Consider the following 115,343-nt stretch of genomic DNA (forward strand, 5'->3'; position numbering starts at 1 on the left):
TGCATTGGTCTGGTACCCTGCTGGCTCTGGCCGCCCTGCACCGGTCTGGTACCCTGCTGGCCCTGGCTGCCCTGCATTGGTCTGGTACCCTGCTGGCTCTGGCCGCCCTGCACCGGTCTGGTACCCTGCTGGCCCTGGCTGCCCTGCATCGGTCTGTTTCCCTGCTCTCCCTGGCCCTGCATCGGTCTCGTTCCCGGCTGGCCCTGACCCTGTACCGGTCTCGTTCCCGGTTGGCCCTGACCCTGTACCGGTCTCGTTCCCGGCTGGCCCTGACCCTGTACCGGTCTCGTTCCCGGCTGGCCCTGGCCCTGCATCGGTCTGGCACCCTGCTGGCCACCCACAGGCCGCTGGCCCTGTGGTCTCGCATTCTGACCAGGCCTGCCTGCCTGCGGACGGCTTCCCTGACGGTTCAATGATGCCTGCTGGCTGTTCTGCGGATTATATACCTGAATGATATTCGGTTTTTTCTTCGGCATCTCCTGCTGCGGCCGCGCCTCGGACGCATGGGCCGGTGCCGGCGCTTCCTGGGCAGGCGCTGCCGGACGTTTGCTTTGGCCCTGAGGCCGGGCCGGACTCTGCCCTTTAGCATTTCCTGACAAGCTTTTTCTCACCATATCCACCTGATCATCAGACAGACTGCTGGCATGTGACTTCACTTCTATATTTTTCGACGCAAGGACCGTTAACACGTCCTTGCTCTCTTTGCCTAATTCTTTTGCTAACTCATATACTCTCAATTTCGCCATACTTACTACCTCCAGTTTTTGCCGCGTTAGTATTAACAAGTTCCTTTTCCACTGCCTTCGCAAACCCTGCGTCCAGCAACGCTAACGAGGCCCTCATTTCTTTACCCATTGCATGACCCAGTTCCTCTTTACTACCAAAAAAGTATACCGGCACTTTATAGTAAGTACACATATTCCGAAACATCTTTTTGGTATTGTCGGATGCCTCGTCTGCTACGATTACCAGACTGGCCTTATTGGATTTTACCGCTTTCTCCGTGGAAAATTCTCCGCTGGCCGTCTTGCCTGCTTTGGTAGCCAGACCTATGAGGGACAGGACTTTATTCTGTTTCAAGAGCATCCAACTCCTCTCTTAATCGTTCGTATACTTCTTTCGGGATACTCATCTTCAGGGACCGTTCCAGACCGCGGCTTTTGACCGCTTTCTCAAAACATTCCCGGGAATAACACAGATAAGCCCCTCTGCCGTTTTTCTTTCCGGTGGCATCTATCACAATTTCATTCTCTGCGGTTTTTAAGACGCGGATCATTTCCTTTTTGCTCTTCATCTCACCACAGCCGGTGCATTTACGTAACGGGATCTTTTTATTCGTACTCAATCTACCACTTCCTTTGAAGATTTACTGCTGTTCGTAATCTTCTATATATTCCTCTGTCGCAAAGTCCTCATCCGTATACTCTTCATCTGCATAATCCACATCCGTGTACTGAAGATCTTCCGGATAGTCCTCATAGCCCAGATCTTCCATATAGAAGTCACCGGCCTCCCGTGCCTGGGTTTCACTCTTGATATCTATTTTAAAGCCGGTCAGTCTGGCGGCCAGTCTCGCATTCTGGCCTTCCTTACCTATGGCAAGTGATAACTGATAATCCGGAACCACGACCTTGGCCGTCTTTTCATCCGCATCCGCGATGACGGACACTACCTTGGCCGGGCTTAAGGCATTTTCAATCAGAAGCGCCGGATTCTCGTTCCAATTGATGATATCTATCTTTTCTCCCCGCAGTTCGGAGACGATGGCATTGACTCTGGCGCCGTTCATACCGACACAGGCTCCCACAGGATCCACGTTGGGATTATTAGACCACACGGCGATCTTGGTTCTGGAACCAGCCTCTCTGGCAATGCTCTTAATCTCGACCGTTCCGTCCCGGACCTCGGTTACTTCCTCTTCAAACAAACGTTTCACCAGTTCCGGGTGTGTCCTGGAAACGAGAATCTTCGGCCCCTTGGTCGTGTCCTTTACCTCCAGTACATACAGCTTGATCCGCTCGGTAGGACGGAACACCTCGCCTTTGACCTGCTCATTCTCGGTCAGCAGCGCGTCCGCCTTGCCCAGATTAATACTGACATTCTTCCCAACATAGCGCTGTACAATACCGGTAACCACATCCCTTTCCTTCTCATAGTACTGATTGTACAGGACTTTACGCTCTTCCTCACGGATCTTCTGCAGAATTACGTTTTTGGCGTTCTGGGTGGCGATCCGGCCGAATTCCTTGGATTTGATCTCCACATTGACGATATCGCCCAGATCATATTTGGAATCCATCAGCTTGGCGTCGGACAGGCTGATCTCCAGCACCGGGTCCTCCACCTTTTCCACAACGGTCTTCTCAGCAAATACGGCAAATTCCCCGGTCTCATGATTGATATTGACTTTCACATTATCCGCTTTTCCAAAATGGTTCTTACAGGCCGTCAGCAGCGAATTCTCTATGGCTTCCATCAGAGTTTCCTTGCTGATATCTTTCTCCTTTTCCAAAATGTTCAAAGCTTCCATTAATTCCGTATTCATTTTCTCACTTTCCTCCTAATATGATCAAAAATCAAAGGCCAGGCGGATCAATGCAATGTCCGCTCTCGCGATTATCATGGTCTGTTCATCATCAAACGCAAGGGTCACACTGTCTTTATCATATTCTTTTAAAATTCCGGTGAACTCTTTGGACCGGTTGATGGGCCGGTAGGTCCTCACTTCTACTTCTTCCCCAAGGCTTCTTTGGAAGTCTTTTTCTTTCTTCAGCGGACGCCCCAACCCGGGGGAACTGACCTCCAGGATGTACGCTTCGTCTATTATGTCTTTCTCATCCAGAAGATCACTTAACTGCCTGCTGACCAGCTCACAGTCATCAACGGTAATTCCGCCTTTTTTATCAATATAGGCCCGCAGGTACCAGTTACTGCCTTCTTTTACATACTCTACGTCCACCAGCTCGAACTGATGGGCTTCTATAATTGGTATCAGCAGCCTTTCCGTCTCTTGTTCGTATTGCTCTCTCTTTTTCATTCCTACACCTTCCTTCTACTTATACCAACAAATAAGAGTGGGCATTCACCCACTCTAGTCATTCTACCTTGTAATTATCTTATTCATTATAGCACCGGGATATACGAAATGCAAGTACTTATTTTCTGGTCTGCCGTGTAAAAACCCCCGGCATTCTCAGCCGGGGGTTGGTTATCCTGTTATTCTTATAACTGAGGTCCCGCAGAAACCAAAGCTTTTCCTGCTTCATTCCCCTCATATTTCGCAAAGTTCTTCACAAAACGCTGTGCCAGATCTTTGGCCTTAGCTTCCCATTCGGAAGCATCCGCGTATGTATCGCGGGGATCCAGAATCTTGGGATCTACGCCCGGAAGCTCAGTGGGAACTTCAAAATTGAAGTACGGCATCTGCTTGGTCGGCGCTTTTGCGATCGATCCATCGAGAATAGCATCGATGATACCACGCGTGTCACGGATAGAGATACGTTTACCTGTACCATTCCATCCTGTATTGACCAGATATGCCTTCGCACCGCTCACCTGCATTTTCTTAACAAGTTCCTCTGCATATTTGGTAGGATGCAGCTCCAGGAATGCCTGGCCGAAACAAGCGGAGAAGGTAGGTGTAGGCTCTGTGATTCCACGCTCTGTACCGGCAAGTTTTGCTGTAAATCCGGACAGGAAATAATACTGTGTCTGTTCCGGAGTCAGGATCGATACGGGAGGGAGTACCCCAAACGCATCTGCCGACAGGAAAATAACATCTTTTGCCGCAGGAGCGGAAGAAACCGGGCGGACGATTTTCTCAATATGATTCAGAGGATAAGATACACGGGTATTTTCCGTCACGCTCTTGTCGTCGAAATCGATCTTGCCGTCAGCATCCAGGGTAACATTCTCCAGAAGCGCATCGCGTTTGATCGCATTGTAGATATCCGGCTCGGATTCTTTATCCAGGTTGATTACTTTGGCATAACATCCGCCTTCGAAGTTGAATACGCCATTGTCATCCCAGCCATGCTCATCATCTCCGATCAGCAGACGCTTCGGATCGGTTGACAGCGTGGTCTTGCCTGTTCCCGAGAGTCCGAAGAAAATAGCAGTATTTTCACCGTTCATATCTGTGTTGGCAGAACAATGCATGGAAGCAATACCCTTCAGCGGCAGATAGTAGTTCATCATCGAGAACATACCTTTCTTCATCTCTCCGCCGTACCATGTATTGACAATAACCTGCTCGCGGCTGGTAATGTTGAACATAGCCGCTGTCTCGGAATTCAGGCCCAACTCTTTATAATTTTCCACTTTTGCTTTGGAAGCATTGTATACAACGAAGTCCGGCTCAAAGTTCTCAAGTTCAGAAGCAGTAGGCTGAATGAACATGTTCGTAACGAAATGAGCCTGCCATGCTACTTCAACGATGAAACGGATCGCCATACGGGTATCCTTATTGGCACCACAGAATGCGTCCACAACAAACAGTCTCTTGCCTGAAAGCTCTTCCAGAGCAATGCTCTTCACGGTATCCCATGCTTCCTGGCTGGCCGGATGATTATCGTTCTTATACTCATCAGAAGTCCACCATACCGTGTCTTTTGAATTGTCATCCATGACAATAAACTTATCTTTGGGAGAACGGCCTGTATAGATACCGGTCATAACATTCACCGCGCCGAGTTCACTTACCTGTCCCTTTTCATAGCCTTCCAGATCCGGTCTGGTCTCTTCCTCGAACAAAGTATCAAAAGAAGGATTGTACACAATTTCTTTGGTCCCTTTAATGCCATACTGGCTCAAATCGATGTTTGCCATAAACTTAACCTCTCTTTTCTATATTGTATTGTTTAATAGTAACCCTTTTAACACTTAACCCGCCGGCTGCAAGTCACAACTTATAACCAAACTCTATTATACAATATTGATCCAAAATGTCTATATAATTTTTTCAATTTTATCGCTATGAGCACTTGGCGGCTGTTTTTTAGCCGCTTACGTGCGATGCACGAAAAATAGGCAGCGAGGTGTTTTCGAGCGCTACTATTTTTTATCGCTGTGAGCACTCAGTACCGGTGCTTAGGGACGGCAAACATTTCGCTGTTATTCCCGCCATACCACATGAAATAGGCCTTTTTATCAAATCCTGCGTATAGTTTAAACCTCTAACACCTGATAACAGGAAACTAAGAAAACGGAAAGCTAATCTGTTAAGAACTGACATAAATAATCTAATAACTCCTCTTTATCTAGTGGCTCCACATGACTTAAAATGCAATAAATACAGTCCGTCTTTTTAATCATATCCTCAAAACAGGAATCCTCTTTTTTCAAACTACTTATATAAGATGGATCAAGAGCCTTTTCCTGTTGTTCTTTTAAAAGTAAATTCGTTCTTTCGTGGGCAATACTGGCTCCATGTATGTGGTGCATTCCAAATGTATGGTCGAATGCCAATGTGTGATTACGGTAAAATCAGGCTTTGCCAGCCCTGCCTCTTTTAAGCGGTCATAAAAGTCATCAACATGTCTGGATGAGCCCTCTGAACTTCTTTCCATCTTAATTGGAACGCATGGCAATGTCAAATCACTCATTACGTGTCATAATACACATTACTTTACGCCTCCTTTTGCTTGACATCTGTCATGCAATATGATACGGTACAAAAAAGAATGACTACTGTCATGCAACGGAGGGAACAAATGGCAAACGAAATCAATACACTTGGAAAAAGCGAATGGCACATTATGGAAAAGCTTTGGGTGAAAGCTCCCCGCACCTATGTACAGCTCTGCCATGAATTAAAAGAAAATCCCGGCTGGAGCCGCAGTACCGTCCAGACCATGCTGGAACGCATGACGGACAAAGGAATTCTGCGCTATGAAGTGGTCGGACGGGCAAAGCAATATTATCCCAACGTTGCGCGGGATGATGTGGCGATCGCGGAGACCCGCTCTTTGCTGGACCGTGCATTTGAAGGCTCCACCAGCCTGATGATGAGCACCCTGGTTCGTAAAAACCAGCTCACCAAAGAGGAAATCGATGAGCTGTATGCGATATTAGAGCAGGCGGAGGTGGAATCATGATGGAAACCATCATCACCTCATCCGTACTGATTCTGATTATCATCGCGCTTCGGTATCTGCTGCGGGGTCAGATATCCTCACAGCTGCAATATGCTCTGTGGATGCTGGTGGCCATCCGTCTGCTTCTGCCGTTTCCCTTGTTTGAAAATCCTGTCAGTGTGATGAATATCATACCGGATACGCAGACGTTCGTAACGGCAGCCGCACAGCCTGCTGCTGACCGGAGTATTTTTTGCAGTCACCAATACTCGTCTGGGCCGAAACCTGAAGCAGAACAGGCGCCAGATCCAAGTACCCGGATCTCCTCTGCCGGTTTATATGGCAGATCATCTGCCCTCCCCCTGCCTGTATGGAATCGCAAAGCCTGCCGTCTACCTGACACCGGATAGCCTGGCTGATGAAAGGCGCACCGCGTTTGTGCTGGCACATGAACTGACCCATTACCGGCACAGGGATTATCTGTGGGCCCTTATCCGCATTTTCTGTCTGTGCATCCACTGGTTCAATCCGCTGGTATGGCTTGCCGCCGTATTATCCCGCAGGGACAGCGAGCTAGCCTGCGACGAGGGGACTGTCCGGAAGCTGGGGAATGAAAACCGGGTGGAGTATGGCAGGATGATCATCGAAATGTCTACCGCCCCCACCAAACCCTCCCAGCTCTTCTGCTGCGCTACCACCATGACCGGCGGAAAGGAAGAAATGACCGAACGGATCAGGCGCATCGCCAGGCAGCCGAAAACTCTGCTGGCCACGCTGGCTGCCGTTGTGATCGTAACTGTGGCAGCCGTTGCCTTAACTTTCGGAAGCGCCGCAAACATAAGCGGATCCAAACCGGATGAGGTACAGGATCTGAATACGCAGGAACTGTGGAATGCGCGGACCTCCTATGTAGGCGATAATTCCGCAGTAGGCAGGCTGCTCGGCCTTCTCCCACTCCCGGAAGGTTTGCATCATGACCACTTTGAACTGCTCACCAGTGGAAATGAACGGGGCGTTACGTGGGTACTGAAAGAGGACGGGGACAGTCATACATCCGTAAGTCCCGGACAATTCCAAAAGAATGCGCTGCTGCTTTTTGCTCTGGTAGATAATTTGCAAGACTTTTATGCGGCGCTTGATTCTTCCCCTGACAGCGGTCCATTTTGCCATTATACCCGCCAGCAGGCTGAAGAACTTGTCGGCGGCGACCTGCGTGACTATGCCAAAAGCCCGGAGACGCTTCAGGAGCTTATCCGCTTTACCGCGGACCCCTGGCTGGAAAACAGCTATACCGAAGGTATTCCGCGGCCTGATTTTGACAACCTGCTATGGATGACACCAGCTGATGAGAAAGGTTACTGTGCCGTCTGCTATCAGGATGTCAGCCGGGAACAGATGGAAGCCTACCTCCAGACACTGGCGGCTGACGGCTGGCAGACAATCCGGGATTTTTATGAGGATACCACGGTCGGTGGTCTATATGAAAAAGGCAGCCACATGATCAGTATCCAGTTCGCCGGTCAGCAGGTGGTCTTATACTTCTCTTTAGCGGGAACTTAAACCCTAGTATTACCATATTCGTGCAACAAAAGAAAATACCCCGGAGTCAGGCGCCGGCGGCCAGGTATTCATTCCGCCAGCTTCAGACTTCGGGGGTATTTATTTACCGGTCCAGAACTACAGACGGTATCTTAAGCATCACCGCGATCTTCTCGAAGAGGGAAGCATTATGCCCCACGCTCATAGCGAAGTGATGGGTCGGCGCCTGCGCAAACCATTCGTCCATGTAGGCATCCGGATCCTTGTGGAATCTCACCGGAGTCTGTGTGTTTCCGATGGTCATAATGGTACCGTTGGTCGCTTCGGCTTCCGTGATGATAAATTTTAGTTTTCCGTCTATGTTCTGGGTGCAACCCAGATTGGTGATGTCTCCGGCTTTTACTTTCGCCTCTACGGAGACCCCGGTCCCCTGTTTTCCGTGATACAGCCCCATGCCGCGCAGAATGGGTTTGCCGTTTGCGATAGCCAGATGGAACGGACCGTCATGGCCCAGAAGGATCGTGCCGTCCTCATAGTCGGTGACGACGATCTCGCAGTAACTGCCGCCTCTGTTTACAATATCACAGATTTTCATGGCGAGGCAGGTCTTTAAGTCTCCTTCCCCGGCACAGGGGATCCCTTTTGCGGTGAGCAGGGAATGGCCTACGATAAAGCCGCCCTGTATTTTTTCATAGTATCCATCGGGCGCCCCGTGGTAGTAGTAGGTCAAAGCGTCCAGATCGTATTCTTTTACCAGCTTTTCCTGGGCCACTGCCACTTTCGCAGACCATTCCAGCTGTTCCGGGGTGGGTTTTTTAGCCAGCGGATCTGAGGGGGAGTCTTCGCTTATAATGAAAAATTCGGTGATTTCCTCCTTTTTTGCTTCCACTTCCTCCTCTGTTACGGTTTCCAGCATGCGGTTCAGATCACACATCTCCAACACTTCCAGATGGGCTCCCGTCTGTCCCTGGAACATCGTAAAGTCGCTGTACATATCCAGCATTCCATTGAAGGTGTTGCCAAGGAAGCCGAATCTGGCATTGGAGAGCCCGCTTTTCACGCTGGCTGCCAAAACCCACTCTTCTATCTGTTTCCAGGCCCGGATCGCTTCCGGCCGAGAGGCCGTGTCTTCATCCGTCATGGAGATCTCAGGCGTATAATTTAGACCTAACAGGCCATTGATGATGTGGCATTCTATGCCGGAGCGGTTGAATGCGTTGGTCATCTCAGGTACCGGACAGGCCCCGCAGTGAGCCAGCCACTCGCCGGTTGTCGTCCGGGCATAGTTGATTTTGGCTGTGGGCTGCAGATTCAGGATGACAACCGGGGCTTTGCAGACCTGATGAACCGGCAGAATCGAGGCGCTGTTTACATAGGTACCGGCATGAGCAAAGATCAGATCCACATTGTGGGCGTTAAAATATTCCCCCGCCTCCTCGCCCCGTTCGGAACAGTCCACCAATCCGTAAAAGAAGACCTGTGTGCCGCCTATTTTCCGGACTTTTCCGGCGATAAATTCTGCATACTCAATCACTCGTTCGCGTAATCCTGGGAACTGATCCCAGTAGGGCTTTAATCCCATTGTATAGATACCGATCCTTGCTGGTTTCGTTTGTTTTAATTTTTCCATATTTTCCTCCAGAAGCGCATTTACTGCGCATAAATTCAGGTATGGATGAACTTCTTCTTGTTCAGCCGTTCCTCCAGTAGCGCATTTACTGCGCATAAATTCAGTTACACTTTATTACTGCAAACATATAAATACCGTTACTTGTTCTATCACGGACAAATCACTTCCAGCTCAAGTCCCAGGACTACCGCCGTTTTCCGGATCATATCCACCCAGCTGCCCACAGCCATCGAACTGTGATGGGAGGGCCCTGCCATACACCATCTGTCCATAAACTCCCTCACAGGAATCGGGAAGCGCACCCGGGCATTCGTATCCCCCAGCATCAGGATATCTCCGGGAATACTCTCGCCCTCTGCCGCGATCAGACGGTATTTGCCTTCTCCATCCTCACTCAGAGCCAGCAGGGTCACCGGACCTTTTTTGACCAGGAACTGGGTAAGATAGCCTTTTCCAGATTTCCCGTGGAATACTTCGGACTCTTTTAACACCGGTTTTTCATCCGACAGTGCAAAATCGCTGGAACCACTGTGACCGATCAGACAGGTGTCGTTTTCAAGATCCATAGAATACAACTCGGCCGTGGCGCAGCACCCCGCCAGTACTTTGGTGATCAGCATGGCGATGGTGGTCTTAATATCTCCCTCCACACAGCACGGAATGCCAAGGGCAATGAGGGCTGAAAATACAATGTTCATCGGCCCGATGATATCCTTATATTCCCCCTGTGTCTCACCCGCATAGTGGAATGCCACCGCGTCCAGATCCTGTTCCCTGATCAGTGAAATCATGGCGGCGGTCACTTTGCAGAGTTCCTCGAATTCCCGGGCATTCTGAGACACCGTGAGCGCGAAATGGTCCTTGATAAATTGGCGGCACTCCTCCAATAGCTCGCCGGTGACCTCTCCCATGGCATTTTTGATCTGATGCAGCTCCAGGAATTCGGTGTAGATCCCGAACTGATTATATATTTTTGTCTCATCTACATACAGGTCCATCATCCCGTTAAACGGATGACCGATCATACCGATCCGGCCTCTTTTCAGTCTGGCCGCCACGGCCGCCGACCTGCACCATGCGTGAAGCTCACTTATCACATGGGGGTCACCCGCGATCGCGCCTGTGACTACCCCATAAGAAGCGTTTTTCTTTTTCAGCACCGCGGTAACTTCCGGGGCTCCCGCGCAGGAGAGGGTCCCAAGCCAGGTACCGATGGTGTTGGTCTGTGAACAGTCCACGGATCTTTCCGGCTGAAGATTTAAAACTATAACAGGGGCAGACAGTCCGTGAATGACTGGAAGCACATTCGATGAGGGGGAGTAGGTAGCACAATAACAGAAAATCAGATCCACCCCCGCCTCCACAAATGTGCGGTTGGCTTCGGCCGCCGCAGTATAGTTATCCACCAGGCCTGCGTCGGTTACATGTATGTCCTCCGGCAGCAACCCCTTTATTTTTCCATAGTGATCCATTACCGCTTCACGCAATCCCTGAAACTGTGACCAATAGGTATTCAGTCCTATACAAAAAATCCCGATTACCGCATATGGTTTCCTGATATATAATCCCATAGAAACATCTCCTTACCCCATCCAATTATTTTAATTTTTTCTTGATCAGGCTGTCTAAAAGTACGGCTCCCACCAGAATTACTCCTTTGAATACGGTCTGATAGAAAGTCCCCACCCCCAGCAGATTCAGCCCGTTGGACAGAAAGCCTACGATCAGGGCGCCGATAGCCATGCCGATCACTGAGCCGGAGCCGCCGGCTACGCTGGTACCTCCCAGTACGATAGCCACAATACAGTCAAATTCAAAACCGTTCCCCACATTCGGATCGCCAGCCCCAAGCCGGGAAGCCATGATCACACCGGAGAGTCCCGCCATGGTACCGACCAGGGTATAGATGGAGAGAACCAGCCGGTTGCTCTTTATTCCTGATAGCGTGGCGGCATTTTTATTTCCCCCGATCGCAAATGCGTATTTGCCGAATACCGTTTTGCTCTCCAGGAAGAAAAAGATCAGAAGTACCAGCACCGCGATAATGACCGCGATTGGAATGGTGCCGATCATTTTCCGGCCGATAGAGTCAAAGCCTCTGGGCAGGCCGGCATTGATGGACTTACCGTCGGTAACGATATAGCTGAGCCCTCTCGCCACATACATGCTTCCCAGGGTAGCGATTACATGGGTTACTTTCAGTTTAGTCACCAGTATTCCGTTTAGGACACCGAAGGCGAATCCCACTCCGATGCCCAGTATCCCGGACAGAAACAAAGGTATGTCATTCATGGCACACACTGCAAACACCACGCCTGAGAGCGCCAGCAGACTTCCGACGGAAAGGTCCATATGTCCCGTAATCATCAGCATCGTAGCCGCCGACCCTGTAATGATGACGAAGGTAACCTGCCGCAGCACATTCATCATATTATTATAGGTTAAAAACTCCGGCGCCAATATAGATAACACCACGACCAGTACGATCAGTATGGACAGGGTGATCAATTGGGTCAGCGTGGATTTACTTATATTTTTACTCATCATATTTATCAAGCCCTCCTGTAGAGATCTGCATTATTTTTTCGGAATCCGGCTGTTTGTTCACACTGTTTTGGACCACGGCGCGTATCTCTCCTTCATACAGAAGGATGATTTTATCGCAAAGAGCCAGTATCTCGGGCAGTTCCGAGGAAAATACAATGCACGCGCTCCCTTTTGCCGCCAGTTCCCGAATAATATGGAAAATCTCGTCCTTTGCTCCGACATCCACTCCCCGGGAGGGTTCATCTAACAGCAGGACCTTCGCATCCGCGTTCAGGCATTTGGCCAGCACCACCTTCTGCTGGTTTCCGCCGCTTAGCAAAGATACGCTTTTTTCTTCGCTGCTGGTAGCGATCCGCAGATCTTTTATGTATTGAATTGCCATTTCCCTTTGCTTCCTCTTATTGTAGACATTCCATCTGGATATCTTTTTGTAATTCATGACCGGGATATTATCTTTGATGGAAAGCTCCAGAAAGAGCCCCTGGGTCCTTCGCTCCTCAGGAACCATCGTGATTCCCTGGCGGATCGCCTCCCTGGGATCCCGGACATGTACTTCTCTTCCGCCGATCCTTACCGTACCCTGGGAGGGATCAGCTCCAAACAGCGCCCTGGCCACCTCCGTCTTACCGGCACCCACCAGGCCGTAGAATCCCACGATCTCTCCCTTTCGCGCTTCAAAGCTTATATCATGCAGCTTATCATTGGTCAGATGCTCTACCTCCAGCACTTTTTTGTCCGGGTCTATGACGCTTGGCACATAAGTCTGGATAACGATTTTGCCCAGCATGAGCTGGATCAGCTCTTCCTGCCCCTGAATTTTGGATGCCTGCTTGGTGGCTATTGTCCTTCCGTCCCGCAGCACTGTGACATAATCGCCGATTTCCATGATCTCATCCAGCCTGTGTGAGATATAGATTACGGTCACTTTCTGTTCTCTTAATTTATGTATAATGGTAAATAATTTCCGTACCTCTTCTTCTGACAATGCGGCCGTCGGCTCATCCATAATCAGAATGCTGGCATTGGCAGCCACTGCCTTGGCGATCTCCACAATCTGTTTCTTCGCCATACTGAGTTTTTCCACTTTTTCCTTCAACTCGATGCTGGGATCTATCTCATGCAGAACTTCATAGACCCGCTGCGACTTGCCAGAATGTCTGATCACACCGAAGCGGGTTTCTTCCGCTCCCAGCGTCAGATTTTCTTCTACTGTCAGTTCATCCACCACATTCAGTTCCTGATACAGAACACTGATTCCCGCACGCATGGCCTCTTTGATGCTCTTTGGGTGATACTCCTGACCATTCAGATGCATGGAGCCCCTGGTCTTCTCGATCGCTCCGGTCAGTATCTTGATGAGTGTCGATTTCCCGGCCCCATTTTCTCCTACAATGCAGTGTACCACATTGGCTGGAATATCAAAGCTGACATCATCCAGCGCTTTTACCCCCGGATATTCTTTCGAAATGTTCCGGATTGACAATATCGGCTGTTCCATTTCAAAGCTCCGCCTTTCTTCCGATATAGAAAGGCAGGGAATGCTGTATGTATGCCTGTATAGGCATTCCCTGCCTCATACTGTTATTTAAGTCCCAGTTCCTGTTTCAGATCCATCTCAGAGAAATATTCATCTACCAGGAATTTCTGGAATTCATCGATCGGAGTGCTCCAGTAATCCAGAACAACATCCGTCACTTCCACTTCATAATCCGATTTTGCATCGATCTCGCCGTTCATCAGCTGAATCGCCGTATCGATCTGGGTTTTCGCGTTATTCTTCGGGGACAGCGCCATAGTAAGTTTCAGTGAGGAATTCGGGTCATAGATTTTAATGGCTTCCTGCTCGCTTCCGTCTGTACCCACGAACAGCTCTGTCTTTGGAATACCATCCTCCGCCTGTCCTCTGCCCGCTGCCTCAAATGCAGCCAGAGCTCCAAGCACAGAATTCGCATTGATACCATAAACCATATTCACCTCGGGATGGGACTGTAGGATATCTTCCCCACAAGCCATCGACTTATCCCTTGATGACTCTCCGTCCAGCATAACAGCCACTTCCGCGTCCGCAGCCACACTCTGTACCCCCTCTACAAAGGCCAGCGCTCTCTCTTCATGCACCTGCTGGGAGGAAGGGATATCAATAATAGCCATCACGATTTTTTTGTCCGGATACCACTCCATCCACTTCTTCGCAGCGGCCGCTCCCAGCTCTTTGGTAGCCGGTGCCTCATACAGGCGTATATGGGGATTTGCCGTAGTCTCAGCCTTATTCACAAAGGTCGCCAGCGGCACATCAGCGTTCTGTGCTTCCTGGACCAGTGCCTCGGCGTTTGCCACATCAGCCGGCTGACAGATGATCGCCTTCGTGTTTTTTGAAATCAGATCCTGTACGGAGTTCAGCATAATCGATGAGTCCACTTTCCCGTCGATGATAATCGTTTCATAACCGGCTTCCTCGGCATATTTTTCAAACCATGCGCATTCGGCCTGATGATATGCCTCGTTCATATTGTAGGATACTTTTCCGATGATTGTCTTTCCGTCCTTACTGTCAGATGCCTCATCCGTCTTTGCAGCACCTGTATCAGCTGCGTCGGAAACCTGTGTGTTCTCAGACTGTGAAGCATTCGTATCACCGCTGGCCGGTGCCTCTTCTTTTCCCTGGCACCCGGCGGCCATCACCGTAATGGCAGCCGCTGCCAAACATACGGATATCCATCTTTTTAGATTTTTACTTTTCATTTTTCCCTCCAGTGGCGCTTTCCCGCGCCATTCATTCAGCTATGGCTGAACATCTTTTTGTTCAGCCTTCCCTCCTGATACCTTACCGTTTTTTCACACACCCAACGTTGTTTTGTGTGATTTAAATATATCATCTGATAATAGGCGCAACAATGCGGTAAAATTTAGAAAAAGTATGATATCTTAATTTCTGCTCCGCTTATTTATAAATTCAGGCAGAGTTTCTGTATACTTATCGGTTTTCTTTACACCGGGCCGGTCCCCATAGCCGAACCACCCGATCTCGACCGGTCTCTTTGGTTTTTTTGGAATTCTGCGATACCTATAAGATAAGATATCCGCAGTACATATTTCTTTAGATAAACTTCGAGAAACAGAGTTGAAAAAAGAGAGGTGATAAAAAATAATAGCGCTCGAAAATACCTCGCTACTATTTTTTCATGCAACGCACATAAGCGGCTAAAAACAGCCGACCCCTTCAAGGCACCTTTTACTCCAAATATAAATTCATATTTACCGTAGAAAAATCACCTCGTTCTACAATCCCATTGACAGTTCCCTTCCGCACAATAATAATCCGGTCGCAGATCGCGGACATCTCCTTAAAGTTGGCAGAAATCATTAAGATTCCAATTTCTTCCTCCGCCATCTTAACGATTTCGCCAATAATCTGTTCTTTCAACAGCACGTCCGAGTTTTCCGTGGGATTCATGAGCACCAGAAGCTCTGGATGGAAAAGCTTGATTTCCCCGATATACAGTTCAAACAGTTCCTTGTTCGTCAGCTGTTCTACTTGTTTTTTCAGAATGTCCGGTGAAAATCCCAGGTCTTCCTCCTTTTCATTTTCCAGATGCAGCTCAATCTTCCGGCTTAGTATCCCAAGCGGAGTTTTTGCCGCCTTTTGCTGCGCCAGGAACACATAATTCTGAGAAACCGACAGATTTTCAAACAACTCCTCTTTGATATTGGCTTTATTCATAAAGCAGGTCCTATTGTGCATGGTCCCACGGTCCTGGAGAAATTGCCTGTTCACGGCTTGACCATTGCGGTATATGGTGCCGCTTTCAATCTGGGCTTCTCCCATCAGGATATCGATAAATTCCTGATTCCAACGGCTGGACAGGGACAGGATTCCCACGATCTCTCCTTCCTTTACCTCCAGGGATATATTTTTCAGACGAACGCTCGTGACTTTAGCAAGACCCAGAATCTCTCCTGCATCAGGCAGCTTATTTCTGTCATAGAGACTGTTCTCCTTAATCTCATAACCGACCATCCACTTATAGATCAACTGCTTGTCAAACATATTCTTTGGAAACCGCCGCACCGAACGTCCGTCCTTGAGCACCAGTATCTCATCCGAGATCTGCATAACGTACTCCAGATTACTGTGAATAAAGACAAACGATACCCCCTTTTCATAGCTCATACGGATCAGCTCCTTTAACTCCCGGATATCCTGATCATTGTATGTATGCCCGGTACAGTCCAGAATCACCAGCCTGGCTCCTCCAGCCAGTACCTTTGCGATTTCCAGCCGCTGTTTTTCATTGTCTTCCAAAATACTGCAGGGACTGCCGGGGCGGGCATCCACATGCACCATCTTCAAGATCTTCTCGCTGTTTTCCTTTATTTTCTTCTTGCGGACGATAAAATCCCTCATATGATTTTTCTTTAAAACAAATAAGTTATCCGCAATGGACAACTCGTCTACCAGAGAATTTTCATTTCCAAGATAAGCCACCTTACCAGACAGTATATCACGTCTTGAGGAGGGGATCTTCGCTCCCTCAAAGTAAATATCCCCTCCATCGAAACCGAGCTGTCCCGCCAATATGCGCATGAATGTGGTCTTACCGGAATTATCAAGCCCCACAATCCCCACGGTCTGTCCTTCCAGCACATACAGCCATGCATCCAGCAGCACCTGGTTCCGGTCGAATATCTTTTGTATATGTTCTGCTCTTATTATTTCATGAACCATGATTTCTTTCCTGACTCCTGCTCTGGTGGATGACCTCATCCAGGGTGATCTCCTTCTGGCCTGCATCCACCACAGGCAGTGTGATCACCACGTCGGTACCGTTGTCCAGCATACTGTACACGTGAATTCCATATTCATCTCCGAAACACAGCTTAATCCTTTGATTTACATTATATAACGCAATCCCGCTGCCCCCATCCTCGGTCCTCTCGGAAAAGTCGACCCCTTTTTGCAGCCGCTCATTCATTTCCAGCAGTTTATCCTCGCGGATACCACTGCCGTCATCTGAGATCACCAGCACCAGACGCTGATCCGTGACCGCGATAGATATGGTGATCGTCCCTTTCCCGATCTTATTTTCCAGCCCATGAAAGATCGCATTTTCCACGATCGGCTGAATAATCAGTTTAGGCATCCGAAAACCAATGATCGCGTCCCGATCCTCCATATCCACCTTCAGATTGATCCTCTCCCCAAAGCGGAACTTTTGGATCAGATAATAGTTCTGTATATTATTAAGTTCATCCTCAAGAGTTACCAGGCTTCCTTTCCTGCTGATGCTATAACGGAAAAAATTACCCAGTGCCTCCGTCATATCTGCGATCTCATCCATCCCCTCGATCAGCGCCTCCCCCCGGATGGATTCCAGGGTATTATAGAGAAAATGAGGGTTGATCTGGCTTTGCAGCGCATTCAGTTCCGCCTGTTTTTTCAGCACCTTCGCCCTGTATTCCCGGTTCATGCTCTCCTGCAGATACTGGAATACGTATTCCATTTTATCATTGATCTCCATAGTCTGAGTATCGTGGCCGCCGGAATCCTCCAGACTCTTCTGATACAGTTTTTCTAATGACCTGTCTGCCTTACATACCGGAACATGCACCAGAACCATCTGCAGCAAAAAGAAAATCCCCAACGCGCCCAGCAGGCACCATCCAGCAAACCCTATATGCAATTGCCAGGACAGGATCCCAAAAGCCACTGCAAATAAAACCATCAGAGCATTGGACACGTATATCTTTCTTTTCACGTTTCTCATCTTTTCCTCCATGAGTGCGTATTTCAGCACATAAAGGTATGGGTGAACATCTTCTTGTTCACGCGTTCCTCCATGAGTGCGTTTTTCAGCGAAAGGGGACATGTCCATTTCAGTTTGGGACATGTCCATTTCGATGCCCATTTCGGGTTGTCACGATCTACAAGCCAGCCCTTACGAATGCAATTTACGGTATACGGTAGGATTGATGCCAACCACTTTGGAAAACAGCTGGCTGAAATATTTTGCGTTGGCATATCCCACCTCCTCCGCAATTACCGCTATGGATTCATTGGTATCTTTCAGCATTGTTTTTGCTTTTGTGATGCGTATGTTCGTCAGATAATCATTGAAATTCACCCCCGTACTGCGCTTAAACAATACACTGAGATAGACAGGGTTTAAATCCACAAGCTTCGCCATCTCCTCCAGGCTGATGTTCTCCTGATAGTGTTCCCTGATATAATCTTTTACGATCCGCACCGGCTTTTTCTCCTGATTCCGCTTGCTGGCCTCGTATTTTTTCAGAAATGCATTTAAATATTCAAGCACATAATTTCGGATAGATGATTTATCTGCATATTTTCGGATCTGGGAATACAGATCTTCTTTTTCTGTTTCCAGCTCCGTATCGCTGATTTCATCGAAATCCACAGCTTCAAAAACAACCCTTATCAGCTGCTCGACATTTTTATAGTACACTCTGTAACTCTCCGGCTTCTCATTGCCAATCATTCGAAAGCATTCCCGAAGCAAGTAATCAAATCTTTTAAGATCCTGGGCCTCCACAGCCGCCTTGATGGAATCTTCACATTTCATATTGACAATCAAGGCCGGATCTTCTTTTGACAGACCGGCTTCGGTGATCCGAATCACCTGGTTTGCTCCCAGAACCAGCCGGCTGCCCAAATGCTCAAAGGTATCGCGCAGCCTGTCCACGCATTCCGAGAAATCACAAAACGGTGCAGACACCGTCATCGTCACCGCGTATCCACTGAATGAACTGCTATACTTTTGAATTTCCTCAAATAGTTGGTTCCACACTTCCTGTTGTAACACTCCCTCTTTGGTCCCTCCGTCCCGGAACTCACAAATTCCTGCGATCACATTATGGATCAGACCGTTCACGTTCTGTCCTGTCGCTTCTGCTTCCTCCAAAAACTTTCTCATCTTCTTCAGTACAGTCCGGTAGAGGCCCTCGGCCGTCTCCTTCTCCACGTCCTCCACCCGCTCATAATCTATACTCAGCGCATAGCACTGATATACCGGGCCGGAGAATGAAAAATGATACTTTTCATTTGCCATAGCCAGATCAACCACGTCCCGATTCTCCTGCGTCAGTAACGTGGCAATGAATTTATTCTGTATAATTTCCTGGCTTAACTTGTGTTCCTTCTCCATCAGCTCGTAATCCGATACTTGTTTTTCTTTTTCCAGCCGGGCAGCACAGATCTTTGCAAGTATCTTATTCAGCTCTTCCTTATGTATCGGCTTTAGCAGATAATCCTCCACACCGTATTTTAAAGCATTATAGGCATACTCAAACTGTTTGTAACCGCTCACCACGATGAAGTTCACAGGGCGCTCCATCTGGACGACCCGCTCAATCACCTGTAACCCGTCCATTCCAGGCATCCGGATATCCGTGATCACAATATCAGGCTCATATTTTTGAATTAATTCCAGCTCCTCTATCCCATTGGCCGCTGTGGCCACCAAACTGATGTCCAGATGCTCCCAGTCGATCAGTTTTTCAATCAGTCTGCACACTCTGTCCTCATCATCTGCAATTAGTATCTTCAGCACCGTTCTCCATCCTTTCAACCGCTCCATGTCTCCTGACGTTACCGGCCGCACACATTCGATCCGGCCATGATCCGTCAGCCAGCATAGGTTCCTGGACCTGTCTCAAACAATATTAAAAATCAAACCCCAATATCATGTATGCCATTTATAACTCCCAAAAATACACACTCCGCGCCAAGGAAAGCGCTTCGGCGCAGATATAATGTCTGCCGACATTATATCACGATTGCACGCAATCATGATTCCTCCGTTGGATGCGCACTCCGCGCCAGGGAAAGCGCTCCGGCGCAGATATAATGTCTGCCGACATTATATCATACCACAGCAGACAGCTGCAACGGCCTAACAGGCAGGGTTTATCCCGAATTCCATATTTTTTGAATACAGATCCAACTGCCTATCCACTAAAGCGGCAGCAGCTCCCCTCCACAATTCAGGAATTTATGCAGGACCTTATCCAGACACCAGGGAAAATCAATTTTCTTCACAGATCCCGCTGCATAGATCGGGGTCACTTGATACAGTTCCCCTGCCACATAATACTGCACATTACCCACGATTGCCCCTTCTTCCACCGGTGCTTCCAGCACATCCGGGACCTCATACTCCACATTCACCTCTTCATCTGAACGCATCAGCAGATTCAGATCGTGTTTTTCCATCCGCAGGTCTACGGTCGGGATCTGTCCATCCTCCACACTTACAGGATCAAATGTTTTCCCATCCTCAGATATATGCCGGTACTCATAATTATCCAGTCCGTACTGCATTAACTTCTGGGTATCCGCCCATTTCCATGTCTTATGGGGCGGCCAGCCGCAGGCCAGCACCACCGATATAAAAGTCCTGTCATCCCTCTTCAAAGCCCCCACGAAACAATAACCCGCTTTTCCGGTAAATCCCGTCTTGATTCCGATGGCCCCGTCCATTTGAGTCAAAAACGCATCCTTATTATTCACTGTAAAACTTCTCGCCCCGTCGATATCGGAAAAAGAATAACTGGGGGTATTGGTAATCTCGATGAACTTCTCATTCTGAATCGCATATCGGGCAATCAATGCCAGATCCGATGCGGTCGTATAATGCTCATCCGAATCCAGGCCATTGGGAGTAACAAAATGTGTATTATAAGCGCCGATATCCCTCGCTTTCTGGTTCATCATATCCGCGAACCCTTCCACACTGCCTCCAATATGCTCCGCCACAGCCACAGCCACATCATTATGGGATTCCAGCATCAGGGAATACAGCAGATCCCTTAACAGATATTTTTCCCCGGTCCGTATATTCAACTGAACATCCGGCTGAGAAGCCGCCAGCTTAGACACCTCCACCACATCATCCAGATTCCCGGATTCCAGCGCCACAGTCAGCGTCATAATCTTAGTCGTGCTCGCCATCGGCAGCTTCGCACTCCCATCCTTTTCATATAAAATACGCCCCGAATCAGCATCCATCAGTACTGCCGACTGAGCGTACAAATCAATGTCCTCCGCCAGAACAAGCCCCCGCCCCTGAGCGACAACACTGCATACGATAAATAAAAAAGCCAGAATCTTTCTCCACATATCCGATTCCCATATCCGTCTTTTCTATAATCTATTATAAATCCCTAAAGTTTATACCTACTTCTGCCGCCCATTCTCTCCTACCTTCCTCCTCATACATTCCCCTCTCATTTTCTGCCTCATTCACACCCCCGCGTCCGCTCTCTCCGTACTTTTTCACTCATCTGCCGTTTCATAATACCGCCGAATCCCTCACATTCATAAGCTCCACCCAGATCACACTGATCTGCGCCACACCTTTCGTACACACCGCCATCTGATACTCCTGATCCAAGCGCTCCAGCCGAAACGCAAACTCCCCATCCACGGCCGCTTGTTCCACCCATATCTTCTCCCCTCTATGAATAGCGAACTCCTCGATCGGCAGATGGAACCCCATTCCAACTGCCTTCACAAAACTCTCCTTTAACACCCATTGTTCACAAAACGCACCCCCTCTGTCCTCCTGCGCCTTCTCCTCCACGAACTTCCACTCCTCATCCCGGAAAAATCTCCTGGCCACCCTACCATCGTACCCTTTTATTTTCTCAATATCCAGCCCAACCTCCACATCAGCCACCGCGCATCCTGCCACACTGCCCGAATGCGTCAGGCTGATACACATATTCCCGGCTTTTGAACCCACCCTTTCCTCCAAACCGTCCCCATTACATAATAATTCCCGATCCCTGACCACTTCCGGTTTACCAAATTCATTCTCCCGTGTCTGTACTTCCCCCACATATTCAGGGTCCCAAGCCCGTACTGCGTACTCCAGCAAAATCCCCGCCCCCAGCGACAGCCTCTGTCCATCCTGAGTCCGTATTCTCTGTGCCTTAGCCCTCCGCTCCTTCGAAACGCACTCCCAATACCTCTTATCGCTCAAATCCATTTGATCAACCCGCATCAGATATATTTTAACCTCATTCATATCCCGCTCTCCTTATCTTCCATCAACCACCAGGTTCCAGGCTCCGACACTTCCTATTCCACCCCGCAGATTCACCTATTACAAACCTATATCTAACTATAACCAAAAATCCCCGTTAACGCAAATCCTCAATACAATTACACTATCCCCCATCTGTCAGGACATGGCGCAACGCCCTCATCAACAAAGGAGGAGCGGGAGCCGGAGGGCGGATGTTTCCACGGGGCGGCACAAAAGAAGCGGGAACCAAATCGCTTGAGGCCAGGCCTTAGAATGGGTGGCCCTGCCAATAAGAGGTTCTCCAGCCTTCGGAGTTACCCGTTCTTAGGTCTGGCCGATGCGGTTTGGTTCCCGCTTCTTTTGTGCCGCCCCGTGGAAACATCCGCCCTCCGGCTCCCGTTCCTCCGTCCCTTTGGCACCTCTGCCCCTCTGCACGCCCTTGTTCTTTTTTCCATAATATGCTAATATGAAAACGGACGAAAGGTTGACCAAAATTCAGTCGGAGGCATACTACATGGGCAAGATCGAAGATAAGAAAAAGCAGAAAAAAGAAGCTCTGTTCCACACATCCTTTGATTTATTCACCACCAAAGGGTTCTCCAAGACATCCATCGCGGATATCGTAGAAAAAGCAGGTGTGGCCAAAGGTACTTTTTATCTGTATTTCAAAGACAAATATGACATCCGCAACCGGCTGATTACCAACAAAGCAGGTAAAGTATTTGAGAACGCCTATTACGCCCTGGAGCGGACCGAACTGACCGATTTTACGGAGCGTCTTCTCTTTATTATCGATGACATCATCGATCAGCTGACGAGGGACAGCAAACTGCTTAGTTTCATCGCCAAAAACCTGAGCTGGGGAGTTTTCAAATCTGCTCTGGTACAGCAGGAAGAGGAAACCAATCTGGATTTTTATGCCCTTTATCTGAAGATGATCGAGGACAGCGCACACAAATTCCGTAATCCTGAAGTTATGCTGTTCATGATCGTGGAACTGGTCAGCGGCAGTTGTTATAATGCAATCCTATTTAAGGAACCAATGGCAATTGATGAATATAAATCCTATTTATACGAGGCAATTCGCAGTATGATTCAAACACAAATGATAAAGTAAGCACCGAGGAGGAACGATTATGGAGCAAAAGAACATATTGGTTACATTTCCCGTCACGGACAAACAAAAACACAGTCTGGAAATGTACGCACCCGGTTCCCACTTCCTCTACCGTCAAAGAGAAGAAGTAACAAAAGAAGATGTTCACAACGCCAATATCATTATCGGCAATGTCACTCCCTCGCAGCTGGTTGGCGCCACCAAACTGGAATGGCTTCAGCTGGATTCCGCAGGCACGAACGGATATCTGGATCCCGGCGTTCTGCCGTCAGGGACCAGGCTCACAAACGCTACCGGTGCCTATGGACTGGCTGTCTCTGAGTATATGATCGGCGTGGTACTGGAACTTATGAAAAAGCTGCATTATTACCGGGACAACCAGAATCAGTGCCTCTGGAAGGACGAGGGGCAGGTTACCTCGATTCAGGATTCCCGTACACTGGTTGTGGGCCTGGGCGATATCGGAAATGAATTTGCCAGGAAAATGAACGCGCTGGGCAGCCAGGTCATCGCAGTCAAACGACGTCCTTCGGACAAACCGGAGTATATTGAGGAATTATATCTGTTAAAAGATCTGGATCAATTACTGCCGGAGGCGGATATTGTGGCACTGTGCCTTCCCGGTACGGAGCAGACCCGCCATTTATTCAATGCCAAACGAATCAGGCTGATGAAGGATTCCGCTATACTTCTCAATGTAGGACGTGGTACCGTGCTGGACACCGAAGCTCTCTGCGATGCGCTGGAAAAGGGACATCTGTATGGGGCTGCCCTGGATGTCACGGAGCCGGAACCTCTGCCGGCCGATCACCGTCTGTGGAAATTCCGGAATGTGGTGATTACCCCTCATACATCCGGCCAGTATCATCTGCCGGAAACCCTGAACAGGATCGTCCGGATCTCTGCGGAGAATCTAATGCGCTTTATGAATAATAAAGAGCTGAGAAATGAAGTTGATTTTACAAGCGGTTACAAAAGATAACCTATCCAAATAAGGGGCTTATGGACAGATACAAGTCAGGTATCTGTCCATAAGCCCCTTATTTAGATATTTATCCCGTCCTCAGGCTTTTGTACCCCGCTCTCCCAGCAGCAGTCCGGCCAGGGTGAGCGCCATCCCCGCTACGGTTATCCAGGTAATCGTTTCCTTCAGAACCAGAACAGAAGTACCCACTGTGATAACCGGAACCAGATAGATATAGATGCTGGTCTTAACCGCCCCCAGCTTCCGAACCGCGAAATTCCAGGTCACGAAACACAGGGCGGACGCTCCCAGTCCCAAAAACAGCATATTGAGAAGATTCACCGGATCATTGAACCTGCTAAAATCCGGATGGAAGTCGAATAGCAGGAGGGCCGGAAACATAAAAATAATTCCGTAGCCAAATACCCGCCTGGTAGTCTGAATCGTATGATACCCAAACCCTGCAATTTTTCTGGTAAGAACGGAATAGCATGCCCATAAGAACGCAGCCAGCAGCGCCAAAAAATCTCCCAATGGATTAAACTCCAACAGCGTTCCCTGAAAGCTGATCAGGCAGATTCCAATCATGGCCGCCACAAAACCCACGAAAAAACCCTTCTTCAGCTTGTCCTCCCCCTTCATAAATATATGGGAGAGAATCGCCGTAAAAAATGGGGCAGCCGAAATGATCACCCCCACATTGGACGCCAGCGTGTAGGTAAGCGCAATATTTTCCAACAGATAATACAGACAGACACCGCAAAGGCCTGCCAGCGCGAAGTATCCCTCCTGCCGTATTCCGGCACTTTTTAGCCTATGGGGATAGACGATCAGCAGGGCCAGGAAGCCCATCACAAATCGGATCAGAAGTATTTCAACCGGCAAAAAGCTATTAAGCAGCACTTTCGTAGAAATAAAGGTGGTTCCCCATATCAATATGGTCACCAGGGCGGCTGCATGCCCCGCTGCGCTCCTATTCTCCATTCCGGCTGTCTCCCCCATTCTGGCTGCTGCTCTCATTCAGGCTGCTGTTCTTCCCCATAAAGATTTCACGGTACGCTCCCGGAGTCAGCCCGATAAACATATTAAAAAAATTCGTAAAATGGCTCTGATCAGAAAATCCCGTCCGCATGGCAGATTCCAGCACAGATACGCCCTGTTCTAACAGTTTCTTAGCCTCGTTGATTCTGTATGCCTGCAAATACCGGTAAGGTGTCATTCCCCTGGATTTTGTGAACGCACGCAGCAGAGTGGATTTGCTAAGCCCAGTTGCCCTGCCGATCTGCTCCAGGCAGATATGTTCATGATAATGCTGCTCCATATAACGGCAGGCATCTTCGATCTCCTCCCGGTATTCCGGCAGCACGCTTTCAAAAGGCTGCCCGTAATGTCCGATCAAGTGGGAAACCAGTAATAACAGATTCTCCTCTTTCTCAAACTCTCCGGAACCTTCCATGATCTTCTGGTGCAGCGGACGCAGGTAATTGGCGGGCTCTTCCTCGCAGATTACATTCGCGCTAAAACCCGTCAGTTCTTTCTTCCCCGTCACCTCTTCTGCCAGTTCCAGCATAACGTCCTTTGTAATGTGTATCGCCCGGTAATCCAGCGTTCCTCCATCCCGCTGTACACACTCATGGGTGTCGCCGGGATGAAACAGGATGATATTGCCCGGACCAATGATATGATCTTTGTTCCTGCAGGTCAGAGAGCGCTCTCCTTCCTCGATAAAACCAATCACATAATAATCGTGAAAATGATTAGGAAAAGCTTGGGCAATACCCTGGAAACGGTATGCTTCAATTTTTAAATCCTCGTCATAACAGACGGTACGTATTTCTTTTTTCATTGTGGTATCCTCCTGCCAATGAACTGTATTTTACACTCTTTTTTACACTGTGGCTTGTAAAATATCGTCATTCTCTGCTCATGTGATAGGGATAGCCGTTGCGGGCTGGTGACGGTACGGGTGTTCGCTTTTTGTTCCCAATAAACAAAACCTGATTCTATCAAATCGTAAAATCAGGTTCTGTATCATTGAATATTAAATTGAATACAATCTATACGTTCCTCCGTGTCGGCTTAACGCTTCATCTGCTTTAATAATTCTTTCCTCTCAGCGCTGACCCTGTAAGATTCCCTGGCCTTTTGAAGAGCCTTATTATACGTCCAGTCATCCAGACGGCACCGCAGCAGATAGCCATGGGTCCGTTCCGGGTATTTCGCATAGGCTGTGGACACCAGCCAGGCCTGAGCCATACGCACATAATAATGCGGGCTTAACACCTGGTCACACCTTTCCAGCACCTGTTCCACATAGGAATCCAGAAGATAGTGATCCAGCATCAGAACTAACCCGACCCGAATCGTCCAGGGTTCCCCGCTGTTTATATAGGAGTCAATCTGCTGCCAGAACGGCTCCTGATACTGTTTCACCTGCTTTAATCCGCTGCAGAAGCAGTCGCAGACAGCCCAGTTATCCACATAGGGCAGAAACGCCCGGATCTGCCTGATCCACTCCTCATAATCCATCCTGCCCAGCCCCAGCACGATCCCGTGCAGCATAGATTCCTCGTAATAGTGATGGGTATTTTCCTCCAGATATTCTCTCCAGTTCCCTTTGGCGATCTCCCGGCCGATTTCCCGCAGCTTCGGCATCCGGATGCCCAGGATCAGTTCCTGCTCTTTTCCCGGAACCAGATTCGAATGGAACTCCCGGTATCCGCTGTCTGCCTGTCCCTGTATGTATTCCAGAAAGTACCGGTATGAATTTTCATCCCAGTGTTCCAGATCCCATTCTTTTATCTCTTTAAACATCGTTTACTCCGGTTTCCCTGATCAGTCCGGACCGATAGGCCCGCAGCAGTTTCTCCAGATCCTGAATGGAATCCTTCAGATTCCGGCCGATGTCCGTGTCCGCCACTTGCCTGCGCCGGTTCGCATATTCTACTACCACTGCCTCTGAAAATATATCGCTCTCATTGAGTACGGCGTCTTCCACCGATTTGAAAGGCTCATGAGACACCAGGCGCAGCCCGTAAGAATTGTAGATCAGCGTATAACCCGCGATCCCGGTTTGGCTCTGATAGGCTTTACAGAAGCCGCCGTCGATGATCAGCAGCTTGCCGCCGCATTTTACCGGGGACTCCCCTCTCTTGGAGCGGACCGGCACATGGCCGTTGATGATATGCGAGTCTTCCGTGGACAGACCAAACTCTGTCAGAATCCGATTTACCACTTCCTCCTGTTCGATCAGCATATAGTAATTATTTTTCTTTTCACTCCGCAGCTTTTCATCATCCAGAAAATACCGCTCGAAGGTTGCCATCTTTTCTTTTCCGAATACCGGGGAATTCTCATTTGTCCAGATAAACCAGAGGATGTCCTGGCCGTAGAACTTCTCCTCCATGGACTCGGGCTCCCACCGCAGATAGTACCCCTTCCTGGCGTACTGCTCCAGAATATCATAGAGGGCTTTCCCGCTGTACATCTTTCCGTGAATCTCCACCTGCCGGAAACTTCCGTCCTCATTGAGCGGAACGCAGCCATGGTACAGCAGGTTGGAGTTATATACCAGATAAAGGCTTCCGTTGTTCATCAGAAAGCGCACGTGCTTTTGCAGTTTGTCGCAGTTTAAAAATGCCGTCTGCAGCCGCTCCATCACCATCTTTTCCTCCAGGGTCAGCGCGTATGGATCCTCCTTACGTATGGTCGGGAAGGAATGGTCTTTAAGCTTACAGGTCTGTCCTTCGATAAAGACGCTCCCCTCCGCCTGATCGATCTTGTCCAGCAGCATGCGGCTCTCCATATGGAATTCCGGCCTTCTCTTGATCAACTGTCCCTCCAACTTCAGCTGGATGATCGTGATCGCTTTATGCATCTTGCGTTCCAGCTTCGCCGATTTTACACCGGTTAATCCCGGATTGTCCGTCACCTGGAAGCAGTCGCAGTTATCTTCCCCGTAGGTCTCCAGCGCAAAAGTGGCCAGAGGCAGCAAGTTGATTCCGTAATCTTCTTCCAGGGTGTCCAGATTGCCATACTTGGCGCATAGGCGCACCACGTTGGCGATACAGGCCAGATGGCCGGACGCCGCGCCCATCCAGACCGCGTCGTGATTCCCCCACTGCACATCCACGGAGTGATAATTCATCAGTGTATCCATCACCTGAACCGCTCCGGCTCCACGGTCGTAGATATCACCCACCACATGCAGATGATCCACCACCAGACGCTGGATCAGATTTGAAAGCGTCACGATGGTCTCTTTTGCCCGGCCGATCCGGATAATGGTCTGAATTATTTCATTATAATAAGCTTCCTTGTCCAGCACTTCTTCCTTCTCATGCAGCAATTCCTCGATGATATAGACGAAGTCCTTGGGAAGGGCTTTCCGTACCTTGGATCTGGTGTATTTGGAGGACACTCTCCTGGCGATCTGGATCAAACGGTGCATCGTAACCTTGTACCAGTCCTCCAGACTCTCCTCGTCCCCTTCCTGCTTCATCACCAGTTCCAGCTTCTGTTCCGGATAATAGATTAATGTCGCCAGGCTCTGCTTATCCCGTTTGCTTAAAGTCTTTCCGAATTCATCATCAATTTTCCGCTTCACGGCGCCGGAACCATTGCGCAGCACATGGCTGAACTGCTCATATGCCCCGTGGACATCCGAGACAAAATGTTCCGTGCCCTTGGGCAGGTTTAATATGGCCTGAAGGTTGACAATTTCGGTAGCTGCCGACGCGATGGTCGGATACTGCTTCGCTATACTTTTCAGATATTTCAGCTCTATCTTTTCCATGAAATTCCTCCCTTTTGAAGCTGCACGCATCCATGCATGACTCTGCACCTGAATGCGCTTTTGTCTTCTAATCCAGATGCTGTCCGGACTGGATCAGCTCCACCCTGGTAATGACATCATCTTTGATCTTGGCGATCCGAAGTGCATGTCCCTGGAAATAGACACAGGCTCCCGTGCCGATCTGATCCCCGTTCTCTTCCAGCATCCTGCGCACCAGATGTTCCAGCGTCTCATCTTTCTCACAGGGAATATGTATATGGTTCACCGCATTGACCACACGTACCTTCTGGTTTCCCCGATACACTGTCCTCTCGATTTCATCGAAACTGCTGAACAGAAACTTTCTGGTGGCAAATAACAGCGCGATGGCAATCGCTCCGGCCAGAATCTCCCACGCGTTCAGGTGTTCCACGATCATCTGCCGGGCCGTGGCAAATAACAGCACTTCGATGACAGTTCCGGGCGTATGCTTGCAGAGCATCTTTACAAACTCGACCCCTATCACCAGGTTCATCGTCCACGCCAGAAAATTGTTAAAGCTTCCATTATCCTCCAGAACATTGATGCTGGTTCCAATCTCCCCAACCAGCCGTACCGCCAGTACGGCCACCACCACCAGTATAAAAGCTCCGATCACCGTCTCGACCACCGTCGCCACTTCAAAAATACCCTTCTGTAAAAACTTTTTCACACAGGACCTCCTTCATTTTTGGTATCGTCTGACCTAATGCAATTATACCTACCAGTTCATCCATGTGCAAGCGTTTTTGCCCTTCCTGTGGCAACATGTCCTCCATTAACACGCTACTTCCATGGTCTTTCCGCTGACGGATGTCCACCACCGACACTGTGTCTTTAAGGAATTCCTATAAAGGGAGCAAAGGGAATGCTGCCGAATAATAAAACATACAGCAGCATTCCCAATATGCGGATTATTTAAGAGGTTGATTCTCATTGCCAGGTACAAAACCTGCCTTTACTGATTACTGTGCAAGTGCCGTTTCAATCTCATTCTTGGTATCTTTGATCCAATCATCGGCAGTACCCAGCCATTCAATTATTTCATCGTACTTTTCATCTGTAAGTTCATCTTCTCCTTCAAGAAGTTCTTTATATTGCCCAAGCAGAGACGACATCTCCTGAAATACACTAATCAATTCCTCATCGAGAACCTCTGCGTTTTCGTTAATTAGATCTGCAGTTTCGTCAAATGAAGTACTGGTCGTGTTGAATGCGTCTATCGCTTCCTGCTTTTTAACATTGTCTCCACACCCTACTATGCAGAACATAAGTGACAGAACCATTGTGATGGTCAAAATACATGTAATTGATTTTTTCATTTTAAGATTTCCTTTCATCTGCCGATGGATTTAATAAATTTTGTAGTTACTGTTTAATTACCCCAGACATTACCATTTTTATCTAAGAATTTACCTGTGCAGACCTTAACAATGTCTATGATCCAACCGATACCCAGACAGCCGCCTGTTAGCAGCCAGATAATTCCTGTGCCGATTTTTCCCGCCAGGAATCTATGTAATCCAATTCCTCCCAGTAAGATTGTGATGATGATTGCAGGTGTTTTTTCCATTTTAAATAACTCCTTTCATATTTTTATATATATTATTTCTTCTGCATTCCGCTGTACTCCTTAAATTCTAAGGAGTTGACGTTTTTTGGCAGTAAATTCTTCCTCTGTGATGACGCCGGAATCCAGCAACGCCTTGTATTTCTGGATCTCGCTGACGGTGTCACCCGCAGTCGGAGTCTGAGCCGCCATGGACCGAGGCTGGTCGATGAAAGCTCCTTTTACGGTATGGAGCTCCTGTGCGTCCGGATTAAGCAGAATCATCAGGCCACTGGAGAGTGCGTACAGCTCTTCGGTCATCTCTTGATATTCTTCTAAATAATCCCGGATACTGGGATAATGGGCGTGAAACGACGGTCCATCCCATGTCAACTGATAGTACGGCCAGTAGGGATGCTCCATAGTCAGCACCATATGAAACTGACCAACAGGACCGGGCACCTCGAACCTCGGCTCCGGGATATAGGGGCGTGGGGGCGGTGAACCGTCCCGATCCCCATCCCTCTGCTCCATCATGCGTTCTATGCGTTCCATCCGCTCAAATTCCTGCCGATCCCGTGTGAAACGGTCAATATCCGTCTGAATGGCGCCCACCCGGTCAGGGACATCGCTCTCGTAACAGCGCAAAGCGTCTTTGCCGCCTTCCAGCAGCGGACTTCTATCCTCCCAAATCTGAAAGCCCTTCAGGCAGGAAGCCTCAAAGACCAGGTGGTCACTCTTTCCCTTGAGGCGAAATAATCTATGCTCCGCGTCTATCACGAAATCGTCGTCTAAAAAACTGAAATCATACCGGGCTGTCTCCGTAAAGATATCCCGCAGGGACTGGTTTTCTTCATAGAATGTCATGTACTGCCGGAACTCCGCTAACGACATCTGTTCTGCCCTTCCATCCGGCAGATCGATTTTTCGGTCACACTCCTTGCAGATGGGCATATCCTCGATTATCGTGGGGAATAGTCGTGGCGTGGGACTACCGCAGATAGGGCATAGTTTTTTGTTATTACTAAAAAGGCCCATAAATCATTCCTCCATATCCGGCATGTCTGCCTTTTCCTTAACAGCCTCCAGATAATCCCGCTGGTGAAAGCCAAGCATCCCGGCGATCAGGCTGGTTGGGACCATCCGGATAGCTCTGTTGAGTTTCGTAACACTATCGTTGTAGATAAGGCCGCTGGTTTGCACCATCTTTTCATAACTGTCAATCGCGTTCATGAATCTAGCGTAGGTTTCGCTGGCTTTCAACTCAGGGTACCGCTCGGCTACCATGGAGATACGGCCCAGGTTCTCGCTTATGACCTCTTCCTGTTTCAATACATCGTCAGGCGCAGACTTTGCGGTGATAACGCTACGACGAGATTTGATGGTTTCAATCAGTGTCTGGTACTCGTGGACAGCATAGCTCTTGGTCAGATCCACCAGAGCCGTCAGCGCGTCAAAGCGGGAGGAGAGTTGTACGCCGATCTGGCTCATGGCGTTGTTGATGTTCTCGTCCATAACCGCCAGCTTCCGCCGGGTGGACATAACCCAGCTAACGAGCAGAACTAAGACCAGAACGATGATGATTAAAATTGCCACAGAGACCTCCTTTCAGTAAAAAAACATGATTCTGGGAGCGGAATTTTTTACTATGTATTTGCCGTATTACGCGAGGCCCCCTATCGGTCAGCTGAACCACAAATCATTCCTCAGAGCTCTGCGTAAAATAGATGGCGTTTAAGCCCGTGTTGTCTGGAAATAGCATCATCACCGGTGTGCCGCCAACATCCGTGAACAGGGCGGAATACACAAGCTCTGATTCGGAATTGGCAAACTCGATACTAAAAGTGCCCTCATCTACCTGTACGTAAGTGCCCTCCAAAGTGCCGCCGCCCTGTAGCATACTGACGTTTTTGTCGTCTTTGAATAGGATCTGCAGCGAACCGCCGTACTGCTCCAACGCGGAAACAGCATCTTCCTCGTTCATTTCCTGGCCGTTAAGATAGCCGCCGGAGAAGTCCCAGCTGCTGCCGGGAATATTTTCTGGAATCGAATAGAATTCCAGGGTATCCAGAAGACTGACGCCTGTGCCTGCAGCCCCGGTGCCGCCCTCCGCGGAAGCATCAGTGCCGCCTTCTGCGGCATCCTCCGTATCGCTCGCGGCAACATAAGGCTCGGAAACTATCGCGCTCATGTCACCTACCCAGGCATAGAGGTCGTCGCAGCTCTTTTTCAGCTCGTCGATCTGCTCCTGGGTCGCATCGGAGGGTTCTTCAATGATTGGCTTGATGGTGTTTATTTCATCCACGATTTCATTCAGGCCATCGGCAATCTCCGTATCCTGATTCCATCCGTTTTCGGTAGCTCTTGTGACCATGTTATTATAGGCGTCGGCCAGAGAGTTGTAGCTCTCGGTCAATGCCGCAACATCGGGGCCAGAGTCACCGCAGGCCGCCAGGGGCAGAACCATCACAACAGCAAGGATTGTTGCAAAAAACTTTTTCATCATACATTCTCCTTTTTGATTACTTTATGTACTTCACATCGGTATTCGAGTAAAGAATAAACCAATATTCCTCAAAAATGGGCGACTTAGCATGAAACGAACGAAAGCTGCATCGAATCGACAGTATGCTCAAAGAAACAATCGCAAGATAAACTGGCCATCCCGGGCAGAAAAGGAATACACTCCGCCATACCGCTCCACAATAGCACAGATGCTGTGCACGCCAATACCGTGGCCCGGCTGTGTGGCAATAGGCAGCCCATTTTCAAAGTTAACCGTCGCCCCGCAGGGATTTGTCACCTGCAGGAAGAGCCTTTGCTCCTTTTTATAAGCACGTACATCGATCAGGCGGTCTCCTCCAGTCAGTGTACTGCAGGCATTCAGCGCATTTTCCAGAGCATTGGACAGCAGCACACACAAGTCACTGTCCGATACTTCCAGAAACATCGGCAGCGCCGCCTGGACTTTTACGGTAATCCCCGCATTCGCGGCCCGGCCGGCAAAAGCGGAAAGGATAAGGTTTACTGTCTCATTCTCACAAAAAACCTGTATTTTTTGGGCCTCAATCCCCGCACAGATACCTTGGATATATTCCTGGGCCTGGGTAATCTGCCCGTTCTCCATGCAGGCTAAAAGGTATTGCAGATGGTGGCGCAGATCGTGGCGGTAAGAGCTGGCCTGTTTCTGGGATTCCCGCAAGGCGGAAATTTCCCTGATGGACTGAGCCACCTGGATGTGCAGGCTATTTTGTATCTGCTCCATTTGGAAGCGTTTTCGTTCCTCCGCCGAGCTATACAATAAAAACACCAAATAAGCCACGCAGCAGACAAAGGGCATAAACTCTAACACCGCCGGAACGCCCTGGGCAAGCAAGTTTGTGTACACCGTCGTCAGATAATCAAACCCATAGTAGATCGCTGGAATCAGGCCGAAGTGCCATTGGATCCGGAACGGCCGCTTTTCAATGGAACAGACGGCGGGGGCTATATAGTGAAGCAGGAGCAGCAGCAGCGGCAGTGTAATCATCAACTCCACTGCTGCCTGAGCCAACTCGTCCCTGTGAAACAGCACCACGGCAAATAGAGCCAGCCATCGGCGCAGCTGACAGCACAAATAGGCCGTCAGCACACAGAGGACCGGCCACAGCCGCTTGCGGGTTATCGCAGACAACAGCAGCGCCAACGGCAGATGGGTAACAAGGGGATAAATCTTTTTTATAAGTGCCGCGTCCCAAATGTTATAGATGCATCCCTGCAGGATCAGCAGCACAGCCAGCCCCACAGCGATGATACGCCGATTGCGCCGGCTGCAAAAAGCGCTGCAAAAAGCCGCGGACAGTACCCCTCCAAAAATTCCAACAGCAAGGCTGTTTGCAAGCACCACCCAATTATTCATAGCATTGATTCCTCACTTTGAAACGCGTACTCCAGAAAGGTCTGTTTAATCTCCGCGTATTTACCCCGCGGAATGGGAATCTGCGTCAGACAGTATAGCGTGATAGCACGGTAGGAGATGTTCTGTATGTAATCCATATTGACGAGATAAGAACGATGGGGACGAATAAAACCACCACGCTTGAAAATCTGTCTGCTCAGCTCTTCCATACTGCCACTGCTCTCCAGTACCTTCCCACTGCTCAGATGCAGCAGAAGAACCCGGCCGATCACCTCACAGTATTCCAGCTGAGTAAGATTGATCCGAGTGATCCCGTCTTTACATTTCAATATCAAACTGTCGCTCTGGGATTTGATGCATTCGGCTAGGACAGAATCCATCAGGCGGACGAAGCTCTCTTCCCAAATGGGCTTGAGCTGATAAAAGTATGCCCCCACTACATAAGACTGTACGGCAAACTCTTCCGAGGAGGTGAGAAAAATAATTTTCACAGACTTGTCCCAGGTGCGGATCTCCCTGGCCGTTTCGATACCGTTTTCCCCCGGCATTAGCACGTCCAGGAACAGGATATCGTAGCGTGTCCCCCTCTCAATCCCGGCCAGCAGTTCCAGGGGACTATTGTAAGTCGTATATGCAATTTCCCGGTTGTGCGACACACGATACCGGTCCACCAGCACACTCAATTCGTTCAGGACCAGCAAATCATCGTCGCAAAATGCGATTTTTATCATAAAATGTCTTCCCCCAACGCCTGAGGACAGGCGCACTATTTTTATCATATAGTAACAAACGCGGATGCATAAAAGGGATTTTTGAAGAAATCTTCAAAAATCCCTTTTATCTTGTAACCGGGTGTATAATACGATAAAATAAATCTAGATTTTTACACAGGGGAGGAGAGGTCATGTTTCGTATTTTGATGATTGACGATGAACCATGGCTGTTGATTGCACGCAAATCGTTTTTAGAGGGAAAAGGCTGCCGTGTGGAAACCGCCCAGACGTCTGGAGATGCCATCGCCCACCTGGTGCGGGATACCTACGATCTGATCTTGCTGGATGTGAAAATGCCTGACATCAGCGGCTTCGGCCTCTGTGGGGAGATCAAAAAGCTCTCCCAGGCCCCCATCGTGTTCCTCAGCAGCCTCACCGAGGAGGCAGACCAGCTCCAGGGCTTTGCCGTCGGTGGGACAGACTATATCCAAAAGGACTGCCCCCATGAATTGTTTTGGGCAAAACTGCAAGCCAGACTGGCCGCCAACCAGGGGGCGGAATCTATCCGCGTATTCCCGCCGCTTTCCTTGGATTTCCAGCGTCAACGTGCCACCATCCACGGAGCGGATCTTACCCTGACCCAGAGTGAATTCGCGCTGCTCACCCTTCTCTCATCCCGTCCAAGGGACATATGGACGGTAGAAGAGCTGTTCCGGGCCCTCTGGGGCTCGAATGGCGCGGTGGACGCCCAAATAGTGCAGGGGCACCTCTCACGGATGCGCCGGAAAATAGAAAGAGCTTTCCCTCGACACGAGTTTATTGAAACTGTGTGGGGAAAGGGCTATCGGTTTGTTCCTACGGAGATTGCAGATGGGCGATAAGCAGAGAAGGAGGGGGCTGATATGAAAACGGCAAAGTGGACGCATCTGCTATCAATCACGTGTTTGGCGGCGCTGCTATTATTCTTTGGTATGCTCTTCATTGCCGATAACAAATACCAGTCGCCCCCTCCCTATGGAAATCGGGGGATAATAGCGCTGACGGAAGCGGACATCACCCGCGACACGCCCCTATTTTTAATCGACGGCTGGCTGCTGACTGATGCACGGGTCACACAGCTCCCCACCTACATTGGACAGTTCGGCAGCCTGCAGCGGGGTAACCAAACGGTCTCTCCACACGGCGCGGCTATCTACGAGATAATCCTGCGCTACGACGGCGCACCTGTGGAAGCGGCACTAAGCTTCCCACAGCTCTTTTCCCGCCATAGCATCCGGCTGGATGGTATTGTACTGTCCGAGGGTATCGGAGGGGCAAGGATTTCCTTTTCCCTGACGCCCGGGAATCATCTGCTGACGGTGGAGACAGCCTCTACTCATGGCTATTACAGCGGTATGTACCACCCTCCCGCATTAGGTACACCAGAAACAGTCTCCCATATGATGCTGGTACAGTGCGTGGCGTATGCTCTGGCCTTTTTTGCCCCACTGACCCTAGCGTTGTTCACACTTACATTGTGGCGTTCGGCAAAGGACCGAGCCGCGTTTTGGTTTGGGCTGCTGTGCTGCTTCTTTTCCCTATACGTGTCTTACTACTTTGTACACCTATTCCGCCTGCCTGTGGAGGAATACTGGTATATAGCACAAAGCGCGGCTCTCTACGGCCTGTGCTTTTGCACCATACGGCTAACGGCCCTGTTTGGCGATGTAGCCGGGAAGCGTTTCGCTCTGTTTCTTCAATGGATCGGAGGGCTCTTCCCACTCGTCCTGCTGGCCCTGGCGCTGCTCATCCCCGCTCAGGCCTGGGCCGTCCGGCTTCACAGCGCAATGACCGATCTTTTCTATTTCTTTACCTTTTGCGCTGTGGTGGCACTGACGCTGAACAGCCGGGAAACTGAAAACTGGGAGCGGCGTTTTTCCAGGCTTGGCTGTTGCGTTTTTGGCGTGGGACTGCTCTGTAATCTGTTCACATCCGAGCTGTTCTCCGCCTTGTTTCTTGACCGTAACCTTTTTGAGCCCATCCGCTTTTTCTGGCAGTTTGAGTGGTGTGGTCTCTTGCTGGTAACTATCTTTGGCGCCATGATGGCAGCCCGCAACCGGCGCATCCTGGCGGAGAACGCGGCATTCCAAACACATTTGGAGGAACTGGTACAACAACGCACCGCGGAACTGACCAACCTGATGCAGGAGAGAAAAGCGTTTTTTGCCGACATGGCTCACGACCTGAAGGCCCCCATCTTTGCTACCGGCTCCTTCATTCAAGCCATCCGGGAGCATAATACTGGTGTAGACACCGAACTCTCAAGCTACATTGACCTGGTAGAACAAACTCAGCAGGAAATGGCCCGACGGGTATATGGGCTCACTGAATTCAACAAAATTGACGCTCTCTCAGATCCCTATGAGGCAGTGTCTGTCAAATATCTGCTGGAAGAAACATATGAGCTGCATCACATGGCAGCGGAGGTGCAGTCAGTCTATCTGATTATAGAACCGCCGGAAATTGACGGGCAGATTTACGCACAGCCCAGGAAGCTGGACATTTTATTGGAAAATCTGATTTTTAATGCGTTGAAGGCCACCCCGCCAGAGGGGCAAATCACTCTTTGCGCACAACTGGACGCAAGTTTCTGTCACCTTACGCTGACTGATACAGGCTGTGGTATCCCCTCAGAGGAGCTGCAGCAAATCTTCAATCGATTCTTTGTTGGCAAACAAAACGTCGGTACAGGCAGCGGATTGGGCCTCTTTATCGTTAAGTGTATCGTGGAAAGCCTGAAAGGTGAGATCCATGTTTCCTCCCAGCCGGGGCTCGGCACCGAGTTTAGTATCAACTTGCCCTTGTTGAAGCAGCTATAGATAATACAAAGAGGACGCTATTGCGTATTACAAAAGCGTCCTTTTTGTATTATTTCTTAAATTTAAATAACTTTAAAATAGTTTTTCCCAGCTTCGCAAGCAGCCCTGTCCCACCTCTTCTGGCAAAGGATATACTTGCCGCAGTAATAACGCAGCATCCGCAAAACACCGCCGTCACGGGCCCAATGATCGTAGGCGCTGCTAAACTGGCAGGATCCCCGCGCAGCAGGGTCTCCTCCGGCTGCGGGACGGGTTCCCCAGATGGTTCCGAATGGTCTTCCTTAGCAGACTCCAGCTGAAGCTCTGGCGGCTGCCCGGTCAGGGAAGCGGAATTGTTTGCTGACGTTGATTTCTGGAGAGGTTTCTGCAGCGCAGAGATGTCCGCCATCGCAAGGTCGTCTTGTACAGCGGATGGCCGCTCTGTAGGATTAGGCTGCGTCGGTTGTGGCGGCTGCGTCGGTTGTGGCGGTACCTCTTCGTTGTCTCCGGGCAAAATTATGATAGAAGATTCCATGTCAAGCGGTGCCTGCTCTTCCAACGGCCGCAGCCACTCCCTCTGGCCGCCGTTATTATCATCGCCGTCCTCAATCTCCTCATAACCCGTTCCGGAATTATTTTCTCCTCCCTCATTGTCCGAGGGATCCGGATATTCATATGGCAATGGATATTTCCCGGGCCAGGGCAGTTCCACCCGTTGACCGTCAAAGGTACCTCCCTCTATCTCCAGCCCAATCGAAAAGCTGTCAATCTGTCCTTTCAGATATGCGCTGTAAGGGTATTCGTCCGCCTGCAGCAGGTCAATATAGCCGTACAGCGCATGAGACTGATTGTGGTCGATGGCTCTGCGCTCCAACAGATCACCCAGCTCCATCCTTTTCTGCCCCACCCGGGCATAAGCTTTGATAGAAGTCGCACCGCTAGGCTTGTTCCAAAAGGCCAGGGACAAGGGGGCATCAAATTCAGGATTCATTATTTCATCTTCCCGCTCGCCTTCGCCATTCCAGTCTTCGTCCTCCAAATCCAGATGATAGGCGCGCAGAACGGCCTGGGGTGCGGCTTGCTCCGCTACTGGGTGGATCACCAGACGGATCTCGTCCGTGTCATATCGGTTCCGGAAGGTAAGATCTGCAGGAAGCGTATAGGTTCCAAGAGCTGTTTTCACCGCTGTGCCCGCTGGGATTTTCAGAGGCTCTGCCATATCCTCCCAAACCAGCATCTCGCCAGGCGTCAGGATAAAATCCGGAAATTCTTTCCATTTGACGGGGCAGCTCACATTGCCAAAGGCAAAGTTCTCTTTGGTATCCTCATCCCAAAGCACCACCCGAACCGGCACCGTATCCGGTAAAAGGGCCCTGATCTCTTCCGCCGTAGTGTTCTCGCGAACCGTCAGCCGATACTGTCCATGGGTAAAGACTTCCCATCTGTCATAATAGTCCTCGTCCTCCTCTGATCCGTCGGCGGGCGGCATTGAACTAAAATCGACCAAATCAAATGCAAGAGACGCACGGGGTGTCAGCTCCAACGGCATCTGAATCTTTGCGCGGGACAGTTCTACTGCCTGGGAATGATACATCTCACCGGCTTCGGTAGTTATTTCCATTCGTAGATAAAAAGAGTCTTTCTCACATGCTAAGAAACTTTTCAGTGGCTCCTCGTAGGATACTGCCACAGTTTGATTCTCTAAATTCTCCAGGGCGTCTTCCTCATCACTCCCCAGAAGCCCTAATCCCCATCTTATGGGATCGTCCCCGCCGATGTACTGATACGTTCCTTCTGCTCCGTCCCAGGAGTAGGTTGGGCGTACTTGCACCACATTAGGCGGAAAGTCGCTAAAATGTCCCTTGACTGAATAACCATACCAGCCCATCTGGAACTTGACAAAAAATGGCGGCGGGTTGTCTGGCAGCTCATAGATATTATCGTGGGAAATCCGTACCGGCTCCAAGTCCACGCTGTTCCATTCATCCCCGACGGTATAAGATACTTTAATATAGATACTGTTAATCATTTCGGCTATATATGAGGATACCGGCATCTCGTCCAGGTCATAACAGAACAAGGTGATTTCCCCGTTTTCGCCCACAGAGTTCTCAATCTCGTCTTCCGTCCAGTATATGCTGTTCCATTCATCGTATTCTATACCGCCGATAGAATTGCAGACAGAAATCAGGGACAAACCAGACGGCGCATTTTGTATGGTAACATAGAGCCCCGGATGGTCGCCTTCTGCCATAAGGTTTGCGGTCACAGTGGGCCTCTCAGGCGCATGGGTCTTAACTGAATCGTATGGCGTTGGAGATGGCGCCTCTGTCACATTCGCCTGCCCTGCCGGGCTCTTTTCTGATATTGCAAACACTGGGAATCCGTGAATCAAAATCAACAGTGTTGTAAGCAGAACTGCAACTATCTGTTTGCGTCTCATAAATACTCCTATCTGCATGGCTGTATATCGTCCTGTCAAAAGGACATTGACTTCTATGAATTCCTCTAGCGTTCTTCTCTGAAGTAATTCACACCGCAGTTCTCCGGCTGGGAGTTTTCTTTCTTCTCCCGGATGGAATTTACCACGAGAACTACCGCTGTCACCAGGAACGGCAGCATATCATAAAAGGCGTTGGGCACCGGGAAGCTTTTCGGGACATAGTACTTCAGAATACGGAATGCTCCGAATATAAAGGAACCGTATATGGCATATACAGGCTTCCAGTTGGCGAAGATAACCAAAGCCACCGCGATCCAGCCTAAGCCGCCCACGCAGTTGGTGATCCATACGCCTCCGTTGGTAATCATGATCGTATAGGCGCCGCCGATTCCGCAGATTCCGCCGCCAATGATCATATTGATATATTTCCATTTCGTGACCTTGATTCCGGCCGCATCCGCCGCCGCGGGATTTTCTCCGATGCTCCGGACATTGAGTCCCGTCTTGGTGCGGAACAGGTAGACACTCAAAATAACCGCGATGATAATCCCCAGATAGACAAAAGGGTTATAGGAAAAGAGCAGGTCTCCCAATACCGGAATGGAACTCAGACCGGGGATCTTTACTCCTCTCATTTGAGCGGTGATCTGTTCCGGCAGCTTTAAGGTCCCGGTCTCTGATTTTCCCAGCATGTAAAATCCGATAAAATTAGCCAGGCCGATACCGAAGATGGTGAGTGTGAGCCCGGTTACATTCTGATTCGCCATAAAAGTGACGGTCAAAACGGCGTAGATCAATGCGCCAAAAGCGCCGCCGGCAAATGCTGCCAGCATAGCGATCCAGAAATTATCCGTCATATAGCCGACCATGAATCCGGAACAGGCTCCGATGGACATCATTCCCTCTACGCCCAGGTTTAAATGACCCACCCGCTCGTGGAGAATCTCCCCGATCGTTCCGAACAGAAGCGGTGTCCCGGCCAGTACGGCCGCTACCAGAAAATTTATGATATTCATTTGTTCGCACCTCCTTTTTTCCGGGTAACAAATCGATAGCGGATAAAGAATTCACAGCCCAGCACAAAGAACAGGATGATTCCCTGCAGGACATCGGAACAGTCCGCGGAAAGCCCCATAGAAGATTCAACCACGCTGCTGCCTTTTTCCAATATGCTGAACAGTGCGGTGACTACCAGGATGGAGACCGGATTTAACTGTCCCAGCCACGCCACGATGATGGCGGTAAAGCCCACACCCCCGGCCACTCCGGTGGCCAGCGTGGTATCGGAACCGGCAGCCTGTACCATACCGGCGATACCGCAGATGGCGCCGCTTAAAAACATGGTCCTCAGCACGATTTTTTTCACGTTCATCCCGGCATAGCAGGCCGTTGGTTTACTGATCCCCACCACACCGATCTCGTATCCCTGCTTGGTATACCGCAGATAAATGTATACTACAACCACCAGCACCAGGCCGATGATCCAGCCTGCCTGTACACCGAACACTTTGTTCAGCTGTGCATTGACATCAAAGGTAGCGATCTTCGGAAAGCCCCCGGACTGAGGGTCTGCCCATGGACCGTCCCGGAAAAAGACAATCATATTTAACGCGATATAATTTAACATCAGGGTAAACAGCGTCTCATTGGTATTAAATTTCACCTTAAAAAACGCGGGAAGCAGTGCCCATAATCCGCCGCCCGCCATACCTGCCACAAGCATGGCGGCAAGCAGCAGCCAGTGCGGCCAGTCCGCATGAAACAGGGCGAAATAGGTGGCAAATATAGCCCCCATTATAATCTGCCCTTCCGCGCCGATGTTCCAGAACTGCATTTTAAATGCCAGCGCCACACCCAGAGAAGTGATCAGCAGCGGTATCATAATCTTCACCGTGGCCTGTATCGCCATTCCGCTCCGGAAGGCTCCGTAGATAATTGTTCCATACACCTGAAAAGGATTATATCCGATACACAGCAGGAACAGGCCCCCGGCCGCGATAGCCAGAAGCAGCGCCACGATCCGCAGCAGAAATGTCCTGTTTTTCGATAGCTCCGCCCGCTTCACCGTGCGGATCAGCGGTTCTTTCCTTACTCCGGTTTGACTACTCACCTACGGCCACCTCCTTTGCCATTCCTGTCATCATAAGCCCCACCTGTTCTTTGGTCGTATGCTCAGCCTCCACGATTCCGGTAACCTCCCCATGGCACAGTACCAGAATCCGGTCTGCCAGTTCTAACATCACATCCAGATCCTCTCCGATCAGCAGCACAGCTACCTGTTTCTTCTTCTGCTCGTTGAGCAGATCGTAGATCAGATAGGATGAATTGATATCCAGCCCCCGGACCGGATAGGCCGTGATCAGAACATTGGGCCCGGAACCAATCTCCCTGCCCAGCAGAACCTTCTGTACATTACCTCCAGAGAGCATCCGAACCGGTGTCTCCACATTCGGGGTCATGATCTCCAGATCCTGCACCAGCTGTTCCGCCAGCTCTTTTGCCGGTCTCCGGTCAACAAACAAGCCCTTTTTCTTCCGGTAAGTCTTCAGCAGCATATTATCCACCATACCCATGGCCGATACCAGACCCATTCCCAGCCGGTCCTCCGGTACGAAACTCATTCGGATTCCCATCTCCTGAATCTGCGCGGGAGTTTTTCCTATCATATTTTCCTGCTGGTAGCTGATCTCGCCGCTGACCGGACGGATCAGACCGGCCAGAGCCTCACACAGCTCCTTCTGCCCGCTGCCGGCGATTCCCACGACACCCAGGATCTCACCGGACTTCATATCAAAGCTTATATTTTTCAGAGCCTTCGTCTTATCCGCCCGGTCCACATTCAGGTTCCGGATCTTAAGCACGCAGCTTTTCTCCTCCACCTTCGGACGGCGGATCGATAACTCCACCGGACGGCCGACCATCAGCTCCGTCAGTTTCTTTTCATCGGTCTGTGAAGTCATGACCGTATCGATGCTTTTTCCCTTGCGCAGGATCGTCACCCGGTCGCTGATCGCAAGCACCTCGTTGAGTTTGTGGGTGATGATAATGATCGCCCGGCCCTGCGCCCTCATTTCCCGCAGGATGGCGAACAGCCTTTCCGTCTCCTGGGGAGTGAGCACGGCCGTGGGTTCGTCCAGTATCAGGATATCCGCTCCCCGATAGAGGACTTTCATGATTTCCACCGTCTGTTTTTCACTGACCGACATATTATATACTTTTTTCTCCGGGTCGATCTCCAGACCGAATTTCCGGCTGATTTCCTCAACCTTTTCCCGAAGGACTTTCGCCTTTAGCAATTTTTCCTGCGTTCCCAGCACGATATTATCCATCGCGCTGAATATATTCACCAGCTTGAAATGCTGATGGATCATTCCGATTCCAAGGGATGCGGCATCCGTGGGGGAATTGATCATGGCCTCTTCCCCTCCCACCCGGATCGTCCCCTCGTCCGGATGATAGATACCGGACAGCATGTTCATCAGCGTCGTCTTGCCGGAACCGTTTTCTCCCAGCAGAGCCAGTATCTCCCCGTATTTCAGATTCAGATTAATTCCGTCATTTGCCTTCACCGTGCCGAAGGATTTTGATATCCCCTGCAGCTCGATGGCGTATTTTTCTTCTGACTGAGCCATAGAATCACCTCTCCTTTGGTTGTTAAAAAACATTGCAAAACCCAAGACTCACGCTTGAAGCTTTGCAATATATTTTATAGCTATGAGCACTTAGCGTCCGTTTTTTGGGCGCTTACGTGCGATGCATGAAAAATAGTCAGCAAGTGCTTTTTCGAGCGCTACTATTTTTTATGTCCTGAATGCAAGTATGGGCGACCTAACGGTCGCCCGTACCCATATCTGATTCCATTACGTTTGCTTATTCTTCCACTACGTTCTTGAAGTACCAGTGGATATCACCGGTGATCGTCGCATCGTCCAGCGTTCCGCCCTCGGTTCCGACTGTGGAACCATCGTTAGTCTCGATCACTCCGTCAAATACATTGAAGGAACCGTCTAACATCTTAGCTTCCGCCTCTTCGATCTTCGCTTTCGCTTCCGGATCATTCAGGCCGGAAAGCTCGGAAAGTGTCACCAGTCCTTCCTTCATTCCGCCGTAGTAGTTTTCACCGGTCCAGGTTCCGTCGATGACAGACTGAACCGCCGTGGTATAATACTTACTCCAATCCCACATAACAGAGCACAGCACCGCATCGGGAGCATCTTTGCTCATATCGGAATTATACCCAACGCCCCACGCACCTGCTTCTTCCGCAGCCAGCTGAGGGTTTGGGGTGTCACAGTGCTGTCCGATCACATCGCATCCTTTGGCAATCAGCGCTTCCGCCGCCTGCTTCTCACCTTCGGGATCATACCAGCTGTTGGTCACCTTTACATAAACTTCCGCGTCCGGATTCACGGAATAGATACCCATGGCAAATGCATCCAGGCCGCCGGTAACCTCTGTGTTTTCTTTATCCATAGCTGCCACATAGCCGATCTTATTGGATTCGGTCTTTAAGCCGGCCGCGATACCGGATAAATATCTGGACTGGTAGATTCTTCCAAAATAGTTGTTGAAATTCGTTCCGTTGCTCTTATAGCCGGTACCGTGGGAGAAAATGATGTCCGGATATTCGGCTGCCAGTTTCTCACAGGTATCCATATAGTTAAAGCTGGTCGCAAAAATGACATTACATCCTTCTTCGATACACTCTCTGATCGCGTTTTCGGTCGCAGTCGGGTCGGTATCCGGGATCTTGTTTTTACGGATGATCTGGCTATCTTCCAGGCCGATCGCCTTCTGCATTCCCTGGATTCCCAGGTCATGGGTGTAAGTATATCCGGAACCTTCCGCCGGATCTGTGATATGTATAACGCCTACTTTGATCTCTTCCTTGGGGATCGCCTTGAAGATTCCTTCCCCTGCGGCAGCCTGCGCGGGAGCGGCTGATTCCTGCGCGGGAGCGGCTGTCTCATCCGCTGTTTGGGGAGCTTCGGATGCTGCCGGAGCTTCCTTTGCCGCGGGTTCTTCTTTGCTTTTGCAGCCTGTCATCATGGCCGCTGTCATCGCTACACACAACAGAACACCTAATACTTTCTTTTTCATAACGTTCCTCCTAATGTTGTTTTTATTATAAATGATGTCCCATAAGAGACTTCACCCATAATCTTTATATCCAACCTGACTTCGCCCTCATTTTACTACAAATAAAATTAAGCGTCTACAGGGTAGCCCCTGTAAACGCCCATTTTTTTTACAAATATTACCAATATTACTAATGTTTTATTAGTATAACTTATTAATAACTTGAGGCAATTATAACAATTGCTTATTGATAATGCAACTGGTATATAATGGGATTTCTATTGAACCTTTCGGCCGTTTAGGCCTTTTGAAGCGGTTAGTCTGAGCAGTTGATAGGACATGCAGTAATGGATATCCAGCAGCAGCTCTTTGCCGGGCTTAGGAAAATAGATCTTTACTTTGTTATTCTGTACCGCCCGTATCACTCCGTCCCCGTATTTTACATGGTTGACCGGCGCTCCTTCCACCAGTCCGGCCAGATCCAGATGGTACTCTCCGATGAAGCGGGACGGGGTCAGCTTCTTTCCATACTGTTCCTTCAAAGAATAGATATGAAGATAGGATTTGGCCCTGGTCATGGCGACATAGAACATGCGCCGTTCTTCCTCCAGATCCGCTTCCAGTACCGCCTTCCGGTAAGGGGTGATTCCCTCGTTGGCATCGATCAGGATCACCAGCTGATATTCCAGCCCCTTCGAGGCATGCATCGTGGATAGCGTGACCCCATCTGGTACATGGCTGCGTGCCAGTACCTGTTCTCTTAGTTCCCTGGTGTATGCTTCCATATGCCGGAACCATTCTTCATAGCTGTGGCAGGGACGCGCGCTTTCCTGAAGCTGGTTCAGGGTATCATAGAGATCTTCTGCCGACAGGCGGCGGAAGTCCGCGTACTCTTTTATGTACTCCTCGTAGCCGATGCCGTGCTGGATATAATTAACCGCGGAATAGGGCGGCATATTTTTAAGGAGCTTGAGATCATATTCTATCTTGTCGATGCGCTCCTGCATCCAGTTTTTCCCCTCATAGAAGCTTCTCAGGCAATTGAAGTCCACGACCGGCGTGTCAAAAGCCTCCCGGCTTAAGTAACGCTTGGGGCGATTCATGATCTGAAAAAAATCCTGGCGGGTCAGTTCTCTTGTCAAACGGATATAGGCTAAGATATCGCGGGTAATCCAGTGGTCGTACAGATTGGGGATCCGGTCCTTGGCCCGGAAGGGGATATTATATTCCAGCAGTCTTTCCATCAGGCGGCCCGGCTGGGTATTCGTGCGGAACAGGATGGCCATCTGATTCCAATCTATTCCCTGCTCATGATAGCGCTTTAATTGCTGGATGACTTTCAGATATTCTTCCTGGGGGCTTACAAATTCCGCGAACTCGATATCCTTCCCTTTTTCACGGACCGTATTGATCTCTTTTGGGAAACGGGCCTTATTATTCGCGATGATGCGCGAAGCCCCTTCCACGATGTTCGGCGTGGACCGGTAATTGGTGTCCAGCAGCACTCTTTGGGCCTTTGGATAATCCTTGCTGAAGTTCAGCATTATTTCCGGTTTTGCCCCCCGGAAACGGTATATGGACTGATCGTCATCTCCCACGATAAACAGATTATCCTCCGGTGCCGCCAGAAGCCTCACGATATCATACTGGATCTGATTGATGTCCTGGAACTCATCTATTAGAATGTACCGGTATTTGTCCTGCCAGGCTTTCAGGATATCCGGCCGGCTCTCAAACAGCTCCAGGCAGTACACCATCATATCGTCAAAATCCAACAGCCGGGCCTTTTGCAGTTTTTGCTGGTAGGAGTGATAGATCTTCCGGAATACCTGATCCGGACAGTTTTTGGCGTGATAGGTTTGCAGGGAAGTCCGCTCATTTTTTACGCTGCTGATCTCTGAGAGAATTCCGGTGAGGAAATCGGCTTCGTCATCGATCTCCAGCTCGATGTGATCCAAGATCTCCCTCAGATAGGTAAACTTCTGATCTTCCTTTAAAATATTTGCCGCAGTATATCCATAGGCATATTTCAGAATCGAGAAAAATATGGCGTGAAAGGTGCCGAAGGATACGCTGGCCGTGCCTTCCATCAGCTTTTGGAACCGTTCCTGCATTTCCCTGGCTGCAGCTCTTGTAAAGGTTATCACCAGGATGCCGGATGGGTCTGCCCCGTATTCATCGATCAGATACTTCGTTCTCTGCGTAATCACAAGGGTTTTCCCTGAGCCTGGTCCGGCCAGGACTAACATGGGGCCATCCTTATGACGGATCGCCTGAATCTGGGATTCATTAAAGCTCATTCTTACCTCCGTTGCCGCTTACGCGGCCCGCCGCAGGCGGAGAGTTTCGCAAGCGAAACTCTTTTTCATTTATAAAAGTTTATTTTGACTCGGATATGTGAATATAGTAAGATAGTATAAATGTTTATTTTCAATTTGTATAGATGCGTATTTTTTAATATATAAGGAAAAGGATTATCGTCCATGTCGAAATTCAAAACGACTTTTTACACGATAGAAACAGGAAAAATCCCGGATCTCAAACGGCCGTGGCGGCTGGCTCTGCTGGCTGATCTGCACAACAAAAGCTACGGACCGGATAACCGGCTTCTTCTGGAAGAAATCCGCAAAAACCGTCCGGATGGAATTCTCATTGCCGGTGATGTAATCATCTCGGACCGGAAAAAACAGGAAGTCCACAAGGATGCCGCTTATCAGCTGTTGATCACCCTGGCCGCAGAGTATCCGATATATCTGGGAAACGGGAATCATGAACACCGGATGCGGGAATTCCCCGATTCATTTGCCGGGGAATATGAATCGTATACCCGGCTGCTGCAAAGCTGCGGCATCCATACACTGGTCAACGGGCATTTTACATTGCAAATCGGCGGGGCGCCGGTCACCATCTATGGTTTTGAACTGGATTTCAGCTATTATAAGAAATTTACCCGCAAACCCTTTTATGACACGTATCTGACAGATGTACTGGGCACTCCTGATCCGGAACACTATAATATCCTCATCGCCCACAATCCGGTCTATTTTCCGCAGTATGCCAAATGGGGCGCGGATCTTACCGTCTCCGGCCATCTTCATGGCGGTATTATCTGTATACCGGGAATCGGCGGCCTGATCACTCCCCAGGCCAAGCTTTTTCCAAAATACGATGCCGGATATTTTGAAGAACAGGGCCGCTCCCTGATCGTCAGCCGAGGACTTGGTTCTCATACGGTCAGTTTCCGTATCTTCAATCCGGCAGAGCTGATCTTTATCGATATTACATCTAAAATGAGCTGTTAGGTTCCCTTATTATGAATAAACAGGCTGACCGGCATTGGATTCTATAAGGAACAGATTCAGATTGAAAAGACAAAAAATTAATAAAACATACGAACAGACAAGAGGATAACACAATGAAACTACAATATAAACATACGGTATATGCAAGCTACTTAGGATACATCACGCAGGCTATCGTCAACAACCTGCCGCCCCTGCTGTTTATCACCTTTCAGAAAACCATGGGCATCTCATTGAGTGAACTGGGATTTTTGGTATCCCTGAACTTTGGTGTACAGATGCTGGTGGATCTCATCTCCGCCAAGTTCGTCGACCGGATCGGGTACCGCATCTGTATCGTGGCCGCTCACATCTGCAGTACGGTCGGGCTGGTCGGGCTGGGCCTGTTTCCCATGTTACTGCCAAACCCGTACCTGGGCCTTATGATCGCCGTGGTCATCAACGCCATCGGCGGCGGGCTGATCGAGGTACTGGTAAGCCCCATCGTCCAGGCCCTGCCCGGAGATGAAAAAGCCAGTGCCATGAGCATGCTGCACTCCTTCTACTGCTGGGGGCATGTCACCGTGGTTCTGCTCTCCACACTGTATTTCGTCACCATCGGCCTTTCCCGCTGGTACTTTCTTCCGCTGATATGGGCTGTACTTCCGCTCTTTAACACTTTTTTCTACGCGAAGGTGCCGCTGCTTACGCTGACCGGGGAACACAGTGCCACACCCCTGCGGAAACTGTTTTCCATGAAGATCTTCTGGCTGTTCCTGATCCTGATGATCTGTTCCGCCGCATCCGAGCAGGCTATGGCGCAGTGGGCTTCCCTGTTCGCTGAATCCGGCCTGAATGTGTCCAAAACCATGGGTGACCTTCTCGGTCCCTGCGCCTTTGCCGTCTGCATGGGGCTGTCCAGAACCTACTACGGCAAAAATGGTTCCAGGATCGATCTGAAAAAATTCATCCTGGCCAGCAGTATCCTCTGCATGATCAGCTACCTGCTCGCCACCCTGTCTCCGGTTCCGCTTCTCTCTCTGGCCGGCTGCGCGCTGTGCGGCCTGTCCGTTGGAATCATGTGGCCCGGTTCTTTTTCCCTGGCTGCGGAATACTGTCCGGCAGGCGGAACGGGTATGTTCGCGCTGCTGGCTCTGGCCGGTGATATCGGCTGTTCTTTAGGTCCGGGTATGGTGGGTGTCGTCTCCAACTCTGTAGCAAGCCGCAGCGGTTCCCTGTCGAATCTTTTGTTCGGCAATTTGACTGGAACGGAAGCCGGATTGAAAACAGGTCTGCTGTGTGCGATCCTCTTCCCGGTGCTGATGTTCTTTGCCGTTTCTGTCCTCTCCCGCCTCAGAAGGCCCCAAGATCCGAAAAACCAGCCTCACCGGGGATAACTACTGTTTCCTTTTACTCTATCTGCGTAATTTTAAATTCCTGTTTGTATGTAACGACTGCAGTCAGGTCTGCATCTTCCGCGTACTGCGCAGAGGGCCAGTCCCCGATCTGCAGGGCCGGTGTGAACAGCATATGAATCGTTTCTCCCAGTTCAAAGTCTACAATGGTTCCCCAGTAGATGTCCATTACCGGTTCTTCTGCCCAGGAGGTGTCTATTTTTCTGAGAACATGTTCTTGGGTATACAGGGTTACACTCTGTTCATCTGGATCGTATTCATAGGATATATTCTGTTCCAGCTGGCTCATGTAATCGTCCGGCTGGAACATGGTTTCCCGAAGAGGGCCGTCCTGGGTTTGCTCAAATATGTACAGATTCCAGATCATCAGCCCGGTTCCGGAGGCACCCAGTATCTTCATCTGCAGCTGCCCTTTGCCGGAATCCCAATAGATCTCAGGTGGGAGAGCCATCGGCGAAGTCCCATATGTGATATCAAAACGGCTGATCTCTTCCCCTTTGCGAATGAGAATCCCCCGTTCAGAATAATCGGTGTCATTGTATCCATATATAATAATTTGCTCTTCTGGCAGCTCCGCCAGAATCATAATATCCTCTGTTTCTGATCCATCATATTGTTTTTGAATCTGATCCAGCTGCTGGGCTGTAACCGCATTCAGCCTGCTCATGACCTGCTCCTGGTTCTCCGTTTCCGTTCTTCCGGAACCGTTCTCCAGAGCCCATTCCTGGTTGGCAGTTTTTAACAGATGTGACTGGAGCTTATCGATCCGTTCCTTGAGACTGCCGCTTTTTCCAAATATTGACCCGAACCGCTGATCCATCCACTGGAACTCTTCCGTCTGCTCAATGGGCTGTTCCGCTGTACTGTATAACGCCATTCCATTCTCGGCCTTTAACAGGAGAATGCTGTGATCCAAATAGCCGTTCAGCTCTCGTAAGAACTGCTGAACTGCTTCTGAATCAAACAGATACCGGTCTTTCTCTGCCACATAGTTTATCTCGTTTTCCGCTCTGACCTGCTGCTGTCCGGTCTCTCCCAGGGAGAACAGCTGGTAGGACATCGTCCCTTCTTCCGGCTGAACCCGCGCTGTATAGCGCAACAGAAGATCTTCCTCCTCCGTCTGGTAAAGGTAATAGGACATACCGGTCTGTCCCGAAAGGGGTAACTGCGACTTCCAAAGTTCGTCTCCCTGCCGGTTTTTTACCACCAGCGCTGCCATACTGCTTTCCTGCGGGTTTTCCGGTATCTCTGCCAATATTGTCTCTTCACTGCCATCCTGTGTCAGATCGGCGGGTATCCCCCCGCGGCCTGCGGACAGCGGATCTGACAAAAAGAGAAACGCGGCGGCGGCGCCCAGAGCGATGGCTGCTGCTTTAACCCAGGTGCCTGGCCTTCTATAATTTAATATATTTTTCACCCGCTGCTTTGTATTGCTCTCTCCAAAGGCCAGCGGATGAGCCGTCTGGGGCTGTCCCCGAAGCGCCAGATTTAATAGGGAACGGCAATAGTCCCTTCTCTTATTCTCTCCCAGTTTTGACATTACCGCCTCATCGCAGGCCATCTCTATGTCTTTCGCCATCAGACGGTAAGCAAACCACACCAGTGGATTAAACCAATGAATCACCAAGGCCAGATAAAATACCGGTTTAAAAACCGTATCCCCTCTGCGGATGTGCATCCGTTCATGCAGCAGCACATGTTCCCTCTCCTCTGCTGACAGATTCACAGGCAGATAAATCTTCGCCCGAAACATTCCCAGGACGAAAGGTGTTCTGATTCGATCGCTGGTATAACAGCCTTCTCCATCCGGTATGGCTGTCCCCAGCCTCCTTCTCAAGCCGAAGTAACTACATAAGCTATATAGGAGCAGCAGTACGATACCGCTTCCCCATACTACACAGCCCGCGCCCGCGAAGGTCTTAGGAATATCCGCGGCAGCCGTCCCGTACACCCTGGGTTCACTCTCAGCCGGATTCTCAAGTGCATTAGCCCCTTTGCCTCCAAGACCTGTCTGCTGCCTCTCCATTGACAGTCCCGCTCCCTCGGCGTCCATATCCTGGGAAGTGCCTTCAAAACCAACACCCGCCCCGAATATTTCCTCCTGTGCTTCCTCTGTCTGTGCTGCTGTTCCCCCGCCGGGAATCAGGCTATATGAGCTTTCAAAAGACACCGGACAAACCATACGGATCAACACGATCACCCACAGCAGGCTGCTGAACATCTTCGGCAGCCTCTTCATCAGCCATCGGACAGCAAGCATACAGATAATCACGTAACCAGACACAAGGCTCATCCGAAGCACCGTCAGGAAAAGAATCTCAGGTTTCATCAGCTCGCCCCCCGTTCTTATCCCCGATCAGTTTCTGTATCTCCCGCACCTCCTCCGCAGACAAAGGCCTGTCCTTTAAAAAAGCTGCCAAAAACAAAGGCAGTGAACCCCCAAAAGTCCTTTTCACAAACGCCTCGCTCTCCTGCCGCTGTATCTCCTCTTTGGGGATCCTGGAAGTCACCACAGAATTTTCCACTCGAAAGACGCCTCTGTCACATAACCTTTTCAGCACCGTATAAGTCGTCGTGCGTTTCCATTCCAGCCTCTCCGCGCACAGTTTCACCAATTCCCTGGTCGTAACCGGCTCCCGCTCCCATACAATACATGCTAACCGATATTCACTATCAAAAATTTTCGGTATTTCCATATAACCCACTCCCCGCCAATTGTCTAATGTATTAGACAGTTTTAGTCTACTGCATTAGACATGATTTGTCAAGGACGTAAGTGATTCGAATCCCTTAGATTCCCTGATCCTCCTGGCCCAGGGTACGTATGAAATCGCTGGGAGGCAGTCCGGTGGCCCGTTTGAATTGTTTGCTGAAATAGCTGGCGCTCCCGTAGCCGTCTTTTCGGCCACGTATCTGACATTATCGATGCCGCCCTGGAACAGCTCTATCGCTTTTTCGATCCTGACCTTATTCATAAAATCGTTGATCGTTATCTGCTTATCCCTTTTGCAACAATTGGTCGGGACTTTACACTCAAACCCGCAGCAGCCGGGGAGAGTTGGAATACCAGATCACCCCTTTCTATGGAGATTCAGACGGAATCACCTTGAACGCCTGAGTACCTTATTCAAGTGCCCCCCTGCTCTTTTGCTCCCCGGGCAGTTCAGACGGCGTAACCATTCCGATGAGGGCGGACTATCCTGGGGGCGGCGGGATTGGTCCGTGCTCCCGGGCATTGGGCGGCCGTGCAGCTGCTTAATGTCAGGGTATCCGGAATTCTACCATGATCCTTCCGTTGCTGGTCTTCGCCTTCAGATGTTTCCTCTGGTCAGGATACTGGTAGTTTGGCAGATTATTCGATGAATTACTGGTCTTGCTCTCGATCCCGTAATCTCTCATATCTCCCAGTATGTTGCCGGTAATGGAGGAGTTGCAGGTGGTCAGCACAATGTTGTCCCCGATGATGTCCTGAAGAGAGATGGAACCGTTCTTTGTGGACAGCAGCAGCGTATCCGGGAAGCTGCAGTTCGCGGCATTTACCCTATCGTTGCAGGTGATCGCTTCCAGCCGTCTCCCGTTCAGATTTCTCAGAAGCAGTCCTCCATTGCTGGTCTGCAGCAACATGGTGTCTGCAGACATATTCTCTGCCGTAATTTTCGCGTTGCAGGTGATCAGCTGGACATCCGACATCTTAGGCAGCGACGTAGCGTTGATCTGACTGTTCGACGTCTTCACTCTCATGCTTCCGTGGAAGTTCTCAGGGATCTCTAGGATTACCCGCTGGGGAAAGCGGAACCAGTTTGCTATATTTAACGGAAACATCCGCATCCGGTGGCGGAAGATAAATTCTCCGTGATCTACTGTGTGAATGACCTCATCTACGCCTTCTCTGGGCTGAAATAGTACCCTGACGGTTCCTGAGGGAACCTGGCGGATCTCAATTCTTAAATTCTGCGCCTCTACAAAGATTTTTGTGATCGGTGTCTGGGTTGTGTAGTCCTGTCGGTTTTGCTCCGTTTTTGGAGGCGTGAGGATCTGTGTGTATTCTTTGTACTCGTTTTTTATTTGGCCCGCGATATCTTCCGGTCTGCCAAATCCCGCGATGATATTTTCCTCTGTTCTTCCCTGCTCCAATCCGTCACAGATCAGTTCCTGGTAATACTCGGTCAACTGGTCTATGTCACTTTGTTTCAACTGGGGAAGCTGTTCTGTTAGTCGGTTCAGAAATTCGTCCTTATTCATTGTTTACCCTCCTGGCTGTTTTTTTCTACAAAATTATAGATCTGTTTCATCTCTTCCCATTCGCCTAAAAAATCATTAATTTTTCCGATTCCTGTCTCTGTGATCTGATAGTATTTTCTGGTTCTGCCGTTGTGTTCCTGTTTATAGGTAGTCACAAAGCCGGCGCTCTCCAGTCGCTTCAGGATAGGATACAGGGTTGATTCCGATATCTCAATGCATTGGGATACTTCTCCTATAATCATATATCCATAGGAGGGCCCTCTCTCTAAAACGGACAGGACACATACATCCAATACTCCTTTTTTTCTCTGGGTATCCATTTTCCACCTCCTTTTATTGTAAAGCACACAAGTCCTATCTATTTATAACGTTTCACGCACAGAGCGAAGTGCAATGACCTAGGACGACAATCCTGTCTATTTGATATTTCCGCTGCAAATGCCCTATGATGCCATGCAAATCATCCAGCATCTAATCCACTGATACCGGCATACCGGCCTTCCTGTTACGGCGAAGTGTTTTGCCCGCACCGTGCTGATCCCAATGGACATGGGTAAACATATCTCCCCAGACCTTATCCAGCTCATACGCAAACAGCGATTCAAAGCTGCCTCCTCTGGGGGGACCTTATTTTTATGCGCCACCTTACATGCTGTATTATGCATACTATGCATTGTATACTATGCATTGCATACTATGTATAATATAGTATAAAATATAAATTGTCAACGGAAAAAATTATTTTCTTTTACAATATGCAACATTTCCTTTATAACGTGACACTAGTGTTATATATCCCAACAGGTTGCTGTAACAATAAATGGACGGCTTGAACTGTTCGGAGGTATACACGGATGGGTAGGGGTCTGAAATGGCTAAAACCCTAAGGTGCAAATCAAACATATAAGGAGTATTATATTATGAAGAAAAAGCATATCATTTTAATTCTGGCATCAGTTGTAATTCTCATCCTGATCGCCCTGGCTGTTATTTTTGCTGTTCGTAAGAACGCGGAGGACAAGACGGCTGTTCAGGCTATGTACATACCCTATGACGAGGGCTCCCACATCATGGTAAGTGATGAGAGCGGCGTCTTTACGGTCCATTTTCCGGAGGATATCTATGATATCAACGGAAAGAAAATCACGCAGGACCAACTGGAGAAGGGCAATCTCTTAAAAATCTACGGGAATGGGATCATGATGCAGTCCTATCCCGGCCAGTACCCCGGAGTCACCAAAATCAAAGTAGTGGAGCAGGGCTCTCCCTCCGACGCGGACCGCTATCAGGAGCTTATCGATACGCTCTATCAGGAGCCGGATCCGGCCGAACCGCCCAGCCTGGATATAAATTACCGGACGAATCTGGCTGTGGTCACAGCTATGACTACCCGTGGTGCGTTTCGCTGGGAATATAAGGATAAAGATGGCGCCATGCAGTCTGTAATAACGGATGCCCCCAGCATGCTGGCTTTCCCTGATCTGGCAGACATATCTCTTCCCGAACCGGCAGATCTTACCCTGCTTTTTACAAAAAAGCCGGATGAAGTCACGGTAATCCGACATGCCGCCGATCATTATCAGGATCAGGCGTACATCGAGACTGATCCTAAAGGAGAACAGGTGGAGGTCACCACCTCGGAAGACGGTCAAACTATTATTCCTCAGGCGGAAGCAGGTTATATCTATGTAGTCCGGGGCGTCTGGGGGACAAGTGATGTGGAATTCGGTTTTTTGACGAAATAAAGAGTTCTATTATGTATGGACAGGCTGAAATATAGCCTGTCTTTTTCATGGAATCCAGGTAATAAACAGGAATCCGGTTTGGTATATAACCGCTCTTTTGTCCGATCGATTGGTTATCAAATAAATTGCAATTTTTTTTACGTACCATGGATTGGGAATAATTACAAGTCCTGGAATGCCTGTAATACCAATGTTTCCTTACCCAATCCTATGGGAGGTATTCGGATATGTGTAAAATTATTTGTTCAAAACAGAGAAAAAAAGTTTGTACAAGACATTTATACCCACATCCGGTATAATAAAAGTACGCGATTGGGGATTACAGAAAGGAAAGGAGATGAGTAGAATAGCCGATAATGAAAAACTGGATTTGATTCTATCTACCATTACGGAACTGAAGACTGACGTTTCAGAGCTTAAGACTGATATTACAGAACTTAAATCTGACTTTACAGTACTTAAGGCTGACTTTACGGAACTGAAGACTGACGTTACAGTACTTAAGGCTGATGTTACAGAGCTTAAATCTGACGTTACAGAGCTTAAATCTGACGTTACAGAGCTTAAATCTGACGTTACAGAACTTAAGTCCAACGTTTCAGTCCTCAATGGTAAAGTCTATGACCTCGACCTTAGTCTCTGCAATCTGCAAACCGATGTAAAAACACTTTCCCGCGATGTCACTCTTTTAAAAATGACACTGGAAAATGAAACGAACCGGAATATTCAGATCGTGGCAGAAGGTCATTTGGATCTTTACCGAAAAATGGTTCAGGCCACCAGTACCGCCCAAAATGCGGAAAGCCTGATTGAGATGCACAGTATCCGTTTAAATCGTCATGATAACCAGATCGCTGCGCTGAAAATGGCATAACTGGTATCAAAGGGGCTGTTGTAGAATAGCTGAGTAATCAGCTATTCTATCTAGCCTTATTTTTCTGATTGAAAACAGAAAAGAGGGTATCGCAAAATTATCATTTTAGATGATTGAGCGGCCCCCTCTATATGGATCAAACACAAACTGCTATACCTTTATAGAAACAACATTTAAAATGTTAAACGATCTTCACTCACTGCAGCGCTCTCCTTCTTGATACTCTTATCCTTCTTGAGAAGGAACCAGGAAATACCGACAAATATAACGCCTACAACTGCCATTCCCACATAAACTCCGATGACATCCGGCAGGAATCCAAGTGCCTCTGCAAGATAGGTACCGCAGAAATTGAACAGCGCATGCAATAGAATCGCAGCATACAGGGAGTTGTAACGCTCGTTAACGAATCCTAAGAGCAAGCCCAGACAGAAGGCATATGTCCCCTGTATCCAGTTCATATGTATAATTCCAAACATCAGTGCCTGTAGGATATTGGCCAGCAGGAAATTCAGACCTGCCCGTCTGGCAAACTTATAGGTTAATCCCCGGAATATCACTTCCTCACAGATTGGGGCAAATACAATCGTGGAGATAGTTGAGAAAATGGTTCTGTCAGCGATACCGGTCTGTTCCATCAATAAATTATAATCTTCCATCAAATCCGGGAATGCGAAACCCGCCACAGACAGATAAAGAGTTATGATAAAATAAAAACCGATCGCCAGGCAGATCTCTGCCGAAAAAGATCTCACGCTGAAAACCTGCGTAAACTTCAACCGCTCTTTTTTCCGCACAAATCCAAAATAGTACCACAGTCCAAACCCGATCAGCCAGCTGATCTGTATAATAATCAAAAGCAGCATATAGTGATCCATTATCATCTGGGGCAGAGAATTCAAAACTTCTGTCATCGACATAGGCATTCCCTTCGCATTCGCGGACGTCAATTCCATCAACACAATACCCAGTATCACCACAACTTCTACCAAAAGTTCAAGCACTATCATGGACACGGCCGGTACCAGGGCCAAAAGAAAATTTCCAACTTTTTTGAACATCTTATGTGTCTCCTTTATTTTCTCAAGATATTGCCGGCTTTATTATATCATGATAGCAAGCAATCATGATACCCTCCGGGGGATGCGCACTCCGCGCCAGGGAACGTGCTCCGGCGCAGATATAATGTCTGTCAACATTATATCATACAGTACAGGCAAATGGGGATTTATTTCGAGAAAGACCGGATCACAATTTAATCCTAATGCAAAGAACATCTGGTCACATTTTTAGGCTCATTGCGCACAGGAACTCATACCCCATACAGCTCACTGGCAGAATGATATTTTCCAGTTGCTCCCGGCATCTTCAAGTTCCGCACAGCAATGACCTCGTCCATTTCCTTCACATACTTTGACGCGATGGTCTTCGCATTTCCCAAAAGCTGTTCTTCTATGATCTTGCCGGAGGATTTGCCCACGATGGTCTCGGTGCGTTCTCTGGATGAGAACAGGGTAAAGATCATCGCCTCGGCTCCTGCGGCACGGCAGGCGGCCTCCCCGATCGAAGCGGCCTGATGCTCGCTCATGCCGATGATATCTGCGTTCATCACCGCCTTTACCCCACCCTCTGCGATCCGGCCCGCTTCCCTTAAGCAGGCAGCCTCATGTTCACTTTTGTCAAGGCGAAGCTTAAACAGCATATCATTTATATTCACCAGGTCACATGGAAAAGCATCCCGGATTGTGCAGCCCAGATCATAGGACATGGCGTCAAAACCAGCGATTCCCATTTTCTGAATCGGATGTTTGGTATTCAGTTCTTCATATAACGCTTTCAGGCTCGTATACTGAACCATCGGATAATCGATCACATCCGGAACCGTAACACAGGCGAATTCCGGCAGCAGCCTGATATCGGGCTAGGCTGATACCTCTCGCGCCACTTTCACTCCCTTCGGCGCACACAGAACGACCGGATCACCCTCCATGCCGAACAACAGCGCCCCCCCGTTCGAAGATCGTCCACACATTACTGACATAGCGCAGATTCTCTTTGCGGTATTCATCACCATAGATTAAGACGGCGTCAATTCTCCGCCCGGCCATCATACCGCGGATATTTTGGATGCGCTGTTCAAACTCTGACTTCGGAATTTTTATTTTATTCATCGCACTTTCCTCTCTCTAGCAGACCGACGATCGCCTGGTCCACCGCCTCTTTTTGTTCTTCGGAAATCGGAAGGAACGGCTGCCGGCAGGTACCCAGATTCCTCCCACGCCTCGTGGCCGCATACTTGATGGCCTGCTTGGCGTTTCCGTAATCCTCCAGATGAGGGAGCCAAGGCAGCAGTTCCAGATAGACCTTCCAGGCTTCCTCATACTTTTTCTCAAACAACAGGTGGACCATGGCAGAGCAGGTCTGCGGAAACACATTGGCCGCCATGGAGACCCAGCTCACAGCACCGAAACCAATCGCTTCATAGCACTGATCATCCCAGCCGGAAAAGATCTTAATTCCATAATTGGAACCCAGCAGAATCTGGCGCTGCCTGCGGATATTTCCCGTACATTCCTTACAGTATTCGATATTCTTAAGCTCCAGCAGCCGCAGAATCGTATCGGATGAGATATCCACAACGGTGGACCAGAGGATTGTTGTACACCATAATCAGCATATCCACAGACTCCGATATCATTTTAAAATGATTATATACCTCATCCTGAGTCGGATTATTATAAGGCGGAGGAAGGAGCATAATTCCATCCGCGCCATAGCTCTTTGCAACGTTCGCCAGTTCAATCACACGGTTCGCGGTCTCCGCGGTGACCCCCGCAACCACGGGTACACGGCCTTTCGCAGCGTCCACCACGCACCGGATCTCTTCTTTTTGCTCATCCCAGGTCATAGCCGCGTATTCACCAGTAGAACCGTTGGGGATCAGCCCATGTACTCCCTCTTTGATCATCCAGTCCGCGTGTTCTGTCAACGCGTTAAAATCTATCTCTCCGTTTTCCTTGAATGGGGTTACAACCACCGGGTATACTCCTCTGAAATCACTCATTTTTATATCCATTCCTTTCGCGCTGCTCAAGGCACAAAACGTCATGAAAAACGTTGGCTTCTCGTAGCTTTCTTTTTTTAATAGTTTCCATAGGGATACTCAGTATACTACAAATCACAGGGAGGTGAGTGGGCTGTCCGAACTATCGGATGACCGTATTTTTATATGTGTAGAATGCTTTTTCAAGCAATACTTGTGGGTAAATCAGTAAAACGATGTATTAATTTATCATTCTGTCAAACCAATAGCATATAAAATGCAGATGCGGTATGAATTCTCTAATTTGTGCGGAGTACTATTCCTCCATCTGAATCCCTTCGGGCAATTGGATCTGTGACTTTACCTGTCCATTCATTCGTTTCAGTTCTACCCGTATCTCTCCCTTTGGGGTCGGGATGGCGCCCCTGGCATAGGAGAGCTCTTTCGGCAGACAGGGCCGAAACCGGATCTTACCGAATCCTGGTTCCGCCGGAACTACTCCCAGTATCCTGGTTGGCAGCTGATACGTAGGAGTACCTCCCCATGCATGAGAATAATCACAGTCGAATCCATACCATACTTCTTTTAAGGCATCCGGGTTCTCATCCAGCAGGCTTTCCCACCTTCGGATCTGCTTCAGGCCATATGTCTCAAACAGTCCGGTCTGATAAAGCGCCTCAAATACAAAATGCATGAAGTAGGGCTGCGCCTGGCTGAGCGTGGGATCTTCCATAACACGCACCATCAGTTCCCGTTCTTTCTCCTGCGGTACGATATGGTAAAGAACCGCAAGTGTATTCATGTGCTGACTATAAAATCTCTGATCCACATCTGCCGGCAGCCATCTGGTGGATTCCCGGGCCGCCGGATCATACAAGCCGTCCATATACAGCTGTTTCTCATCATCCCACAGTTCCCGGCGTATACTTTCAACTACCTGACGGCGCAATGCCTCATATCGGTTGATCTTCTGTTTCCTGCCGCCAAGCATACGAAGGATCACGGCCGTCCGCTCCAGAGCCCCGGCGAACATCGCGGTCAGATACCCCTGTCCCATACATTTCGGCGGGTGATGTCGGTTGAAACCGCCGTCCTCCACCCAGTCCATGAACATATAGTTGGGCGCCTTTTCCATCAGACCGTTTGCGCCCAGATAGGAGGTAAATAGACGGAGGATCCCATCTATGGTTTCTTCCGTGCGGGACATCAGATCTGTATCTCCTGTGTACATGGCATAGTCCAGGATCATTCCTATGTATAGCAGACAGTAACTGGGATGAAACATCCGGTAGTCCCGCTCTTTCAGATAGGCGGCTATCTTCAAGATATCAAATCTGGTAAGATAAGGGTCCCCGAAAGTGACATAATTCATCAGGCTCTCAATCATATAATCCCCCATACACCCCAGAGGCTCCTGGTGGATCGGGGAGTCCATATGGTAAGTCTGCCGGCAGATCTGATTGGTCCTGCATCCGGCCAGATAGATTTTCTCCAGCAGAGGATCACTGCACTGGAAGCTTCCCTTTAATTCGCACGGGTAGGCGCTTATATTGATTCCTGCGTTATGGATCACACAGTCCTGCCAGACATTGGTAAGCGTGATCTGTACGTACCGGATGCTCTGCAGCCTGAGGGTTTCCAGGCTGGCCTCCTCTTCCCCTAAGGTCAGCGTAAACGCCGTCCCTTCCCGCTCTATTTTCCCCGGGAACTCCTGCATGTACAGCACGGCTTTTATTCCTTTGGCCCCTCTAATTCTCAGGAAAAAATAGGCCGCATAGATCCTGCCGAAATCCAACCAGAACGTCACAGGCTCTCCCTTTGTTATCCGGATACTGTTTAAATCTTTTTCATATATAACCCGCTCCCCCTCCGGATCAAACGGGTTCCGCACTTTTTCCGGACGCCGTTCCAGATACACCAGGTCTGGTATCGGTGTGGCATATACAGGAGGGAATATCTCCTGGTTCTTCACCACCTCTGCCCAGGTCCAGGTCTCATCCCGGTATCCCTCAGCCTCCTCTTCCAGGATAAAAGCTCCGTCCCAGGAGGATCGTGCCGTGTATGCCCTGTCTCGGATACATTTCCATGAACCATCCGTGGCGGTCAGAGTTGTCTCCTGTGTGCCCACCGTAATTTCGGCCAGCAGGCCGCCATGTCCGCAGGAAATCTCCGACTGTACCACTGCTCCCAGGCATACGCGAACCGTAATCACATTTTCCCCAGCTCTTAGAAAATCCTGAACCGGATATTTCTCATAGAATTTATACGGTACGCTTTCGCAATTCGCGTAATCACCGCCCGGCTGTGCGCTTCCCCTTCCAACGGGCTGGCCGTTTAAATAAACTTTATAGGAGGAATCCGAAGTTATGTACAAATTTACCAGGTCTGGCTTTTCTTTGCACAGGATTTTTTTCTGGAATATAAAAACAGCAAAGGGGCCGTCCATTCTCTGAAACATAGTGTAGTCACAATTTTGATACTCCGGATATTCTTCCGCCGGCGCCCAGATCCACTTTGCCTCCCACTTTCTCTGCTCCTGCGGCAGTTGAAAATCTTGTGCCTCTTTGCTATATATCATTCCATCCTGAAACACCATCTTCCTTTTTCCATCGTACGGTATCTTTGTCTGTTCCATATCTATTCTCCTTTTTGAGTTCCTGATTCACCATTTTCCATAAGACCAGAGCTAAAATACTAATCCCTATCATAACACAAAACGCGGCCGTATAGGAACCTGTCCTCTCATATAACGCGCCGCTGCCCCAGGACCCCAGGACACTGGTAACCATACCGTTAGCATTGAGTATTCCCAGGTTGATGCTGCGGTAACGGGTTCCGTACTGCCTGGTACAAAAATAAGTGATCAGCACCGGAAGACTTCCGTATGCCAGCCCTATAAACAGATAGGCGCCGGTCAGGACCACGCTGTTCCCCAGCAGCTGCGCGGACAGCAGGCCAAGCGACGCGATTCCGGCACTGACGGCGGCAGTCCCCATTCCAAAGCTTCTACCCTTGCGGTCACACAACCGGCCGTACAGGAGTCTTCCGATAGCATTTCCCACACTCAGCACCCCAGCGATCCACGCGGCTTCTGCAGAGTTCACCCCCATATCCAGCGGAAGTACCGCTCCGCTCCCGATCACGCCAAGACCTATGGAGCCGATACAGATCAGCCATCCAAAAAACAGATAGAAAGACTGCCTGCGCAGCATTTGGCCAGGAGATATCTCTTTGCCTTCCCCTTCGCTGTCCTTAGCAATCCACTGGGCCGCCGGCGGCTTCCGGATTATTACGCAGGCGCCCAGGATCAGGCCGCAGAACATCCAGCCCATAATATCAAAAGTATCCCTCCAGCCAGCTCCTTCATAGAGCATCCAGTTAATCACCGGCCCCAGCAGAAAACTGCTGATCCCATAGCCTGCCAGCAGCAGTCCGGACACGGTGCCTGTGTCATCCGGAAACCAGGTGAGCACGGTGCTCACCACTGTGTTATAGGCAATGCCGATCCCAAGGCCGCAGATCACTCCGTAGAACACATATATTTCCATCAATGAGTCAAGCCGGGATGCTCCCAGAAAGCCCAACAGCAATAAAACCGCGGATATGGACAGCGTAATTCTGTGGGAATATCTGCAAATGATAACTCCGCTGATCATACTGCCCATGTTGTACCCCGCCATGGACAGTACAAAAACGACGGAAGTCTGAGAGCGGTCCCAACCAAATTCAAGCTCCAGCGGTGCGACAAATATCGACCAGGAGTATATCACGCCGGTGAACAGTAACAGCAGGCCTCCGTAGAACAGGCTTATGTATTTTTCCCCTCTGCCTGCATTGCTCTTCCCGCTGTAGCTCCTGTTATTGTGAATGCCGCTGTTTTTCATCTTGCTCATTATTTTGCCGTCCATCTTGTCCATTATCTCCTAATCGTCCTTTATATCCTGCTTATCCCCTGAATAAAAAGACAGAGATCCGGAGGTTATTCCTTTTTCCACAGATCTCTGCCCTTATCATGCCTTACCATGCCGTACACGTTCCTTCACGGCAGACAGACATTTTTCTTTTCATTCGAGTTTCTACCGTTTGCCGGAACTATTCTTCGCTGTACTCATCCAGCAGTGCCTGGCACGCTTCGTTTAATTCATCCAGCCCCTCCTGTACCGAAGGATATTTGCCCTGGATAATTCCGATCAGATACTCTGCCATGGTGGTCTGGATCTCGGTCACACCGCCGTAACTGGGTTTCGGTTTTACACCGTCCATCAGTGTGCCGGCCTCATACATTCTCACCAGGTCGGGCTGTACTTCGATAGTTTCCGCTTTCAGAGCTTCATCCTCATAGGAAGCGATATCAATCGGCGCTCTCGCTTTGACATCTGTTACCCATTTATGCCAGAAGTTGTTGTCAATCAGGTACTGTAAGAATACGCCGCACGCATCCGCTTTGTCCGTGATGGAGGAGATGCTGATCTCCATATTAGAGCTGACCATGCGGTAAAAAGCCTTGTCCTGATCAATCTTCATGCCGTCATCCGGTATCGGCATATCCGCCATAATGTAGTTGAAATCTTCCGGCACTTCCATGTCGGTTAAAATACCGTTAATATAGGTGTAACCGATGTTCGTTGCGATGGCACCGCCAAAAAACTGCTCATGTCTGTCCATATAAGTCTCGTTGGCCGCATTATCCGAGAAAGTTCCGGCGTCATACATGGACTTGAGGAATTCCACCGTCGTCACCGCGTGCTCGTCATTCATGGTCATTTCAGTGGCTTCGTCATTCATGGGAGCGCCGCCTAACTGCCAGTTCCAATAATTGAATTCATTGTTTACATCGGAATAATTCTCCATGCTTAAGGGAACGGAATATCCGGTATAACCCGCGTCCTTCATGGCGATAGCGGCCTCTTTGAACTCACTCCAGGTTTTCGGCACATTATTTTCATCACGGCCGATCGCTTTCAAAGCGTCGATGTTGTACATCATATAAGGGGAAAGGTCTACCCAGGCCGGTATGGTCCACAGCTTGCCGTCACGGGAAGCCACACCTTCCACAACTTCCGGCAGTATCCGCTCTTTTACCTGGCTGGCGATATCCGGCAGCACATCTTCCAGCGGAGAGATAATTCCTAACTTTTTGCCATAGTCATCGATACAGGGGCCAAACGCATACAGGTCGGGAGCGGTATCATTTCCACCCTGATAAGCTGTCACTATTTTTTCCTGACGGCTTCCCCACTCCTGGGCGGTAACGGTTACATGGACCTTATCCTGGGAGGCGTTAAACTGTTCCGCCATATCCTGGAACACCACTGGTTCTGCAGACAATCCTCCGAACACCCACATGTCAATCTCCACTGTCCCTTCCGCCGCTTTGTCCTCACCTGCGTCAGTGGAACTGCCGCCCTGATCCGCAGCTGACGGCTCTTTTGCTTCCGGGGAACCACCGCACCCGCCCAGCAAGGATACGGTCATGACACTGGCCAGTAACAATGAAATAAGTTTCCTTTTCATGAAATACTTCCTCCTTTAAATTAGAAATGTGTTATGAATCAATTCCGGATTTTCTTATACATTTATCCGGAAATAATCCCGTTAAATTTCCGAGCGTACTCAGCCCTTCACTGCTCCCGCCGTCAGGCCTGCGATCAGGTTCTTGCCCAGCAGGATAAAGATTAATAATGTGGGGATGGTTACGATAATCGATGCCGCCCCCATCTGGTTCCAGTAAGTCCCGAATTCCGTTATAAAACTGGATAGTCCCAGGGATATGGTATATTTACTTTCGGTTGTCAGCAGGATCAGGCTGTAAAGATATTCATTCCAGGAACACATGAAGGCGTATACCCCCACGGCCGCTATTCCCGGCTTGGATATGGGCAGGATCACATTGACAAAAGTTTTTAATGCACTGCAGCCATCGATGCGGGCCGCCTCTTCCAGTTCCGAAGGAACCGACCGGAAATACCCGTACATCATCCAGATCGAGAACGCCAGGCTTATAGTCGCGTACAGCAGCATCAGTCCGAAGTGGGAATCATACAGTCCGTATGATTTATAAGTAGAGAATAATGGTATAATCACCGAGGTTCCGGGGAACATCTGGGCCACCAGAACGAACATCAACAAACCCTTTTTGAACGGAAACCGGAACTTGGCAAACCCGTAGGCCGCCAGGCTTGACACGATCATCCCCAGTAATGTGGCCACGACCGATATCTTCAGGGAATTCCATATATAGCGGGGAAAGGGTTTCTGCACCCAGACCTCATAGTAGGAATCCAGTGTGAAATTCTCTGGTAAAATCGTTACCGGGATTTTCAAAAGCTCTGTCATACTCTTACAGGAAGTGATCGCCATCCAGGCCAGTGGGAATAATGCCACAAAAAGAACAACAAGGATGCCCAGAACTCTCAGCACGGATAATAATTTGCTTTTCATGGTTATACGCCCTCCTCGTCTGTTGCCTTCGTCAGTTTTAGATAGACAACGGCAAATATCATAATGATAAGAAATTGGATCACAGAATAGGATGAGGCCAAGCCAAACCGAAACTTCTGGAACGCGGTCTTATAGATGATCACCGGCAGGGTTGTGCTGGATACACCGGGGCCTCCCGCAGTCAGGATGTTCAGGATACCGAATCCATTCATCGTCCAGATCATAGCCATCAAAGAGCAGATGGAAAGGACATATTTCAAATTCGGCAGGGTAATGTACCAGAATTTTTTCCAGCCGTTGCAGCCGTCGATGGACGCCGCTTCATATTGTTCCTTGTCGATCCCCTGTAATCCGGCTGATAGCATGATGGTCACGTAAGGATAGGTCCTCCAGATGTACACCAGGGAAACCGAGACCATCGACAATGCCTCCGAAAAGAACTGTATATGTTCCGGCAGCAGGTGCAGGTAGTCCACCAGCACTCCGTTGATCAGGCCTTTCTCTCCATTCAGCAGCCAGCGCCAGATTGCGCCGACCACCACTTCCGGCAGCACCCACGGCATAAATACCAAAGCCCTTGTCAGGTTTTTGCAGTGTTTTACGCTGTTTAGCAGCAGCGCGATCAGCATGGAGATAACCACGGTGATCACTGTTACCGATATGGCAAACTGTGCCTCGTTTCCGAGAATTTCTCCGAAATTCGCACTGGAAAATACTTTCTTAAAATTGTCCAGCGCAATAAAATTTTTATCCCAGCTTTTCAGAATGTTAAAATCCGTAAAGCTGTACCAGAACCCATTTAACATAGGTATAAACAGCAGGCCGGCCAGCAGCGCGATGGCCGGCAGGATAAACAGGTATCCCCGTACAGCCTCGCTGAATGCCAGCTTTGATAACTTTTTCTTTTTGTTCATCCGATCTCCTCCCTACAGGCCAAACTTTACAAAATGATAATCGTCCGACCATACATTTCTATGATCCGCTTTAAAGGGACTCGGCTCCCCGGTAAAATCCGCCGGCCAGACGGCATAGAGCTCCCCGTCCACGTGATGGTGGGGCCCCAGCAGGTTCCGGTTAGAAGAATACAGTTCCCAGACGATTTCGTTTTTTCCATACTTCAGGTAGTCCGTAATATCACATTCGTATGGCTGCCACAGAAATTTTTTAACCGGCTTTCCATTGATGCTTAGCTTAGCAACCGCTGCGTTAGGTTTTGAAAAACGGTAGAGAATACGGCTGCCTCTCAGGCTTTGAATCTTAACCCCCAGCGAATCGTCATACTCATGGAGGATCAGATCCTGGCTGATCTCAAGCTTGCCGGAGAAAAAGCAGAAGCCCTGGGATGTGAAATCATCTCCATATACCGACACAGGCATTTTCACAATAGAGAATTCCGGATCACAGATCAGTTCCTTTCGCCATGAATAGGAAAAACCATTGCGGTTCATCACTCCAAAATCCCCCAGCAGATAGATACTTTCGATTTCCGTCTCTAAGGTAAGCTTGTTCTTCTCCGTCTCCAGTACATTTTCCCCAAACAGTACATCATACACCTTCTGCGGCTGCCTGAAGTCTATTTTCAGGATGATTTCATTATCTCCTTTGCGGATATAAGGGCGGATGTTATAGGTTCGAAACCCTTTATCCCTCCACCAGCCCTGTTCACACAGAACCACGTCCTCCCCATTGATACATGCGCACAGCCGGTCCGCGATCTCGGCAGCCAGATAGAATTCTTTCGTTTCCTCCGGTCCGATATCCATCCGGAAGGAGAATAAAAGCTCCGTCTGTACCGGCCGTTCCTCCCGCAGTAAAATGTCCATCAGCCGGATCGTATGGATTTCATCCTGCCACGCACCGCCATCGATCCGGTATCGGCAGCGATCCAGAGTCATGGCGTTCAGATCCGCATGCCGGATCTTCCAACTTCCGCCATTGTGTAGGATGATAGTCCGGGAAGAGTCTCTGTCTGCGGATTCCCAGCTATCAGCCGCCTGATTTTCAGTCATTTTCTCCGCCTGACCGGCTTCAGGCTTCTGAATAAAGAATACCTTACTCTCTCTCGCCGCCAGCCGCACACAGAAAGAAGTCTCATCTGACCGCTCCCTATCCGTATCCAACAGATATTTACCATCCTCCAGCGGTACATATTCCGTAATCTGCCAGTTACCGCTGAAGCGGAACCTTGCGTTACGCTCCATCAGCGTATCCAGATTCACCACATACAGAATCCGTCCGGTATCCGTTTTTCTCAGCTGATAGTGCAGGCTGGGGATTTCCTCCCCGTTCTCTGTTATAGAGATCGGGAAATCTGTCAACCTGTTCATGTCCTTTTTTAAATCACTGATCTCAACCGTCCGCGCATAGTCCCGCAGATACGAGAGTTGTTCCCGCACATTCGGACTCGTGTATTCCGGGAATTCTCCCATCTGGTAGATGCGGCCCTTGTTCCGCGAGAACTGCAGCAGCAGTTCTACGGTCCGCTGATCCATACAGCGCATATCCGGAATGACCACAGCCCGATAGCCGCACTGCCCTATATAAAACCGGTCCCCTTCTACTCTACCGTGCCGGGCGATCAGCGTCTCATCCCCGTAATGATGATCGATGTGAGAGTCGGCCAGCCGCTGTGAGAGATCCTCGAACTTCTGTCCAAAAGAGATGATCTCTCCCTCCTCCCGTCCGTCATACAGCAGCCAGCCGCTGTGCATAGGATGCAGCAGCAGCAGCTCCACTTCCACCCGGCCGCTTGTCAGCAGCAGGCCCAGCCTGGCAAAATATTCATTAAAGTCTGCGTACTCCTCCCACCAGGGCTGCTGGTAGAACTGGGAAGCAGGAAAATCCCTCTTTCTGATTCCCCGGATGCTGTAAGCCTCCAGATGCTGGCACATCCGGTTGACCCCGTTCACATACTGCCATTCGGCGATCCATTTTAACTCTTCAGGACTGCAGTCCCAGCCAACCATCGCGAACATCTCCGAAAGTACAAACTTCCTGCCCAGCTGGGCGGCAGCACTTCCTGCCTGTTTCGGCGTCAAAGGAGAAGATATCCTTCTTCGCAGCCAGTCAATCCCCGGAACATGCATATATTCGTAGGACGGCATAACACCGGCCGTAGCCTGCATCTGCATCAGCAGGGAATCCTCCCGCATCAGATGGCCGGTCAGCTGGCAATTGTTTTCCTGGCACCATTCATAGATTGTTTTACAGAAACCTTCCGTGAACATCCTGGATATGACCTTCCAGAAATCATAGCGGTACTGACCGCAGTCTGGCAGATCCAAGAATAAAGCCGGAAGGTGCTCCTTAAGCTCATATCCGTTCGCTTTCTTAAATTTTTCGGGAAGCAGGTAGGAATACGGGATTTTCAGTTTCGAGAACTGCGGCTCATCTGTGAAAAACCCGGGAATGATAGTACCCAGCTCCGAAGAGAACTCTTTTTTATACTTTTCGTGTGTAACCTCCAGAAACGTTCGGATAACATCCGGATTTAAAACATCTACATAATATGGATTTGATTTCTCACTGACCACATAGACGGTTTTCTGCGCGGCCCCCTGTATGGGATCAGTTTTTTCAGCCTTTACCGCTTCTTCCCGGGATCCGTACAGATAGCGTCCGTCAAGAGAGTATACCCCCAGGATGGAAAGATTCCGGTCAACGTCCGCAGGTGTGCATTGACACAGCTCCATCCATCTGGTGTGATAGCGGTCTCCCAGTTTCGTAACCTCTCCTCCGGCAAAACCGCTGGGCCAACCCTCCTCATCGTACAGCCACGGATCCATCCCAAGTTTCTTCGCCTCTTCCACGCAGGCACGCACGCAGGCCATCCACCTTTCGCCCATGTAAGGGGTTTTCAGACCGCCCCTGGCATGCATGAAGAATCCGCCGATCCCCTTTTCTTTCATCTGCCGTATCTGCCAGATCAGCTCTTCCGGCTCCAGCTCATCATTCCAGGACCAGAATGGAACACTTCGGTATTCCCCCGCCGGATTTTTCAATTGGGATTCCATCTCCATCATTTGTCGCAACCTCCACTGCAGACAGCTTCTACCGCCCTTTTCAGAAACCGGCGGTTTTCTACCGTATCTTCCACAAAATCCGTACTTGCCAGATACCGATATATTTTCTGCCTGTTTTCTTCTGTCACAGGGATTCCGAGATCCTCAAGGGAAACCGGCATATTCATACATTTCATAAATTTTTTGAACTTTGGAATCTGCTCTTCTGCCCGGTTATAACAAAGCTGCAGAATCAGGGATGTGCCAACGATCTCCCCGTGGAGATAAGCTTGCGCCTCATCAGTAAAAAACATTCGGGCGGCATAATACATCTCATGGGCCAGCGCTGTCTGTCCCAGTGCTTTGGAACTGCCGCTGATGAAACCGGTCAATACGAAATTAATATATAAAAAATCGTGGACTTCCTTTGTCAGCCGGTGATCCCGGATATCTCCGTATATCTTCAGACAGTCCCGTTCCAGGATACGGTAGATATAGGCCGCCAGTGTATAGGCGGTATCCATCTCCAAGCTGAACGTATTCTCATCTATCTTCGCATGGCCGTTCTGAATCTCGATAAACTTGGCCATACTGTCCAGCATTCCAGCCGCGGCATATCTGGGAGGCTGCTGGACCATAATCTCTTCATCCACCAGCACCGCGCTCACCTCATATTCATGGTAGAAATTCCCGCCGGCCGTGCCCAAAGCGGCCCCATCTTTCGTGTACATCACACTCATGGGCGTGTAGGCCGCGCAGGTCGCCGCAGATGTTGGAATCGTAACGACCGGGGTGCCGGCCAGATGTGCGACAGCCTTCACCAGATCCATGATCCGGCCTCCTCCGGCTCCCGCCACCACCTCAAATCCCTGCTCTCTCACATATTGTGCCAGTGCGGCAGCCGTCTCCCTGTCCGTGTAGCCATTGTAGGTCCTGAATTCATACTCCAGATGGCTCTCTTTAAGCTTCATCCGCAGCGTATCTTCCACGATTGATAAAGCAGTCGTCCCTCCGATGATAAACACCCTGGTTCCGAATCTGCCAATCTCCTTACCGGCTAATTTAAGTGCTCCCGGCATCTGGATATACCGTCCAGCCCCCAGTTTATATGCTGCATCCATTTTATATGTACCTCATGAACGACGTGTATCGACCTATCGTTTTGCTTAATTCTTCTCTTACCTGCCAAAGTTTTACTGAATCTTTCCAATCTCTTTTAATACATTCACGGTTACATCCATTTCTTCCTTCGTAGCGGGGGCCAGCGGGCTTCTGGCTGGCCCAAGGTGTATTCCGCTTACCATCTCGATCGCCGGACGCATAATAGAGTTCGGAAGGATTCTTCCATTCTGTCCGGTGGTCTTACAGAACCGGTAGATCGGTACGAACAGCTCTTTCGCCTTCTCGTTTTTCCCCTCGGCAAACGCCTGGAATATCCGGCGGATCTCATGTCCGAAAATGTGCGCACCGCCGCTGACCAGTCCCATGGCTCCCTGCACGATGGTGGGCAGCAGCATAATATCGTCACCGTTGTAGATGGCAAAATCCGGGTCCACCTTTTCAGTAGCCAGGAAAAAGTCTGTAACCTGCGTGGGATTGATGCCCGCCTCATCTTTGATACCGATAATGTTGGGGATCAAGGCCAGGCGCGCTACGGTCTCGGCTTCCATATTAACTCCGACAAATATCGGAATATTGTATAACATAATGTCACAGGTGGTGTTCTTCGCCACTTCTTCAAAATGGTTATAAATGCCGGCCTGAGTGGGTTTATTATAGAAGGGGCATACGATCAGGCAGGTCTTGATCCCCAGCCTTTCCGCCTCTTTGGTCAGGGCGATGGTCTCTTTCGTAGAAGCGCAGCCGGTTCCGGCGATGACAGGTTTTCTTCCGTCCGCCGCTTTTACTGCTGTCTCCATCAGTTTCACCCGCTCATCGAAGGTCAGAAGACTAGCCTCTCCGGTTGTACCGGTCACGATCAGGGAATCGCACAGATCGTTCTTTATCACATAGTCGATCAGTTCCTCATAACATGCATAGTTGACATTTTCTTCCCCGTCATAAGGGGTAATGAGCGGTAGTAAAATCTGTCCGTATTTTTCCACAAATTTGTTCATTTTCATGATCCTCCATTATTAAATTAGTCTTTTTATTTAGATAAATCCTTGTGGGATGGACTTATTTCAGTAAAGCTTCCCGAATTCTTGTTTTCTCATCATCGGGCAGATATGTAATCGGGCTTCTGCAGAATCCCGTTTCCCGGCCCATCAAATGCAGCGCATACTTCAGGCGGATCGGGAACTGGTTTCCTCCCATGCACTGCCAGGTGTGATACAGGGAGTTCTGAATAGCCAGACCTCTCTCATGCTCTTTCTTCTGTGCGCATTCCCACATCTGTTGGCACTTATTGGGGAACAATGAGAGGATCGCGCTGATCGCCCCTGCGGCCCCCAGTTCAAAACAGGAAAAAATCATATCGTCCGTGGCTGCATACACCCGGCCTTTTTGATCTGCTGACATGATATCCGCATACAGCGCCTGTATCCCGCCGACACTCTGTTTGATCCCCATCACATAATCCGTGGTGTCCAGCAAACGCTTGAATAACCCCGGTAAAATGGTATTCTGGGGAATCACATTATAAATTATAATGGGAAGCTTTATTTCCCGGGAAATGGTTCGATAAAACTCATACATTCCCTCTTCATTGGGTACCAATACATTATAGGCGGGCGGAGTAACCATGATTGCATCTGCCCCCGCTTCTTTCGCCGCCAGTCCAGCCTTTACGGCATCCCTGGTGCAGGTTCTCATAATTCCGCAGACGATAGGCTGCTCACCGGATACGTAATCTTTGGCAGCCCCTATTAACGTCCCGTACTCTTCATCCCGTATCGTCGGGCCCTCTCCGGTACTGCCTGCCACACTGAGTCCGTTTGCTCCCGCATCCATGCAGATTTTCATCTCGCTGCGGAGCTGTGTTTCATTAATGGTACCGTCCTCGTCAAACGGAGTTACAATCGGTGGGATGATTCCCTCAAATCTCTTTTCCATATGACTCTTTTTCTCCTTACCTTTTTTCCGCTAAAAGAATGTTTCCGTTTGAAACAGTAACTTTTTCGGGAATATGTGTTTGAAATCGCCACACGTAATATTGTATGATGTCATTTCATGTATCTAGCATATAACCCTCCTCACCTAGTTGTCAATATAATCTTTCATTTTTTTAATATATTGTGAAGTTTTCACAATTCAATCGTTCGAACATTGTAATTATCGCTGTATTTCAATATTTTTCATGCTTGTCACCGTCATTTTGCACACAATCGTCGTCATACAATCGTCAATCAATAAATTTAAAAGGCTTTCTTCTTATCTGCTTGACAAAAAAATATTCCTAGATTATTCTATAACCAACCACATAACATTGTATGATGTCGTAAATATTTCAGTTAAGAACAAGTTTTGCCCGCAAACCTTCGGACTGCGCGATCCCAAAGGATTAAGGAATTAGGATAAGATATCAAGCGAAAATCAGCAATATTCATTTAACACCAAAAGAGATAAAAGGAGAAATTATGAAAACAGAAATGTCACCACTAAAAGTCGGATGTGGAAAATTTTTTCATGGCAAAGGGGCCATTCAATATCTCCCCGGAGAAATCCGCAGATTGGGAGGAAAAGCGTTGATCATCGGTGGCAGGACATCCCTGGAACGCTTTTGGGATTGTGCCAGCCCTCTGTTTCAGACGGACGGCACCCCCTATGTCGCATTAACCCACACTGGTTCCTGTACCACAGACCGGGCTATGGAATTTGTTAAGACTGCAACAGATAAGGACTGCAGCGTACTGGTGGCCGTGGGCGGCGGTAGGTGCATCGATAATGTAAAATGTGCCTCCGTATTTTCCGGCCTCCCGGTCATCACCGTGCCTGCCTCCATCGCCACCTGCGCGGCCACCTCCATGGTAGCCATCATGTATAATGAAAAGGGACAGCGTTCCCCGGCCGTTAACCTGAAAAAAGAAGTCGATGTCTGTATAGCAGACCATGATTTGATCGCAACCGCACCCAGGCGCACGCTGGCGGCGGGTATTCTGGATTCCATGGCAAAATATCCGGAGTCCCTGCACAAAAAACAGGTTACCGGATACCAGAGCTGTGATCTGAAGGAATATATACAGATTATCAATGCAAAAGCGATCTATGAGTTTTTATCTGGTGAGTACGAAGATCTGTATACGAACAACGGATCGGCCAGACGCTTTGACGACGCAATCCTGACAAATCTGCTTCACACATCCATCGTCAGCGGATTCGCAAACGGTTCCGGACAGCTGGCTGTCGCTCATGCCACCTACGACTTTATCCGGAACTATCACACGTCTAAAGGCAGCGCTTTCCTTCATGGTGAGTTGGTAGCCATCGGCCTTCTCATACAGATGTCCTTCAATCAGTGCCGTTCCTCTGAAATCGAGCAGGTCCGCCAGATCATGCGCAGAATGGACATGCCGCTGACACTTGGGGATATCGGATATGATACTTCGGAGGAAAGCCTGGATTTCTTAATAAAGCACCTGGCTGAGGATTCTGATATTCGCACCGAGCCGGAAATGATCCGGCTGAAAAATGCTGTCCTGGAGGCACTTTGATAAATATGAAATACGTCAAGCAGATCCTTATTATCCTTGGAATCGCCCTTGCCGGAGAATTCCTGCGGGCGCTGATCCCGCTCCCCATACCTGGCAGCATCTATGGACTGATCATCCTGTTCTTTCTCCTATTTCGTAAAATACTGAAACCGGAGCAAATACAGGATGTCGGAAAGCTGCTGATCGATCTCATGCCACTGATGTTCATTCCTGCGGGTGCCGGCCTCATGGAAGACTGGCAGGCTTTTTATCCTCTCCTTTTCCCTGCCTCGTTTATTACGGTTGTCTCCACCCTGGCTGTGACAGCCGTCAGTGCGGCGACGACCCGGTTTTTTCGTCACAGAAGGGAGCGTCGAATCATATGAGCTTATTCCACAATTCCGTTTATTTCAGCCTGTTTCTAAGTATCGCCGCCTATGAGATAGGATGTATGATCAAAAAAAGATGCAGGATCGCTCTGTGTAATCCGCTGCTGATAGCCATTATCCTTGTGATTATCTGTCTGAAAGCGCTGGATATGGATTATGAGAATTATGAAGCGGGCAGCCGGTATCTGAGCTATCTGCTGACCCCGGCCACCATATGTCTGGCCATTCCGCTTTATGAAAAAATAATGCTGCTGAAAAACAATCTGAGGGCGATTATTGCCGGTGTCCTGAGCGGAGTAGTGACGAATATGCTGATCGTACTTCTGTGTTCCGCGCTTTTCAGGCTGAATCATCAGCAATACGTAACCCTGCTGCCGAAGTCCATAACTACCGCAATTGGAATCAGTGTATCACAGGAACTGGGCGGTTTCGTTACAATAACAGCGGTTGTCATTATCCTTACCGGTATACTGGGCAATATAACCTCGGAATGGGTCTGCAGGCTCTTCAGCATCGATGATCCCATCAGTCAGGGTGTAGGTATCGGAACTGCTTCCCATGTCATCGGTACGGCCAGGGCTATGGAAATGGGTGAAATCCAGGGCGCCGTCAGCAGCCTGTCCCTTGTCCTCACCGGTATCCTGTCCGTATTATTCGTCCTGATATTTTCAACTGTGTATTGACGACCAGCGAATTTCGCTTTCGGACATTTTTCACTATAAATCTTTGCCAAAATATGCTAGCATACAAGTATGGTTTCAGTTTTGATCAAATATGACATCAGACAGTTCCGCTAGTTTAAACAAAAATCGAGGGAGAGGAATTGCTTATGAAAGAAATAAGGAGGATATCGGTTACCGATACCGTCGTAGAAAGGATTCAGGAACTGATCGATTCCGGTGAATACGAGCCCGGTCAAAAGCTCCCGACAGAATCAAACCTTTGTGAAAATCTGAAAGTAAGCCGTACCAGTGTCCGGGAGGCCATGCGTATGCTGCAGGCTTTGGGATATGTAGATATATTGCCGGGAAAAGGCGCCTATGTGGCGGAATATCAGAAGATACCCAATCACTCCAACTGGTATGATATTGAAAATGCCCGCTTTAACGACTTCATGGAAGTCCGGATGGCTATCGAGACCCTGGCCGTTCGCTTATCCGTGGAACGGGCTACCACGAAGCAGGTGGGAGAACTGGAGAGCATCAACCAGTCATTTCTGGAAGCTGTAAAGAATCATGACGGACCGCAGATGATTATGCTGGATGAATTATATCACTCTAAAATCATCGAATTCACAGATAATAATTTATTAATCAATATCAACAAGCAGCTGCTGGCCAGCTTCCGCAAATACCGCGGTGATTCCTTTATGAACACCAGCGTGTATGCCAACGCGGTGGAGCCCCACACCAGAATCCTGCAGTGCTTCCAGATCTGCGCTCCTCTGCAGGCGGTGGAGGAGATGAAAAACCATCTGAATATCACTGCAAAAGATATGGAGATTATCCATACTAAATCGGATGAACAGGAAGGGCAGTAATATACAATAGGCAGGGTACCTGTATGTTATGTAACATACAGGTACCCTGCCTGATCTATGCGCCTCACACCTTTTCTATACCAGTGTGTTGACCACATTATACTTAGCTTAACAGTGCTGAATATTTTATCAGTCTGCAAGGCGAAGGAAGGAGGCGATGCGGTGCATCGTTGACTGACGACAACGCGGCAGATGGCAAAATAGGCAACACTGTTAAGCTAAGTATAATGTGGTCAGCACACTGGTCTCCAGTCTGAATTTTCTTCAAACTAGTCATACTTCTTACAAAATAACCAATATTATTACGCCAGTCCCGTTAAAAGCTCCACAGTCTCCGGATCATAATGAGAAAAGAACGCACTCTCCTGCTCATTTGAATCAAAAAAAGAGGATGCTCCCAACATGATATGATTCCCCTTAAGTAGACAAGGTAAATAACCAAAATCTACTTAAGGGGGATTTTTTATGTCCAAACGAAGAAAATATACAGCTGAAGAAGAAAAATGGTGTGCATAGAAAAACGACCACACAAATCTGTGTGATCGTTCTTCTGCACTTCATTTTAGATATTTTACCTGTCTACTTGACAAGGGGCATATCAACACTGGGTACATCCTCTTTTTTCTTATTTGTGTTTATTGTCAGCTGTCGCCAGCAGCCCTTTGCGGTTACAAAATTATCTGTTTCTTCCTGACAGCCATCTGTCACAGCATTCCGTGACATACGGCGTGAGACATTCCGCCCCGTCTTTTGTCACGATAAATCCTGCCTCTACCCGGTTCGACCCTCCGGGCAGTCCAAACAGGCTGATATCCGTATTGGCACACATTCCTGCCTCAAATAATGTCTCCGTATTAGAATCCGGATAGGGAGATTCTGCCTCAGCACATCCGATTCCGTGCAGCGGCGGATACACGTCGTATTCCGATAAGTTCTGCTCCGCAAAATAATCCCGTACTGCGCAGACCATGTTTTTCATCGGATTACCCGCTTTCAGCTGCCGGATTCCCCGGTCATAGGCATGGAACAATACGTCCAGAACCCTTTCCGTATCCGGGCTGGCTGTTCCCACGGCAAACGGGACCTGGCAGGTAGACACATAGCCCTCATACTGGACTGCAAACGCGCACTGTATCATATCTCCATCCTCTATCATCTTACCGGAGGATCTGCCCACAATGGTTTCCGTGCGTTCTCCGGACGAGAACAGGGTAAAGATCATTGCCTCGGCTCCCGCGGCACGGCATGCGGCCTCCCCGATCGAAGCGGCCTGATGCTCGCTCATCCCGATGATATCCGCGTTCATCACTGCCCGTACGCCGCACTCTGCGATCCGGCCCGCTTCCCTTAAGCAGGCAGCCTCATGTTCGCTTTTGGTAAGCCGCAGCTTAAACAGGATATCATTTATGTTTACCAGTTCACAGGGAAACGCGTTGCGTAACGTACATCCCAGATCATAGGACATGGCGTCAAAACCGGCGATTCCCATTTTCCGGACCGGATGTCTGGTGTTCATTTCTTCATATAACGATTTCAGGCTCGTATACTGGGCCAGCGGATAGTCGATCACATCCGGCACCGTGACACAGGCGAATTCCGGAAGCAGACGGATATCCGGCCAGGCCGACACTTCCTCCGCCACCTTCACGCCCTCAGGTGCGCACAGGACAATCGGATCCCCCTCCATGCCTAACAGCAGAGCTCCCCGTTCGAAGATCGTCCATACATTGCTGACATAGCGCAGATTCTCTTTGCGGTACTCATCGCCGTAGATTAAAACGGCGTCGATTCCCCTCTCGGCCATCATACCACGGATATTTTGGATGCGCAGTTCAAACTCTGACTTTGGAATTTTTATTTTATTCATCACGTTCACCTCACACTACAGCAAACCGGCGATCGCCTGGTCCACCGCCTCTTTTTGCTCTTCTGAAATTGGAAGGAATGGCTGGCGGCAGGTGCCCAGATTCCTTCCGCGTCTCGAAGCAGCGTACTTGATCGCCTGTTTGGAATTTCCGTAATCCTCCAGATGAGAGAGCCAGGGCAGCAGTTCCAGATATATTTTCCAAGCATCCTCGTATTTCTTTTCAAACAACAGATTTACCATATCCGCACAGGTCTTCGGGAACACATTGGCTGCCATGGATACCCAGCCCACAGCGCCGAAAGCGATCGCTTCATAGCACAGATCGTCCCAGCCGGAAAAGATCTTAATCCCATAATTGGAACCCAGCAGGATCTGGCGCTGCCTGCGGACATTCCCCGTACACTCCTTGCAGTATTCTATATTTTTAAGCTTCAGCAGACGAAGGAGCGTATCGGATGAAATATCCACACCGGTGGACCAGGGATTATTGTATACCATAATCGGCATATCCACGGACTCCGATATGGTTTTAAAATGGTTGTAGACTTCTTCCTGGGTCGGATTATTATAAGGCGGAGGAAGGAGCATGATTCCGTCTGCGCCATAGCTTTTGGCCGTGTTTGCCAGCTCGATCACACGGTTCGCAGTCTCCGCGGTAACCCCGGCGACCACGGGTACACGGCCTTTTGCGGCGTCCACCACACATCGGATCACTTCTTTTTGCTCATCCCAGGTCATGGCCGCGTATTCGCCGGTGGACCCGTTGGGAATCAGCCCATGCACTCCCTCTTTGATCATCCAGTCCGCATGTTCCGCCAACGCGTTAAAATCAATCTCTCCGTTTTCCTTGAACGGGGTTACGACAACCGGGTATACTCCTCTGAAATCACTCATTTTTATTACCTCCAATTTTTTCTCATTTATTTAAGTTTTTTGTCTCTTATCTTATACTTGTTCTAATTTTCTCATGTCTCACAGTGAAAATCCCAGCCCCTTATCGTCCGTTGGATCCACGATTATTTTAGCAAATCCGGTCAGATGAGCATTTCCCTTAATCTCCGGGATTACGCCCCGGTAGGGACCGACGGTTACCTCATCCACAATGCGGGCCTCAAACAGTGAATCTATGATACTGCAATGTCTGAACACCATCCCCGGCCGCAGAAGCCCCTGCGCATACAGCAGAGCGGTTCTGGCACTGGTCCCTGTTCCGCAGGGGGAGCGGTCGAAGGCATCCGGCTTCGTGCAGACACAGTTTTTTGACAGAATCTGCTTTTCTTTCCTATGCGCCGCATCCCGGATCTCACCGGTGACCATCATATGCGTGATACCCTTTAGGAGCGGCTGTTCCGGATGTACCATCTGTTCCCCATATTTCTCATTGATCACATCCATCAGGCGCAGTGCAGTTTCTACGACTATCCCGTGATTTTCCGCTTTCAGTTCCACACCCAGAGCTTTCGCCGGAACAATAGCATAGATGTTTCCGCCATAAGCAGCCGCGAACGGGATCTTTTTCCCCTCGAATTCCACGGAATAGTCCCACCCGAACGCGAAGCAGGGAGCGTTTTGGAAGGCAGCCGAAATGGCCCTGCCATCTTTCACCTCCACATCGACACGGATCAGACCGGCCGGTGTCTCTAATTTGATCCTGGTAACCGGCTCCGTAACCGCCACACGTCCCGTCTCCACCAGCATCGTGCATAAACCGATGGTGTCATGTCCGCACAGAGGCATATATCCGTGGGCCTCGAAATAGAAAGCTCCCGCATCCGCATCTTCCATGGTGGGCTCCGTCAGGACCGCCACCGAGGTCAGGCTGTTCCCCCTTGGTTCACAGGTAAGGACGGATTTGATCCAGTCACAGTTAGCCTGGAAATCCAGCATTTTTTCCATCATATTTTTTCCGTGCAGCCTCGGCACGCCGCTGACGATGGTTCTGGTGGCCTGGCCGCAGGTATGGGTATCCACGATATCCAGCGTTTTGTAAAATATCCCCATCTTCTAATCCTCCAAATAAGCAGACAGCGGCACAGGCTTCACAGGCGGACGGGCTGTATCCTGCCCAATCCCGCTCGCCGGCATCTGCCTCTCCTGTGCGATCATGCGGGTGATGATTCTGGAACACGTCCTGCCCTGGCACAGTCCCATTCCCGCGCGTGTTCTGCGCTTGACCTCTGCGACGGTGCCGGCGCCCTGCGCGATAGCCTCCCGAATCTCACCTGCTGTGATTTCTTCACACCGGCAGACGATGCAGGAATCCGGGTCCGCCGCTTCCTCGTATCCATCCAGGCGCTTCATTCCCCTGACGGTATCCGCGAACTCCCTGGGCACAGCCAGCGTCACTACCGGAGTATGATCCGCCTTTTTAGCATTTACCACCCGTACCACCGTGGCGTCACAGACTGCCGTTCCTGTCCGGTCAACCGCCTTCACCTGCTGCCCCTTGACCGGCAGCGGGAGATATTCATGGGGAAAGCTTACACAAGCTTCGTCTTTACCGTATGTTTTGTCCACCACAAAGATCGCCAGCCCGGAACAGTGGGCGATACAGGTACCGCACCCCGTACATTTGGCTTCATCCAGCCAGGGCAGATTTGTAATCGGGCTGCCCACATGGATCGCGCCAAACGGACACGCATTCTCACAGGGATTACAGGGGATCTCCTGACAGCACTCCAGAACTGCGACCGGGCCCTGGGCGAACCGCTCCTTCGAGGGCAGCCTCCTGTACTCTCTTAGTTCCTCCATAGACAGATATCCATCCCTTAATAAACTCATTGCTGACACCTCCCCTCCTCAATTCTGCGTTTCGCTTTCAGGCGCCTTTCTCCAAAAGGCCCCAGCCGCAGCGCTTCCAGCCTTTTGCCGATCACTCCATTTTGTTTTACGGCCTCCTCATCGCAGAGCAGTCCCAGCGCATGCGCCATATTCACACCAGCCAGCCTTCCTTCCTCCATCGCTGTGCTGGCTTCCTCGACTCCCGCCAGATCGCCTGCCACATAGATTCCGGGTACTGTGGTCTGCATGTGGCTGTCGTGTCTGGGCATCCATCCGCCCAGCTCCGGAACAAACATAAGCTCTGCCCCGCACATTTTTGCAAGCTTTGTGATCGGACGAAGCCCCGCCGCCACACAGACCGTGTCAACGTCAAACTCAAGCTCCGTTCCCGGTATACAGGTTCCCTGGTCCCCCACACGCCCGATCACCGCGCGGGCTGTCGTCCCGTCCGGTCCCGCTTCCGCCCGGAGAATCGTGTGATTTAAGTAGAAGGGAATGCCGGCACGTCTTAATTTCGCCGCATGGACTCCGTACCCGCCGATCTGGCCTGCCATTTCTACAATCCCCTGAATTTTTGCCCCGGCCTGAAGCAGCTGGTAGCTGACCATCAGTCCCACGTTACCTGATCCGATCATCAGAATCCGTTCTCCTGGGCGGACCAGATTCACATTCGCCATCGTCTGGGCACAGCCGGCTCCCATTACACCGGGCAGTGTCCATCCTTCGAATTGTACCGCGTTCTCCTGGCCGCCGGTCGCGATTAAGATCTTCTCCGCCTCCACAGTGTGAATCATCTGTCTTTCGGACTCCTTTCTCACGACCGGGATCCGGTTTCCACAAAAGATGCCGGAAACCGTACTTTCGAGCCAGATCTCCACTCCAGCCTGTCTTACCTGATCCAGAAGCTGTTCCCCGATATCAAAACCTCTCACGCCGGCATAGTGCTCCCGGGAGCCAAAAAACTTGTGAATCTGTTTGAACAGCTGCCCTCCGGGGCGGGCATTTTCATCTATGATCAGCGTATCCGCGCCGGCCTTTCCGCACTCGATGGCCGCGGCCAGTCCGGCCGGCCCCCCTCCTATTATGGCTACCTGACATTTTCTAATCATGTGCAGACCTCCATCTCATCCATTCCCTGGGTCTTTATGACCATCCCCTCTTTTACCGGGGTAATACAGGTGCGGACATTCGGCATACCATCCACGATCATCACACAGTCCGTGCACTGTCCGATGCCGCAGAAGATGCCGCGGGGTTCCCGGCGTTTCTGCGTATACCGGTTGATTCTGATTCCCCGTTCCAGAAGCGCGGCGGCAATCATCTGCCCCTCCCTGACCATTAGGGGCCTTCCGTCTACCGTGATGCGGACCATCTTCGCATCCTGTGACATTTCCAGTATCGGATGTTCTTTCACAACCATATCCCTCCTTACATGTTCATACGGGCATATCCGCCGGTCTGGCCGGATACCTTCTCCTGAAACCGCGAAAAGCGGTAGGGCTCTAGGTCCAGGGAAAGCGGTCTGCCGCACAGAAGTTCGTCCATTAGAAGTCCTGTAATCACAGATAAAGCGATCCCGCTGCCCTCATGGCCGGATGCGATATAAAAGCCTTCCATGGGGGTGGCTGAGAGGATCGGCCTGTGATCCGCGGTATAGGGCCGCAGGCCCGCGTAACAGCGGATCATATGGATATCCGCCAGTTTCGGGAAAAACCTGCATACCCTTTGCACCATCGCCCGGATTACCCGGTCGTCATTCTGAATGTTATATCCGTCAAACCGTCTGCTGCTTCCGATCAGCAGCGTGCCTCCCTCCGTCGGTTCCAGCAGCGCTGCGACACCGAACTTTTCCATGTCGGGTGTCGTGTTGCGCACAAAATCCCTGCTCTCCTGACGCGTCATAATGTAACCGAACTCCGTCACCGTCCGGTGTACAAAGTTGTTCACCGTTTCAGTGACCAGGATCTGCCCCTGCCTTGGCAGAATAGGAACCTCAATCCCCACCATCCGGCCAATGTCCGGGGTCCAGACGCCCGCGGCAGCCACCACGTTCACCGCCCGGTAATCCTGCTCCAAAGTCCGGATCAGAAATCCTCCATCCGTCTTTTCCAGGCTCTGTACCCGGGTGCCCGTATAAAACACGGCGCCATACTGCACCGCCCGTCTCAAAAGTCCCAGGCAGAGCAGCATCGGGTTCACCTGTCCGTCCCCATCTGTCAGAATCCCTCCTGGAATATCCGACGCCAGGTTCGGCTCCAGGAAATGGATCTCCTGCTTATCCAGCATTCTCATGGGAACCCCGGCTGCATACTTTTCCTCCGCCAGAAGCCGTCCGGCTTCCTGTTCTGCTTCCGTCTCAAAGGCGAACATACTGGTACAAGACTTCCACTGTACATCCAGATCCAGATCCTTCACCACCTGGGGAAACAGCTGCAGGCTTTTACAGATCATCTCCGTGTCCGTCCCAGCGGGGCTGTCTCCCACCTGAACGTTTCCATCACACTTGGAGGACGACTCTCCCGCCACACTGCCCCTCTCCAGGAGCAGCACCTTTTGTCCGCTTTTAGCCAGGAAATAGGCTGTAGCCGTGCCGATCGCCCCTCCCCCGATGATCGCGGTATCATATATCTGTTTCACTTATAGATCACTCCCGTCCTGCCTGTCGTATGACCGCTCCGCAACCAGCGGCCTGCTATGGTTATTTACTGTTCCAACAAAGTGAACGCCCCTGACTGGATCTGCAGGATATAGGTAATAGCCGCCTGGTTGTCACAGTTTCCGTCAAACCGGATATCACAGGTTACGCCCTGATAATCTGTCTTTTCCAGCATCCACTCAGCCAGATTTTCTTTGGCGGCTCCGTTCTTATAGGCATCTGCCACGCAGTATATCGTGTCGTATCCGCGGGAAGAACAGTCGTTCGGGTCCGTGTTGTACAGCTCTCTGTATTTTCCGATAAACTCTTGTATCTTCTCATCCGGATTCGTACAGTCGAATCCCGTTACGGTAAGCAGGCCTTCCACATCCTCGCCTCCCAATGAGATGATCTCCGGATTATTGCAAGCCAGACCGCCGGTCTGAGGCCGGTAATCCTTCTCATGGCACTGTGTCATCAGCAGAGCCGCGGGGGTGTATTCACAGCAGAGAATGATGCAGTCCACACCGGCCGCCCGGAATTTTTCCACCTGGGAGGAGTAGTCCCGGTCCGTCTCCGGATTAAAGGTCTCTTTGATCACATCTGCGATTCCGTATTTTTCGCCCAGATAGTCGCTGATAATGTTGCACGCGCTTAAGTCGTTGGCCGTATTGGCATAGAACACCGCGGGTTTTTGGGCTCCCATTTCCATCATTGCATCCACCAGCATCTTGGCGGAAGCGCCGTCTGACAGACAGATACGCATAAAGTTTTCCCATCCATAGCCGGAAAGCTCATCCAGTGTATTTACCGGCGCCAATACCGTCAGGCCCGCGTCGATATAGACATCCTGGGCTGCGATGGTACAGCCGGAATTGATATGTGAAATAACAAATTCAATCGTGGGATCAGCAGCTATTTTTTCCGCCACGATCACTGCCTGGTTCGGTGAGGCCTGGTCGTCATAACAGACCATATCCAGCTGCCTTCCATTGACTCCCCCGGCGGCGTTAATCTCATCAACCGCCATCTGGCAGCCGTTCATCTGGAGCAGTCCCTGTTCCGCTGAATCCCCTGTCATCGGTCCGCACACGGCAAAGCGTATGGCTTCTCCCGTGCCTGCATCCGTATCTTTCGCGTCCGGGGTCTGGCTGGAATTATCAGTACCTGCGGTACTGCTGCTATCTGCAGTGCCGTCCGTCTTTGTATTACCGCCACACGCGGTCAGGGAAAAAACCATAGCCAGCACACAAATCATAACCAGTATTCTTTTCATCTTTACCACCTTTCTGCATCCGTTTGCTGTTTCGTAATCATACCGTGTTCCTTGTTCCTTCTTTGATCTTTCTTTGCTCCTTCTTCGCTCCCACTATGCTCCGCCAAGATAAGCCTTCTGAACGGTCTCACTCTTCAGCAGCGCCTTTGCATCATCTCCTATCGTAATATAGCCAACCTCCATGATATATCCGAAATCGGCGACTTTCAGAGCCTGCTTCGCGTTCTGCTCGATCAGCAGAATCGTGGTGCCGCTCTCCTTGATCGCCCGTATCATTTTAAATACTTCCTGAACGACGATGGGGGCCAGCCCCATGGAGGGTTCATCCAGCATCAGCAGCTTCGGGCGGGACATTAGCGCACGGCAGATCGCCAGCATCTGCTGTTCTCCGCCGGAGAGCAGACCAGCTTTCTGGTTCCGCCTCTCTTTCAGGATCGGAAACTGCTGATAGTATTTCTCGATATCCTCGCCAATCTCCCTGTCTTTTCTGACGAAGGCTCCCATCTTCAGGTTCTCATAGACGGTCTGCCGCGGAAATACTTTGCGCCCCTCAGGGCACTGCACGATCCCTTTTTTCACGATGTCATGGCTTGTAAGCTTCGCGATGTTGCTTCCCATATACAGGATCTCCCCCGCCGCAGGCTTTAGCGCGCCTGAGACCGTTTTGAGAAGTGTGGATTTACCCGCACCGTTGGAACCTAACAGGGTTGTAAGTTTTCCCTCTTCCACCTGCAGGGATATTCCCTTAAGTGCCGCAATCTGATCATATTTCACTGTGAGATCTTTCACTTCAAGCAGCATATTCACTCCTCCTCTTCCCCGATGTAGGCAGCAACCACTTCCGGATTGACAGCCACCTTTTCCGGCACATCCAGGGCCAGCAGTTTTCCAAAGTTCAGCACCGCGATCCGGTCGCACAGCGTAAGCATAAACTTTATATTATGTTCGATCACGGTTACCGCCGGGCCGCGCTTGCGGATCTGCGCGATCAGATGCATCAGGTCATCCGTCTCCTGCGGATTCATGCCGGCAGTCGGCTCGTCCAGCAGAAGCAGTTTCGGCCTGCTGACCAGGGCCCTGGCGATCTCCACCTTTCTCTGGGTGCCGTAGGGAAGACTCCCGGCCATCTCGTCAGCCGCGTCTGCGATCCCCAGGAAATGAAGCATTTCCATGGCTTCCTCCCGGGCTTTTCTTTCCTCTTTCTTCTGCCGGGGTGTCTTCAAAATGATCTCAAACAGGTTCGCCTGCATATTCTTATGCATGCCTACCAGCACGTTTTCCAGTACGCTCATCTGGCCAAACACCCGGATATTCTGAAAGGTCCGGGCGATTCCCTTCAGACAAAACGCCGTCGTATTCTTTCCGGTCATATCCTCCCCTTCCAGGAACATCCGCCCGCTGGTGGGCTGGTTAAAACCAGTTATATTATTAAATAAAGTCGTTTTCCCAGCTCCGTTAGGCCCTATGATTCCGAAGATTTCATCATCGTGTACGGTCAGGCTGATATCATCCAAAGCTTTCAAACCGGAAAAATTCATACAAAGATGTTCTATCCGCAATAATTCTGCCATTCTCTCTCACACCTTTCTCTTTTCCCTGACCTTTACACCCAGGTTTCGGATGAAACGGACCAGGATATCTTTTAGCCCGCTTCTCCCCAACAGTCCGTTTGGACAGAAAAGCATCAGAACCACCATCATAATTCCCATGATCAGCAGCCGGTACTCATAAGCGGTTCGGGAAAGCTCCGGTACAATGACCAGAATCGCCGCTCCCAGGATCGATCCGGGCAGGCTTCCCAGGCCTCCCAGGATAGCCATCTGACAGAGAATCAGCCCTTCGTCGATGGTAAAGTTATAGGGAGACGCATACCTGGTATAGCTGACCATGGCCGCCCCGCCGATGCCGGTAAAAAAGGAGGCCACTCCAAAGCACATCGCCTTATATCCCGGCAGGTTGATCGCGGAATACGCAGCCGCGATCTCATCGTCTCTAATGGCCATTAGGGCCCGTCCTTTATAGGATTTCGTTATCCGGCTGATCATCCCGTAACACAGAACCAGCAGAGCCAGAGCAAAATAGTAGAACTGAAAATGACTTTTAAGCACAAAACCGAACAGCTGTGGTGAGGGGACACCTGTGATACCCATCGCGCCGTTTGTGACATCGGTGCAATTGACCAGGAACAGGCGGACGATCTCCACCACCCCGATGGTGATCAGCGTCAGGTAGTCAAATGAGGTCCGCTGCAGGAATGCCCCGATCACCCAGCCTGCCAGCGCGGTAAAGAGCCCTGCCGCGAGGAAGGCCACGATCCAGGGGATCTGAAAACGGGTCATTACGATGGCAAAAAAGTATGTACCGATTCCCACAAATGCGGATCTTCCAAAATCCAGCAGTCCGCAAAAGCCCAGGATCAGATTGACCGACAACGCGATCACCGAATAGAGCATGACATTGTTGAGTACTTTCAGCGCATAGGTATTGGGCACCACGAACGGAAGTAAGAGAATCACTACCAGGAAAACGCCCAGCAGCAATAGTTTTGTTTTTGCCTGCACCAGTTTTTTCATACCTCCACCTCATACTTTCTCTGCAATCTGTGCGGGGAACAGGCCTCTTGGCCGGATCATGATAAATACCAGGAAAATCACCCAGACAATCACGTCCTTATAAGCTGTGGAAAGATAAGCCCCCGCGAAGGTTTCGCAGATTCCCAGGCACATGGCCCCGATGATCGCTCCCTTAAGGCTGCCGATACCGCCCCAGATCGTCGCCATCCACGCCTTCATGGTACCGTATGCGAAGCCGATGCCCATGTAAATGAAACCATAATAACTGCAGAACAGAATGCCGCCCACGACTCCCAGCGCGGCTCCCATTCCATATACCATGGCGATAACCCGGTTCACATTGATCCCCATAAGCGCCGCTGTGGGGATACTCTGGGAGATACCAACGATCGCCTGTCCCCATTTTGTCTCTTTCAGGACCAGGGTGATCACCAGCATAACCGCCACGGCAATGGTAAGAATCCAGATCTGCAGCGTGCCCACATACAGGTTTCCAAAATGAAGGCTTCCTCCTCCGAACACCTCCAGATTGAACGCAAATGTCTGCGGTCCCCAGACCAGCTGTACCACATTCCGCATAATATACGCGATTCCCACTGCGGAAATGGTGGGCGCGATCCGATTCGCCCCTTTTTTCCGCAGCGGCCGGTAGGCAAACCTCTCCACGCAGAGATTTACGATGACACCGGCGAGTATCCCGCAGATCATGGCGAAAATCGGGTTCATTCCGGATACGAACATGGAATAAGTGACGAAGCATCCAACCGCGTATACATCCCCGTGGGCAAAGTTAAGCTGTCCGAGAATGCCGTACACCAGGTTGTAGCCCATGGCAATCAGTGCGTACACACTTCCCACACTCAGTGCATTGATGAAAACTTGAAACAACAACTTTCATCCCTCCTTTCCTTTTAACCAAATGCTTCCGTTAACTGGGTACTATGTGAATCCTCTGAGGAATTCCGGAACCTATGGGAACCTCTGTGTTCCTGTATCTTACGGGACGTACGAACGGTATCCGTCCAATTTCTAAGTTTTTCGGAATCTATTTAAATTTCAGCAATACGAGGGATATCGAAGTGCTTTCTGCTTACGATCTTTTAACTGTTGTGACTATAGTAACATATCCGGTTATGCAAATCCTCCTATTATATTGCCTTTTATTCCTATTTTCTTAGATAATAAACTTTCAGGTTTACATTTACAAATCCGGCTTTTTATAATACAATGTTGCCAAAAGAACCTACTCCGATTAAAGCGCGCGAAAATCCAGAATTCAGAGGTTGGTGTTATGGAAAAATATTTGGTGCTTCATCGTCTCTCTTATGAAAAAACACTTTTTTCTTTTTGTCTTTCTCACACAATAGTTCCTAAATACTTAGAACCTTCTGAAGAAGACGAAGTGCAGGCCATTCTGTATGAAGGTGTCACCGCAAAGGAAATCCATCAAAATCCCGCCGATTCCGGAATTCCTTTTGACGTCTCTTCCTTTTCACTTTCTTCCTCGGAAGGAAATGCATTTCAAAGTTATCTGGATTTTCATGTTCACGATCATTACCAGATCACCTTATGTACCAGAGGTCATTTGGACTACATCATCAATAATGAGACCATACGTGTACAGGAAAACGATATCCTGTGCATCAATCAGAGCACTCCTCATACCTGGTATGCCCAGCCCCAGACCGAGTGCCTGCATCTGGGCTATTATCCCAACTCGCTGAGTCTGAATTCCTTCTGCGCCCGGTTTGCTTCCTATAATGATCTGCTTTACAGCCAATATCATCCCTATCTTCTGATCCGGCCGGATAATCCCCATCATAAAATCATCCGGCAGATCTTGTATGAGATCTCCGATCTGTATCAGCAGAGGCTGGCCGGTTACGACGCCCTGATCCACAACCGGATCGTGGATATCAGCATCTATCTCACCTTTTCGTGCTCCGGTATTGCTCCCGCGCTCCATTCCAACCTGCACGGAATGGATGCGGTACAAAAGGCGGTGCAGTTTATAAATGAAAATTTCCAGGATACCATCAATGTGAATTCGGTCTCCCAATACGTGGGAATGAACAACGACTATTTTTCCCACTGCTTTAAATCCCAGATGGGCCTTTCCTGCAAAAAATATATAAATCTGAAACGGGTGGAATACGCGTCATCGCTGCTGACCGATCCGAACTATAACATCGCGCAGATCGCATTTGACTCCGGTTTTTCCAGCCTTTCCACGTTCTACAAATGTTTTATGGATAATTATCACTTATCGCCGTCCCAGTACCGGCAGATTATTACCAACAAAACATCTGTATCACAAATCTCTCCTGTGAAAGCGGCTGAGGATGGAAGTTTTGATGGAAATTGAAGAGCAAAATTCAAAGCGAAAAAATACCAAATACAGGAAGTAAGTTTCGAAACTTACTCTGCATTTGGTATTATTTCTTTATCGTAGTATTCCCAAAAACCATTTACACTTTTAACATCACGAGAAAACATTATTTTCAGCAGCCGATGTCTTTGCACTGTCTTTTCTTTCCCCTAAGCCGTTGAGCAGCATAATCATCAGTCCCGCAAAAGCACAGAACGTGCCTGCGGCCGTTACCGCCCGGATTCCGAAGTATTGAAGCAAGTTTCCGCTTATCAAGGATCCGAAGCATGCGCCGATACCCATATTACAGACCGTCACCAATGCAACGCCTTTTACATGATTCACCTCTGGCAGGTGCTCGAATATATAATAAATATTTCCCGACCAGAAAAACGCAAGTCCAAACATCTGAAGTACCTGTGCCGTCAGGAGTACTTGTATACTGCCTGCCAGATCTACCAGCAGTAATTTGAGGAAAACAAAAAAGAACACTCCTGCCATCACCCGGCGATTTGTTAATTTCCTCTGTATTTTCAGGAAAAAGAAACCCACCGGTATCTCGCAGACGGCCGCGATAAACTGTACATAGCCCATGTCGGCTGTGCTGCCGCCCAGTTTTCGCACTACATCCGCCAGAAAATTATAACTCATATAATTGCCCACGAACATGCAGGCACTGGCGGCCAGAAACCACCGGAACCGGGGGTAATTCTTCACGATCTGCCAAACCGACTCGGATTCTGGTCTATTGGCCCCTTTTTCTGTTCCATTCTCTGCCTTGCCTCTGCAGGTTTCTATGGAGATGGCAGCGAGCAGCGTCAGGATCAAACCGATCCCCTGGAATACCAGGATACTATCTGCACCAAACCAGAGGACCGCATTTCCAAAAACTGCGCAGGATACGGCCCAGGATACGGAGCCCATGCATCGGCAGAAACTGTAATTTAATCTTTTCCGCACTGCCATGAACTGAGTCGCCATGGCGTCCACGAAGGGCTGGATACAAAACAAGGTGGCTCCATAAACCAGGTACAGGATACATGCCGCCGGGAAACGAAACGTTTGGAGCCATTCCATTACCGTTAACCCCAGGCTGATCAGGCACAGCAGAAGAATCCATCTCTTGATCGGCACCCGTTCCCGGCACCTGCTCTGGATGCCAGCCCACACCGGCTGCATTACAATAGCCGCAACCGCCCGCAGGGCGGTTAAGGTGCCGATCTCAACCGCGGTATACCCTCTCTCCTGCAGCATCGGTACGGTGAATACACAGAATATCGTGCCTACGATCCAATAGGATGCCTGGATTTCCGCATAGTGTATATTTAATTTTGTATCTTTGTTTTGTTTCACCCTATTATGCGGGCCCGCATTTTCGCTCTGGCTCCCGTCCCTGTTCCGGTTCATCAGGAACGCGGTTCCAGATTCTTCAGAATCTCCGTCAGGTAATCACGTGCCCACTCGATATCCCGAATCTGTTGTTCACCGGAGATCTCCCTCTCTATGGTAAGCGGTCCCCTATACCCCGCATTTACCAGGATCTGAAGTACCTGCGGCAGGTTCGCCCTGCCCTGGCCTAACGGTACTTCCCGGCCCAGATTCCGGCCGTCCACCGGGAATTCCCCGTCTTTGCAGTGCATATTCCGCACATAACGGCCGAATACTCCCGCTGCATCCGCAGGATTCGCCTTACCGTACAGGATGACATTTGCCGTGTCGAAGTTGATTCCCAGATTCCCCGTTCCCACATCCCCGATCGCCCTCACCAGTGTGGTGGGAGTCTCCTGGCCGGATTCAAACAAAAAATACTGTCCCTTCTCTTTCATATAACCTGCCAGATATCGGAGCGCTGAGATGACTCCCGTATAATCAGGGTCATTGGGATTTTCCGGAAGAAAGCCTGCGTGCGTCACCACATCGCTGACCTGCAGCTTTTCGGCAAAATCACTGGCTGCCAATAATTCTTTCAGTCTCGCATGCCGATACGCGCCTGGAACCAGTCCCAGTGTCAGAGGGCCTTCATAGAAGTCCCATACCTGAGGACCGCTCCATCCGGCCCACAGGGCTGATACGTTCACACCGGTGCCCGCCTGCGCTTCTCTGATTGCCTCCGCATTTTCATCTGTGTACAGACGGGTATCCCAGATACTGACCTGGCAGGACCGAAGTCCCATATTCCGGATCTTCTGAAATTCCTGCATGATATCTGTGTCCTCATGAATATGTATAAATACACCAATTTCCATCATTTACTTACTTCACACCTCTTCCTTAAGTACGACCGGACGTCCTCCATGGTTGCTGCTTTCCTCTAAAAGGCTGACCAGGCGTACCGACTGTGCCGCGCTCTCCGGCGGATTCTTCATATTCTCTTGTTTGCTTTCTATAATATTCAGGAAATACCGGATTTCTTCCGTGACGCCGGCCCCTTTCGCCAATTCCGGCTGATAGCTCGCTGCACCCCGTGGGTATACCGTGACCACGCCGTTTTCTCCCACAACAGTGGCGTGTTCAAAAGCCACACAAAATTCCGCACGAAACTCCATTCCCTCTAAAGACCAGTCTCCAACCACCAGTGCCGGAAACCCTTCATAGTCCAGCTGGGAGAAAACACTATCCTTTCCTGAATAAACATCTGCCGCCGCACATTTCACGCTATGGGGATTTCCAAACAGATAGCGCACCATATCAATATCATGGATGTGCATATCATACAGGCAGCCGCCGGACTTTTCATAATCCATAAACCAGTTCTCATACCCCCACAGAGGCGGAGGGCTCTGCCTGCTGAATCGGGCGCTTAGTACCCGTCCGAATTCGTTCATTTCCACCACCTGCTTCAAATAGCGGTATTCCGGGAAAAACCGCAGGCACTGGCCGATCATCAATCTGCCCTTCGACGTACGGGCGGCACACAGCATCTGCTGTGCCTCCTCCCAGGTCCGCGCCATCGGCTTCTCACTCAGCACGTGATACCCCCGTTTCAGCATATCAGCCGCGGTGGCTGCATGCAGGGGCGTGGGCAGGCAGATGTCGATCAGGTCCACATCACATGCGCTCAGCATTGCCTCCGCATCGGTAAAATAGGTAATATCCATGTCTTCATTTTGTGCTTCGCCGATATTAATATCGATCTTTTTCAGGAAACGTTCCGGCGCTATGTCACAGGCAGCCACAAGTTTTACCAATCCTTCCTGTTCCAGCTGCCGGTAGGCGGGCAGATGCGCCGCCTGGGCGATTCCGCCATATCCAATTATCGCTGCTCTAAGCATATGTACTCCTCCTTCTGCCTCAGCCTCTCTTATTAAGAATCCGGTCCATGGCCCTGGACGTAGCCGTTATGACCTCATCAGAATTCCATTTATACGGGAAGACCTCCGCGGTTACCCAATCGTCATATCCGACAGCGGCGAGGGCCTCCATGACCGCCGGATAGTTCACATCGCCTGAAAGGATATCGCAAAAACCAGCGGCTGTCCCCACGCCCCGTTTATAGTCCTTGAAATGCACCTTTACAATCCGTTTCCCCAAAATCCGGATCCACTGCTCTGCATAGCCATCCCGCAGCATATTTCCCACATCAAAATAAGCGCCCACATAATCGCTGCCCACTGCATCGATGAAATCTCTCATCTCAAGTGGGGAAAGCAAAAACTTATTCCACACATTTTCCAGGCCGATCCGCACCTGCAGCTCTTCCGCCAGTGGAGCCAGTGCGCGCATGGCCTCCAGCGCCCGCTCATATGCCGTATCGTACGGAACTTCCTCCCCGTCCTCTGCACCGCATACCATTCCCGGAATGATCAAAACCGAATCGCATCCCAGCCAACTGGCCGCCTCCAGCTGTTTTTTGGCCACTTTTTCCGCCATCTGCCGGACCTTCGGATCATTTGACGTAAAGATCCAGTCCCAGTACAGGACGCTGGCAACACTGTACAGCTTGAGTCCGCAGCGTTCCGCCAGATCCCGGATGCGCTGCGCGTCCTCTTTCGTGGCTTCCAGTCCCAGCTCTCCGGTTTCATCCAGTGACAGTTCTATGCCGTCGAATCCTTCCTCCTTCGCCCGTTGAAAACATTTCTCCAGCTTCACCCCTTCAAACATCCATACACTTATCCCTTTTTTCATTATCTTTTCTCCTATTTCCTTACCGTTTCTTGATATCCAGTTATTTTTCCCTTACTGACTTTGTGATAATTTCCTTTTCGAGCGGGCCTGCTCTATTAAAAAGAATGCATCCAGGCTATTCATCGGCACCCGCTTTCTTCTGCCACCGGTCCCACTGTTTCGCCTTTGATCAGACGGTGAGGCAGAACCATCTGTTCATACGGTGCTTTTGCCGTTTGGCTGCGCTGGCGCAGGCACAGTCTTACCGCTTCTGTCCCATATTGCAGCACCGGTTGATTAACGGTGGTAAATACAGGCTGGATCAGATAGGAGTCATCAATCACATCAAAGGAAGCGAGGGAAATATCCGCCGGCACCTGATAGCCATGGCGGCGCAGGGCATGCATGGCGCCATATGCCAGACTGTTGCTTACCGCGATCACTGCCGTAGGGCGCATCCGCTCTGACAGCAGCGTCTGTGCCGCTGCCATCCCGGCCTCCACCCCAAATTCCCCTTTCACAATCCAATGTCCGGGAATCTGAATTCCATTAGCCTCCAAAGCCTTTTGGAAGCCTCGGAGCCGTCCGATACTGGTACTCTCATTCTGTGGTCCGGCAAGAACAGCGATTTTGCTATGTCCATTCTCTATCAGAAGCTTCGTCAGCTCCTCGGCGGCCAGAACATTATCAATCGATACGGAACTGAAATTTCCCGCCCGCACCGGTGTGGTATCGATAAATACCAGCGGGATTCCCTGTTCCCGCACTTTTTTTTCCACCTGCTGATCAAAACCGCCGGAGGCCATGATAATTCCGGAAACCTGCTTGGCCAGTAACAGGGACACGCCCCGTTTAACCCGACCTGGATCGCCGTCCGTATTTACCACTATCACATCGTATCCACGGTCCATGGCGGCCTGCTCCACCCCCTTTATGAGTCGTGAGAAGAGTAGGTTGGAGATATCGCTGACCAGCACGCCGAAAGTGCGGCTGCTCTTGCCGCGCAGGGTCCTAGCCATCTGGTTCGGCTGGTAATCATGCGCTTTTAACGCGGCCTCCACCCGCTTCCGGGTATTGCCGTCAACCCTGTCTTTCCCGTTGACCACCCGCGAAACGGTGGATACGGATACTCCCAGTTCCTGCGCGATCGTTTTTAAACTGACAGACATAAATAACCTGCCTCCTTTATGTTGTAATAACGTTATTACTACGTTCCCAATATAGCATGTTGTCTTTTATAGTGTCAATCTTCTATTTGTACATTTTGTAGTATAAAATCCTCATATCCTCCCCATATAATTGACATTTATAACAAATTCAAGGTACACTCAATTTGTAATAACGTTATGACTCTTATTTCATTCCTGCTACATATCCGCTGTATTACTACTATTTTATTGAAAGATTAAAATGAGGAGGTTCCTTGTTATGTACAAATTTCAACGCGCAGTTCATTTAGATTTTCACAACATGCCGGGCATCCCGGATTTCGGCAATGATTTTAACCCCGGGGAGTTTGCCCGGACACTGGCCGACGCACATGTGGGCTGGATTACTTTTTTTGCCAGATGCAACATCGGCTACTCCTACTATGAGACCGCGACCGGTCTGAAATATCCGGGCTGCCGGCACGATATGCTCGGAGAAGTCATACAGGCCTGTCATGCGCTCGGAATCGGAGTCGCCGCCTATCTGAATGCCGGACTGGATCACGCTTTTGCCGATCTGCACCGGGAATGGACGGTACTAAATAAAGATGGAACCGAGCTGACGGGGGACCGTACCGGGAACTTTTTCCGCAGCATGTGTTTCAATACCCCCTATCGGGGCCACCTGCGTGCAGAGATTCTGGAAGTGCTGGCGCAATATCCGGGCATCGACGGGTTCTTTTTCGACTGTATGGGAGATTTTCCATGTTATTGTCCCGCATGTATGGACGCTATGAAACTGGCCGGAGTGGATACAAAGGAGGATGACCAGGTGAAGCTATACTTTGCCAGGCTGCGGGGCCAGGTGGCGGATGAGATCCGCGCACTGTTACCAGAAGAAAAAACCTTGTTCTTCAACGGAAGTTTTCTAAGTGGCAGCCCGTTTCCCGGCATGGCTCCCGCCCGCACACACCAGGAAATCGAATGCCTGCCTACCGCACCTGATTGGGGATATGACACATTCCCTGCCGCGGTTGCTTATACACGGGGACTGCTGAAGCAGATCGTCTTCATGACCGGCAGGTTTCAGACGGAATGGGGTGATTTCGGCGGTCTGCGGCCGGGACCTGCTATGGAGTTCGACTGCTTTTACGCTCTGGCCCAGGGAGCGGTATGTTCCATCGGCGACCAGCTTCATCCGAGGGGGGTCCTGGAACCTGCGGTATACGAAGAAATCAGTAAGATCTATCGCCAGGTGGAAGCCGTGGAGCCCTGGACCGCAGACGCCAAAGGAATCGCGGATATAGGCGTATTATTCCCACTCGACCATACCCGGCCGATGGAGAGTCAGAAGGAACTTCAAACCGCGCTGACTGCCGCCGCGAGGATTCTCTGTGAACTAAAGTACCAGTTTGACATCCTGGATGACACCTTCGATCTAGCCGGCTATCGGGTCATCATCCTGCCGGACTGCATCCGGCTGTCTGATACGCTGGCCATTAAGCTTAACACCTATATCCGTTTTGGGGGAAAAGTGCTGTCCAGCGGCACATCCGGTCTTAGGGAGAAAATGCTGTCCAACGTAACCCCTGGTCTTAGGGAGAAAGCGTCCAACAAAAACTTCGGCCCAGCGCCTGAAGAGGATTCATTTGCTTCGAAATACTGGCCCTTCGTCTGCGAGGGTCCGGATACCTGGGACAATGGTTATTTTACGGTGGACCCTGCTAACCTTCCCGGCATCGCCAAAATGCCGCTGGCCATCTACACCCCCGGCATTCTGCTGGGTGCTGACGGCCCGTTTGAGGTGATTGCAGATTACTGGAAGCCTTACTTCAACCGGCACTGGGATGGACATCAGGGATATTTCTATATCCCTTATGATCAGCCTACAGGGCAGGCCGCTATCGTGCGTACTGCTTCGGTAACCCATGTCTGCTTCCCTATATTTTCCTCTTACCTGAGCACTATGGCTATCGCCTACAAACAGATCCTGGCAGGCCTGCTGCGGCATATGCTGCCGGATCCTTTGGTAAAAACCGATCTGCCGTCCTTTGCAAGGGTGGGGCTTACCCGCAAGGCACCTTACACCCTGCTGCATCTGCTCGCTTATTGCCCGGAATACCGCGCCACACGTCCGGCTCTGGAGGAACCGATTCGGCTGCCGGACATCGATATCCAGGTAAAAATGGGGCATATGCCCGGCCAGGTATATCTGCTGCCGGACAGATTACCGGTTTCCTATACCTACAGCCAGGGTTACGTTCAGCTGAAGCTTCCCACGATCGAAGGTCACGCCATCGTCGTCCTGGAAGATTCACCGGATTCATCATCTTTAGAAGGGGAGTATCAGAATGACTAGTATCTGGATCGATGCGTTAGAATTTGAAGACTATGGAGGATTTTACTGCGAAACACAATTTGCCCAGGAGATGGGCCAGGGATATCTACTGGCCCTGGACCGCCCGGGGATACCTGTAGCGCCTGCACATACCAATATCCTCATTGACACGCCGGCTGTATACAGGATCTGGGTGCGCACGAAGAACTGGCTGCGCGGCCATGCCCCGGGAAGGCTTAAAGTTCACGTGGACGGGAATCCCCTGCCGGGGGAACTGGGTACCCAGCCTAATGGCCAATGGTATTGGGACATCGCGGGCGATGCGGATCTTGGCTGCGGGCAGCACACCATTTCCGTGGAGGATACGACGGGATATTTCGGTCGTTTTTCCGCTGTTATCCTTACATCCGATATGGATTACACCCCGGAACACCAGGTCGGCCGAATACGAAAAGAGCGCGCAGCCATAAAGGGGATTGACGATCTGCTGCATGACGAAGGAATGTGGGATCTGGTCGTGGCCGGCGCCGGCCCCAGCGGAATCCCCGCCGCTTTGGCCGCGGCCCGCAAGGGAATGCGGGTAGCGCTGGTTCACGCCCGCCCCGGCCTTGGCGGGAACGCCAGTGACGAAGGAACTGTGGGGCTTGATGGCGCGGCGGCAAGAAATTTTGGTTACCGCGAATCCGGGATCGCTGAGGAGATCCGCAGAGAGCGGGATTTCCATCAGATCAGCTGGGAGAGCGCTTTTCGGCACCTGGTGGAAAGGGAACCGAACATTACAATATTTTATAACCAGTTCGTGTGCGGTACGCAGATGGAGGGGGACCGGATCAGCTCGATACAGGCCAGACACACGATGGATTGCAGTCTGCACAGTTACCGCGCGCCGTTTTTTGTCGATGCCACCGGCGACGGCTGGCTGGGATACTATGCCGGAGCCAAGTACCGCATCGGCCGGGAGTCCCGCGCCGAGTACGCAGAGCGGTTTGCCCCTGAATATCCGGACCGGAACACGATGAGCGGATGTCTGATGGGCAGTCTGGATTCAGACCGCCAGATTCTCGGCTTTTATGCGGAAGATGCAGGTGAACCCTCTGCTTTCACCGCCCCTGACTGGGCGGTAAAGCTGCCGGAGGGTGAAGCACTGCACCGGTATCCCAATCATCTGCACACCGGAGAGTGGTGGGTCGAGAACCGCAACGACTGGGATGATCTCTGGGATCAGGAAACCGTGCGGGATGAATTACTCCGCCTGAGTCTTGGATACTTCCACTGGCTGAAAAACAGCTATTCACGGCGCAGCCTCCTGCGCAGCTACGCGATTACCGCCCTTGGAAAATACAATGCCCGCAGGGAGAGCCGGCGTATCATAGGCGATTATGTGCTGACCCAGAATGACTGCGAGGCCCCTGCCCGCTTTTCCGATGCGGTTTCCTACTGCGGCTGGAGCCTGGACGTACATCATCCGATGGGTATCTATTCCGGCGCCGAGGGGCCTTATCTGTCCGATACCAACGTACCGATCGCAGACATTCCGTTCCGGTGCCTGTATTCAAAAAATGTGGCAAACTTACTGATCGCGGGGCGCTGCATCAGCGTCAGCCATCTGGCGCTGGGATCGGTCCGTGTGGAATCCACACTGGCAGCCCTGGGGCAGGTCGTGGGTACCGCAGCCTGGTACTGCCTCCAAAAAGGGATAATGCCCCGGCAGCTTTATGCGGAGCATATCGCTGACTTTCAGCAGATACTGCTGCGGGATGATCTCTATATTCCCTGTGTAAAAATAAAAGATCCAGACAATCTGGCTGTCCATGCAGAACTGTCCGCCTCCAGCGTAGATATGCGCCATCCTTATCCGACACGGCGCGGCGCCGAGACCGGCTGGGAAAACCTGAAGGCCCCGCTGGCCACAAGCCAGCTGTTTGAACAAAATATGGACCGGGTGGAACTGCATCTGAAAAATGACGATGCCCGGCCGCAGGTCCTTAGTATGAAGCTCGCCGAGATGCCGCATCCGGCAGCATTTGAAGAAATGCACGTGTTGGGTACCCATGAGTTGACGGTGCCGGCTGGTTTTGAAGGGTTCTTGTGTACACCGGCACACCCGCGAATCGAGACAGAAGGTTATACCGCTGTCGGTCTTGTGCTGGAAGGTTCGGAAACATTGTGGTGGAGAAAACTTGATTACACCATAGACGGCAGGCACCGGGCACGCACCATCGACGCTCATCACTGGCAGATTGATTATGCCAACAGTTTTCATGTACGTTTTGCCGAAGAGGTAACGGTGTATGCCGACTGCTCCGCGGATAATGTGATCAACAGCTGCAACCGTATCCTGTCTCCAGAAAAGTACGCATGGGTATCTGATCCGGCTCAGGAGCTGCCACAATGGCTCGCGCTTCGCTGGGAGCGGCCGGTTACGCTCTCACATTTGCAGCTCACTTTTGATACGGATCTGTTTAATCCATCCACCAGCTACCACAAACAGCCGATCGTACCGGCCACGGTCAGGGATTTTGATGTGGAAGCTTTGCTGGATGGCAGATGGAAGGTCATTGCCTCCTGCACAGATCATTATCAGCGGCTTTTCCGGCTGGATTTTGACCCTGTGAATGCCGAAGCCCTGCGCATAGTCATCCAAAAAACATGGGGAGGTAAAAGCGCTGTCATAATTAATATCAGGGTGTCGGCGTAAATAGGGAAGGGACTGGCACCTTTCGGAAGTAAAGCTAAATCTCTCAGCAGCTGCGTGGAGAAAGGGGCCTGTCCCCGGATATTGACTCGAATAGTCTCACATCCGGGGACAGGCCCCTTTCTCTTTATATCGACCGGCATCCGGGGACAGGCCCCTCCCCATCCAGCTTTTGCGGCAGTCCTGTTTGAGTGGACCGAACCGCCGCCAGGCAGGTTTTTACCGTAGCTGCCCCTTCTCTGACATCAGTCGCTACCTTTTGACCGTTCAGGATCGCGTTCGCTAATTCCTCAATCTCTCCCGCGGTATTATGATTGTTCAGCGGTACCGGATACAGTACCGGAACGGTAAACCGTTCCATCCCGTCGATCCGTTCCTGTCCCTCTTCGCCAACAGTATACACGGTCAGATACGGGCTGGTATTATCCGCGATAATCGTCCCCTTACTTCCATAGAATACGGAACGCATGGTATAATCCCTCTTACATCCGGTAGACACGAATACTTTACCGATTACGTCATTCGGAAATTTCATGATTGCGATGGTGCAGTCATCCGTAGCCAGCGTCTTTAACATTTTACTATTTGAATAAGCCGTCACTTCGATCGGATTCCCCGCGATCCACCTCAATAGATCCACCGCATGGCAGCCGCCTCCCAGGAATCCGTGGCGCAATGGATCACTCCGCCATTCATGCGTCCCTTTCAGGATCTCGCTGTAATCATGTGCATACTCTGATTCCACAAAGAATAACTCCCCAATATCCCCTCGTTCGATCATCTTCTTGGCCTGAATAAAGCTGGGTGTATACCTGCATATCTGTCCGATCATCAACTGGGCGCTGCTGTGATCCGCTGCGTTGATCATAGCCTCGCAATCCTCCCAGGTCAACGCCATCGGTTTTTCACACAGTACATGTTTTCCAGCGGCCAGGGCCGCCACCGTCATCTCCCTATGCATCTGGTCCGGTGTACAGATCACCACCGCGTCTATCTTCCCGTTCTTTAGCAGGTCTTGGTAATCTGTATACCAGCTCTCCACCCCGAAATCTGCCGCAGCATTCCCGGCAAGAGACCCTTGTATATCACACACCGCCACCAGGTTCGTGTTCGGGTTGTAACAAATCGCCTCCATATGCCTGCGCGCCATAACACTGCATGAAATAACCCCGAAATTGATCATATTATTTTTCATAGCTTCCCCTCCGTCTATTTGTATTTATCCCTTAGTTTGTATTTATCCCTTTGCAGATCATCCGTATTTATTATTCCCTATCAGCTACAGCCAGCCGCAGCACCGTCCGGGTAATCAGCTCCGCCGTTTCCTCCGGCAGAAAACTATTTCCACAAAGCTGTATCTCATAGACATCGGTACTAAACATATCAGCGGTGGGAATATATCCATAATTCCCGTTGGCCAGTGTCGCCAATATACAGCTGTTCCCCTTCAGGCCGTTCCTGATATCCAGCCCCACTCTATGATATACCTCACCTGGCAGCGCTATAAAATATACCCCTCCGATTACCGCCACCTGCACCGGCACCTCCACAGACTCCCGCCGGGAGTCGTTATAATGTATCAACAGCCGGTCCATCATCCGTTCATAGGAATCCTGCAGCTCCGGATTCTGCAGCTCTTGATCCCGAAGCCTGCATTCTGCGTCATGAATCTGCTCCTCTGCCGCCTGACGCGGTTCTAATTTAAGCCATTCTGTCTTTACGGACAAGTTATCATCCCGCACAGGACAGGATCCGGATACGATTACGCGTTCCACCACGCCGCCGAGCGCACGCCCCATACTCCGATAATGCGCCTTCGCATACGGCAGCCCCATCGGGTCAATATGATTGATATCGCCGCATGTCCCTGGGAAATACACGAAAATAAAGTCATTTCCAAATCGTTCTTTTAAAAATTCCGCTGCAGCCGATGAATAATCCCCGCTGTATTCATTCCCATGGATCGTGTCCTGATGACAGGCAAAGCTGGTAACCGCTCCCAGCACTGTCCCATCCTCCGCCTTTGCCCAGAGTACCGGAACAGACGGATCTGTGCCTGAATAGGCACGTTCGATCTGCCCGATCTGATCAAACGGGTTCGTCCGGATACTCCCATCCCGCATCACATAATTCCGGTTGAATGCAATCCCCGTAAGCTCTTCTTCCCCGAACATCAGCGTGCAGGCCTTAAGCCTCTGGCAGGCCAGCACCACACAGTCAGCCGCCGCTATGTGCAACCAGTCCATATAGGCATCATCCCTGACAGATCCGACCGGCTCCCCGCACGGTACACCCAGATGGGTGTGGGTCGCGCACACCGTGACCTGTTCCCCTGGAATCCTTATAAACTGATTGATCCGCCGCACGATCGCGTCATGCGTATCCGCGGACAAATTAACTGCGTCTGCCGCGACCAGCGCCAAAACCGTATCGTCCAGCTCGAACACTGCCGCTTTTACATAAAGCCGGTCCAATACCCCCGTCGCCACCCGTTTGACAAAGCCCCCCGGGATCTGGCTGCCAAGAGGCGGAGTGATCTCTTTTTCATAAAATGCAGCCCTCATATTCATAACACCTCCTTCTCCAATAGTTAAGCCCGCCATATGGAAGGCGGGCTTATTTCTATATTAACCTAGCATCAGTCGCCATTTCTCAAATTGATATACTCATTCATTTGGTCTATGTATTCCTGTCCGCCTTTCGTATACCAGTTTTCCATTTCTTTCTGGTAATCGGCGTAATCCGCAGAACCCAAAAGAACTTTGGTCATAACTTCCTGACGTTTGTTTTCAGCCTCAATGAAGGCGGCATCATTGGATATATCCGGCTTCTTTCCGAAGTCCTGGGAAAAGACAACGCTGTCCATCGCGATTTTGATCCATCCCTCTACTTCCGCCTGCCTGTCGGCATCCAGGGCCATCGTACTAGTATAGAATTCCGGTGCGGTACTCCGGCGCATGAAAATCGAACACCAGGAGTTGGTTTTCGCATCTACTACCGACTTGTCGTCCTGTTTCGGGATGATCTTTCCATCTTTTTCCTCATAATTCAGACCCGGTTTACCATACATGATAATCTTCCATCCCTCATCTGAAAGCATCCAGTCAAAGATTTCCATTACCTTTTCAGGGTGTTCACACTCTTTCGTAATAGCCCATCCACCCCAGATTCCCGGTACCTGCGTGGCTCCATGTAACACATCATCATCGTCGCGCACTCCGGATATATAGGTACAGGCGGCATCTGGATTCACTTCCTTTAACTTTTCCTCCGTGGAGTAGTTATAGCCTGCAAAAGCTGGAATGAGACCCACCTCACCGGCATAGAATTTTTCTGCAAAATCATAACCTTTTACAACCGGCCAGTCGGGATGTATATATCCGCTCGTCCAAAGATCCGCACTGTAATTTAAAGCTGCTTCCAGATTCTCATTATTTTTATCATAATAAGGGTTCATATAACCGCTATCAGTCTTTTGCCATCCCAATAGGTCGAAAGCCCCGAGCAGGACAGGCTCCAGATAGCCTGTTGCGCTTGCCACAGGAACCATACCGTAGGTGTCTTTTTTGCCATTTCCATCAGGATCCCCTTCCGTGAAAAACTTTAACAGCTCCACAAACTCATCTTTACTCAAAGAACGGTCTTCGGCCGGAGTGATGCCGCTCTTTTCCAACCAGTCGGCACGCACGCAAAAGCCGTCGTTCCGCGCGATGGAGGTACGCGGGATCATGTAGATATTTTCATCGTTCATCACACGGACCGCATCAAATGCGTCCTCATAGGTATGTTCCTTTATATTGGGCGTCTGATCCAGGTACTCATTGATCGGTACAAACAGCCCGTCCTGTACCCCCTGCACGAACAACTTGTCACTGAAATCGGGGAAGTTCACTACATCCGGATACTCCCCGCTGACCAGCATCAGCTGCAATTTTTCTGCGTAATTGGCCTGAGGCGGCACTTCTAACTCAATCTTTGTATTAGTAGCCAGTTCCATCTGTTCTATGAAATAGTCGGTTACTTCCGTGCGTTCCGCCGGCCAAAAGCTTCCGAAGATTTTAATGGTTACCGGCTCCTGTGCTTCAGCTGTCTGGTTCGCCCCGGCATCCGTCTGTGCCGGCTGGGCCTGCGTATTATCGGTTTTCTCATCTGCCGCAGGCTTACTTTCCTCTGACTTGCTGCCGCAGGCCGTCAGGGCAGAGCCCATCATCACTAAGGCCAAAATCAATACAAGATACTTTTTGATACACTTCATAAATCTTCTCCTTTTCTTTGTTGAATTTAAGATTTTGTAATCCATATTACCCCAACTTATTGCCCCTAAACTTATTGCACTTATCCTTTTACCGCACCGATCATCACTCCTTTCGCAAAATATTTCTGCAGAAATGGATATACACATAAGATCGGTATCATTGCCACTACGATAGCGGCATATTGCAGCATAACCGGTGATACCGCAGAAGCTGCCCCCTCCGCAAGGTTCCCCTGCGCCATCTGGCTCAGAGAGGTAGCTGACATGATCAATTCCCGGAGCACCAGCTGCAGCGGCCATTTTTGCTGAGATTTTATGTAGATTACACCATTCATATATCCGTTCCAATATCCAACGGCTACAAATAGCAGAATGGTAGCAATAATCGGCTTAGAGAGCGGTATCGCGATTCGGAACAGGATGGTCGGTTCATTGGCCCCGTCTATTTCCGCCGCCTCGAACAGACTCTGGGGCAGGCTCTGGAAAAAATTCCGCATAAGAATCACATTATAAGCGGTCAGACAGGCAGGCAGGATCAGTGCCCACAGGCTGTCATATAAACCAAGTTCTCTGATCAGCAGAAAGTTCGGAACCATCCCTCCGTTGAAAAACATGGTAAACAGCACAAATCCCATAATCACCTTGCGTCCGGCCAGCTCCTTTTTCGAGAGCGAATAAGCGGTCAGTATGGTAAGGCATATTCCAAAAAATGTTCCGACTACGGTGACAATGATTGTGGTCAGATACCCGCTGCCCAGCAGCGGATATTTCAATACCTGTCTGTAAGTTTCCAATGAAAAATCAGATGGAAGCACCATTCCCGGATTCTTCAGATATTCCCCGTAGGAGGAAAATGACACGGAAACCACATTAATAATCGGATAGAGCATAATCACATTAACTAACAGTATAATCAGTGTTATCACCAGGCGGCCGGCCCTGGTTTTCGTCACACGTTTTTTCTTTACCACAACGCACCCTCTCCTTCCCCGATTTTTTGCGCCACTTTATTTGTAGTCAGCACCAGAATAAGTCCTACGACCGACTGAAACAGTCCAACTGCGGTGGAAAAGCTCAGACGCCCCTCCATCAGACCCATTCGGTATGTATATGTTTCAAATACATCTGCGACGCTGTATACGGAAGGGCTGTACAGCATGAAGATCTGCTCGAACCCATTTTTAACCACCGACCCCATCTGTAAAATGAGCAGGACCATGATCGTCGGAGAGATCGTGGGTAATGTGATATGCCACATCTGCCTGAGCATCCCGGCTCCCTCAATACTGGCCGCTTCATACATCTGCGCATCGATACCCGAGATTGCCGCCATGTATACAATCGTTCCCCATCCGGCCGTCTTCCAGATGTCGCTGATGATCAGAACCGCCCGGAAATAGGTTTCACTCTGTAAAAAAGCGATGCGTTCCCCGCCCAGCATCTCGATCAGATTATTCACCGGACCGTTGGCAGGTGAGAGCAGATTCATAATCAAACCACCCAGGACCACCCAGGAGATAAAATAGGGCACGTACAACACTGTCTGGGAAAATTTCTTAAAGCGCTTCATCCTAAGTTCATTGAGCATCAGCGCCAGGATGATCGGCATTGGGAAACCACAGATCAGCCTTAAAAAGCTAAGCACCAATGAGTTTTTGAAAACGTTGTAAAAACTTTCCGTAGAAAACAGGTACCGGAAATTCTGCAGTCCAACCCACGGACTGTCCGCGAACCCCTTTATTGGACTGTAGTCCATAAAAGCGATCTTTACTCCGTACATGGGAAAGTAATTAAAAACTAAAAAGCAGAGGATCCCGGGAATTAAAAAAATGTACAGCCACAGGCTCTTCTTCATTTTTGACGGCCTGCTTCCGGCACGCTTTATCGTACTATTTTTAATGATGTTTTTGCGGATATCTTTGCTGATAACTTTACTGATATCCTTACCGATATCTTCTTCCATATGTGCACCGCCCCCGTTTCTTTTATTCTATTATAGCAGGCCGGGTCCGGCTCACAATCACATGATCTCGACCTGGCAGCATATGGATCTTGACCATTTTTTTATTCTGGTTACGTTATATTTGTTCTTTTTAGATGGAGGTAGTATGAAATCACCTTTTGGTATCATATTTTAAGCGGCATCTTCCTTATCGCCGCAGTGCGGTCCCCGCGGAGCGTTTTTTATTTCATAGGAGCACTTTCCTCGTGAAATAAAAACACGGACCGCTGCACTTTCTTTTATAAATCACAGAAAGTCCGAACGGTACGTGCCCATTTCAGCATTTCCCTTTCAAAATTTTACATGAAACTCCCCGGGCCTTTGACTGACGGCTGACAGGAACATAGGAGGGTTTATCCTGGTGTATCCGTCATTGGCTGTTATGCGGCGGAAATAATCAAATCGCTCCATTTTTCATGCACTTTTGAGGGTAGTGGATGTTTCCATGAAAAAAGTTGTCCTTCTGCTTTTCATCGGCAGATAAAGCAGAAAACGAATCATTTGATAATCCCGTCAACCGGCAGTCAAAGACCCGGGGAGTATATTATTTCTCCTGCGGTATCACAATCCTGGCCATGATTCCACCGCTTTTTTGTGCTTGATAAGAAACACCGTATTCCGACCCGAAGATCAGCCGGATCCTTTGGTTCACATTCTGTATCCCGATATGCTGCCCCATCAGGATCTCGACCTGCTGCAACCGTTCATTCATACGCGCGATCCACTCCCTGCTCTGTCCCGAACCATTATCACTGACCTGGAACACGATATTCTCCTCCTCGGAAAAGATCTCGATCCGGATCAGGCCCGGCTCATCGGATTGGTTGAACGCATGCCGGATGCAGTTCTCCAGGATCGGCTGCAGCGTAAACTTTACCGTATAGCAGGGCAGCAGCTCCTGCTCCAGCGTCCATACCACCTCGAACTCATCCCGGAACCTCATTTTTTCTATCTCCAGATAGGCTTTGCAATATTCCACTTCCTCCTCGATGGTCATCATATTGCTGTCCACTTCCATGATCTTTCTTAACATGGCCGACAGTTTCCCCACCACACTGGAAACGGCATTATCCGAGCGGGTCAGCCCGATTGCCAGAAAGTTAACCGTCTGCAGCGTGTTGAACAGGAAATGAGGATTAATCTGAGCCTGGAGCAGCGCCACCTGGGCCTCTTTCAGTGAGGTCATATATTGGGCGAGCTGTTCCTGCGACGCCTCTTTTTGGTGAAGGGATTCTAAAAAGGAGGCGGTGATATACCGCAATTCATTCAAGGGCCCATTCCTCCTGGCATTCTGATTATAAAATTTCGACGGATTGTCAATCATCTCCATGATCTCCCGAACCGGCCGGAACACGCGCACCGATATAATATAAGCCGCGAAACCGGTCAGCAGCAGTAAGCCGGCCAGGGCACTGCAGATCAGGTTGCGCAGCGTATGCTTCTGCTGCGTGTATTCTTCCAATCCGGCCACCATCACATAGCGCCAGTTGGTTACCCCTGAGACCGCCGAATCAATCATAACTTCCCCGTCCCCGGTGTCCTTAAGCAGCAGGCTTACGTCATCCGGATATCCGGTGGCCTTCTGAAAATCCCGGCCAAGATAATCCGGCTGATGGTGATACAGGATTCTGCCTTCATGATCCAGGATAAACAGGCTCCGCTTATTTCCCGGATCGTCTTTTTCCAGCTGCGGCCCCCAGATATCCGCCATATTGACCAATATCACCCCGTCCCGCCCGTCGTTTTTACTGATGGGAACGGAAAACACACTGGTGATACAGTTCTGCGTCCCACCGTTTCTATCCACGGCCACACGTCCATATACCCTGATATAACTGTCCCTGTTATCATCCTGCAGCCACTGGGTGTCATAAAATTTAGTTATATTAGAGGCGTAGTTCTCCGTGAGCACATAGTCATTCCGATAGGAATAGAGATAGATGGAATCCACGTAATCACCGGTTAGCATGGACAGACTGCGCATCATTTTATTAATATTCTGCACGGTGTCATAGTCAGGATATTCCCATTTCGGAGTTTTCACAAACTGCAGCGTGGTATCCTCACTTGCCAGATTATTTCCCATGGTGACGATATTGGACTGGATCGTATCCGTGACTGCCATGATCTGCCGCAGATCTCCCCGGACAGAATCACCGATCTTTTCCAGGTTTGTCTTCTGGAAATAGTGAAACATCACTCCCAGCAGCAGAGTCAGCGGAATAAACATAGTGATAAAAATCATACAGAAATTTTTAAACAGCAGGCTGTTGAATTTGTAATTCCTTATATACATCCAGATCGAATATTTTCTCATGGACCTTATCCTTTACGCTTCTTCCGCCTTTCGGTATTCCGACGGGGTACAGCCATAATATTTTTTGAACAGCTTATAAAAATACTGTACACTCTTATAGCCCAGACAATCGCTGATCTCATATACTTTGTACTGTCTGGAATCCAGCATCTCCGCCGCTTTGCGCATTTTCATACGGGATATGTAATCGCTGAACTTTTCTCCGGTCTGTTCTTTGAAATAGCGGGATAAATAATTCGGGCTCAAAAACACAGTGTCCGCTACCTGCTGAAGCGTAATAATTTTATCGATATTCTGCACAATGTACTGCTTTATGATTTCGACCGCCGAATTTTCCTGAACGCTGATCTGCCGCAGCGCTTTATAAAAAGCTGACAGATTCTCCCGGATCAGTTCATCAGGGTCGTATTTTCCCGCAGGCTTTAACTCCGGCACTTCAAAGGAGCAGCCCGCGTATTGTTTTAACAGAAGCTCCCGCATCTGTTCCAGAATACCCGCCGCGCATTCCCGTTTCTGGTACCGCGGATATTCTTCCGACATACTTCCAAAAATCGTACACACCAGCTGGCTGGCCTCCTCGAAACTGTCAGAGGAATTCAGAATCAGCAGATACTGGCTGGCATAAGACCTATACAGCTCCTTTGAAAGAGGTGACCTTTCCTGCTCCGCTCCCAGCATATCAATCATCTCGTAAATATCGATATTCAGCTGTCTGCCCCGCAGGTCTGCATGCACATTGCACAGATCATTGACGGCCTGGATGAACTCCCGCCGGTATGTGTAAAAAATCCCTTCCTCTATCTCGTTCACGGAACCCTGCACGATCAGATACCGCCCCGGCTTCTTCAGAACCGCAGGTATGAACCCGAAATTATACTTTTCCGATATCATGGAAGCGATGCCAATCAGCAGGTCTTCGTTCAGCTGCTGAGAATTGTTCTCCGGCAGCGGCGCCAGCTCAAACATATTACAATGTATGGAAACTAATTCGTCATAAAGGTCAAATTGTTTTAAGTACCCGTTGAGATCCACATTTTTCTGAAAGATTCCCATGACCGCGAATTCAAACAGCCGCTGCCGGGCCGCCCGCCGGTACGCGTTTAACTTCTGAAGGCCCGCCGTCCTGGCCGCGGATGTCTGCCTTTGTTTGTCCAGCTCCGCCTTAACCTTTGTAAAGGTTTCTTCAATCACTCCGATATCAATTGGCTTTAACAGATAGTGTCTTACATTATAGGCCATCGCCTGCCGGGCAAATTCGAACTCGTGATAACCACTGATCAGTACTACCTGGGTATCCGGTGCATGTTCATACGCGTATTGGGCCACATCCAGCCCTGAGACATTTTTCATACGGATGTCGGTCAGAACGACATCCACGTCTCCCTGGTCAAGCTGCGCGATCACTTCCGCGCCGTCACGGGCGATCAGTTTTAGCTGAAAACCCAGTTTCCCCCAGTTCAGGAATGAAGCCAGGCTCTCCCGGATAATCGGCTCGTCATCCGCAATGATAATGGAATAAAGTCCCATAGTACGCCCCCCATTTGATTTCACTGATTCATACTTTGTACTTTTTCACTCAGTTAAGCCAATTATAATATAATCTGCAGTCTTTTCGCAAATACCATTCTAACCGAACCGTTCCTATATCAGTTTTCCGGATATAACAGACTTGTGCCGCCGCTTTCTGCCTGCTGGAACTTAATATCCGATACTCTCAGGAACTCTCCATCCGCACTGGTGCTGTTCCGGGCCACTGTGACCCGCGCGGGCGCATCCGGGGAGAATGTAAAAGTGCCTGCATACACCCACCCGGCCGGTTCCTTCGTCCCATCAAAAACCACGGCGGGGGTAGCCGCGTCTGCGACATAAACCTCTGTATTCGGGTCCGAAGCAGCATGCTGCACCTTCCACACGTATACCTCATAAGTCCCATCCAGCGCAGCCTCAAATATCCCTTTTGCCCCGGTATCAGCCGAATAACGGGAAGTCGTGGCATACCCTGCCAGCCCGCTGGCATAGAAATTCCCCACCTCACTGTAACCTCTGTCAGCGATATTCACATACACCACATTTGCGGGATCCTCCTGGAGAATCACCGCCAGCGGGACCGTCTTCAGAAACTGGCCGTTCCGGTAAAAATGTAGCTTTGCCGAATAGATTCCTTCCGGTGTCTGTGCATCGCTCGTAAAGGGAATCGATACCGTTGTTGTGTCAACCACACGCAGTCCGGCAGCGTTCATACCGATCTGAGTATCCGCATCTACGGTAACTGTCAGCCCCTGGGTATCGGCGAATCCATTCATGGTAAAGGTACCCCCGCTGCCCCGGACTACTCTTATCACCGGGTGTACCGCGCGGATTCTTCCATTTCCGTAATCCAGCAGGCCGTCATAAGCCGCACTGAGGCCGGCCGCTCCGATAATCTGCTGCGCTCCTTCCGGCCAGTTAGCATCCGGCACTACGTTTGTTCCCGTATATACGACATTTTCCCCAAACAGCCTGGCGCTGCTTTCCGGTTCCGTAGTATAGTTTCCGTTCAGCGTAATATTGCGCTTCATCGAGGCAGCGGTGGATATTTCTCCAGCCCAGGAGAGTACATATTCAATGACATTCCCGCTGGTATCCCAGTTCGCGCTGTTGGCATCATGGTAAACTCCGTTGATATAATCCCCTGACGCGGCGCGGGCGCTGCCCACCAGGTAGTTGCCGATAATCGCATTATTCCCGTGGGACGGATTCGGCGTATAGATAAATCCGCCGTCCTTCAGACGCTCGCAGGCCCTCTCGATGCGGTTGGACTCTATCGTTATATTCCTCTGATAGACTACATCTTCATCCGGGCCCCAGCCCCAGCCGGCCGAGATCCCACTGTAGGACACATTGGAAATATCATTATGCCGGATCGACAGATCGGCAGCATAGAAGCCCATTATCCCGATCCCTCCATAGTATTCGTTGGCTATATCATGGAGATAATTATTCTCGACCGTAATATTGTGGGGGAACATTTTCTTATTAACCGGGGCACAGGCATCATCACCGATTTCAATCCCACTGCCCGCCACATGATCAAAAATACAGCCGGTCACGGAAACCATATAACCGCCCTGGCGGATCGTAAGCCCATTGCCTCCCAGATCCGTAAACCGGCAGTCTTCCACATGCACATCAATACCGCTTAACACTTCCACCGCGGCCGGGACACGGCCCATTTTCTGATTATACCGGTATTCCGGATCGTTTTTGTCGTTGTCCCCGGCAGGTGGTATCAGGGTAAGGGCCTGAATATCATTGAAGCTTTGGTGATTCGGCTGTGTATAGCCGGTACGGGTAAAATGAAGCCCTTTGAATGTGATACCCTGTACCGGATTATCCAGCGTCCCCTCCAGCCGGAATATTGTTGGCGCATAAGGCACTTGAACATCCATGGTATTCGGATTATCTTCTAGTTTCAGATAAACTTTACCGGCATCGCTGTCCAAAAACCACTCGCCGTCCTGATCGATAAACGCGTAGGCATTTTCCATCCAGTACACAGCCCCCCGGTAATCCCTTGTGCCCTGGGGTTCTGATTTCAGATTCTGTGCCGTCTCGCTGTCCAGGACAACGCGGGTGCAGCTGCCCTGTTCGGTAAGCCCGGTTATCTTGAGATATTTATGCATCCACATATTGGATACCGCGATCTCAGCGCCTGCCGGAACATCCTGCGGATCAAATAGACCTGCAGGAATGTCAAATCCGTTTCCAGCGGATGGACTTGCCAGATTATTGGTTTCTGTTCCGGACAAGGTATAGGTTTCTCCGGTATTTGGGGTGCGGGCACGCACCTTCTTTTCTCCATTTATGTACAGCTGCCTGAAATCCAGCCCCTGGGGTACGAAAGCTTCCCAGATACCGTCCGTATTCAGGCTCCAGCCTGTGACCGCTGTATCCATACGGAACTCCGGGGTGCCGTTATCCGCCTGATAGATAATCTGATATCCATTCGTACCGCCGTCCTGCGGTTCAAACACAACACCTTCCGTCAGCGCGTAGCTGCCTTCCGCTACATTCACAATGATATTTCCGCTCATATTTCCATTTAAAGTGCGGATATGATCCCGCGCGGCTTCCATAGTATCAAAGGGCGCTGCTGCGCTGCCGTCTCCTCCTGCTACAGCGTCAGCATTTACGTACAGCGTGTCCTGCACAGCCCCGGGGTTCCCGGGCACAGTCAAAGGACGATAGGGATTTTCGCCTTCCTCCGGTTCGTCCGGTCCCGGACCGTCCCCCTCCTCCGGCGTGCGGCCGGTCTCCTCGAACCGCACCGCGGTAGCCCGGGTCACTCCCCCCTGGGCCAGATCGATACGGACATATACCTCGTCCGCATTCATATCAAATACTCCGATCTCCTCCCACACACCGGACTGATTCTGGAAATCTACGGTCTTCGCGGATATGCCGTTCTTATGCCCAACCGTCACCCGCTGAGCAGCGCTGGTGTTGGCATCTCCTATTTTTAAGACGGATACCGCATAGACCGCTTTTTTCAGGCTCGTGGGCTGCCACTTCGCCCAGACCGCGTCATCGAGTCCATTGACAGCCGGAAAACGGTTGGCCTGAACCAGGCCGCTGTCCGCCCAGCGGCTGGGCGTCTGGGAGTCATGCTCACTATAGAAGTTCGCTGCCGCATCGGCACCATTATTAAGTATCGGATTAACCGCTCTATATTCCTGTACATCCGGCGGGGCCTGGGTTTCCTCAAAACGAATCTGGGTCGCACGAGTTACTCCCTGTGCCGCCATGTCGATCCGCACGTAAGGAGTGTCCATGTCAAAGTTGAAGATCCCCAGCTCTTCCCATACCCCATCCTGATTTTTAAAATCCGCCGACAGGACAGCCGTTCCGTCCCGGTGGCCGATCGTTATTGGAATAGCGTTGCTGGTCTGGGCGTCTCCTACCTTCAAAATCGATACAGAATAATACGTTTTCTTCAGATTCACAGGCTGCCACTTCGCCCAGACATCAGTATCAGCCGAGCCATCCACAGCCGCAAAACGGTTGGGGGTAACTAATGCGCTTGTGGTCCAGCGGCTGGGCGTCTGGGAGTCATTTTCCGTGTAATAATTGGCTGCTGCATCCGCCCCGTCATTCGCAGCCGGATCCACCGCGGAAAATATCTGGATATCCAGGGGGACCTGGGCCGCGCCCACCGCAACCGGGTTTACGTATGTCAGTCCGGCCAACATGAGAAAACACAACATGATACTAAGTACGCTCTTTGTTTTTTTCATATTTTCCTCCAGTGGTGCATTTGCTACACCATTCATTCAGATCAGGGTGATCCTCTTTTTATTCAACCTATCGCCGCTTATACGGACACGTCATAATCAATATACTAATTCCATGTTAGCAATTTTACAACACAACAAAAGTAACCAGTTTATAACACAAACTCTCCTTTTTAGAGGCCACTGACAGGAAAAGAAGTCTCAAACCTGGTACGTTTGAGACTATTGTAATACGATTTGATGATTTTATATTGGGATCTTTACCTTAATATAGATCAAGCGCGCTAGTTACAATTGATATAATTTTATTATAACTTAGTAATTACATTATATAAAGTCTTAGTATGCAGTCTTTTAAGTGCATTTAAGGGACATTTTTTATTAAATATACCGTCATATGCTAAAATATTTACCAACTCGAATCGAACTGATATGTGCAAGACTTTATCCAGGAACTTCTTCATCCAGGTTATAGGTAAAATATCTATAAAATCAGACTGCTGAAAAAGCGGTCTTTTTTAGAATACTCTGTTATTTACCGTATTCGGTATATATATCTAACAACTTTTCTCTTCTTAACTTCATGATACCTGTAATCGGCAAAATGCTTCATTTTGCTTCCCTTTTTATCGGCCGCGGACTGAGGTGTACCTCATGGTCGCACATATCATCGGTTGGTAAAATTTACCTAGTTGTCGAAATAAGGGAGGTTGTATGATGCGCCAATACAAATTGCTGCTTCAGGGCTTTCTTATGGACCGGATTCTGTTATACAGATCCGATAATCAATTCACCCAGGAACAAATGGCTGAATTGCTGCATATTTCTCCTCGTTCTTACTTTGATCTGGAACATGGGAAATA

96 protein-coding genes (1 of these 96 only partly in view) are annotated in these 115,343 nt (G+C 49.9%); 19 read left to right on the forward strand and 77 right to left on the reverse strand.

Annotated elements, in window-relative coordinates; genetic code table 11:
• From KTH90_RS12050 to pckA, 6 genes are all read right to left on the reverse strand, one after another.
• Window positions 1–746 (reverse strand): translation initiation factor IF-2 N-terminal domain-containing protein (locus KTH90_RS12050; protein ID WP_238726857.1); only part of this gene is annotated, 746 nt, incomplete at its 3' end.
• Window positions 724–1,080, reverse strand: coding sequence for a L7Ae/L30e/S12e/Gadd45 family ribosomal protein (locus tag KTH90_RS12055; RefSeq protein ID WP_330655982.1), 357 nt, complete (start codon window positions 1,078–1,080; stop codon window positions 724–726). The genes KTH90_RS12050 and KTH90_RS12055, both read right to left, overlap by 23 nt.
• The gene (rnpM, locus tag KTH90_RS12060; RefSeq protein WP_158344089.1) at window positions 1,067–1,345 is read right to left on the reverse strand and encodes an RNase P modulator RnpM; all 279 of its coding nucleotides are present in this window, start codon (window positions 1,343–1,345) and stop codon (window positions 1,067–1,069) included. The genes KTH90_RS12055 and rnpM overlap by 14 nt, the downstream gene beginning before the upstream one ends.
• Window positions 1,346–1,366: 21 nt before the next feature.
• Window positions 1,367–2,545: a transcription termination factor NusA gene (gene nusA, locus KTH90_RS12065; protein ID WP_158344087.1), complete on the reverse strand. Its 1,179-nt coding sequence runs from the start codon at window positions 2,543–2,545 to the stop codon at window positions 1,367–1,369.
• Between the two features lie 24 nt (window positions 2,546–2,569).
• Window positions 2,570–3,037 carry a ribosome maturation factor RimP gene (gene rimP, locus KTH90_RS12070; protein WP_158352848.1) on the reverse strand — a complete coding sequence of 156 codons (468 nt, stop codon included), beginning with the start codon at window positions 3,035–3,037 and terminating at the stop codon, window positions 2,570–2,572.
• Between the two features lie 185 nt (window positions 3,038–3,222).
• Entirely contained in the window at window positions 3,223–4,827 is a 1,605-nt protein-coding gene (gene pckA / locus KTH90_RS12075; protein WP_158352849.1) for a phosphoenolpyruvate carboxykinase (ATP), read from the reverse strand.
• An 884-nt stretch (window positions 4,828–5,711) separates the two neighbouring features.
• On the opposite strand from pckA, the gene KTH90_RS12080 reads away from it, so the two are divergent.
• The 3 genes from KTH90_RS12080 to KTH90_RS12090 are packed head-to-tail and all read left to right on the forward strand — an operon-like array spanning window position 5,712 to window position 7,634.
• Window positions 5,712–6,095: a BlaI/MecI/CopY family transcriptional regulator gene (locus tag KTH90_RS12080; RefSeq protein WP_158352850.1), complete on the forward strand. Its 384-nt coding sequence runs from the start codon at window positions 5,712–5,714 to the stop codon at window positions 6,093–6,095.
• Window positions 6,092–6,484, forward strand: coding sequence for a M56 family metallopeptidase (locus KTH90_RS12085; protein WP_238726858.1), 393 nt, complete (start codon window positions 6,092–6,094; stop codon window positions 6,482–6,484). The genes KTH90_RS12080 and KTH90_RS12085 overlap by 4 nt, the downstream gene beginning before the upstream one ends.
• Entirely contained in the window at window positions 6,402–7,634 is a 1,233-nt protein-coding gene (locus KTH90_RS12090; protein WP_238726905.1) for a M56 family metallopeptidase, read from the forward strand. The genes KTH90_RS12085 and KTH90_RS12090 overlap by 83 nt, the downstream gene beginning before the upstream one ends.
• A 103-nt stretch (window positions 7,635–7,737) precedes the next feature.
• On the opposite strand, the gene KTH90_RS12095 is transcribed toward KTH90_RS12090, so the two are convergent.
• The 10 genes from KTH90_RS12095 to KTH90_RS12140 form a co-directional block, all read right to left on the reverse strand.
• Window positions 7,738–9,243 carry an L-fucose/L-arabinose isomerase family protein gene (locus KTH90_RS12095; RefSeq protein ID WP_158352852.1) on the reverse strand — a complete coding sequence of 502 codons (1,506 nt, stop codon included), beginning with the start codon at window positions 9,241–9,243 and terminating at the stop codon, window positions 7,738–7,740.
• Between the two features lie 149 nt (window positions 9,244–9,392).
• Complete coding sequence (locus KTH90_RS12100; RefSeq protein ID WP_238726859.1) at window positions 9,393–10,814, reverse strand: L-fucose/L-arabinose isomerase family protein; 1,422 nt, start codon at window positions 10,812–10,814, stop codon at window positions 9,393–9,395.
• A gap of 25 nt (window positions 10,815–10,839) precedes the next feature.
• Entirely contained in the window at window positions 10,840–11,790 is a 951-nt protein-coding gene (locus KTH90_RS12105; protein ID WP_158352854.1) for an ABC transporter permease, read from the reverse strand.
• Window positions 11,780–13,288: a sugar ABC transporter ATP-binding protein gene (locus KTH90_RS12110; protein WP_238726860.1), complete on the reverse strand. Its 1,509-nt coding sequence runs from the start codon at window positions 13,286–13,288 to the stop codon at window positions 11,780–11,782. Before KTH90_RS12110 ends, KTH90_RS12105 begins: the two co-directional genes overlap by 11 nt.
• A gap of 83 nt (window positions 13,289–13,371) precedes the next feature.
• On the reverse strand, window positions 13,372–14,532 hold the full coding sequence (locus tag KTH90_RS12115; protein WP_238726861.1) for a sugar ABC transporter substrate-binding protein: 1,161 nt from the start codon (window positions 14,530–14,532) through the stop codon (window positions 13,372–13,374).
• Window positions 14,533–15,022: 490 nt separating this feature from the next.
• The gene (locus KTH90_RS12120) at window positions 15,023–16,516 is read right to left on the reverse strand and encodes an ATP-binding cassette domain-containing protein (RefSeq protein WP_238726862.1); all 1,494 of its coding nucleotides are present in this window, start codon (window positions 16,514–16,516) and stop codon (window positions 15,023–15,025) included.
• Window positions 16,506–17,555, reverse strand: a complete 1,050-nt coding sequence (locus KTH90_RS12125) for a sensor histidine kinase (protein ID WP_238726863.1) — start codon at window positions 17,553–17,555, stop codon at window positions 16,506–16,508. The genes KTH90_RS12120 and KTH90_RS12125 overlap by 11 nt, the downstream gene beginning before the upstream one ends.
• Before the next feature lie 171 nt (window positions 17,556–17,726).
• Window positions 17,727–19,385, reverse strand: coding sequence for a response regulator transcription factor (locus tag KTH90_RS12130; protein ID WP_238726864.1), 1,659 nt, complete (start codon window positions 19,383–19,385; stop codon window positions 17,727–17,729).
• A 377-nt stretch (window positions 19,386–19,762) separates the two neighbouring features.
• Window positions 19,763–20,926 carry a D-alanyl-D-alanine carboxypeptidase family protein gene (locus KTH90_RS12135; RefSeq protein WP_238726865.1) on the reverse strand — a complete coding sequence of 388 codons (1,164 nt, stop codon included), beginning with the start codon at window positions 20,924–20,926 and terminating at the stop codon, window positions 19,763–19,765.
• Between the two features lie 172 nt (window positions 20,927–21,098).
• Window positions 21,099–21,836, reverse strand: coding sequence for a 4'-phosphopantetheinyl transferase family protein (locus KTH90_RS12140; RefSeq protein ID WP_158352861.1), 738 nt, complete (start codon window positions 21,834–21,836; stop codon window positions 21,099–21,101).
• A 514-nt stretch (window positions 21,837–22,350) separates the two neighbouring features.
• Here KTH90_RS12140 and KTH90_RS12145 point away from each other — a divergent pair.
• Window positions 22,351–22,953 (forward strand): TetR/AcrR family transcriptional regulator, encoded by a 603-nt coding sequence (locus KTH90_RS12145; RefSeq protein WP_158352862.1) that lies wholly within the window; start codon window positions 22,351–22,353, stop codon window positions 22,951–22,953.
• Window positions 22,954–22,972: 19 nt separating this feature from the next.
• Window positions 22,973–23,935 carry a D-2-hydroxyacid dehydrogenase gene (locus tag KTH90_RS12150; protein WP_158352863.1) on the forward strand — a complete coding sequence of 321 codons (963 nt, stop codon included), beginning with the start codon at window positions 22,973–22,975 and terminating at the stop codon, window positions 23,933–23,935.
• An 81-nt stretch (window positions 23,936–24,016) separates the two neighbouring features.
• Here KTH90_RS12150 and KTH90_RS12155 read toward each other — a convergent pair whose 3' ends face one another.
• The 12 genes from KTH90_RS12155 to KTH90_RS12210 all read right to left on the reverse strand — a co-directional run bounded on the left by KTH90_RS12155 (window position 24,017) and on the right by KTH90_RS12210 (window position 34,908).
• On the reverse strand, window positions 24,017–24,901 hold the full coding sequence (locus KTH90_RS12155) for a DMT family transporter (RefSeq protein ID WP_158352864.1): 885 nt from the start codon (window positions 24,899–24,901) through the stop codon (window positions 24,017–24,019).
• Window positions 24,891–25,763 carry a helix-turn-helix domain-containing protein gene (locus KTH90_RS12160; RefSeq protein ID WP_158352865.1) on the reverse strand — a complete coding sequence of 291 codons (873 nt, stop codon included), beginning with the start codon at window positions 25,761–25,763 and terminating at the stop codon, window positions 24,891–24,893. Before KTH90_RS12160 ends, KTH90_RS12155 begins: the two co-directional genes overlap by 11 nt.
• A 233-nt stretch (window positions 25,764–25,996) precedes the next feature.
• A complete protein-coding gene (locus KTH90_RS12165) occupies window positions 25,997–26,731 on the reverse strand; it encodes a DNA alkylation repair protein (protein ID WP_158352866.1) in 735 nt (244 codons plus the stop codon).
• A complete protein-coding gene (locus tag KTH90_RS12170) occupies window positions 26,724–28,712 on the reverse strand; it encodes a fructose-1,6-bisphosphatase (protein WP_158352867.1) in 1,989 nt (662 codons plus the stop codon). Before KTH90_RS12170 ends, KTH90_RS12165 begins: the two co-directional genes overlap by 8 nt.
• 67 nt (window positions 28,713–28,779) lie before the next feature.
• Window positions 28,780–29,403, reverse strand: a complete 624-nt coding sequence (locus KTH90_RS12175) for a phosphate-starvation-inducible PsiE family protein (protein ID WP_158352868.1) — start codon at window positions 29,401–29,403, stop codon at window positions 28,780–28,782.
• Window positions 29,404–29,695: 292 nt separating this feature from the next.
• Entirely contained in the window at window positions 29,696–30,052 is a 357-nt protein-coding gene (locus KTH90_RS12180) for a hypothetical protein (protein ID WP_158352869.1), read from the reverse strand.
• Window positions 30,053–30,105: 53 nt separating this feature from the next.
• Window positions 30,106–30,303: a TM2 domain-containing protein gene (locus KTH90_RS12185; protein WP_158352870.1), complete on the reverse strand. Its 198-nt coding sequence runs from the start codon at window positions 30,301–30,303 to the stop codon at window positions 30,106–30,108.
• Window positions 30,304–30,363: 60 nt separating this feature from the next.
• Window positions 30,364–31,317 carry an SHOCT domain-containing protein gene (locus tag KTH90_RS12190; RefSeq protein ID WP_238726866.1) on the reverse strand — a complete coding sequence of 318 codons (954 nt, stop codon included), beginning with the start codon at window positions 31,315–31,317 and terminating at the stop codon, window positions 30,364–30,366.
• 3 nt (window positions 31,318–31,320) lie between these two features.
• Entirely contained in the window at window positions 31,321–31,875 is a 555-nt protein-coding gene (locus tag KTH90_RS12195; protein ID WP_158352871.1) for a LemA family protein, read from the reverse strand.
• A gap of 103 nt (window positions 31,876–31,978) precedes the next feature.
• Window positions 31,979–32,785: an LptM family lipoprotein gene (locus tag KTH90_RS12200; RefSeq protein WP_238726867.1), complete on the reverse strand. Its 807-nt coding sequence runs from the start codon at window positions 32,783–32,785 to the stop codon at window positions 31,979–31,981.
• A 126-nt stretch (window positions 32,786–32,911) separates the two neighbouring features.
• The gene (locus tag KTH90_RS12205; protein WP_238726868.1) at window positions 32,912–34,177 is read right to left on the reverse strand and encodes a sensor histidine kinase; all 1,266 of its coding nucleotides are present in this window, start codon (window positions 34,175–34,177) and stop codon (window positions 32,912–32,914) included.
• A complete protein-coding gene (locus tag KTH90_RS12210; RefSeq protein WP_158352874.1) occupies window positions 34,174–34,908 on the reverse strand; it encodes a LytR/AlgR family response regulator transcription factor in 735 nt (244 codons plus the stop codon). The genes KTH90_RS12205 and KTH90_RS12210 overlap by 4 nt, the downstream gene beginning before the upstream one ends.
• A 173-nt stretch (window positions 34,909–35,081) precedes the next feature.
• Here KTH90_RS12210 and KTH90_RS12215 point away from each other — a divergent pair, with 173 nt between their 5' ends.
• Together KTH90_RS12215 and KTH90_RS12220 are read left to right on the forward strand one after the other, a co-directional pair.
• Window positions 35,082–35,771 carry a response regulator transcription factor gene (locus KTH90_RS12215; protein ID WP_238726869.1) on the forward strand — a complete coding sequence of 230 codons (690 nt, stop codon included), beginning with the start codon at window positions 35,082–35,084 and terminating at the stop codon, window positions 35,769–35,771.
• 21 nt (window positions 35,772–35,792) lie between these two features.
• The gene (locus tag KTH90_RS12220) at window positions 35,793–37,748 is read left to right on the forward strand and encodes a sensor histidine kinase (RefSeq protein WP_238726870.1); all 1,956 of its coding nucleotides are present in this window, start codon (window positions 35,793–35,795) and stop codon (window positions 37,746–37,748) included.
• Between the two features lie 49 nt (window positions 37,749–37,797).
• On the opposite strand, the gene KTH90_RS12225 is transcribed toward KTH90_RS12220, so the two are convergent.
• From KTH90_RS12225 to KTH90_RS12250, 6 genes are all read right to left on the reverse strand, one after another.
• The gene (locus KTH90_RS12225) at window positions 37,798–40,170 is read right to left on the reverse strand and encodes a hypothetical protein (protein WP_238726871.1); all 2,373 of its coding nucleotides are present in this window, start codon (window positions 40,168–40,170) and stop codon (window positions 37,798–37,800) included.
• Between the two features lie 65 nt (window positions 40,171–40,235).
• Entirely contained in the window at window positions 40,236–41,186 is a 951-nt protein-coding gene (locus KTH90_RS12230) for an ABC transporter permease (RefSeq protein WP_158352878.1), read from the reverse strand.
• Complete coding sequence (locus KTH90_RS12235) at window positions 41,183–42,280, reverse strand: ABC transporter permease (RefSeq protein ID WP_238726872.1); 1,098 nt, start codon at window positions 42,278–42,280, stop codon at window positions 41,183–41,185. The genes KTH90_RS12230 and KTH90_RS12235 overlap by 4 nt, the downstream gene beginning before the upstream one ends.
• Window positions 42,273–43,802 (reverse strand): ABC transporter ATP-binding protein, encoded by a 1,530-nt coding sequence (locus KTH90_RS12240; RefSeq protein WP_158352879.1) that lies wholly within the window; start codon window positions 43,800–43,802, stop codon window positions 42,273–42,275. Before KTH90_RS12240 ends, KTH90_RS12235 begins: the two co-directional genes overlap by 8 nt.
• A gap of 238 nt (window positions 43,803–44,040) precedes the next feature.
• Entirely contained in the window at window positions 44,041–45,270 is a 1,230-nt protein-coding gene (locus tag KTH90_RS12245; protein WP_158352880.1) for a BMP family ABC transporter substrate-binding protein, read from the reverse strand.
• Window positions 45,271–45,527: 257 nt separating this feature from the next.
• Window positions 45,528–47,549, reverse strand: coding sequence for an ATP-dependent helicase (locus tag KTH90_RS12250; protein ID WP_238726873.1), 2,022 nt, complete (start codon window positions 47,547–47,549; stop codon window positions 45,528–45,530).
• A 183-nt stretch (window positions 47,550–47,732) separates the two neighbouring features.
• Here KTH90_RS12250 and KTH90_RS12255 point away from each other — a divergent pair, with 183 nt between their 5' ends.
• A complete protein-coding gene (locus tag KTH90_RS12255; RefSeq protein ID WP_158352882.1) occupies window positions 47,733–48,551 on the forward strand; it encodes a metallophosphoesterase in 819 nt (272 codons plus the stop codon).
• A gap of 113 nt (window positions 48,552–48,664) precedes the next feature.
• A complete protein-coding gene (locus KTH90_RS12260) occupies window positions 48,665–49,927 on the forward strand; it encodes an MFS transporter (protein WP_158352883.1) in 1,263 nt (420 codons plus the stop codon).
• 13 nt (window positions 49,928–49,940) lie between these two features.
• Here KTH90_RS12260 and KTH90_RS12265 read toward each other — a convergent pair whose 3' ends face one another.
• The 4 genes from KTH90_RS12265 to KTH90_RS12280 all read right to left on the reverse strand — a co-directional run bounded on the left by KTH90_RS12265 (window position 49,941) and on the right by KTH90_RS12280 (window position 54,507).
• Window positions 49,941–52,274, reverse strand: a complete 2,334-nt coding sequence (locus KTH90_RS12265) for a M56 family metallopeptidase (protein WP_238726874.1) — start codon at window positions 52,272–52,274, stop codon at window positions 49,941–49,943.
• Entirely contained in the window at window positions 52,264–52,641 is a 378-nt protein-coding gene (locus KTH90_RS12270; protein ID WP_158352885.1) for a BlaI/MecI/CopY family transcriptional regulator, read from the reverse strand. The genes KTH90_RS12265 and KTH90_RS12270 overlap by 11 nt, the downstream gene beginning before the upstream one ends.
• Before the next feature lie 565 nt (window positions 52,642–53,206).
• Window positions 53,207–54,187: an HAAS signaling domain-containing protein gene (locus KTH90_RS12275; protein WP_158352886.1), complete on the reverse strand. Its 981-nt coding sequence runs from the start codon at window positions 54,185–54,187 to the stop codon at window positions 53,207–53,209.
• Window positions 54,184–54,507: a PadR family transcriptional regulator gene (locus KTH90_RS12280; protein ID WP_238726875.1), complete on the reverse strand. Its 324-nt coding sequence runs from the start codon at window positions 54,505–54,507 to the stop codon at window positions 54,184–54,186. The genes KTH90_RS12275 and KTH90_RS12280 overlap by 4 nt, the downstream gene beginning before the upstream one ends.
• Before the next feature lie 600 nt (window positions 54,508–55,107).
• On the opposite strand from KTH90_RS12280, the gene KTH90_RS12285 reads away from it, so the two are divergent.
• Both KTH90_RS12285 and KTH90_RS12290 read left to right on the forward strand, forming a co-directional pair.
• Window positions 55,108–55,932 carry a YobA family protein gene (locus tag KTH90_RS12285; protein ID WP_238726876.1) on the forward strand — a complete coding sequence of 275 codons (825 nt, stop codon included), beginning with the start codon at window positions 55,108–55,110 and terminating at the stop codon, window positions 55,930–55,932.
• A 337-nt stretch (window positions 55,933–56,269) separates the two neighbouring features.
• Window positions 56,270–56,806: a hypothetical protein gene (locus KTH90_RS12290; protein ID WP_238726877.1), complete on the forward strand. Its 537-nt coding sequence runs from the start codon at window positions 56,270–56,272 to the stop codon at window positions 56,804–56,806.
• A 173-nt stretch (window positions 56,807–56,979) separates the two neighbouring features.
• Here the strand turns inward: KTH90_RS12290 and KTH90_RS12295 are convergent, their stop codons facing one another.
• The 14 genes from KTH90_RS12295 to KTH90_RS12355 all read right to left on the reverse strand — a co-directional run bounded on the left by KTH90_RS12295 (window position 56,980) and on the right by KTH90_RS12355 (window position 73,345).
• Window positions 56,980–57,867 carry a type II CAAX endopeptidase family protein gene (locus KTH90_RS12295; RefSeq protein ID WP_238726878.1) on the reverse strand — a complete coding sequence of 296 codons (888 nt, stop codon included), beginning with the start codon at window positions 57,865–57,867 and terminating at the stop codon, window positions 56,980–56,982.
• A gap of 251 nt (window positions 57,868–58,118) precedes the next feature.
• Entirely contained in the window at window positions 58,119–58,664 is a 546-nt protein-coding gene (locus KTH90_RS12300) for a hypothetical protein (RefSeq protein WP_158352890.1), read from the reverse strand.
• Between the two features lie 121 nt (window positions 58,665–58,785).
• Window positions 58,786–58,977, reverse strand: coding sequence for a hypothetical protein (locus KTH90_RS12305; RefSeq protein WP_158352891.1), 192 nt, complete (start codon window positions 58,975–58,977; stop codon window positions 58,786–58,788).
• Window positions 58,970–59,443 (reverse strand): dihydrodipicolinate synthase family protein, encoded by a 474-nt coding sequence (locus KTH90_RS24895; protein WP_330655985.1) that lies wholly within the window; start codon window positions 59,441–59,443, stop codon window positions 58,970–58,972. Before KTH90_RS24895 ends, KTH90_RS12305 begins: the two co-directional genes overlap by 8 nt.
• Window positions 59,400–59,870 carry a dihydrodipicolinate synthase family protein gene (locus KTH90_RS24900; RefSeq protein WP_275061390.1) on the reverse strand — a complete coding sequence of 157 codons (471 nt, stop codon included), beginning with the start codon at window positions 59,868–59,870 and terminating at the stop codon, window positions 59,400–59,402. Before KTH90_RS24900 ends, KTH90_RS24895 begins: the two co-directional genes overlap by 44 nt.
• A gap of 295 nt (window positions 59,871–60,165) precedes the next feature.
• Window positions 60,166–62,484, reverse strand: coding sequence for an alpha-L-rhamnosidase C-terminal domain-containing protein (locus KTH90_RS12315; RefSeq protein WP_158352894.1), 2,319 nt, complete (start codon window positions 62,482–62,484; stop codon window positions 60,166–60,168).
• Window positions 62,417–63,757, reverse strand: coding sequence for an MFS transporter (locus tag KTH90_RS12320; protein WP_238726879.1), 1,341 nt, complete (start codon window positions 63,755–63,757; stop codon window positions 62,417–62,419). The genes KTH90_RS12315 and KTH90_RS12320 overlap by 68 nt, the downstream gene beginning before the upstream one ends.
• 184 nt (window positions 63,758–63,941) lie before the next feature.
• Entirely contained in the window at window positions 63,942–65,363 is a 1,422-nt protein-coding gene (locus tag KTH90_RS12325) for an ABC transporter substrate-binding protein (RefSeq protein ID WP_158352896.1), read from the reverse strand.
• Window positions 65,364–65,462: 99 nt separating this feature from the next.
• Entirely contained in the window at window positions 65,463–66,290 is an 828-nt protein-coding gene (locus KTH90_RS12330) for a carbohydrate ABC transporter permease (RefSeq protein ID WP_238726880.1), read from the reverse strand.
• 2 nt (window positions 66,291–66,292) lie between these two features.
• Window positions 66,293–67,204: a carbohydrate ABC transporter permease gene (locus tag KTH90_RS12335; RefSeq protein ID WP_158352898.1), complete on the reverse strand. Its 912-nt coding sequence runs from the start codon at window positions 67,202–67,204 to the stop codon at window positions 66,293–66,295.
• A 12-nt stretch (window positions 67,205–67,216) separates the two neighbouring features.
• Window positions 67,217–70,312 (reverse strand): glycosyl hydrolase, encoded by a 3,096-nt coding sequence (locus KTH90_RS12340; RefSeq protein WP_158352899.1) that lies wholly within the window; start codon window positions 70,310–70,312, stop codon window positions 67,217–67,219.
• Window positions 70,309–71,412: an iron-containing alcohol dehydrogenase family protein gene (locus KTH90_RS12345; RefSeq protein WP_158352900.1), complete on the reverse strand. Its 1,104-nt coding sequence runs from the start codon at window positions 71,410–71,412 to the stop codon at window positions 70,309–70,311. The genes KTH90_RS12340 and KTH90_RS12345 overlap by 4 nt, the downstream gene beginning before the upstream one ends.
• A gap of 72 nt (window positions 71,413–71,484) precedes the next feature.
• Complete coding sequence (gene dapA / locus KTH90_RS12350) at window positions 71,485–72,408, reverse strand: 4-hydroxy-tetrahydrodipicolinate synthase (protein WP_158352901.1); 924 nt, start codon at window positions 72,406–72,408, stop codon at window positions 71,485–71,487.
• Window positions 72,409–72,469: 61 nt separating this feature from the next.
• Window positions 72,470–73,345 (reverse strand): dihydrodipicolinate synthase family protein, encoded by an 876-nt coding sequence (locus tag KTH90_RS12355; RefSeq protein ID WP_158352902.1) that lies wholly within the window; start codon window positions 73,343–73,345, stop codon window positions 72,470–72,472.
• A gap of 524 nt (window positions 73,346–73,869) precedes the next feature.
• Between KTH90_RS12355 and KTH90_RS12360 the strand changes: the two genes are divergently transcribed.
• The 4 genes from KTH90_RS12360 to KTH90_RS12375 all read left to right on the forward strand — a co-directional run bounded on the left by KTH90_RS12360 (window position 73,870) and on the right by KTH90_RS12375 (window position 76,851).
• The gene (locus KTH90_RS12360; protein ID WP_158352903.1) at window positions 73,870–74,943 is read left to right on the forward strand and encodes an iron-containing alcohol dehydrogenase; all 1,074 of its coding nucleotides are present in this window, start codon (window positions 73,870–73,872) and stop codon (window positions 74,941–74,943) included.
• 5 nt (window positions 74,944–74,948) lie between these two features.
• Window positions 74,949–75,308 carry a CidA/LrgA family protein gene (locus KTH90_RS12365; RefSeq protein ID WP_238726881.1) on the forward strand — a complete coding sequence of 120 codons (360 nt, stop codon included), beginning with the start codon at window positions 74,949–74,951 and terminating at the stop codon, window positions 75,306–75,308.
• Window positions 75,305–75,994, forward strand: a complete 690-nt coding sequence (locus tag KTH90_RS12370; protein ID WP_158352905.1) for an LrgB family protein — start codon at window positions 75,305–75,307, stop codon at window positions 75,992–75,994. Before KTH90_RS12365 ends, KTH90_RS12370 begins: the two co-directional genes overlap by 4 nt.
• A gap of 146 nt (window positions 75,995–76,140) precedes the next feature.
• Window positions 76,141–76,851, forward strand: coding sequence for a FadR/GntR family transcriptional regulator (locus KTH90_RS12375; RefSeq protein ID WP_158352906.1), 711 nt, complete (start codon window positions 76,141–76,143; stop codon window positions 76,849–76,851).
• 676 nt (window positions 76,852–77,527) lie between these two features.
• Here the strand turns inward: KTH90_RS12375 and KTH90_RS12380 are convergent.
• The 12 genes from KTH90_RS12380 to KTH90_RS12435 form a co-directional block, all read right to left on the reverse strand.
• Window positions 77,528–78,718 carry a M24 family metallopeptidase gene (locus KTH90_RS12380; protein ID WP_158352907.1) on the reverse strand — a complete coding sequence of 397 codons (1,191 nt, stop codon included), beginning with the start codon at window positions 78,716–78,718 and terminating at the stop codon, window positions 77,528–77,530.
• Window positions 78,719–78,733: 15 nt separating this feature from the next.
• Complete coding sequence (dapA, locus tag KTH90_RS12385) at window positions 78,734–79,612, reverse strand: 4-hydroxy-tetrahydrodipicolinate synthase (protein ID WP_238726882.1); 879 nt, start codon at window positions 79,610–79,612, stop codon at window positions 78,734–78,736.
• A 78-nt stretch (window positions 79,613–79,690) separates the two neighbouring features.
• Complete coding sequence (locus KTH90_RS12390; protein ID WP_238726883.1) at window positions 79,691–80,719, reverse strand: proline racemase family protein; 1,029 nt, start codon at window positions 80,717–80,719, stop codon at window positions 79,691–79,693.
• A gap of 3 nt (window positions 80,720–80,722) precedes the next feature.
• On the reverse strand, window positions 80,723–81,499 hold the full coding sequence (locus KTH90_RS12395; RefSeq protein ID WP_158352910.1) for a (2Fe-2S)-binding protein: 777 nt from the start codon (window positions 81,497–81,499) through the stop codon (window positions 80,723–80,725).
• Window positions 81,496–82,608, reverse strand: a complete 1,113-nt coding sequence (locus tag KTH90_RS12400; RefSeq protein ID WP_238726884.1) for an NAD(P)/FAD-dependent oxidoreductase — start codon at window positions 82,606–82,608, stop codon at window positions 81,496–81,498. The genes KTH90_RS12395 and KTH90_RS12400 overlap by 4 nt, the downstream gene beginning before the upstream one ends.
• Window positions 82,605–82,919: a (2Fe-2S)-binding protein gene (locus tag KTH90_RS12405; protein ID WP_158352911.1), complete on the reverse strand. Its 315-nt coding sequence runs from the start codon at window positions 82,917–82,919 to the stop codon at window positions 82,605–82,607. Before KTH90_RS12405 ends, KTH90_RS12400 begins: the two co-directional genes overlap by 4 nt.
• A gap of 8 nt (window positions 82,920–82,927) precedes the next feature.
• Complete coding sequence (locus tag KTH90_RS12410) at window positions 82,928–84,136, reverse strand: NAD(P)/FAD-dependent oxidoreductase (protein WP_238726885.1); 1,209 nt, start codon at window positions 84,134–84,136, stop codon at window positions 82,928–82,930.
• 65 nt (window positions 84,137–84,201) lie between these two features.
• Window positions 84,202–85,410 (reverse strand): ABC transporter substrate-binding protein, encoded by a 1,209-nt coding sequence (locus KTH90_RS12415; protein WP_238726886.1) that lies wholly within the window; start codon window positions 85,408–85,410, stop codon window positions 84,202–84,204.
• A 93-nt stretch (window positions 85,411–85,503) separates the two neighbouring features.
• Window positions 85,504–86,211, reverse strand: coding sequence for an ABC transporter ATP-binding protein (locus tag KTH90_RS12420; RefSeq protein ID WP_238726887.1), 708 nt, complete (start codon window positions 86,209–86,211; stop codon window positions 85,504–85,506).
• 2 nt (window positions 86,212–86,213) lie between these two features.
• Window positions 86,214–86,981 carry an ABC transporter ATP-binding protein gene (locus KTH90_RS12425; protein ID WP_158352915.1) on the reverse strand — a complete coding sequence of 256 codons (768 nt, stop codon included), beginning with the start codon at window positions 86,979–86,981 and terminating at the stop codon, window positions 86,214–86,216.
• A 6-nt stretch (window positions 86,982–86,987) separates the two neighbouring features.
• Complete coding sequence (locus KTH90_RS12430) at window positions 86,988–87,983, reverse strand: branched-chain amino acid ABC transporter permease (protein WP_158352916.1); 996 nt, start codon at window positions 87,981–87,983, stop codon at window positions 86,988–86,990.
• 9 nt (window positions 87,984–87,992) lie between these two features.
• Window positions 87,993–88,874, reverse strand: coding sequence for a branched-chain amino acid ABC transporter permease (locus KTH90_RS12435; protein WP_158352917.1), 882 nt, complete (start codon window positions 88,872–88,874; stop codon window positions 87,993–87,995).
• A 400-nt stretch (window positions 88,875–89,274) separates the two neighbouring features.
• On the opposite strand from KTH90_RS12435, the gene KTH90_RS12440 reads away from it, so the two are divergent.
• Complete coding sequence (locus KTH90_RS12440) at window positions 89,275–90,348, forward strand: helix-turn-helix domain-containing protein (protein WP_238726888.1); 1,074 nt, start codon at window positions 89,275–89,277, stop codon at window positions 90,346–90,348.
• Window positions 90,349–90,465: 117 nt separating this feature from the next.
• Here KTH90_RS12440 and KTH90_RS12445 read toward each other — a convergent pair whose 3' ends face one another.
• The 5 genes from KTH90_RS12445 to KTH90_RS12465 all read right to left on the reverse strand — a co-directional run bounded on the left by KTH90_RS12445 (window position 90,466) and on the right by KTH90_RS12465 (window position 95,624).
• A complete protein-coding gene (locus KTH90_RS12445) occupies window positions 90,466–91,704 on the reverse strand; it encodes an MFS transporter (protein ID WP_238726889.1) in 1,239 nt (412 codons plus the stop codon).
• A gap of 53 nt (window positions 91,705–91,757) precedes the next feature.
• Window positions 91,758–92,600, reverse strand: a complete 843-nt coding sequence (locus KTH90_RS12450; RefSeq protein WP_238726890.1) for a sugar phosphate isomerase/epimerase family protein — start codon at window positions 92,598–92,600, stop codon at window positions 91,758–91,760.
• Window positions 92,601–92,609: 9 nt separating this feature from the next.
• Complete coding sequence (locus tag KTH90_RS12455) at window positions 92,610–93,623, reverse strand: Gfo/Idh/MocA family protein (RefSeq protein WP_158352920.1); 1,014 nt, start codon at window positions 93,621–93,623, stop codon at window positions 92,610–92,612.
• Between the two features lie 19 nt (window positions 93,624–93,642).
• Entirely contained in the window at window positions 93,643–94,476 is an 834-nt protein-coding gene (locus tag KTH90_RS12460) for a sugar phosphate isomerase/epimerase family protein (RefSeq protein WP_158352921.1), read from the reverse strand.
• Window positions 94,477–94,595: 119 nt separating this feature from the next.
• Window positions 94,596–95,624 carry a LacI family DNA-binding transcriptional regulator gene (locus KTH90_RS12465; protein ID WP_158352922.1) on the reverse strand — a complete coding sequence of 343 codons (1,029 nt, stop codon included), beginning with the start codon at window positions 95,622–95,624 and terminating at the stop codon, window positions 94,596–94,598.
• Between the two features lie 259 nt (window positions 95,625–95,883).
• On the opposite strand from KTH90_RS12465, the gene KTH90_RS12470 reads away from it, so the two are divergent.
• The gene (locus tag KTH90_RS12470; protein WP_238726891.1) at window positions 95,884–97,962 is read left to right on the forward strand and encodes an alpha-amylase family protein; all 2,079 of its coding nucleotides are present in this window, start codon (window positions 95,884–95,886) and stop codon (window positions 97,960–97,962) included.
• Complete coding sequence (locus KTH90_RS12475) at window positions 97,955–100,639, forward strand: FAD-dependent oxidoreductase (protein ID WP_238726892.1); 2,685 nt, start codon at window positions 97,955–97,957, stop codon at window positions 100,637–100,639. The genes KTH90_RS12470 and KTH90_RS12475 overlap by 8 nt, the downstream gene beginning before the upstream one ends.
• 124 nt (window positions 100,640–100,763) lie before the next feature.
• Here KTH90_RS12475 and KTH90_RS12480 read toward each other — a convergent pair whose 3' ends face one another.
• The 8 genes from KTH90_RS12480 to KTH90_RS12515 form a co-directional block, all read right to left on the reverse strand.
• Window positions 100,764–101,831 carry a Gfo/Idh/MocA family protein gene (locus KTH90_RS12480; RefSeq protein WP_238726893.1) on the reverse strand — a complete coding sequence of 356 codons (1,068 nt, stop codon included), beginning with the start codon at window positions 101,829–101,831 and terminating at the stop codon, window positions 100,764–100,766.
• A 70-nt stretch (window positions 101,832–101,901) separates the two neighbouring features.
• On the reverse strand, window positions 101,902–103,206 hold the full coding sequence (locus KTH90_RS12485; RefSeq protein ID WP_238726894.1) for a hypothetical protein: 1,305 nt from the start codon (window positions 103,204–103,206) through the stop codon (window positions 101,902–101,904).
• A gap of 68 nt (window positions 103,207–103,274) precedes the next feature.
• Complete coding sequence (locus KTH90_RS12490; RefSeq protein WP_238726895.1) at window positions 103,275–104,891, reverse strand: extracellular solute-binding protein; 1,617 nt, start codon at window positions 104,889–104,891, stop codon at window positions 103,275–103,277.
• A gap of 80 nt (window positions 104,892–104,971) precedes the next feature.
• Window positions 104,972–105,862 (reverse strand): carbohydrate ABC transporter permease, encoded by an 891-nt coding sequence (locus tag KTH90_RS12495; RefSeq protein WP_238726896.1) that lies wholly within the window; start codon window positions 105,860–105,862, stop codon window positions 104,972–104,974.
• Window positions 105,856–106,854: an ABC transporter permease gene (locus KTH90_RS12500; protein ID WP_238726897.1), complete on the reverse strand. Its 999-nt coding sequence runs from the start codon at window positions 106,852–106,854 to the stop codon at window positions 105,856–105,858. Before KTH90_RS12500 ends, KTH90_RS12495 begins: the two co-directional genes overlap by 7 nt.
• A 583-nt stretch (window positions 106,855–107,437) precedes the next feature.
• Window positions 107,438–109,210 carry a cache domain-containing sensor histidine kinase gene (locus KTH90_RS12505; RefSeq protein WP_238726898.1) on the reverse strand — a complete coding sequence of 591 codons (1,773 nt, stop codon included), beginning with the start codon at window positions 109,208–109,210 and terminating at the stop codon, window positions 107,438–107,440.
• A 12-nt stretch (window positions 109,211–109,222) separates the two neighbouring features.
• Complete coding sequence (locus KTH90_RS12510) at window positions 109,223–110,737, reverse strand: response regulator transcription factor (protein ID WP_238726899.1); 1,515 nt, start codon at window positions 110,735–110,737, stop codon at window positions 109,223–109,225.
• A 119-nt stretch (window positions 110,738–110,856) separates the two neighbouring features.
• The gene (locus tag KTH90_RS12515; protein ID WP_238726900.1) at window positions 110,857–114,483 is read right to left on the reverse strand and encodes a right-handed parallel beta-helix repeat-containing protein; all 3,627 of its coding nucleotides are present in this window, start codon (window positions 114,481–114,483) and stop codon (window positions 110,857–110,859) included.
• Between the two features lie 711 nt (window positions 114,484–115,194).
• On the opposite strand from KTH90_RS12515, the gene KTH90_RS12520 reads away from it, so the two are divergent.
• On the forward strand, window positions 115,195–115,343 hold the 5' portion of the coding sequence (locus KTH90_RS12520) for a helix-turn-helix domain-containing protein (RefSeq protein WP_158352931.1). The gene runs 121 nt beyond the window's last position; 149 of the gene's 270 nt are visible here — the first part of the coding sequence; the start codon lies at window positions 115,195–115,197; the stop codon falls past the right edge of the window.

The sequence above is a fragment of the Diplocloster modestus genome, from assembly GCF_019042245.1.
GTDB lineage: Bacteria > Bacillota > Clostridia > Lachnospirales > Lachnospiraceae > Diplocloster > Diplocloster modestus.

What these genes read in the sequence shown, in the direction of transcription:
- nusA (WP_158344087.1), bottom strand. Translation starts at nt 2,545, where the DNA reads ATGAATACGGAATTAATGGAAGCTTTGAACATTTTGGAAAAGGAGAAA.
- rimP (WP_158352848.1), bottom strand. Translation starts at nt 3,037, where the DNA reads ATGAAAAAGAGAGAGCAATACGAACAAGAGACGGAAAGGCTGCTGATA.
- pckA (WP_158352849.1), bottom strand. Translation starts at nt 4,827, where the DNA reads ATGGCAAACATCGATTTGAGCCAGTATGGCATTAAAGGGACCAAAGAA.
- KTH90_RS12080 (WP_158352850.1), top strand. Translation starts at nt 5,712, where the DNA reads ATGGCAAACGAAATCAATACACTTGGAAAAAGCGAATGGCACATTATG.
- KTH90_RS12085 (WP_238726858.1), top strand. Translation starts at nt 6,092, where the DNA reads ATGATGGAAACCATCATCACCTCATCCGTACTGATTCTGATTATCATC.
- KTH90_RS12095 (WP_158352852.1), bottom strand. Translation starts at nt 9,243, where the DNA reads ATGGAAAAATTAAAACAAACGAAACCAGCAAGGATCGGTATCTATACA.
- KTH90_RS12100 (WP_238726859.1), bottom strand. Translation starts at nt 10,814, where the DNA reads ATGGGATTATATATCAGGAAACCATATGCGGTAATCGGGATTTTTTGT.
- KTH90_RS12105 (WP_158352854.1), bottom strand. Translation starts at nt 11,790, where the DNA reads ATGATGAGTAAAAATATAAGTAAATCCACGCTGACCCAATTGATCACC.
- KTH90_RS12110 (WP_238726860.1), bottom strand. Translation starts at nt 13,288, where the DNA reads ATGGAACAGCCGATATTGTCAATCCGGAACATTTCGAAAGAATATCCG.
- KTH90_RS12115 (WP_238726861.1), bottom strand. Translation starts at nt 14,532, where the DNA reads ATGAAAAGTAAAAATCTAAAAAGATGGATATCCGTATGTTTGGCAGCG.
- KTH90_RS12120 (WP_238726862.1), bottom strand. Translation starts at nt 16,516, where the DNA reads ATGGTTCATGAAATAATAAGAGCAGAACATATACAAAAGATATTCGAC.
- KTH90_RS12125 (WP_238726863.1), bottom strand. Translation starts at nt 17,555, where the DNA reads ATGAGAAACGTGAAAAGAAAGATATACGTGTCCAATGCTCTGATGGTT.
- KTH90_RS12130 (WP_238726864.1), bottom strand. Translation starts at nt 19,385, where the DNA reads ATGGAGCGGTTGAAAGGATGGAGAACGGTGCTGAAGATACTAATTGCA.
- KTH90_RS12135 (WP_238726865.1), bottom strand. Translation starts at nt 20,926, where the DNA reads ATGTGGAGAAAGATTCTGGCTTTTTTATTTATCGTATGCAGTGTTGTC.
- KTH90_RS12140 (WP_158352861.1), bottom strand. Translation starts at nt 21,836, where the DNA reads ATGAATGAGGTTAAAATATATCTGATGCGGGTTGATCAAATGGATTTG.
- KTH90_RS12145 (WP_158352862.1), top strand. Translation starts at nt 22,351, where the DNA reads ATGGGCAAGATCGAAGATAAGAAAAAGCAGAAAAAAGAAGCTCTGTTC.
- KTH90_RS12150 (WP_158352863.1), top strand. Translation starts at nt 22,973, where the DNA reads ATGGAGCAAAAGAACATATTGGTTACATTTCCCGTCACGGACAAACAA.
- KTH90_RS12155 (WP_158352864.1), bottom strand. Translation starts at nt 24,901, where the DNA reads ATGGAGAATAGGAGCGCAGCGGGGCATGCAGCCGCCCTGGTGACCATA.
- KTH90_RS12160 (WP_158352865.1), bottom strand. Translation starts at nt 25,763, where the DNA reads ATGAAAAAAGAAATACGTACCGTCTGTTATGACGAGGATTTAAAAATT.
- KTH90_RS12165 (WP_158352866.1), bottom strand. Translation starts at nt 26,731, where the DNA reads ATGTTTAAAGAGATAAAAGAATGGGATCTGGAACACTGGGATGAAAAT.
- KTH90_RS12170 (WP_158352867.1), bottom strand. Translation starts at nt 28,712, where the DNA reads ATGGAAAAGATAGAGCTGAAATATCTGAAAAGTATAGCGAAGCAGTAT.
- KTH90_RS12180 (WP_158352869.1), bottom strand. Translation starts at nt 30,052, where the DNA reads ATGAAAAAATCAATTACATGTATTTTGACCATCACAATGGTTCTGTCA.
- KTH90_RS12185 (WP_158352870.1), bottom strand. Translation starts at nt 30,303, where the DNA reads ATGGAAAAAACACCTGCAATCATCATCACAATCTTACTGGGAGGAATT.
- KTH90_RS12190 (WP_238726866.1), bottom strand. Translation starts at nt 31,317, where the DNA reads ATGGGCCTTTTTAGTAATAACAAAAAACTATGCCCTATCTGCGGTAGT.
- KTH90_RS12200 (WP_238726867.1), bottom strand. Translation starts at nt 32,785, where the DNA reads ATGATGAAAAAGTTTTTTGCAACAATCCTTGCTGTTGTGATGGTTCTG.
- KTH90_RS12205 (WP_238726868.1), bottom strand. Translation starts at nt 34,177, where the DNA reads ATGAATAATTGGGTGGTGCTTGCAAACAGCCTTGCTGTTGGAATTTTT.
- KTH90_RS12210 (WP_158352874.1), bottom strand. Translation starts at nt 34,908, where the DNA reads ATGATAAAAATCGCATTTTGCGACGATGATTTGCTGGTCCTGAACGAA.
- KTH90_RS12215 (WP_238726869.1), top strand. Translation starts at nt 35,082, where the DNA reads ATGTTTCGTATTTTGATGATTGACGATGAACCATGGCTGTTGATTGCA.
- KTH90_RS12220 (WP_238726870.1), top strand. Translation starts at nt 35,793, where the DNA reads ATGAAAACGGCAAAGTGGACGCATCTGCTATCAATCACGTGTTTGGCG.
- KTH90_RS12225 (WP_238726871.1), bottom strand. Translation starts at nt 40,170, where the DNA reads ATGAGACGCAAACAGATAGTTGCAGTTCTGCTTACAACACTGTTGATT.
- KTH90_RS12230 (WP_158352878.1), bottom strand. Translation starts at nt 41,186, where the DNA reads ATGAATATCATAAATTTTCTGGTAGCGGCCGTACTGGCCGGGACACCG.
- KTH90_RS12240 (WP_158352879.1), bottom strand. Translation starts at nt 43,802, where the DNA reads ATGGCTCAGTCAGAAGAAAAATACGCCATCGAGCTGCAGGGGATATCA.
- KTH90_RS12245 (WP_158352880.1), bottom strand. Translation starts at nt 45,270, where the DNA reads ATGAAAAAGAAAGTATTAGGTGTTCTGTTGTGTGTAGCGATGACAGCG.
- KTH90_RS12250 (WP_238726873.1), bottom strand. Translation starts at nt 47,549, where the DNA reads ATGAGCTTTAATGAATCCCAGATTCAGGCGATCCGTCATAAGGATGGC.
- KTH90_RS12255 (WP_158352882.1), top strand. Translation starts at nt 47,733, where the DNA reads ATGTCGAAATTCAAAACGACTTTTTACACGATAGAAACAGGAAAAATC.
- KTH90_RS12260 (WP_158352883.1), top strand. Translation starts at nt 48,665, where the DNA reads ATGAAACTACAATATAAACATACGGTATATGCAAGCTACTTAGGATAC.
- KTH90_RS12265 (WP_238726874.1), bottom strand. Translation starts at nt 52,274, where the DNA reads ATGAAACCTGAGATTCTTTTCCTGACGGTGCTTCGGATGAGCCTTGTG.
- KTH90_RS12270 (WP_158352885.1), bottom strand. Translation starts at nt 52,641, where the DNA reads ATGGAAATACCGAAAATTTTTGATAGTGAATATCGGTTAGCATGTATT.
- KTH90_RS12275 (WP_158352886.1), bottom strand. Translation starts at nt 54,187, where the DNA reads ATGAATAAGGACGAATTTCTGAACCGACTAACAGAACAGCTTCCCCAG.
- KTH90_RS12280 (WP_238726875.1), bottom strand. Translation starts at nt 54,507, where the DNA reads ATGGATACCCAGAGAAAAAAAGGAGTATTGGATGTATGTGTCCTGTCC.
- KTH90_RS12285 (WP_238726876.1), top strand. Translation starts at nt 55,108, where the DNA reads ATGAAGAAAAAGCATATCATTTTAATTCTGGCATCAGTTGTAATTCTC.
- KTH90_RS12290 (WP_238726877.1), top strand. Translation starts at nt 56,270, where the DNA reads ATGAGTAGAATAGCCGATAATGAAAAACTGGATTTGATTCTATCTACC.
- KTH90_RS12295 (WP_238726878.1), bottom strand. Translation starts at nt 57,867, where the DNA reads ATGTTCAAAAAAGTTGGAAATTTTCTTTTGGCCCTGGTACCGGCCGTG.
- KTH90_RS12300 (WP_158352890.1), bottom strand. Translation starts at nt 58,664, where the DNA reads ATGGTTCAGTATACGAGCCTGAAAGCGTTATATGAAGAACTGAATACC.
- KTH90_RS12305 (WP_158352891.1), bottom strand. Translation starts at nt 58,977, where the DNA reads ATGAATAAAATAAAAATTCCGAAGTCAGAGTTTGAACAGCGCATCCAA.
- KTH90_RS24900 (WP_275061390.1), bottom strand. Translation starts at nt 59,870, where the DNA reads ATGAGTGATTTCAGAGGAGTATACCCGGTGGTTGTAACCCCATTCAAG.
- KTH90_RS12315 (WP_158352894.1), bottom strand. Translation starts at nt 62,484, where the DNA reads ATGGAACAGACAAAGATACCGTACGATGGAAAAAGGAAGATGGTGTTT.
- KTH90_RS12320 (WP_238726879.1), bottom strand. Translation starts at nt 63,757, where the DNA reads ATGGACGGCAAAATAATGAGCAAGATGAAAAACAGCGGCATTCACAAT.
- KTH90_RS12325 (WP_158352896.1), bottom strand. Translation starts at nt 65,363, where the DNA reads ATGAAAAGGAAACTTATTTCATTGTTACTGGCCAGTGTCATGACCGTA.
- KTH90_RS12330 (WP_238726880.1), bottom strand. Translation starts at nt 66,290, where the DNA reads ATGAAAAGCAAATTATTATCCGTGCTGAGAGTTCTGGGCATCCTTGTT.
- KTH90_RS12335 (WP_158352898.1), bottom strand. Translation starts at nt 67,204, where the DNA reads ATGAACAAAAAGAAAAAGTTATCAAAGCTGGCATTCAGCGAGGCTGTA.
- KTH90_RS12340 (WP_158352899.1), bottom strand. Translation starts at nt 70,312, where the DNA reads ATGATGGAGATGGAATCCCAATTGAAAAATCCGGCGGGGGAATACCGA.
- KTH90_RS12345 (WP_158352900.1), bottom strand. Translation starts at nt 71,412, where the DNA reads ATGGATGCAGCATATAAACTGGGGGCTGGACGGTATATCCAGATGCCG.
- dapA (WP_158352901.1), bottom strand. Translation starts at nt 72,408, where the DNA reads ATGAACAAATTTGTGGAAAAATACGGACAGATTTTACTACCGCTCATT.
- KTH90_RS12355 (WP_158352902.1), bottom strand. Translation starts at nt 73,345, where the DNA reads ATGGAAAAGAGATTTGAGGGAATCATCCCACCGATTGTAACTCCGTTT.
- KTH90_RS12360 (WP_158352903.1), top strand. Translation starts at nt 73,870, where the DNA reads ATGAAAACAGAAATGTCACCACTAAAAGTCGGATGTGGAAAATTTTTT.
- KTH90_RS12365 (WP_238726881.1), top strand. Translation starts at nt 74,949, where the DNA reads ATGAAATACGTCAAGCAGATCCTTATTATCCTTGGAATCGCCCTTGCC.
- KTH90_RS12370 (WP_158352905.1), top strand. Translation starts at nt 75,305, where the DNA reads ATGAGCTTATTCCACAATTCCGTTTATTTCAGCCTGTTTCTAAGTATC.
- KTH90_RS12375 (WP_158352906.1), top strand. Translation starts at nt 76,141, where the DNA reads ATGAAAGAAATAAGGAGGATATCGGTTACCGATACCGTCGTAGAAAGG.
- KTH90_RS12380 (WP_158352907.1), bottom strand. Translation starts at nt 78,718, where the DNA reads ATGAATAAAATAAAAATTCCAAAGTCAGAGTTTGAACTGCGCATCCAA.
- dapA (WP_238726882.1), bottom strand. Translation starts at nt 79,612, where the DNA reads ATGAGTGATTTCAGAGGAGTATACCCGGTTGTCGTAACCCCGTTCAAG.
- KTH90_RS12390 (WP_238726883.1), bottom strand. Translation starts at nt 80,719, where the DNA reads ATGGGGATATTTTACAAAACGCTGGATATCGTGGATACCCATACCTGC.
- KTH90_RS12395 (WP_158352910.1), bottom strand. Translation starts at nt 81,499, where the DNA reads ATGAGTTTATTAAGGGATGGATATCTGTCTATGGAGGAACTAAGAGAG.
- KTH90_RS12400 (WP_238726884.1), bottom strand. Translation starts at nt 82,608, where the DNA reads ATGATTAGAAAATGTCAGGTAGCCATAATAGGAGGGGGGCCGGCCGGA.
- KTH90_RS12405 (WP_158352911.1), bottom strand. Translation starts at nt 82,919, where the DNA reads ATGGTTGTGAAAGAACATCCGATACTGGAAATGTCACAGGATGCGAAG.
- KTH90_RS12415 (WP_238726886.1), bottom strand. Translation starts at nt 85,410, where the DNA reads ATGAAAAGAATACTGGTTATGATTTGTGTGCTGGCTATGGTTTTTTCC.
- KTH90_RS12420 (WP_238726887.1), bottom strand. Translation starts at nt 86,211, where the DNA reads ATGCTGCTTGAAGTGAAAGATCTCACAGTGAAATATGATCAGATTGCG.
- KTH90_RS12425 (WP_158352915.1), bottom strand. Translation starts at nt 86,981, where the DNA reads ATGGCAGAATTATTGCGGATAGAACATCTTTGTATGAATTTTTCCGGT.
- KTH90_RS12430 (WP_158352916.1), bottom strand. Translation starts at nt 87,983, where the DNA reads ATGAAAAAACTGGTGCAGGCAAAAACAAAACTATTGCTGCTGGGCGTT.
- KTH90_RS12440 (WP_238726888.1), top strand. Translation starts at nt 89,275, where the DNA reads ATGGAAAAATATTTGGTGCTTCATCGTCTCTCTTATGAAAAAACACTT.
- KTH90_RS12450 (WP_238726890.1), bottom strand. Translation starts at nt 92,600, where the DNA reads ATGATGGAAATTGGTGTATTTATACATATTCATGAGGACACAGATATC.
- KTH90_RS12455 (WP_158352920.1), bottom strand. Translation starts at nt 93,623, where the DNA reads ATGCTTAGAGCAGCGATAATTGGATATGGCGGAATCGCCCAGGCGGCG.
- KTH90_RS12460 (WP_158352921.1), bottom strand. Translation starts at nt 94,476, where the DNA reads ATGAAAAAAGGGATAAGTGTATGGATGTTTGAAGGGGTGAAGCTGGAG.
- KTH90_RS12465 (WP_158352922.1), bottom strand. Translation starts at nt 95,624, where the DNA reads ATGTCTGTCAGTTTAAAAACGATCGCGCAGGAACTGGGAGTATCCGTA.
- KTH90_RS12470 (WP_238726891.1), top strand. Translation starts at nt 95,884, where the DNA reads ATGTACAAATTTCAACGCGCAGTTCATTTAGATTTTCACAACATGCCG.
- KTH90_RS12475 (WP_238726892.1), top strand. Translation starts at nt 97,955, where the DNA reads ATGACTAGTATCTGGATCGATGCGTTAGAATTTGAAGACTATGGAGGA.
- KTH90_RS12480 (WP_238726893.1), bottom strand. Translation starts at nt 101,831, where the DNA reads ATGAAAAATAATATGATCAATTTCGGGGTTATTTCATGCAGTGTTATG.
- KTH90_RS12485 (WP_238726894.1), bottom strand. Translation starts at nt 103,206, where the DNA reads ATGAATATGAGGGCTGCATTTTATGAAAAAGAGATCACTCCGCCTCTT.
- KTH90_RS12490 (WP_238726895.1), bottom strand. Translation starts at nt 104,891, where the DNA reads ATGAAGTGTATCAAAAAGTATCTTGTATTGATTTTGGCCTTAGTGATG.
- KTH90_RS12500 (WP_238726897.1), bottom strand. Translation starts at nt 106,854, where the DNA reads ATGGAAGAAGATATCGGTAAGGATATCAGTAAAGTTATCAGCAAAGAT.
- KTH90_RS12505 (WP_238726898.1), bottom strand. Translation starts at nt 109,210, where the DNA reads ATGAGAAAATATTCGATCTGGATGTATATAAGGAATTACAAATTCAAC.
- KTH90_RS12510 (WP_238726899.1), bottom strand. Translation starts at nt 110,737, where the DNA reads ATGGGACTTTATTCCATTATCATTGCGGATGACGAGCCGATTATCCGG.
- KTH90_RS12515 (WP_238726900.1), bottom strand. Translation starts at nt 114,483, where the DNA reads ATGAAAAAAACAAAGAGCGTACTTAGTATCATGTTGTGTTTTCTCATG.